Source organism: Ruegeria sp. CG8 (genome assembly GCF_056537165.1).
The window spans coordinates 112,476-225,866 of record NZ_JBQFRA010000001.1; the positions used below are offsets into that span (position 1 = coordinate 112,476).

Annotated in this window: 109 protein-coding genes and 1 riboswitch (2 of these 110 running past the window's edge); of the genes, 61 read left to right on the forward strand and 48 right to left on the reverse strand. The window is 62.3% G+C overall.

The genetic code is table 11. The annotated features are described in order from the left end of the window. The 5 genes from paaA to ACR0EF_RS00540 all read right to left on the reverse strand — a co-directional run. Positions 1-436, reverse strand: the start of a protein-coding gene (gene paaA / locus ACR0EF_RS00520) for a 1,2-phenylacetyl-CoA epoxidase subunit PaaA (protein ID WP_170340298.1). It extends 557 nt beyond the left edge of the window; 436 of the gene's 993 nt are visible here — the first part of the coding sequence; it begins with the start codon at positions 434-436; its stop codon lies off the left edge, out of view. A 15-nt stretch (positions 437-451) separates the two neighbouring features. Beyond that, positions 452-1,654, reverse strand: coding sequence for a 3-oxoadipyl-CoA thiolase (gene pcaF / locus ACR0EF_RS00525; RefSeq protein ID WP_170369837.1), 1,203 nt, complete (start codon positions 1,652-1,654; stop codon positions 452-454). Positions 1,655-1,845: 191 nt separating this feature from the next. Further along, positions 1,846-2,238, reverse strand: a complete 393-nt coding sequence (locus ACR0EF_RS00530; protein ID WP_170369835.1) for a carboxymuconolactone decarboxylase family protein — start codon at positions 2,236-2,238, stop codon at positions 1,846-1,848. After that, on the reverse strand, positions 2,222-3,346 hold the full coding sequence (locus ACR0EF_RS00535) for an aromatic ring-hydroxylating oxygenase subunit alpha (RefSeq protein ID WP_170371822.1): 1,125 nt from the start codon (positions 3,344-3,346) through the stop codon (positions 2,222-2,224). The genes ACR0EF_RS00530 and ACR0EF_RS00535 overlap by 17 nt, the downstream gene beginning before the upstream one ends. Beyond that, the gene (locus ACR0EF_RS00540) at positions 3,343-4,230 is read right to left on the reverse strand and encodes a MurR/RpiR family transcriptional regulator (protein ID WP_170371820.1); all 888 of its coding nucleotides are present in this window, start codon (positions 4,228-4,230) and stop codon (positions 3,343-3,345) included. Before ACR0EF_RS00540 ends, ACR0EF_RS00535 begins: the two co-directional genes overlap by 4 nt. A 68-nt stretch (positions 4,231-4,298) precedes the next feature. Here ACR0EF_RS00540 and ACR0EF_RS00545 point away from each other — a divergent pair, with 68 nt between their 5' ends. From ACR0EF_RS00545 to ACR0EF_RS00570, 6 genes are read left to right on the forward strand one after another with little or no spacing between them, the layout of a single operon-like run. After that, positions 4,299-6,752 (forward strand): FAD-dependent oxidoreductase, encoded by a 2,454-nt coding sequence (locus ACR0EF_RS00545; protein WP_170371818.1) that lies wholly within the window; start codon positions 4,299-4,301, stop codon positions 6,750-6,752. Continuing rightward, the gene (locus ACR0EF_RS00550) at positions 6,749-7,828 is read left to right on the forward strand and encodes an alcohol dehydrogenase family protein (protein ID WP_217354727.1); all 1,080 of its coding nucleotides are present in this window, start codon (positions 6,749-6,751) and stop codon (positions 7,826-7,828) included. Before ACR0EF_RS00545 ends, ACR0EF_RS00550 begins: the two co-directional genes overlap by 4 nt. Then, positions 7,825-8,403: a dimethylsulfonioproprionate lyase family protein gene (locus tag ACR0EF_RS00555; RefSeq protein ID WP_170371817.1), complete on the forward strand. Its 579-nt coding sequence runs from the start codon at positions 7,825-7,827 to the stop codon at positions 8,401-8,403. Before ACR0EF_RS00550 ends, ACR0EF_RS00555 begins: the two co-directional genes overlap by 4 nt. Further along, positions 8,400-9,506 carry a mandelate racemase/muconate lactonizing enzyme family protein gene (locus ACR0EF_RS00560; protein WP_170371815.1) on the forward strand — a complete coding sequence of 369 codons (1,107 nt, stop codon included), beginning with the start codon at positions 8,400-8,402 and terminating at the stop codon, positions 9,504-9,506. The genes ACR0EF_RS00555 and ACR0EF_RS00560 overlap by 4 nt, the downstream gene beginning before the upstream one ends. Continuing rightward, positions 9,503-10,609: a mandelate racemase/muconate lactonizing enzyme family protein gene (locus ACR0EF_RS00565; RefSeq protein ID WP_170371813.1), complete on the forward strand. Its 1,107-nt coding sequence runs from the start codon at positions 9,503-9,505 to the stop codon at positions 10,607-10,609. The genes ACR0EF_RS00560 and ACR0EF_RS00565 overlap by 4 nt, the downstream gene beginning before the upstream one ends. Positions 10,610-10,619: 10 nt before the next feature. Then, positions 10,620-11,918: an aspartate aminotransferase family protein gene (locus ACR0EF_RS00570; RefSeq protein ID WP_170371811.1), complete on the forward strand. Its 1,299-nt coding sequence runs from the start codon at positions 10,620-10,622 to the stop codon at positions 11,916-11,918. Here the strand turns inward: ACR0EF_RS00570 and ACR0EF_RS00575 are convergent. The 3 genes from ACR0EF_RS00575 to ACR0EF_RS00585 all read right to left on the reverse strand — a co-directional run bounded on the left by ACR0EF_RS00575 (position 11,915) and on the right by ACR0EF_RS00585 (position 13,473). Next, positions 11,915-12,133 carry a hypothetical protein gene (locus tag ACR0EF_RS00575; RefSeq protein WP_093964526.1) on the reverse strand — a complete coding sequence of 73 codons (219 nt, stop codon included), beginning with the start codon at positions 12,131-12,133 and terminating at the stop codon, positions 11,915-11,917. The two genes, ACR0EF_RS00570 and ACR0EF_RS00575, sit on opposite strands and share 4 nt — an antisense overlap. A gap of 117 nt (positions 12,134-12,250) precedes the next feature. Beyond that, complete coding sequence (locus ACR0EF_RS00580) at positions 12,251-12,652, reverse strand: carboxymuconolactone decarboxylase family protein (protein WP_170371809.1); 402 nt, start codon at positions 12,650-12,652, stop codon at positions 12,251-12,253. A gap of 2 nt (positions 12,653-12,654) precedes the next feature. Next, on the reverse strand, positions 12,655-13,473 hold the full coding sequence (locus ACR0EF_RS00585) for a cyclase family protein (protein WP_170371807.1): 819 nt from the start codon (positions 13,471-13,473) through the stop codon (positions 12,655-12,657). A gap of 251 nt (positions 13,474-13,724) precedes the next feature. Here ACR0EF_RS00585 and ACR0EF_RS00590 point away from each other — a divergent pair, with 251 nt between their 5' ends. The 6 genes from ACR0EF_RS00590 (at position 13,725) to ACR0EF_RS00615 (ending at position 21,348) form a co-directional block, all read left to right on the forward strand. Further along, on the forward strand, positions 13,725-15,821 hold the full coding sequence (locus tag ACR0EF_RS00590; RefSeq protein ID WP_170371805.1) for a 3-hydroxyacyl-CoA dehydrogenase NAD-binding domain-containing protein: 2,097 nt from the start codon (positions 13,725-13,727) through the stop codon (positions 15,819-15,821). Continuing rightward, positions 15,821-16,996 carry an acetyl-CoA C-acyltransferase gene (locus ACR0EF_RS00595; protein ID WP_170369813.1) on the forward strand — a complete coding sequence of 392 codons (1,176 nt, stop codon included), beginning with the start codon at positions 15,821-15,823 and terminating at the stop codon, positions 16,994-16,996. Before ACR0EF_RS00590 ends, ACR0EF_RS00595 begins: the two co-directional genes overlap by 1 nt. 102 nt (positions 16,997-17,098) lie before the next feature. Continuing rightward, the gene (locus ACR0EF_RS00600) at positions 17,099-18,289 is read left to right on the forward strand and encodes an acyl-CoA dehydrogenase family protein (protein ID WP_170340327.1); all 1,191 of its coding nucleotides are present in this window, start codon (positions 17,099-17,101) and stop codon (positions 18,287-18,289) included. 1 nt (position 18,290) lies between these two features. Continuing rightward, entirely contained in the window at positions 18,291-19,418 is a 1,128-nt protein-coding gene (locus ACR0EF_RS00605) for an acyl-CoA dehydrogenase family protein (RefSeq protein ID WP_170369809.1), read from the forward strand. Beyond that, positions 19,399-19,818 (forward strand): PaaI family thioesterase, encoded by a 420-nt coding sequence (locus tag ACR0EF_RS00610; protein WP_170371803.1) that lies wholly within the window; start codon positions 19,399-19,401, stop codon positions 19,816-19,818. Before ACR0EF_RS00605 ends, ACR0EF_RS00610 begins: the two co-directional genes overlap by 20 nt. A 39-nt stretch (positions 19,819-19,857) precedes the next feature. Beyond that, positions 19,858-21,348, forward strand: a complete 1,491-nt coding sequence (locus ACR0EF_RS00615; RefSeq protein ID WP_170369805.1) for a class I adenylate-forming enzyme family protein — start codon at positions 19,858-19,860, stop codon at positions 21,346-21,348. Between the two features lie 112 nt (positions 21,349-21,460). Here ACR0EF_RS00615 and rpe read toward each other — a convergent pair whose 3' ends face one another. Next, positions 21,461-22,150: a ribulose-phosphate 3-epimerase gene (gene rpe, locus ACR0EF_RS00620; RefSeq protein WP_170369803.1), complete on the reverse strand. Its 690-nt coding sequence runs from the start codon at positions 22,148-22,150 to the stop codon at positions 21,461-21,463. Positions 22,151-22,334: 184 nt separating this feature from the next. On the opposite strand from rpe, the gene phnC reads away from it, so the two are divergent. From phnC to ACR0EF_RS00645, 5 genes are all read left to right on the forward strand, one after another. Continuing rightward, positions 22,335-23,156 carry a phosphonate ABC transporter ATP-binding protein gene (gene phnC / locus ACR0EF_RS00625; RefSeq protein ID WP_170341072.1) on the forward strand — a complete coding sequence of 274 codons (822 nt, stop codon included), beginning with the start codon at positions 22,335-22,337 and terminating at the stop codon, positions 23,154-23,156. Positions 23,157-23,224: 68 nt separating this feature from the next. Continuing rightward, the gene (gene phnD / locus ACR0EF_RS00630) at positions 23,225-24,127 is read left to right on the forward strand and encodes a phosphonate ABC transporter substrate-binding protein (RefSeq protein WP_170339782.1); all 903 of its coding nucleotides are present in this window, start codon (positions 23,225-23,227) and stop codon (positions 24,125-24,127) included. Positions 24,128-24,193: 66 nt separating this feature from the next. Continuing rightward, on the forward strand, positions 24,194-25,075 hold the full coding sequence (gene phnE / locus ACR0EF_RS00635; protein ID WP_170371801.1) for a phosphonate ABC transporter, permease protein PhnE: 882 nt from the start codon (positions 24,194-24,196) through the stop codon (positions 25,073-25,075). Next, entirely contained in the window at positions 25,072-26,439 is a 1,368-nt protein-coding gene (gene phnE, locus ACR0EF_RS00640) for a phosphonate ABC transporter, permease protein PhnE (protein WP_170371799.1), read from the forward strand. Before phnE (ACR0EF_RS00635) ends, phnE (ACR0EF_RS00640) begins: the two co-directional genes overlap by 4 nt. A 24-nt stretch (positions 26,440-26,463) precedes the next feature. Further along, complete coding sequence (locus tag ACR0EF_RS00645) at positions 26,464-27,081, forward strand: LbetaH domain-containing protein (RefSeq protein ID WP_170371798.1); 618 nt, start codon at positions 26,464-26,466, stop codon at positions 27,079-27,081. A gap of 6 nt (positions 27,082-27,087) precedes the next feature. Here ACR0EF_RS00645 and phnF read toward each other — a convergent pair whose 3' ends face one another. Beyond that, positions 27,088-27,804, reverse strand: coding sequence for a phosphonate metabolism transcriptional regulator PhnF (gene phnF, locus ACR0EF_RS00650; protein WP_170371796.1), 717 nt, complete (start codon positions 27,802-27,804; stop codon positions 27,088-27,090). A 102-nt stretch (positions 27,805-27,906) separates the two neighbouring features. Here phnF and phnG point away from each other — a divergent pair, with 102 nt between their 5' ends. The 7 genes from phnG (at position 27,907) to phnN (ending at position 33,157) form a co-directional block, all read left to right on the forward strand. Then, positions 27,907-28,368, forward strand: a complete 462-nt coding sequence (phnG, locus tag ACR0EF_RS00655) for a phosphonate C-P lyase system protein PhnG (protein ID WP_170371794.1) — start codon at positions 27,907-27,909, stop codon at positions 28,366-28,368. After that, the gene (gene phnH, locus ACR0EF_RS00660) at positions 28,365-28,940 is read left to right on the forward strand and encodes a phosphonate C-P lyase system protein PhnH (RefSeq protein WP_170371792.1); all 576 of its coding nucleotides are present in this window, start codon (positions 28,365-28,367) and stop codon (positions 28,938-28,940) included. Before phnG ends, phnH begins: the two co-directional genes overlap by 4 nt. 3 nt (positions 28,941-28,943) lie before the next feature. Further along, entirely contained in the window at positions 28,944-30,035 is a 1,092-nt protein-coding gene (locus tag ACR0EF_RS00665; protein ID WP_170371790.1) for a carbon-phosphorus lyase complex subunit, read from the forward strand. Between the two features lie 235 nt (positions 30,036-30,270). Next, complete coding sequence (locus tag ACR0EF_RS00670; protein ID WP_174820242.1) at positions 30,271-31,131, forward strand: alpha-D-ribose 1-methylphosphonate 5-phosphate C-P-lyase PhnJ; 861 nt, start codon at positions 30,271-30,273, stop codon at positions 31,129-31,131. After that, complete coding sequence (gene phnK / locus ACR0EF_RS00675) at positions 31,128-31,898, forward strand: phosphonate C-P lyase system protein PhnK (protein ID WP_170340355.1); 771 nt, start codon at positions 31,128-31,130, stop codon at positions 31,896-31,898. The genes ACR0EF_RS00670 and phnK overlap by 4 nt, the downstream gene beginning before the upstream one ends. A 24-nt stretch (positions 31,899-31,922) precedes the next feature. Further along, the gene (gene phnL, locus ACR0EF_RS00680; protein ID WP_170340357.1) at positions 31,923-32,606 is read left to right on the forward strand and encodes a phosphonate C-P lyase system protein PhnL; all 684 of its coding nucleotides are present in this window, start codon (positions 31,923-31,925) and stop codon (positions 32,604-32,606) included. Beyond that, positions 32,603-33,157 (forward strand): phosphonate metabolism protein/1,5-bisphosphokinase (PRPP-forming) PhnN, encoded by a 555-nt coding sequence (gene phnN / locus ACR0EF_RS00685; protein ID WP_170340359.1) that lies wholly within the window; start codon positions 32,603-32,605, stop codon positions 33,155-33,157. Before phnL ends, phnN begins: the two co-directional genes overlap by 4 nt. Here the strand turns inward: phnN and ACR0EF_RS00690 are convergent. Further along, positions 33,133-33,816, reverse strand: coding sequence for a DUF1045 domain-containing protein (locus ACR0EF_RS00690; protein ID WP_170340361.1), 684 nt, complete (start codon positions 33,814-33,816; stop codon positions 33,133-33,135). The two genes, phnN and ACR0EF_RS00690, sit on opposite strands and share 25 nt — an antisense overlap. 52 nt (positions 33,817-33,868) lie before the next feature. Between ACR0EF_RS00690 and ACR0EF_RS00695 the strand changes: the two genes are divergently transcribed. Further along, a complete protein-coding gene (locus tag ACR0EF_RS00695) occupies positions 33,869-35,011 on the forward strand; it encodes an alpha-D-ribose 1-methylphosphonate 5-triphosphate diphosphatase (RefSeq protein ID WP_170369786.1) in 1,143 nt (380 codons plus the stop codon). Here ACR0EF_RS00695 and ACR0EF_RS00700 read toward each other — a convergent pair whose 3' ends face one another. Genes ACR0EF_RS00700 through ACR0EF_RS00730 form a run of 7 tightly spaced genes read right to left on the reverse strand, consistent with a single transcriptional unit; the run spans position 35,012 to position 41,510 of the window. After that, positions 35,012-35,488 (reverse strand): class I SAM-dependent methyltransferase, encoded by a 477-nt coding sequence (locus ACR0EF_RS00700; protein WP_170340366.1) that lies wholly within the window; start codon positions 35,486-35,488, stop codon positions 35,012-35,014. An 18-nt stretch (positions 35,489-35,506) separates the two neighbouring features. Then, positions 35,507-36,259 (reverse strand): polysaccharide deacetylase family protein, encoded by a 753-nt coding sequence (locus ACR0EF_RS00705; RefSeq protein WP_170340368.1) that lies wholly within the window; start codon positions 36,257-36,259, stop codon positions 35,507-35,509. Then, positions 36,256-37,398, reverse strand: coding sequence for a glycosyltransferase family protein (locus ACR0EF_RS00710; protein WP_170369784.1), 1,143 nt, complete (start codon positions 37,396-37,398; stop codon positions 36,256-36,258). The genes ACR0EF_RS00705 and ACR0EF_RS00710 overlap by 4 nt, the downstream gene beginning before the upstream one ends. Beyond that, positions 37,395-37,979 carry a histidine phosphatase family protein gene (locus ACR0EF_RS00715; RefSeq protein ID WP_170340373.1) on the reverse strand — a complete coding sequence of 195 codons (585 nt, stop codon included), beginning with the start codon at positions 37,977-37,979 and terminating at the stop codon, positions 37,395-37,397. Before ACR0EF_RS00715 ends, ACR0EF_RS00710 begins: the two co-directional genes overlap by 4 nt. Next, positions 37,976-39,052 carry a glycosyltransferase family 4 protein gene (locus ACR0EF_RS00720; protein ID WP_170369782.1) on the reverse strand — a complete coding sequence of 359 codons (1,077 nt, stop codon included), beginning with the start codon at positions 39,050-39,052 and terminating at the stop codon, positions 37,976-37,978. Before ACR0EF_RS00720 ends, ACR0EF_RS00715 begins: the two co-directional genes overlap by 4 nt. Then, a complete protein-coding gene (locus ACR0EF_RS00725; protein ID WP_170369780.1) occupies positions 39,052-40,299 on the reverse strand; it encodes a glycosyltransferase family 4 protein in 1,248 nt (415 codons plus the stop codon). The genes ACR0EF_RS00720 and ACR0EF_RS00725 overlap by 1 nt, the downstream gene beginning before the upstream one ends. Continuing rightward, positions 40,296-41,510, reverse strand: coding sequence for a glycosyltransferase family protein (locus ACR0EF_RS00730; protein WP_170369778.1), 1,215 nt, complete (start codon positions 41,508-41,510; stop codon positions 40,296-40,298). The genes ACR0EF_RS00725 and ACR0EF_RS00730 overlap by 4 nt, the downstream gene beginning before the upstream one ends. A gap of 373 nt (positions 41,511-41,883) precedes the next feature. Between ACR0EF_RS00730 and ACR0EF_RS00735 the strand changes: the two genes are divergently transcribed. Further along, complete coding sequence (locus ACR0EF_RS00735; RefSeq protein WP_170371967.1) at positions 41,884-44,256, forward strand: mechanosensitive ion channel family protein; 2,373 nt, start codon at positions 41,884-41,886, stop codon at positions 44,254-44,256. 93 nt (positions 44,257-44,349) lie between these two features. Here ACR0EF_RS00735 and ACR0EF_RS00740 read toward each other — a convergent pair whose 3' ends face one another. From ACR0EF_RS00740 to ACR0EF_RS00760, 5 genes are read right to left on the reverse strand one after another with little or no spacing between them, the layout of a single operon-like run. Continuing rightward, positions 44,350-45,699 carry a CoA transferase gene (locus ACR0EF_RS00740; protein WP_170369776.1) on the reverse strand — a complete coding sequence of 450 codons (1,350 nt, stop codon included), beginning with the start codon at positions 45,697-45,699 and terminating at the stop codon, positions 44,350-44,352. Continuing rightward, positions 45,696-46,850, reverse strand: a complete 1,155-nt coding sequence (locus ACR0EF_RS00745; protein WP_170365297.1) for an ABC transporter permease — start codon at positions 46,848-46,850, stop codon at positions 45,696-45,698. The genes ACR0EF_RS00740 and ACR0EF_RS00745 overlap by 4 nt, the downstream gene beginning before the upstream one ends. Then, the gene (locus ACR0EF_RS00750) at positions 46,847-47,875 is read right to left on the reverse strand and encodes an ABC transporter permease (RefSeq protein WP_170371788.1); all 1,029 of its coding nucleotides are present in this window, start codon (positions 47,873-47,875) and stop codon (positions 46,847-46,849) included. Before ACR0EF_RS00750 ends, ACR0EF_RS00745 begins: the two co-directional genes overlap by 4 nt. A gap of 13 nt (positions 47,876-47,888) precedes the next feature. After that, positions 47,889-49,802 (reverse strand): ABC transporter substrate-binding protein, encoded by a 1,914-nt coding sequence (locus ACR0EF_RS00755; RefSeq protein WP_170371786.1) that lies wholly within the window; start codon positions 49,800-49,802, stop codon positions 47,889-47,891. After that, entirely contained in the window at positions 49,795-51,567 is a 1,773-nt protein-coding gene (locus ACR0EF_RS00760; protein WP_170340386.1) for an ABC transporter ATP-binding protein, read from the reverse strand. Before ACR0EF_RS00760 ends, ACR0EF_RS00755 begins: the two co-directional genes overlap by 8 nt. Before the next feature lie 231 nt (positions 51,568-51,798). Between ACR0EF_RS00760 and ACR0EF_RS00765 the strand changes: the two genes are divergently transcribed. From ACR0EF_RS00765 to ACR0EF_RS00795, 7 genes are all read left to right on the forward strand, one after another. After that, complete coding sequence (locus ACR0EF_RS00765; RefSeq protein ID WP_170371784.1) at positions 51,799-52,296, forward strand: class I SAM-dependent methyltransferase; 498 nt, start codon at positions 51,799-51,801, stop codon at positions 52,294-52,296. Positions 52,297-52,388: 92 nt separating this feature from the next. Further along, the gene (locus tag ACR0EF_RS00770; RefSeq protein ID WP_170371782.1) at positions 52,389-53,018 is read left to right on the forward strand and encodes a glutathione S-transferase family protein; all 630 of its coding nucleotides are present in this window, start codon (positions 52,389-52,391) and stop codon (positions 53,016-53,018) included. Positions 53,019-53,096: 78 nt separating this feature from the next. After that, the gene (locus ACR0EF_RS00775; protein WP_170371780.1) at positions 53,097-55,499 is read left to right on the forward strand and encodes a GcvT family protein; all 2,403 of its coding nucleotides are present in this window, start codon (positions 53,097-53,099) and stop codon (positions 55,497-55,499) included. A gap of 2 nt (positions 55,500-55,501) precedes the next feature. Next, entirely contained in the window at positions 55,502-57,046 is a 1,545-nt protein-coding gene (locus tag ACR0EF_RS00780) for a trimethylamine methyltransferase family protein (RefSeq protein ID WP_170371778.1), read from the forward strand. Between the two features lies 1 nt (position 57,047). Next, positions 57,048-57,734: a TetR/AcrR family transcriptional regulator gene (locus ACR0EF_RS00785; protein ID WP_170357062.1), complete on the forward strand. Its 687-nt coding sequence runs from the start codon at positions 57,048-57,050 to the stop codon at positions 57,732-57,734. After that, a complete protein-coding gene (locus ACR0EF_RS00790; protein ID WP_170371776.1) occupies positions 57,721-59,025 on the forward strand; it encodes an NAD(P)/FAD-dependent oxidoreductase in 1,305 nt (434 codons plus the stop codon). The genes ACR0EF_RS00785 and ACR0EF_RS00790 overlap by 14 nt, the downstream gene beginning before the upstream one ends. A 54-nt stretch (positions 59,026-59,079) precedes the next feature. Beyond that, positions 59,080-59,811, forward strand: coding sequence for a hypothetical protein (locus tag ACR0EF_RS00795; protein WP_170364949.1), 732 nt, complete (start codon positions 59,080-59,082; stop codon positions 59,809-59,811). Here the strand turns inward: ACR0EF_RS00795 and ACR0EF_RS00800 are convergent. After that, positions 59,799-63,227 carry an indolepyruvate ferredoxin oxidoreductase family protein gene (locus ACR0EF_RS00800; protein WP_170371774.1) on the reverse strand — a complete coding sequence of 1,143 codons (3,429 nt, stop codon included), beginning with the start codon at positions 63,225-63,227 and terminating at the stop codon, positions 59,799-59,801. The two genes, ACR0EF_RS00795 and ACR0EF_RS00800, sit on opposite strands and share 13 nt — an antisense overlap. Positions 63,228-63,366: 139 nt before the next feature. On the opposite strand from ACR0EF_RS00800, the gene ACR0EF_RS00805 reads away from it, so the two are divergent. Next, the gene (locus tag ACR0EF_RS00805; protein WP_170364945.1) at positions 63,367-63,828 is read left to right on the forward strand and encodes an Lrp/AsnC family transcriptional regulator; all 462 of its coding nucleotides are present in this window, start codon (positions 63,367-63,369) and stop codon (positions 63,826-63,828) included. Here ACR0EF_RS00805 and ACR0EF_RS00810 read toward each other — a convergent pair whose 3' ends face one another. Then, a complete protein-coding gene (locus ACR0EF_RS00810) occupies positions 63,829-64,221 on the reverse strand; it encodes a DUF3307 domain-containing protein (RefSeq protein WP_093964572.1) in 393 nt (130 codons plus the stop codon). It abuts the gene before it with no gap. Between the two features lie 215 nt (positions 64,222-64,436). Between ACR0EF_RS00810 and ACR0EF_RS00815 the strand changes: the two genes are divergently transcribed. After that, positions 64,437-67,433, forward strand: coding sequence for a cyclic nucleotide-binding domain-containing protein (locus ACR0EF_RS00815; RefSeq protein ID WP_170371965.1), 2,997 nt, complete (start codon positions 64,437-64,439; stop codon positions 67,431-67,433). A gap of 5 nt (positions 67,434-67,438) precedes the next feature. On the opposite strand, the gene ACR0EF_RS00820 is transcribed toward ACR0EF_RS00815, so the two are convergent. From ACR0EF_RS00820 to ACR0EF_RS00860, 9 genes are all read right to left on the reverse strand, one after another. Beyond that, on the reverse strand, positions 67,439-67,726 hold the full coding sequence (locus tag ACR0EF_RS00820) for an ArsR/SmtB family transcription factor (RefSeq protein WP_170340532.1): 288 nt from the start codon (positions 67,724-67,726) through the stop codon (positions 67,439-67,441). Positions 67,727-67,841: 115 nt separating this feature from the next. Further along, entirely contained in the window at positions 67,842-69,074 is a 1,233-nt protein-coding gene (locus ACR0EF_RS00825; protein WP_170371773.1) for a mandelate racemase/muconate lactonizing enzyme family protein, read from the reverse strand. 31 nt (positions 69,075-69,105) lie between these two features. Continuing rightward, positions 69,106-70,200 (reverse strand): Zn-dependent alcohol dehydrogenase, encoded by a 1,095-nt coding sequence (locus ACR0EF_RS00830; protein ID WP_170371771.1) that lies wholly within the window; start codon positions 70,198-70,200, stop codon positions 69,106-69,108. An 80-nt stretch (positions 70,201-70,280) separates the two neighbouring features. Next, positions 70,281-71,480, reverse strand: a complete 1,200-nt coding sequence (locus ACR0EF_RS00835; protein WP_170340416.1) for a TCR/Tet family MFS transporter — start codon at positions 71,478-71,480, stop codon at positions 70,281-70,283. Positions 71,481-71,604: 124 nt separating this feature from the next. Beyond that, positions 71,605-72,318, reverse strand: coding sequence for an alpha/beta fold hydrolase (locus tag ACR0EF_RS00840; protein WP_170340418.1), 714 nt, complete (start codon positions 72,316-72,318; stop codon positions 71,605-71,607). 11 nt (positions 72,319-72,329) lie between these two features. Then, a complete protein-coding gene (pcaD, locus tag ACR0EF_RS00845; RefSeq protein WP_170371963.1) occupies positions 72,330-73,118 on the reverse strand; it encodes a 3-oxoadipate enol-lactonase in 789 nt (262 codons plus the stop codon). Between the two features lie 73 nt (positions 73,119-73,191). After that, the gene (locus ACR0EF_RS00850; RefSeq protein WP_170364939.1) at positions 73,192-74,166 is read right to left on the reverse strand and encodes a threonine ammonia-lyase; all 975 of its coding nucleotides are present in this window, start codon (positions 74,164-74,166) and stop codon (positions 73,192-73,194) included. Next, a complete protein-coding gene (locus ACR0EF_RS00855) occupies positions 74,163-74,990 on the reverse strand; it encodes an alpha/beta fold hydrolase (RefSeq protein WP_170371769.1) in 828 nt (275 codons plus the stop codon). The genes ACR0EF_RS00850 and ACR0EF_RS00855 overlap by 4 nt, the downstream gene beginning before the upstream one ends. After that, positions 74,990-75,676: a haloacid dehalogenase type II gene (locus ACR0EF_RS00860; RefSeq protein WP_170339856.1), complete on the reverse strand. Its 687-nt coding sequence runs from the start codon at positions 75,674-75,676 to the stop codon at positions 74,990-74,992. Before ACR0EF_RS00860 ends, ACR0EF_RS00855 begins: the two co-directional genes overlap by 1 nt. Positions 75,677-75,803: 127 nt before the next feature. Between ACR0EF_RS00860 and ACR0EF_RS00865 the strand changes: the two genes are divergently transcribed. Then, entirely contained in the window at positions 75,804-76,232 is a 429-nt protein-coding gene (locus ACR0EF_RS00865) for an FKBP-type peptidyl-prolyl cis-trans isomerase (RefSeq protein WP_170339858.1), read from the forward strand. Between the two features lie 11 nt (positions 76,233-76,243). Here the strand turns inward: ACR0EF_RS00865 and ACR0EF_RS00870 are convergent, their stop codons facing one another. From ACR0EF_RS00870 to fabA, 4 genes are read right to left on the reverse strand one after another with little or no spacing between them, the layout of a single operon-like run. Next, positions 76,244-76,426: a hypothetical protein gene (locus tag ACR0EF_RS00870; RefSeq protein ID WP_170340421.1), complete on the reverse strand. Its 183-nt coding sequence runs from the start codon at positions 76,424-76,426 to the stop codon at positions 76,244-76,246. Between the two features lie 58 nt (positions 76,427-76,484). Further along, positions 76,485-77,276: an enoyl-ACP reductase FabI gene (locus tag ACR0EF_RS00875; RefSeq protein ID WP_170340422.1), complete on the reverse strand. Its 792-nt coding sequence runs from the start codon at positions 77,274-77,276 to the stop codon at positions 76,485-76,487. 5 nt (positions 77,277-77,281) lie between these two features. Beyond that, the gene (gene fabB, locus ACR0EF_RS00880; RefSeq protein WP_170369751.1) at positions 77,282-78,511 is read right to left on the reverse strand and encodes a beta-ketoacyl-ACP synthase I; all 1,230 of its coding nucleotides are present in this window, start codon (positions 78,509-78,511) and stop codon (positions 77,282-77,284) included. Between the two features lie 48 nt (positions 78,512-78,559). Beyond that, positions 78,560-79,069 (reverse strand): bifunctional 3-hydroxydecanoyl-ACP dehydratase/trans-2-decenoyl-ACP isomerase, encoded by a 510-nt coding sequence (fabA, locus tag ACR0EF_RS00885; RefSeq protein WP_093964585.1) that lies wholly within the window; start codon positions 79,067-79,069, stop codon positions 78,560-78,562. 188 nt (positions 79,070-79,257) lie between these two features. Between fabA and irrA the strand changes: the two genes are divergently transcribed. Further along, on the forward strand, positions 79,258-79,677 hold the full coding sequence (gene irrA / locus ACR0EF_RS00890) for an iron response transcriptional regulator IrrA (protein WP_170364932.1): 420 nt from the start codon (positions 79,258-79,260) through the stop codon (positions 79,675-79,677). Here the strand turns inward: irrA and ACR0EF_RS00895 are convergent, their stop codons facing one another. After that, positions 79,678-80,574 (reverse strand): LysR family transcriptional regulator, encoded by an 897-nt coding sequence (locus ACR0EF_RS00895; protein WP_170371767.1) that lies wholly within the window; start codon positions 80,572-80,574, stop codon positions 79,678-79,680. Between the two features lie 86 nt (positions 80,575-80,660). Here ACR0EF_RS00895 and ACR0EF_RS00900 point away from each other — a divergent pair, with 86 nt between their 5' ends. Further along, positions 80,661-81,458 (forward strand): phytanoyl-CoA dioxygenase family protein, encoded by a 798-nt coding sequence (locus tag ACR0EF_RS00900; RefSeq protein WP_170369746.1) that lies wholly within the window; start codon positions 80,661-80,663, stop codon positions 81,456-81,458. A gap of 15 nt (positions 81,459-81,473) precedes the next feature. Here the strand turns inward: ACR0EF_RS00900 and ACR0EF_RS00905 are convergent, their stop codons facing one another. Beyond that, entirely contained in the window at positions 81,474-82,337 is an 864-nt protein-coding gene (locus ACR0EF_RS00905) for a glycosyltransferase family 2 protein (protein ID WP_170369744.1), read from the reverse strand. A 122-nt stretch (positions 82,338-82,459) separates the two neighbouring features. On the opposite strand from ACR0EF_RS00905, the gene miaB reads away from it, so the two are divergent. The 10 genes from miaB to cmk all read left to right on the forward strand — a co-directional run bounded on the left by miaB (position 82,460) and on the right by cmk (position 93,017). Beyond that, positions 82,460-83,779, forward strand: a complete 1,320-nt coding sequence (gene miaB / locus ACR0EF_RS00910) for a tRNA (N6-isopentenyl adenosine(37)-C2)-methylthiotransferase MiaB (protein ID WP_170371765.1) — start codon at positions 82,460-82,462, stop codon at positions 83,777-83,779. Positions 83,780-83,962: 183 nt separating this feature from the next. Continuing rightward, positions 83,963-84,727 (forward strand): outer membrane protein, encoded by a 765-nt coding sequence (locus ACR0EF_RS00915; protein WP_170369740.1) that lies wholly within the window; start codon positions 83,963-83,965, stop codon positions 84,725-84,727. A gap of 164 nt (positions 84,728-84,891) precedes the next feature. Then, positions 84,892-85,914 carry a PhoH family protein gene (locus ACR0EF_RS00920; RefSeq protein ID WP_093964591.1) on the forward strand — a complete coding sequence of 341 codons (1,023 nt, stop codon included), beginning with the start codon at positions 84,892-84,894 and terminating at the stop codon, positions 85,912-85,914. Between the two features lie 40 nt (positions 85,915-85,954). Further along, the gene (gene ybeY, locus ACR0EF_RS00925) at positions 85,955-86,449 is read left to right on the forward strand and encodes an rRNA maturation RNase YbeY (RefSeq protein WP_170371763.1); all 495 of its coding nucleotides are present in this window, start codon (positions 85,955-85,957) and stop codon (positions 86,447-86,449) included. A 36-nt stretch (positions 86,450-86,485) separates the two neighbouring features. Then, on the forward strand, positions 86,486-87,370 hold the full coding sequence (locus tag ACR0EF_RS00930) for a hemolysin family protein (protein ID WP_170357079.1): 885 nt from the start codon (positions 86,486-86,488) through the stop codon (positions 87,368-87,370). Then, positions 87,367-88,872, forward strand: coding sequence for an apolipoprotein N-acyltransferase (gene lnt / locus ACR0EF_RS00935; RefSeq protein ID WP_170371761.1), 1,506 nt, complete (start codon positions 87,367-87,369; stop codon positions 88,870-88,872). The genes ACR0EF_RS00930 and lnt overlap by 4 nt, the downstream gene beginning before the upstream one ends. A 42-nt stretch (positions 88,873-88,914) precedes the next feature. Beyond that, positions 88,915-88,963: riboswitch (SAM-SAH riboswitch) on the forward strand. 5 nt (positions 88,964-88,968) lie between these two features. Continuing rightward, a complete protein-coding gene (gene metK, locus ACR0EF_RS00940; protein WP_170371759.1) occupies positions 88,969-90,150 on the forward strand; it encodes a methionine adenosyltransferase in 1,182 nt (393 codons plus the stop codon). 127 nt (positions 90,151-90,277) lie between these two features. Beyond that, positions 90,278-90,988: a tRNA (guanine(46)-N(7))-methyltransferase TrmB gene (trmB, locus tag ACR0EF_RS00945; RefSeq protein WP_170371757.1), complete on the forward strand. Its 711-nt coding sequence runs from the start codon at positions 90,278-90,280 to the stop codon at positions 90,986-90,988. A 68-nt stretch (positions 90,989-91,056) separates the two neighbouring features. Beyond that, a complete protein-coding gene (gene aroA / locus ACR0EF_RS00950) occupies positions 91,057-92,403 on the forward strand; it encodes a 3-phosphoshikimate 1-carboxyvinyltransferase (RefSeq protein ID WP_170371755.1) in 1,347 nt (448 codons plus the stop codon). After that, positions 92,400-93,017: a (d)CMP kinase gene (gene cmk / locus ACR0EF_RS00955; protein ID WP_170371753.1), complete on the forward strand. Its 618-nt coding sequence runs from the start codon at positions 92,400-92,402 to the stop codon at positions 93,015-93,017. Before aroA ends, cmk begins: the two co-directional genes overlap by 4 nt. 30 nt (positions 93,018-93,047) lie before the next feature. Here cmk and ACR0EF_RS00960 read toward each other — a convergent pair whose 3' ends face one another. Continuing rightward, complete coding sequence (locus ACR0EF_RS00960; RefSeq protein ID WP_170371751.1) at positions 93,048-93,527, reverse strand: YHS domain-containing (seleno)protein; 480 nt, start codon at positions 93,525-93,527, stop codon at positions 93,048-93,050. Positions 93,528-93,743: 216 nt separating this feature from the next. Here ACR0EF_RS00960 and ACR0EF_RS00965 point away from each other — a divergent pair, with 216 nt between their 5' ends. The 9 genes from ACR0EF_RS00965 (at position 93,744) to trpB (ending at position 101,859) form a co-directional block, all read left to right on the forward strand. Further along, the gene (locus ACR0EF_RS00965) at positions 93,744-94,259 is read left to right on the forward strand and encodes a hypothetical protein (RefSeq protein WP_170371749.1); all 516 of its coding nucleotides are present in this window, start codon (positions 93,744-93,746) and stop codon (positions 94,257-94,259) included. A 239-nt stretch (positions 94,260-94,498) separates the two neighbouring features. Next, a complete protein-coding gene (locus tag ACR0EF_RS00970) occupies positions 94,499-96,184 on the forward strand; it encodes a tryptophan halogenase family protein (RefSeq protein WP_170371747.1) in 1,686 nt (561 codons plus the stop codon). Positions 96,185-96,388: 204 nt separating this feature from the next. Then, on the forward strand, positions 96,389-96,646 hold the full coding sequence (locus ACR0EF_RS00975; RefSeq protein ID WP_254429900.1) for a DUF6525 family protein: 258 nt from the start codon (positions 96,389-96,391) through the stop codon (positions 96,644-96,646). Between the two features lie 271 nt (positions 96,647-96,917). Continuing rightward, on the forward strand, positions 96,918-98,594 hold the full coding sequence (gene rpsA / locus ACR0EF_RS00980) for a 30S ribosomal protein S1 (RefSeq protein ID WP_170340458.1): 1,677 nt from the start codon (positions 96,918-96,920) through the stop codon (positions 98,592-98,594). A 272-nt stretch (positions 98,595-98,866) separates the two neighbouring features. Next, positions 98,867-99,151 carry an integration host factor subunit beta gene (gene ihfB / locus ACR0EF_RS00985; protein ID WP_050603110.1) on the forward strand — a complete coding sequence of 95 codons (285 nt, stop codon included), beginning with the start codon at positions 98,867-98,869 and terminating at the stop codon, positions 99,149-99,151. Positions 99,152-99,158: 7 nt separating this feature from the next. Continuing rightward, positions 99,159-99,509: a lipopolysaccharide assembly protein LapA domain-containing protein gene (locus ACR0EF_RS00990; protein ID WP_170340535.1), complete on the forward strand. Its 351-nt coding sequence runs from the start codon at positions 99,159-99,161 to the stop codon at positions 99,507-99,509. Between the two features lie 6 nt (positions 99,510-99,515). Next, entirely contained in the window at positions 99,516-100,160 is a 645-nt protein-coding gene (locus ACR0EF_RS00995) for a phosphoribosylanthranilate isomerase (RefSeq protein ID WP_170371745.1), read from the forward strand. Positions 100,161-100,208: 48 nt separating this feature from the next. After that, the gene (locus ACR0EF_RS01000) at positions 100,209-100,544 is read left to right on the forward strand and encodes a hypothetical protein (RefSeq protein WP_170357088.1); all 336 of its coding nucleotides are present in this window, start codon (positions 100,209-100,211) and stop codon (positions 100,542-100,544) included. 67 nt (positions 100,545-100,611) lie between these two features. Then, positions 100,612-101,859, forward strand: coding sequence for a tryptophan synthase subunit beta (trpB, locus tag ACR0EF_RS01005; protein ID WP_170339902.1), 1,248 nt, complete (start codon positions 100,612-100,614; stop codon positions 101,857-101,859). Between the two features lie 60 nt (positions 101,860-101,919). Here the strand turns inward: trpB and ACR0EF_RS01010 are convergent, their stop codons facing one another. The 7 genes from ACR0EF_RS01010 to ACR0EF_RS01040 all read right to left on the reverse strand — a co-directional run bounded on the left by ACR0EF_RS01010 (position 101,920) and on the right by ACR0EF_RS01040 (position 107,819). Continuing rightward, positions 101,920-102,300 carry a DUF2237 family protein gene (locus tag ACR0EF_RS01010; protein ID WP_170364903.1) on the reverse strand — a complete coding sequence of 127 codons (381 nt, stop codon included), beginning with the start codon at positions 102,298-102,300 and terminating at the stop codon, positions 101,920-101,922. A gap of 9 nt (positions 102,301-102,309) precedes the next feature. After that, positions 102,310-103,473, reverse strand: a complete 1,164-nt coding sequence (locus ACR0EF_RS01015) for a serine hydrolase domain-containing protein (protein WP_170369723.1) — start codon at positions 103,471-103,473, stop codon at positions 102,310-102,312. A gap of 78 nt (positions 103,474-103,551) precedes the next feature. Continuing rightward, positions 103,552-104,238 (reverse strand): aminoacyl-tRNA hydrolase, encoded by a 687-nt coding sequence (gene pth / locus ACR0EF_RS01020; protein ID WP_170369721.1) that lies wholly within the window; start codon positions 104,236-104,238, stop codon positions 103,552-103,554. Between the two features lie 132 nt (positions 104,239-104,370). Then, positions 104,371-105,027: a 50S ribosomal protein L25/general stress protein Ctc gene (locus ACR0EF_RS01025; protein WP_170369719.1), complete on the reverse strand. Its 657-nt coding sequence runs from the start codon at positions 105,025-105,027 to the stop codon at positions 104,371-104,373. 110 nt (positions 105,028-105,137) lie between these two features. Continuing rightward, the gene (locus ACR0EF_RS01030) at positions 105,138-106,304 is read right to left on the reverse strand and encodes an alpha-hydroxy acid oxidase (protein ID WP_170340472.1); all 1,167 of its coding nucleotides are present in this window, start codon (positions 106,302-106,304) and stop codon (positions 105,138-105,140) included. A 159-nt stretch (positions 106,305-106,463) separates the two neighbouring features. After that, positions 106,464-107,255, reverse strand: a complete 792-nt coding sequence (gene trpA, locus ACR0EF_RS01035; RefSeq protein WP_170371743.1) for a tryptophan synthase subunit alpha — start codon at positions 107,253-107,255, stop codon at positions 106,464-106,466. Positions 107,256-107,333: 78 nt separating this feature from the next. After that, positions 107,334-107,819 (reverse strand): acyloxyacyl hydrolase, encoded by a 486-nt coding sequence (locus ACR0EF_RS01040; protein ID WP_170340476.1) that lies wholly within the window; start codon positions 107,817-107,819, stop codon positions 107,334-107,336. A 196-nt stretch (positions 107,820-108,015) separates the two neighbouring features. Between ACR0EF_RS01040 and ychF the strand changes: the two genes are divergently transcribed. The 4 genes from ychF to fdhF form a co-directional block, all read left to right on the forward strand. Next, positions 108,016-109,113, forward strand: coding sequence for a redox-regulated ATPase YchF (gene ychF / locus ACR0EF_RS01045; protein ID WP_170357094.1), 1,098 nt, complete (start codon positions 108,016-108,018; stop codon positions 109,111-109,113). 73 nt (positions 109,114-109,186) lie between these two features. Then, complete coding sequence (locus ACR0EF_RS01050) at positions 109,187-110,068, forward strand: LysR family transcriptional regulator (RefSeq protein ID WP_170371741.1); 882 nt, start codon at positions 109,187-109,189, stop codon at positions 110,066-110,068. Between the two features lie 84 nt (positions 110,069-110,152). After that, positions 110,153-111,856, forward strand: coding sequence for an NAD(P)H-dependent oxidoreductase subunit E (locus ACR0EF_RS01055; protein ID WP_170371739.1), 1,704 nt, complete (start codon positions 110,153-110,155; stop codon positions 111,854-111,856). 11 nt (positions 111,857-111,867) lie between these two features. Continuing rightward, positions 111,868-113,391, forward strand: partial view of a formate dehydrogenase subunit alpha gene (gene fdhF, locus ACR0EF_RS01060; protein ID WP_170371738.1) — the 5' portion only. 1,260 nt of this gene lie beyond the right edge of the window; only the first 1,524 of its 2,784 coding nucleotides appear in the window; its start codon is at positions 111,868-111,870; the stop codon falls past the right edge of the window.

Here is a 113,391-nt window from a genome sequence, read left to right on the forward strand (position 1 = left end):
CGTCGACCAGCCAGCCCACCGCGCCGATATCGGCCCAGTTCAGCGTTGGATAGTTGAAGATCGAGCTGTATTTCATCCGCCCGTCCAGCAGCATCTCGGTCAGTTCGTCGCGGCTGACGCCCAGGGTTTCGGCGGCGCAGTACAGGTACAGGCCGTGCCCGGCCTCGTCTTGTACCTTTGCCAGAAGGATCGCCTTGCGTTCCAGCGTGGGCGCGCGGGTGATCCAGTTGCCTTCGGGCAGCTGTCCGACGATCTCGGAATGGGCGTGCTGCCCGATCTGGCGGATCAGCGTCGCGCGATAGTCGTCGGGCATCCAGTCCTTGGGCTCGATCTTGATGTCGGCGTCGATCTTGTCCTGAAAGGCGCGTTCCTGCTCGGTCATTTCCTCGCGGGATTTGACGCCTGTTCCTGCCGTCTTGATCATCTGAGCGTACATGTCGGGTCTCCTCCCTTACACGCGTTCGAGAATAAGTGCGGCGCCCTGGCCCACGCCCACGCACATGGTGCACAAGGCATAGCGCCCGCCGGTGCGGCGCAGCTGATAGGCCGCCGTCATGACCAGCCGTGCGCCGGACATGCCCAGCGGATGGCCGATGGCGATAGCGCCGCCATTTGGATTCACATGGGGGGCGTCATCGGCCACGCCAAGTTCACGCAGGGTGGCCAGACCCTGGGCGGCGAAGGCCTCGTTCAATTCTATCACATCCATCTGCTCGATGCTCAGCCCCGTGCGGGCCAGCACTTTGCGGGTGGCCGGGACCGGACCGATTCCCATGACCCGAGGCTCGACCCCCGCGACCGCCATGCCCACGACACGGGCCATTGGGGTCAGGCCGTTTTTCTGCGCGGCGGCCTCGTTGGCCAGCAGAATGGCCGCGGCGCCGTCATTGACGCCCGAGGCATTGCCCGCCGTCACCGTCTTGTCCGGCCCGTTGACGCCCTTCAGGCCCGCCAGCTTTTCGGCCGTGGTGCCGGGGCGGGGATGTTCGTCGGTGTCCACCACCAGCGGATCGCCCTTGCGCTGGGGGATGGTCACGGGGGTGATTTCCTCGGCAAAAACGCCGGCCTGATGCGCGGCCGCCCAGCGGGCCTGGCTGCGCGCCGCAAAGGCATCCTGATCTGCGCGGCTGATGTCATAGTCCTCGGCCACGTTGTCGGCGGTCTGCGGCATCGAATCCGTGCCGTACATCTGTTGCATCTTCGGGTTCACGAAACGCCAGCCGATCGTGGTGTCATAGACCGCGTTGGCGCGGGAAAAGGCGCTGGTGGCCTTGGGCATCACGAAGGGCGCGCGCGACATGCTTTCGACGCCACCGGCAATCGCCATGTCATAATCGCCCGCCTTGATGGCCCGCGCGGCCATGCCGACCGCATCCATGCCGCTGGCGCACAGGCGGTTGATCGTGGTGCCGGGCACCTGAACCGGGAAACCGGCCAGCAGGGCGGCCATGCGCGCCACGTTCCGGTTGCTTTCGCCGGCCTGGTTGGCATCGCCCAGGATCACGTCATCCAGGCTGGCCCAGCCCACCTGCGGGTTCCGCTCTTTCAGCGCAGCCAGCGGAATCGCGGCCAGATCGTCTGTGCGAACCTGGGACAGGGCCCCGCCATAGCGTCCGATCGGGGTGCGCTGTGCGTCGCAGATGAAAGCGTCCATGCGTCAGAACCTCGTGTCTTGCGTCCGAGTCAATAAGTGACCGCGTGGTCGGGTAATACGCCCGGAAGTGATTCGCGGCAAGGAAAATGTAACGCAATTTGGCATCAAATCGAATTTCAGTAACGTATTTGTGTCGACAAGAGAAAGCCCGCACGAAGGCGGGCGATCTCGATCTTCGGGGCAGGAACTGGCTAAAGCTGACCGGCCTCGGTCAGAACCTTGCGCGCCACGCGAAAGCATTCCAGCGCCTGCGGGACGCCGCAATAGATACCGACGACATGGATGATCGCCCGAATCTCCTCCTTGCTTACGCCGTTGTTCAGGGCTCCGCGACAATGGATCTCCCACTCGTGCATCTTGCCCAGGGCGCCGATCATCGACAGGTTCATCATCGAGCGGGTCTTGGGGTCGATCACCTCGTCCCCCCAGCCAAAGCCCCAGCACCAGGCTGTCATGGCCTCCTGAAACGGGCGGGTGAAATCATCTGCCGCGGCCAGGTTCTTTTCCACGTATTCGTCGCCCAGCGTCGCCTTCCGCTGCGTCAGCCCCTTCAGGAACAGGTCTTCGTCAAAGATGTCGGCCATCGTCCACTCCGCTTGCATCTGTATCCACCGCCTCGCGCATCCATTGCTGCAAGCGGGCGATCGAATGTTCCGACATTACGCCGCAAGCCGGGTCCAGCACCAGCGGGCCGGGGCGATAGCCGCGCGATTTCAGGCCGCGATGCACGCTTTCAACCAGCCGGATGTCCTCTTCGACCGTGGTTTCCCGGTCCTGCACCGCCAGTTGGCGGATCACCGCGCTTTCGGACCCGCCCTCGGTGTACCATCCGCGCCAGACGGTACAGTGATCGGCATCCTGCGCGCGCCAGTGATAGGTGTTCAGCACATTGCCGGGATAGCACTGGAACGAGAACATCGGCCACAGAAACCACGACTGATAGTCACCCGCATGGGGCACAGACAGGTCGATGGGATAGGTCATCTTGTCGAGGCTCTGACACTCGGTCGTATGGCGCAGGACGTATCCGCCGCCTGCATCGGGTTGAATGTCATAGGTCTCGGGTTTGACCACACCGGTGGCAAAGGTCGGGTGATTGGTCGGGCAGTGATAGCATTCCGAGTAGTTCTCGATACTGACCTTCCAGTTGCAGTTCTCGGGGATCTCGACCCACTCCAGCGGCTCAAGGTCGTCAATCTGCGGGACAAAGGCGCGGATCTCCGCACGCACGCCGGGGTACCAGTCGTCCATCGGGGCGGCGTCATCGTCGAGGTTGACGAAGATGAAGCCGTTGAACAGCTCGGTCCGCACCGGGGTCAGGCAGATAGCGCTGCGGTCGAAGCCCGGAACCGATTTGATGTTCGGCCCGGCGCGCAGTTGCCCGGTCAGCTCATAGGTCCATGCGTGATAGGGGCAGACGACGACGCGGGTGTTGCCGGCCCCGGTCACCATCTCATGCGCGCGGTGCTGGCAGACATTGTAGAAGGTGCGGATTTCGCCATCGCGCCCGCGGATGCAGAACAAGTTCTGACCCGCGATTTCAAAGGCGAAATAGTCGCCCGGCTCGCGCACTTGCGCCACATGTCCGGCAAATTGCCAGGTGCGTGCCAGAAGGCCCTGTTTCTCCTGTTCGAATGTCGCCGGGTCGGTGTAATAGCGGGCCTCCAACGAGCGGGTCAGCGGTGCGGTCATTCAGGCTCCTCCGCATAAAGGCCAAGTTGGTGCCGGCGGCGGTGAAACCGCTCCACGCGCTCGACGATTTCATCGCTGGACAGGGCGACCACGAAGGACAGAAGCGTCTCCAGCAGCGCGATGGTCGAAACCGATGACGGAAAGAACTGGGGCGTGTCGGCGGCGACGACAAATCCGTGTTGCGCGTTCAGGATGACTGGGCTGGCGGGGCTGTCGGAGATGCTGACCACGGTCATGCCCTGTTCGCGGGCCAGCTTTACCGCCTCGATCACTTCGGTCCGGTAGGGGTGGCAGGTCATCGCGATCAGCACGTCCTGTTCATCGGCCCAGGCCAGATCGTCCACCGGGGTCGAACCGGGCCGGGGGATGGCGTGGAACTGCTTCATCCCGGTCGAGGCCAGATAGGTAAAGTTGCGCGCGTTCGCGTTGTTGACGCCGACGCCCAGCGTGAAAACCTGACGTGATGTCCAGATCGCCTCGGCCGCGGCCTGCAACCGGGTGGCGTCGATCCCGGCGAAGGTTTCTTCGATGTTTCGGATCGCTGCCCCAACCATGTCGGCATAGAGGCCGCCCAACTCGCCGGATTTGCCGATTTCCTGCAGCCAGCGGGCGCGGTCGGGGAACGACACGGTGCCCCGACGGATGGCGTCGCGGAACGGCGCGCGGAAATCCTCGTAGCCCTCAAAGCCCACCTGCCGCGCCATGCGGACGAAGGTGTTGGGTTTCACGTTCGCGGCCTCGGCGATCTCGCGCACGGTCGAAACGCCCACGTCCGTTGGGTTCTCCAGCACATAACGGGCAGCCTTCTGCGCTTCGGGCGTCAGGGCATCCCATTCACGGGTCAGCCGGTCAAGAACGGTGGTTGATACATTTGTGTCATTCATGATTGACGATGGTACAAATGTGGCCTTAGCCTGTCGAGTAGAAATGCGACTCGGTGAGAGGAAAAATCATGCCCGGGAATGAACTGCCGTCACAGGCCCGCGTGGTGATCGTGGGCGGAGGTGTCATGGGCGTGGGTCTGTCCTATCACCTGGCGCATGAGGGCTGGACGGATGTCGTTCTGCTGGAAAAGGCCGAGCTGACCAGCGGCAGCACCTGGCACGCGGCCGGGCAGATCACCCATTCGACCAGTTCCTTTGGTCTGGGCAAATGCGTGGACTACAACATCGGGCTCTATTCCGGAGCGCTCGCGGCCGAGACCGGGCAGGCGGTGACATGGCACGGATGCGGCTCGTTCCGGCTGGCCTATACCGAAGACGAGATGGATTGGCTGCGCCACACCCTGTCGGTGGGCCGGTCGCTGGGCTTCAACATTGAGCTGGTCGGCCCCGACCGCGTGGCCGAACTGCACCCGTTCTACAACCTCGACGGGGTTCTGGGTGCGCTGCACACGCCGGATGACGGGCATGTGGATCCGACGAACGTGACCATGGCGATGGCGGCGGGGGCGCGTCAGCTGGGCGCGCGGATCATCCGCCGCTGCCGCGCCACCAACATCACACAGGCGGCCAATGGCGAATGGGTGGTCGAGACCGAACAGGGCACGATCCGCTGCGAACACGTGGTGAATGCGGGCGGCACCTATGCCCGGCAGATGGGTGAATGGTCGGGCTTGCAACTGCCGATGGCATCGATGACCCACCACTATTTCGTGACCGAACCGGTGCCACAGTTCCAGGACCTCGATCACGAGTTGCCTGTGATCCGCGATGACCGCAAGGTCTCGGGCTATATCCGCATGGAGCAGAAGCGCGGGCTGATCGGGATCTACGAAAAGGAGAATTCGAACTCGGTCTGGCATGACCATTGCCCGTGGGATTATGAAAACTGGTTGTTCGACGCCGATTACGACCGGGTCATGCCGTGGCTGGAAGAAAGCCTGAACCGGATGCCGATTTTCGCCGATCTGGGCATCCAGCGCGAGGTTCACGGGGCGATCTCGCACCCGCCCGACGGCAATCCGCTGATCGGCCCGGCGCCGGGGGTGCGAAACTATTGGTGCTGCTGCGGCACTCAGATCGGCATCGGCTGGGGCCCGGGCCTGACGCGCGAACTGGCGCGGTGGATGGTGCATGGGGCGGCCGACATTTCGATGCGCGACTATGATCCGCGCCGGTTCGGGGCCTATGCCACCAAAGACTGGCAGGTCACCAAGGCGCATGAGGATTACAAGCTGCGCCACGAAATTCCGTTTCCGCATTTCAACCGTCTTGCCGGGCGGCCGGTCAAGCCGTCCCCCCTGTATGGCCGGCTGAAAGCAAAGGGGGCCGTGTTCGAAGAGGTTTATGGCCATGAACGCCCCCGCTGGTTCGCAAAGGACGGCGTTGAACAGCGCGACCATTATTCCTTCCGCCGCAATGTGGTGCATGACATGGTGGCCACCGAATGCAGGGCCGTGCGCGAGGCGGTCGGCATCATGGATATCTCGGCCTTCACCAAGGTCGAAATCAGCGGCCCGGATGCCCGGGCCCTGCTGGACCGGCTGGTCGCCAACCGCCTGCCGCAAAAGGTGGGCGGCATCGCGCTGACCCATATGCTCAACCGCCGTGGACGGATCGCGCTGGAGACCACGGTCGTGAAGCTGGCCGAGGACCGGTACTACCTCGTCTGTGCCGCCTTCTTCGAGCAGCGCCTGCTGGACCACCTGACCCAGCATCGCGACGAAGAAAACGTCGATATCATCCTGCGATCCGACGACTGGGCCGCGCTCAGCCTCAATGGCCCCCGGGCGCGCGAGGTTCTGGCCGCCTGCACCGAGGCGGATCTGAGCAATGCCCGTTTCAAATGGCTGACCGCGCAGGAAATCGACGTGGCGGGTCACCGGCTCTGGGCTTTCCGCATGTCCTATGCCGGTGAACTGGGATGGGAACTGCACATGCCGCGTGACAGCGCCTTGGCCGTCTACGATGCGCTCTGGGCCGCGGGCGCGCCGCTGGGCATCGCCGATTACGGGTCGTTCGCGATGAATGCGCTGCGGATGGAGAAGGCCTTCAAGGGCGCGGGCGAGTTGACCAACGAGGTCACCCTGGCCGAAGCCGACGTGCTGCGCTTTGCCCGCACCGACAAGGAATACCTGGGCAAGGACCGGACCCTGAACCCCGATCTGCGCTGGGTCTGCGCCTATCTTGAAATCGAACCGGATGGCCAGAACGATGGGCATGGCGGCGAGGCGGTCCTGCTGGATGGCCAGGTCGTGGGCTCCACCGCTTCGGTGGCCTACGGGCACACGGTCGGCAAGATCCTTGCCTTTGCCTATGTCAAACCGCAGGCCAATGTGCCGGGAACCGAAGTGCAGGTGGTGATTGCGGGCGCGCCGCGTCGCGGGCGGATACTGGGCGCGCCCGCCTATGACCCGCAAAGCCTCCGGCCCCGCACCGATACCGCGATGGAGGCTGCGGAATGATCCCGAAGACGATGAAGGCCATGGTCCTGACCGGGCATGGCGATCTGGACAAATACGAATGGCATGAGGACTGGCCCACCCCCACACCCGGCCCGATGGAGGTGTTGATCAAGGTGGGCGCCTGCGGGCTGAACAACACGGATGTGAACACCCGCACCGGCTGGTATTCCAAGGCGGTGGACGAGGCCACCACCGGCGGCGCCTATTCCGAGTTGGATGACGACGACAGCACCTGGGGCGGCGCGCCCCTGACCTTCCCGCGCATTCAGGGCGCGGACGCGGTCGGAACAGTCGTGGCCGTGGGAGAGGGGGCCGATCCCGCGATCATCGGCCGGCGGGTGATCGTGGCGGGCTGGCTGCGCGACTGGTCCGAGCCGATGAACCGCGACAAGGCGGGATATTTCGGCTCGGAATGTGACGGCGGCTTTGCCGAATACACCAAGGCCGACATCCACGGCGTGGCTGCGATCGACTCCGACCTGAGCGATGCCGAACTGGCGACCTTCAGTTGTTCCTATGTGACGGCCGAGGGCATGTTGGACAGGGCGCAGGTCGGCGAGGGCGACACGGTTCTGATCCCCGGCGCCTCGGGCGGTGTGGGCGGGGCGCTGATCCAGTTGTCCAAGCTGCGCGGCGCCCGTGTGATCGCCATGGCCAGCGCGGCCAAGCACCCCGAGGTCGCCAAACTGGGCCCGGATCGCATTCTGCCGCGCAACCCCAGGAACCTGCGGGCCGAGTTGAAAGGCGAACGGATCACCGTCGTCGCCGACGTCGTGGGCGGAGAGATGTGGCCCAAACTGATCGACATGCTGGAGCGTGGCGGGCGCTATACCTGTTCGGGCGCGATTGCCGGTCCGATCGTGCAATTCGACCTGCGCACCTTCTATCTGCGCGATCTGACCTTCACCGGGTCGACCGTGAACACGCCGCAGAACTTCTTTGATGTCGTGAAATACATAGAAAATGGGCAAATCAAGCCAGCTTTGGCCGCCACTTACCCGTTGACTGAGCTGCGAGAGGCCCAGCAGGCCTTCATCGACAAGCATCATACCGGCAATATCGTGGTGATCCCATGACCCTGGAAAACGTTCTCGAAGCCGCGCGGCACCTGCATCAGAGTATGCCGGCGCTGTCGGAATTCGGCACCTGGCCCACCGACCTGACCGCAACCGGTTTGCAACCGCGGGCGATCCCCGCCACGACACTGGTGCAGGCGCTGGATCAACCCGGATCGCCCCGGACAACGGGGTTGGTTCAGGCGATCCGGTCGGCGGCGCATCTTGCCCACTGGAAACGCACCTATACCGAGGCAGAGGTCGGTGCCGATTTCCGCAATCGGTACGGGTATTTCGAGCTGTTCGGGCCAACCGGTCATTTCCATTCGACCCAGCTGCGGGGCTATGTCGCCTATTGGGGCGCCGGGTTGGACTATGACTGGCACAGCCATCAGGCCGAGGAGCTTTACCTGACGCTGGCGGGTGGCGCGGTCTTCAAGGTTGAAGGAGATCGGGCCTTTGTTGGCGCTGAGGGCACGCGGTTGCACGCCAGTTGGCAAAGCCATGCCATGTCCACGGGGGATCAGCCGATCCTGACATTCGTACTGTGGCGGGGCAAGGGATTGAACGACCTGCCCAGGATGGACGCCGCATGAAGATCACCCGCATCTCGGTCTTTCGCGTCGATCTGCCGCTTGAACACCCCTATTGGCTGTCCGGCGGACGTCTGAAATTCGAGGTGCTGGATGCCACTTTCGTCAAGATCGAAACCGATGCCGGGCTGACCGGCTGGGGCGAGGGCACGCCATGGGGCCACACCTATGTGCCCGCGCACGGGCCGGGCATCCGGGCGGGGATCGAGACCATGGCGCCCTTCGTACTGGGGCTGGACCCGCGCCGGGTTCTGGAGGTCGAGCGGGCGATGGACCACGCGCTGCCCGGGCACCTTTACGCCAAATCGCCGATCGACATGGCCTGCTGGGACATTGCCGGACAGGCGGCGGGGTTGCCGATTGCCGATCTGATGGGCGGCGGGTCGCGCAGCCCCGCGCCGGTCGCCTCCTCGGTCGGGGCCAAGACCGTCGAGGAAACCCGCGCGGTGATGGATCGCTATCGCGGCCGCGGCTATTGGGTGCATTCGGTCAAAGTGGGTGGCGACGTGGATCGCGACATAGAACGCATCCGCGATGTCGAGGCGCACCGCCCGGCGGGTGAGCGCATCCTCTATGACGTCAATCGCGCCTGGACGCGGCAGCAGGCGCTGCGGGTGATGAAGGCCACCGAGGATCTGGGCGTGATGTTCGAACAACCCGGCGAGACGCTGGACGACATTGCCGCCATCCGGGCCTTGCATTCCGCCCCGGTCAGCGTGGATGAAAGCCTGGTCACCCTGCAGGACGCCACACGCATTGCCCGCGACGGGCTGGCCGAGGTCTTTGGGATCAAGCTCAACCGTGTCGGCGGCCTGACCAAGGCTTCGCGGATGCGGGACATCGCGCTGGCGCATGGCATCGACATGTATGTGATGGCCACCGGCGGCTCGGTTCTGGCCGATACCGAGGCGCTGCATCTGGCCGCCACCATCCCCGACCACAACCGCTTGGGCGTCTGGGCCTGTCAGGACATGCTGACGCTGGACCTCGCGGGCGGGCGCGGCCCGCGCAACCGTCAGGGCCATCTTGAACTGCCCCAGGCCCCCGGCCTCGGCGTAGCCCCGGATGAAGATGCACTGGGGGAACCAAAGGCCTTGTACCAATGACCCGCATCACCCGCATTTCGCTCTGGCATGTGCCGCTGACCAGCCATCAGGCCTATTACATGGCTGACGGCAAGGCCTGCGACACGGTTGACACGGTGGTTCTGGCGCTGGACACCGATGACGATCTGACCGGCTGGGGCGAGGTCTGCCCGATTCCGCATTACCTGCCCGCCTATGCGCGCGGTGTGGCCCCGGCGGTGCAGGACATGGCCGCGGTTCTGCTGGGTGCCGACCCGATCGGACCCGAGGCGTTGATGGCGCGGCTGGACCGGCACCTGCCGGGGCATGTCTATGCCAAATCGGCGATCGATTTCGCGCTGTGGGATCTGACGGGGCAGGTGGCAGGGCTGCCCCTGCACGCGCTTCTGGGGGGGCGGCAGGCGCAGACGATGCCGCTCTATCACTCGATCACCTGTATCGCCCCGGCCGAGATGGCCCGCATCGCCCGCGAGGCGCAGGCGCAGGGCATCACCCAGTTCCAGGTCAAGCTGGGCGCGGATGCCGATTGGCAGGCCGATGTCGAACGCCTGCGTCTGGTGCGCGAGGCGGTGGGCGACGGCCCGCTGGTCTATGGCGATTGGAACTGCGGCGCCACGTCTCTGGATGCCAGCAGGGTGGGGCGGGCGGTCGCGGATCTGGATGTGATGCTGGAACAACCCTGTGCCACGATCGAGGATTGCGCCCGCGTGCGCGTCGCCACCGGCCTGCCGATGAAGCTGGACGAATGCGCACACGACACCGCAAGCCTGATGGCTGCGCATGCGTTGGGCTGCATGGATGCGGTCGCGGTGAAGCTTTCGAAATTCGGCGGGCTGTCGGCGGCGCGCCGTGCGCGTGATCTGTGCCTGCATCTGGGGGCGAAGATGTGCGTCGAAGACACCTGGGGGTCTGACATCACCACAGCCGCCCTGCTGCATCTGGGCGCGGCCACCGAACCGGCGCGCCTGATGAACGTGTGCGACCTGTCGGGCTATGTCGCGCCGCGGCTGGCGCCGGATGGCCCAACCCGCAAGGGCGGCCGGATCGCGCCGCCCGACGGGATCGGCCTGGGCGTCGCGCCCGACCGCGAATACCTGGGCGCGCCGGACGTGATACTGGATTAGGGAGGCGACCATGCCGCGACATCTCAGCCAATCCGATTGGTGCCAACGCGCCCGGGCGGTGCTGCCCGGCGGTGGCTTTGGCAATTTCGACCCGTCGGTTTTCATCCGCGAGGGCCGGGGCAGCCGCGTCTGGGGCGAAGACGGCAAAGAATATGTCGACCTGCTGATCGGCTCGGGGCCGATGCTGCTGGGCCACGGCCACCCCGAGGTGTTGGAGGCCGTCGCCGAACAGATGCCCAAGGGCATGACGTTCTTCGCCAACAACGCGCGCGCAGTCGAACTGGCCGAGGCGATCTGCGCCGCCGTGCCCTGCGCCGATCAGATCCGCTATGTCTCGTCCGGCGGCGAGGCTGACATGTACGCGATCCGGCTGGCCCGCGCCTTTACCGGCCGCGACAAGATCGTGAAGTTCGAAGGCGGCTATCACGGCATGAGCGCCGAGGCGCAGATGAGCCTGGCCCCGTCACGGATGGTGAATTTCCCGCAGGCGGTTCCCGACAGCGCGGGCATACCGGCCAGCGTTCAGGCCGAAATGCTGATCGCGCCGTTCAACGACCCGGACTACATCCGCTCGCTGCTGGCCGAGCACGGCAACCAGGTCGCGGGCATCATCGTCGAGCCCTTGCAACGCATCATCCCGCCCGAACCCGGCTTCTTGCAGCTTCTGCGGGACGAGGCCGACAAGTACGGCATCGTGCTGATCTTCGACGAGGTGGTGACCGGGTTTCGTTTCGCCTATGGCGGCGCGCAGGAGCTGTATAGCGTGACCCCCGACATCGCCACGCTGGGCAAGATCATCGGCGGCGGCTTTCCCCTGGCCGCGATCGCCGGGCGGGCCGAGATCATGGCCCATTTCGATAAGTCCGCCGTTGGCCATGAGAAATGGCTGATGCAGTTGGGGACCCTGTCGGGCAATCCGGTGGCCGCGGTGGCCGGGCTCAAGACGATGGAAGTGCTGCGCCGCCCCGGTCAGTACGACCGGCTGCGCTCCAATGGTCAGCGTCTGATGGACATGGCCTCGGCCGCGCTGACCAAGCAGGGGGTCGCCCACCGCGTCATCGGCGATCCGACCCTTTTCGAAATCGTGTTCACGGAAGGAAAGGTGCGCGATTACCGCGATGTGGTCCGCGCGGACACGGCCAAGGCAACCCGGTTCAATGCGGTTCTGATGCAGAACGGGATGTTCAAGTCGCCGGGCAAGACCTATCCGTCCCTGGCGCTGACCGAAGCGGACTTTGACCTGTGCAAAGCCGCTTACGCCAAGGCCGCGCAGGCCGTGGCCGAAATGCAGAGTGCGGGGGTGTCTTAGTAGACGCCCGCCATCACCAGGCGAACGATGTCTTCGCGCTTGAGGCCGCGCGCAGCCAGTTCTTCGTCGGTCAACTCGCTGAGTTGCTTGATTTTGATGACCTTGGCGTTTGCTTCGCCCATGCGGATCAAAGCATCATAGATGCCGCTGAACACATCGGCGACGGCCGAAAACAGGTTCAGGATTGCCGGGCGGTGCGTGCTTGTCTGTGCCATGAGCGGAGCCTCTCTGGTCTGTATGTGACCAAAGAGATTTAGACCTGATGCTGCAGTGCAGCTAGGCACTTGAGGGAATAGCCGCTGTGCATCTGGTGCAAGTCTGGCCCTACAGGCTCAGGCTCGGGCCTTGAACCGGTCGTCCACCGGCACCTGCAGGGCGGTGGCCAGTGCGTTGGTCTGACCGGCCATCGCGATCACCGCCAGCAGTTCGGCCTGCATCTGATCGGTCATGCCCTTGGCGCGGGCCGCGGCCGAATGGGAGTGCACGCAGTATTCGCAATTGTTGGCGACCGAGACCGCCACATAAAGCATCTCTTTCACAAGCGGGTCCAGCGCGCCGGGGGCCATGACGGTCTTGAGCCGCTCCCACGTTGCTTTCAGCAGTGCCGGGTCATGGGCCAGAGCGCGCCAGAAATTGTTGATGTAATCGGTGTTGCGGGTGGCGCGGATGTCATCGAAGACGGCCAGCGCCTCGGCGCTGACCTCTTCGTCCGTCAACAGGCGAACCGTTGCCATGCTCAGACCATCGCAAAGATGCGCGCCGGGCCGCCCGACCCGCCACGATGGGCCGGCGCGCCGACCACCAGCGTCGCTCCGCTGGCGGGCACCTTGTCGAGATTGGCAAGGTTCTCGATGCCGTAGCGGTTGGTGGGCAGCCACGCGTAATGCGTCACGAAATCAGCCGATGGCCCGTGGTCCAGCGACAGCGTGTCGACGGCCAGAGCAACCGCGCCGGTTCCTTCGATCAGCATCTGCGCCGCTTCGACGTGGAAGCCAGGGAAATGCATCTTGCCGTCGCCGTCGGCGTTGCGGAACTCGGGAGTCGCGGTTTTCCCGGCCCATCCCGAATGCATGGCGACACAGGCGCCATCGGGGATGTCGCCATTTGCTGCGATCCACGCCTTCAGATCGTCGGGGGTCACCTGCGCATCCGGGTCCTCGGCCGCGCGGGCGGCAATGTCCACCAAGCACAGAGGGCAAACGAGGTTCGACACCGGGATTTCGTCCACCGACTGCCCATCCGCCGAGAAATGCAGCGGGGCATCGACATGCGTGCCGGTGTGTTCGTTGACGGCCAGGTTGAACAGGTTGAAGCCATGTTCCTTGAAATTGAAGGCCTGTGTCGCCTCGATCCCCGGCTGGCCGAAATAGGTGGGGAAATCGGCATCGTAGACATGGGTCATGTCCAGCACCTCGCCATGGCCGGCCGCAAGCGCTGGTGGGGCAGCCACCGTCCCAAGCGCCGTGCCTGCCGCCATCGCTGCGCCAGCCTTGAAAAAGGATCGACGCGACAGCATCCGGTCTTTCACCGCGTTCATTACGCAAACGTCACACATTTCAAAACTCCCTGTTCTGCAATCTGTTTTCGTTCCGGGCCGAATTCATTGGCCGGGTGGGCAAAGCCTAGCACGGTTTTCCGCGATCCGGTTCACAAGTTGTTTGGGGCCTGCTCGCCGGCAACAAATGCGGCCCGGCGGCGCAGTCGGGTATAAGGGGTTGAACCCGCGCGCGGACGGGTTCAATCTGTTGCGGAATATTGTTCCGCAATGCGGAACAAGCTGGGGTTGGCAAGAGGAGACCAAGTCTGATGTCCGAGGCGGTGGAATACGAACGGATTGGCGATATCGCGGTGCTGGCGGCGAACAACCCGCCGGTCAATGCGCTTGGCGTGGATGTGCGCCGGGGCCTGCTGGCCGGAATCGAACGGGCCGAGGCCGAGGGCGCAAAAGCGGTGCTGATTTACGGCAAGGGCCGGACCTATTTCGCGGGGGCCGACATCCGCGAGTTCGGCAAACCCCCGCAAGAGCCCTGGCTGCCCGGCCTGTGCGACCGGATCGAGGCCTCGCCCCTGCTGGTGGTATCGGCGTTGCATGGCACGGCGCTGGGCGGTGGGCTCGAAGTTGCGCTGTCCAGCCACTACCGCATCGCGGTTCCCTCGGCCAAGGTCGGCCTGCCCGAGGTCAATCTGGGCATCCTGCCGGGTGCCGGGGGCACCCAGCGTCTGCCGCGCGTGGCCGGGGTCGAGGCCGCGCTGGACATGATCACAACCGGTCGCCATGTCCGCGCCGACGAGGCGCTGAAGCTGGGCGTGATCGACAAGGTGCAGGATGGCGACCCGCGCGAGATCGGGCTGGCCTATGCGCAGGAGCTGCTTGACTCGGGTACGCCCCGCCGCGCGGTCGGAGAGATGCCCGCGCCGGACCCCGTCGATTTCGATGCGGTCTACGAGGCCGTTCTGAAGAAGGGCCGCGGCCAACTGTCCCCCGCCGTTGCCGTGCGTGCCGTGCAAGCCGCCTGCGAGGCGCCCAGCTTTGCCGAGGGCATGGCGCGCGAGCGGGAACTGTTCATGCAGTTGATGGAATCGGATCAGCGCAAGGGTCTGATTCACGCCTTCTTCGCCGAACGCGCCGTGGGCAAGCTGCCCGAACTGAAGGGTGTCGAGCCGCGTCCGGTGCATCAGATCGGGGTCATCGGCGGCGGCACGATGGGCGCGGGGATCGCCACCGCCGCCTTGTTGGCCGGTCTGCCCGTGACCTTGCTGGAGATGACGCAGGAGGCAGCCCATGCCGCCAAAGACCGGATCGCCGGAAACCTGGCAGGCGCCCTGAAGCGCGGCAAGATCAGCCAGCAGCAGTACGACTCGATTCTGTCGGACCAATTGCAGCTTGCCACCGGTTATGACGCGCTGAGCGCCGTCGATCTGGTGATCGAGGCCGTGTTCGAGGATATGGAGGTCAAGAAACAGGTCTTTGTCCAGCTGGATGCGGTCTGCAAGCCCGGGGCGGTTCTGGCGACGAACACCTCGTATCTGGACGTCGACGAGATCGCCGCCGCCACCACGCGGCCGCAGGACGTGATCGGGCTGCATTTCTTCTCGCCCGCCCATGTGATGAAGCTGCTCGAGATCGTGGTGGCCGACAAGACCGCGCCCGAGGTGGTCGCCACTGGCTTTGCGCTGGGGCATCGGCTGAAAAAGGTCTCGGTGCGGGCGGGGGTGTGCGACGGGTTCATCGGGAACCGGATCCTCAGCACCTATCGCACCTGCGCCGATCACATGGTCCAGGACGGGGCAAGCCCGTTCCAGATCGACAAGGCGCTGACCGATTTCGGCTTTGCCATGGGGCCGTTCGCGGTGTCCGATCTGGCCGGGCTGGATATCGGCTGGGCGGTGCGCAAACGCAAACGCGCCGAGGGGCTGGACCCGCGCGCCCGCGACAGCAGCTATGCCGATAAACTGTGCGAGGCCGGGCATTTCGGACAGAAGACCGGCCAGGGCTTCTATGTCTATGAAAAGGGCAAGCGCGGTGGCACGCCGAACCCCGAGGTTCTGGACCTGATCGCGGCCGACCGCGCAGCGCAGGGCATCACCCCGCGCACGTTCACGGATGACGAGATCGTGCGGCGATATATGGTCTCGATGGTCAACGAGGCCGCCAAGGTGGTGGGCGAGGGCATCGCCCGCCGTCCCTTGGACGTGGATGTGGTGCTGCTCTATGGCTATGGGTTCCCGCGTTATCGCGGCGGGCCGCTGAAATGGGCCGATCTGCAGGGTCTGCCGGGTATTCTGGATGATATCCGCGCGTGGTCGGCCGAGGATGACTATTACTGGCAGCCCGCGCCGCTGCTGGAAAAACTGGTGGCCGAGGGCCGCAGCTTTGACGATCTGAACAAGGACGCTCAGTGATGAAACAAGCCGTAATCGTATCCGCCGCACGCACCGGGCTGGCCAAGTCGTTCCGGGGCTCGTTCAACATGACCCACGGCGCCACGATGGGCGGCCACGCGGTTCAGGCCGCGGTCGCGCGCTCGGGGCTGGACGGCACCGAGATCGAGGATTGCATCATCGGCTGCGGCTTCCCCGAGGGCGAGACCGGCGGCAACATCGCCCGCCAGATCGCCATCCGGGCCGGGCTGCCGGTCAGCGTTTCGGGGATGACCGTGAACCGGTTCTGCTCGTCGGGGCTGCAGACCGTGGCGCTGGCGGCGCAGGCCGTCACCGAGGGCAGCGCGGGCCCCATCGTGGCCGGCGGGGTCGAGAGCATCTCGCTGGTTCAGCCGAAGACCCGCCCCGTGCCCGAGGCGTGGATTCAGGAGCACAAGCCGGCGATCTACATGACAATGATCGAGACCGCCGACATCGTGGCCGAGCGCTATGGCATAAGCCGCGAAGAACAGGACGCCTACGGCCTGCGGTCGCAGCAGCGCATCGCGGCGGCGCAGGCGGCGGGCAAGTTCGACGACGAGATCGTGCCGATGCAGACCACCATGGCGGTCAAGGACAAAGAGACGGGCGAGGTCTCGCACCGGCAGGTCACCGTGGACCGGGATGAATGCAACCGACCGAACACGACCCTGGAAGGGCTGGCCACACTCGAGCCGGTGCGCGGCCCCGGAAACTACATCACTGCCGGCAATGCCAGCCAGCTGTCGGACGGCGCAGCCGCGGTGATCGTAATGGACAGCGCCGAGGCCGAGCGTCGGGGTCTGGAGCCCATGGGCGCGTTCAAGGGGTTCTGCGTGGCGGGGTGCGAGCCCGACGAGATGGGCATCGGCCCGGTCTTTGCGGTGCCGCGCCTGCTGGAACGGCATGGTCTGAGCGTCGAGGACATCGACCTGTGGGAGCTGAACGAAGCCTTTGCCTCGCAAGCGCTGTACTGCCGCAACCGTCTGGGAATCGATGACGAGAAATGCAACGTGAACGGCGGCTCGATCGCCATCGGGCATCCGTTCGGCATGACCGGCGCGCGGATGGTCGGCCATCTGCTGCGCGAAGGGCGGCGGCGCGGGGCAAAGCTGGGTATCGTGACCATGTGCATCGGTGGCGGCATGGGCGCGGCCGGTCTGTTCGAAATCTATTGAAGAATGGGGCACCGGGCTAGCCCATCGAGGGCCGGCCCGGCGCAGCCCGGCCCGCGGGGCCGAGCAGGCAAGGTTCCGATCGCGTCGAGGAGGAGGGCGGCTGTGGACTTGAGTTATACGGACGAGGAGAAGGCCTTTCGCGACGAGGTTCGCGGTTTTCTGGCCGAGAAACTGCCCAAGGAGATCTCGGACAAGATCCGGGCTGGCCGGAATATCGGCAAGGAAGGGTATGAGTGGTGGCATGCCACGCTGAACGAGCGCGGCTGGTTGAATTTCAACTGGCCGAAGGAGTTTGGCGGCGCCGAGTGGAACGCGGTTCAGCGCCATATCTTCGAGGAGGAATGCGCCGCCGCCTATGCGCCGCGCATCGTGCCGTTTGGCCTGTCGATGCTGGGTCCGGTGCTGCAGAAATTCGGCTCGAAGGAACAGCAGGATTATTTCCTGCCGCGCATCCTCAATGGTGAACATTGGTGGTGCCAGGGCTATTCCGAGCCGGGTGCCGGGTCGGACCTGGCCTCTCTGAAGACACGCGCGGTGCGGGACGGCGACCAGTATGTCGTGAACGGCCAGAAGACCTGGACCACGCTGGCGCAATACGCCAACTGGATCTTCTGCCTGGTGCGCACCGATCCCGAGGCCAAGGCGCAGGAGGGGATCTCGTTCCTGCTGATCGATATGAACACGCCGGGGATCGAGGTGCGCCCCATCGTCCTGCTGGACGGAACGCCCGAGGTTAACGAGGTGTTCTTTGACGATGTGCGCGTCCCGGTCGAAAACCTGGTGGGCGAGGAGAACAAGGGCTGGACCTATGCCAAGTATCTGCTGACGCATGAACGCACCAACATCGCCGGTGTCGGCTTCAGCCAGGCGGGGCTGGACATGGTCAAACGGATTGCCCGGATCGAAACCGCGAATGGCCGCCCCCTGATCGAGAACCCGCATTTCGCCGCTCGGCTGGCACGGGTCGAGATCGACCTGATGGCCATGGCCACCACCAACATGCGCATCATCAGCAAGGCTGCGGCCGGACAGGCACCGGGGGTCGAAAGCTCGATGCTGAAGGTCAAGGGTACGATCATCCGGCAGGAGATCAACGACCTGGCCCGCCGCGCGGTGGGGCCTTATGCGATGCCTTTCGCCTCCGAGGCGGTGGCGGGCGACAACGACCCGATCGGGCCGGACTATGCCGCGCCGGTCGCCGCCCAGTACTTCAACAACCGGAAACTGTCGATCTTCGGCGGGTCGAACGAGATCCAGCGCGGGATCATCGCCAAGGTCAAGATGGGGGGCTGAGATGGATTTCAACCTGACCGAAGAACGGCAGATGCTGCAGGACACGCTGCGGCGCTATCTGGCCGACAGATATACGACTCTGGTGCGCAACGACATTCTGGACAGCGCGGCGGGGTTCAGCGCCGACATCTGGCGCGAACTGGCCGATCTGGGCGTTCTGGGCGCGCTGTTCGACGAAGCGGACGGCGGGTTCGGCGGGGCGGGTTTTGACATCGCCACTGTGTTCGAGGAACTGGGCCGGGCCGGGGTGGTCGAGCCGGTTCTGGACAGCTGCATTCTGGGCGGTCGGCTGATCGCGCAGGTGGGCGGCCCCGATCAACGGACCCTGCTGGATCAGGTGATCTCGGGCAAGCTGCATCTGGCGCTGGCGCATGGGGAGCCTGCCAGCCGGTATGACCTGAGCCGGGTCGAGACCACCGTGCGGACCGACGGCACGGGCTTGATCCTGAACGGGCGAAAGGCCGTGGTCGTGAATGCCGAGGCCGCCGGGCAGCTGATCGTATCCGCGCGCGAAACAGGCGGGCCGTTCGATCTGGACGGCATTTCGCTGTATCTGGTGCCTGCTGGCACACCGGGTCTGGGCTTGCGCGGGTATCCGATGCTGGCCGGGGGCCGCGCGGCCGAGGTCACTCTGGACGATGTGCGCCTGCCGGAAACCGCGCGTCTGGGCGCCGCGGGGCAGGGGTTCGAACCGCTGATGGACGTTGCGGCCGCAGCCAATGTCGCGCTGGTGGCCGAGGTTCTGGGTGCGATGGAAAGCGCGGTGGAACTGACGCGGCAATACCTGATGACGCGCAAGCAGTTCGGCCGCCCGATCGGGACCTTTCAGGCCCTGCAACACCGGTTCGCGGATATGCTGATCGAGCTGGAGCAGGCGCGCTCGGCGGTGATCAACGCGGCCGGTCACCTTGCAGCACCCGATCGCGACCGGCAGATCGCCGCGGCCCGCAACCTGGTGTCGCGGGTGGGCCGGTTGGTGGCCGAGGAAACGATCCAGATGCATGGCGGCTTCGCCATGACGCAGGAATATGAGCTGGCGCATATTGCCAAGCGGATCGTCATGTCGGATCACAGGTTCGGCGACGCGGATTATCATTTGGAGCGGTTCATTGCACTCGGCGCGGCCTGAAGAAGACCCAAGGGTCCGGCGGTCGGGCTGTCAGAACGCGATCGGGTTCGAGGTGGATCTGTCCGACCCCGACGGCCGGGCCCGGTGCCATCTGACCATCCGGGCGGATCACCTGAACAGCCAGGGCATCCTGCATGGCGGCATCATCGCCATGCTGCTGGACGTGGCTTGCGGCAACACCGCCTCGGCCTGGTTCGACCGGGACGACCATCCGCTGGTTCTGACCCTGTCGCTGAACACAAGCTATGTGGCGGCGGTGCGTCAGGGGCGCGTGACGGCCACGGGGCGCGCAATGGGTGGCGGGCGCACGCTGGCCTATGTGACCGGAGAGTTGCACAGCGACGACGGAACCCTGATCGCAACAGCGGCGGGGGTGTTCAAGCGCACCACGAAATGCTGAGCGCAAAACCGGTTCCGGCGCAGGGGAGGGCGAAGGGACATGAACAAATGGCACGACTATCCGGATGCCCAGATCCGGACCCGTCCGCGGGCCCGCGCCTTTGCAGACGGGTTCGGCGCCGATTGGAGCTTTGCTGACCTCGACCGCGCGATTTCCGAGCTGTCAGAAATCCTGCTGGCCTCGGGGGTGCGCCCGTGCGATCGGGTCATGCTGGTGCTCGAGAATTGCTGTGCGGCAGTGGCCGCGCTGTTTGCCTGTTCCCGGATCGGGGCCTGCGTGGTGCCGGTGAACGCCCGCCAGACCGAGGCTGAATTGGCCCGCATCGTGGATCACGTGACCCCGGCAGTGATCCTGTTCACATCGGCCGCGTCGCCGGAGGCGCGCGACCATGCGCAAACTGCCGGGGCCCGGCCCGTTTCCGGGGCCTTCGGGCAGATGCACCTGGCCGCGCCGTACCCGAGCGCGCCCGACCCCGATCTGGCGGATGTCGCGGCGATGCTGTTCACCACCGGCACGACTGGAACGCCCAAGGGCGTGATGCTGTCTCACGAAAACCTGCGGTTCGGCGGGCTGACCTCGGCGAATTTCCGCGGGTTGACGCAGGATGACATGGTCTATGGGGTGCTGCCGATTTCGCACATCTTCGGACTGGCCTCGATCGTCACCGGGTCGGCGCTGGCCGGGGCCTTCGTCCAACTGGATGCCCGGTTCGCGGCGGACCGCGCCTTTGCCGCGTTGAACGCGGGCGTCACGGTGTTTTCGGGTGTGCCGCAGATGCATGCGCTGTTGATGCAATATGCCAAGGAGCAGGGGTTGGAGCGGTTGCCCTCGGGTGCCCTGCGCTACACTTCGTCCGGGGCTGCCCCGCTGGATCCGGCGTGGAAACGCAAGGCCGAGGCGTTCTATGGCGTTGCGCTGCAGAACGGCTATGGCATGACCGAAAGCACGGCGGGGATCTGCGCCTCGCACAACCGGATCGGGGATCCGGATATCTCGGTCGGCCCGCCCTTGCCGGGGGTCGAACTGCGCATTGACGAAACCATACCCGGCGGCGGAGATGGCGTGGGCGAGATCCTGACGCGCGGCCCGCATGTGATGAAAGGATACTATCGCAACGCCGAGGAAACGGGCCGGGTTCTGGCCCAGGGATGGTTGCGCACGGGCGACCTCGGCCGTCTCGACGCGCACGGTAATCTGCACGTCGTCGGCCGCGCCAAGGAACTGATCATTCACGGCGGCTTCAACGTCTATCCGCCCGAGGTCGAGGCCGCGCTGAACGACCACCCGCAGGTGATCCAATCTGCGGTGATCGGGCATCGGGTGGGCGGCGACGAACAGGTGCTGGCCTTTGTTCAGGTGCCTGAAATCGGCGCTGCGTCCGAGGCAGAGTTGGCGGAGTTCGTGGCCGCACGTCTTGCGGGCTACAAACGGCCGGGCCGGATCGTACTGGCCACGTCACTGCCAGCCGCGCCCACGGGCAAGATTCTAAAACACAAGCTGCTAACGCATTTCGCGGATCAACTGGCCTAGGGGCAGGGCCGGCAAAACGCTCCCGCGCCCGCGCGACATCGGCTGCGCCGATGCCGGGCCAAACAGGAGGAGGCGTTTTGCCAAAAACGTCGACGAAGGGCGGGAGCCGCCGTCAGGCCGCGTGGCCTTCGGCTGCGGCGCGAATGGCGCGGATGTTCTGGCCATAGACGTCCGGGTTCGCAACCGACCCGCCCTTGAAGACAGCGGAACCGGCAACAAGAACGTCCGCGCCGGCCGCTGCGACCAGCGGGGCGGTTGTGGTGTCGACGCCACCGTCGATTTCGATATGCACCGGACGGTCTCCGATCATCTCGCGCAGGCGGCTCACCTTTGCGGTCATGTCGATGAATTTCTGCCCGCCAAAGCCGGGGTTCACCGTCATCACGCAGACCAGATCGGCCAGATCCAGCAGGTGCTCGACCGCTTCGGCCGGGGTGCCGGGGTTCAGCGCCACGCCTGCCTTCATGCCCGCCGCACGGATGGCCTGCAACGTGCGGTGCGTGTGGGGGCCGGCCTCGATATGGGCCGTCAGATAGTCCGCGCCGGCATCGGCATAGGCCTGGATGTAGGGGTCGACCGGCGTGATCATCAGGTGCACATCCATCACCGTCTTGACATGCGGGCGGAACGCTTTGACCGCCGGTGGGCCGAAGGTAAGGTTCGGCACGAAATGCCCGTCCATCACGTCAACATGGACCCAGTCGGCGCCCTGGGCCTCGATGGCTTGGATCTCCTGTCCGAAATTGGCGAAATCGGCGGACAGGATCGACGGTGCGATCTTGATCTTGCGGTCAAAGCTCATGGCGGCCTCATGTGACAGATCTGACGGTTCAGGTGTTGAGCCCGCGTATAGACGGGACGAGCGGCATTGCCCAGCCCTTGCATAGGCCATCCGCTTTCAGCCCGTTACAAAAGCTTCACCGGATCGACACATCACCGTTGAGCACCAGCTGTAGACGACCTCCATCATGAACTGGGGGTGGCACGTGCTGCGCATCGAAAAACTGACCAAGCGCTTCGGCGACAATACTGCAGTCGACACCGCAACGCTGGACGTCGACAAGCCATGCATGATCGGGATCATCGGGCGGTCGGGCGCGGGCAAGTCCACCCTGCTGCGTATGGTCAACCGCCTGACTGATGCCAGCGCCGGGCAGATCCTGTTTCACGGGCGCGACGTGACCACGCTGAAAGGCCGCCAAAAACGTGCGTGGCAGGCCGATTGCGCGATGATCTTCCAGCAATTCAACCTTGTGCCCCGCATGGACGTGGTCTCGAATGTGCTGCATGGAACGCTGAACCGGAACTCGACCCTGGCCACCCTGTTCAACCTGTTCCCGACCGCGGACATCCACCGCGCCATCGACATTCTCGACCGTCTTGGCATCGCCGAACATGCCCCCAAACGGGCCGAGGCGCTGTCGGGCGGGCAGCAGCAGCGCGTCGCCATCGCGCGGGCACTGATGCAGGACCCCAAGATCATCCTGGCCGATGAACCCATCGCCTCGCTGGACCCGATGAATGCGCAAGTCGTGATGCAGGCCCTGCGCCGCATCCACGAAGAGGACGGCCGCACCGTGATCGCCAACCTGCACACGTTGGACACCGCGCGCCGCTATTGCGACCGCGTAGTCGGCATGCGCGATGGACGCATCGTGTTCGACGGCCTGCCCGAACAGTTGACCACCGGCGTCGCCCGCGAGATCTACGGTGCTGATGCCAGCTTCTCCGAGGCCGCGACCTCGACCGAGATCGAAACACTGGATGCCACCCGGAAGGCTCTGATGGAAGCCGAGGCCACGATCTGAGCCCCAACCACCTCTTTTTTCGCCCGGCCCGATGAATGGGGTGGGCCAATCAACCTGGAGAGAGACAGATGAAGAAACTCGTTGCCGCCCTGGTCGCGACCACTGCCCTGAGCGCACCTGCCATGGCTGAGGAGATCAGCGAATTCCGTATCGGCATCCTGGGCGGAGAAAACGCGCAGGACCGGCTGAACAACAACGAATGTCTGCGTGAATACACCGAGGACGCGCTGGGTGTCGAAACCAAGCTGTTCGCCCCGGCGGACTACAACGGCGTGATCCAGGGCCTGCTGGGCGGCACGATCGACATGGCTTGGCTGGGCGCCTCCGCCTATGCCAAGACCTATCTCAGCGATCCCGAGGCGGTCGAACCGGTTCTGGTCAAGGTGAACGTGGATGGTGGGTATGGCTACTACTCGGTCGGGTTCGCCCGCAAGGACAGCGGCATCACCTCGCTTGATGACATGAAAGGCAAGGTGTTTGGCTTTGGTGATCCGAACTCGACCTCGGGCTATTTGATCCCCTCGATCGAAATCCCTCAGGCAACGGGTGCGACGATGGAGTCGGGCGACTATTTCGGTGAAGTAAAGTTCACCGGTGGTCACGAGCAGACAATCGTCGCCGTGAACAACGGTGACGTTGATGGTGGCGTGACCTGGGCCGATGGTCTGGGCAACTGGGAAGACGGCTACAATTCGGGTGCGCTGCGCCGCGCCGTGGATGCCGGACTGGTCGACATGAACGACATGGTCGAAATCTGGAAATCGAAGCCGATCCCCGAGGGTCCAGTGGTTCTGCGCAAGGCATTGCCGGCGGATGTCAAAGAGAAGATGACGGCCCTGATGGCCGGGCTGGCCGACAAAGACCGTGAGTGCTTCTATGGCGTGGCCGCCGGTGAGGCCAAAGCGTTCGAGCCGATCACCCACGAGGCCTACGAAATCATCATTGAAGCCCGCAAGCTGAAGTCGAACTAAGCCTGCGCAACTTCTGTTCGGGGTCCGGCCGCAAACCGGACCCCATTATCCCCATCGGAGCCTTTCATGACCGACCTGACCGCGGGATCCGTCGGCCTCGACCGGATCCGGGAGGATTACACCAGCATGACCCGTCGCAAACGGGTTTACGGTGGGATACTTCTGATCCTGTTCGTGGCACTTATGGCGGCCGGATTCCGGACCGCCGACATGCGAAACGCCGGTAGTTTTGCCGATGGGTGGAACCGCATTTTCGATTACCCTGCCGAGGTTCTGACTGAGGCCTGGGAGAAGATCGGGGAATTGCCCGCAAATTTGGTCGAGTTCTTCCCCGCGCTGATCGAAACACTGAATATCGCCGCCGCGGCCACGCTGGTGGGCACTCTGGGCGGCACCTTTCTGGCGCTGATGTCTACCCGCGGCATGGCGCTGTGGCCGTCGTTGATCCCCGTTTTTCGGCGTATATCTGATATTTGCCGGGCCGTTCCGGAAATTGTCATCGCTCTGGTTCTGATCTTTGTTCTTGGCGGCGGGCCAGTGCCTGCAATGATTGCCATCGCCATTCACACTGCCGGTGCCCTGGGCAAATTGTTTTCCGAAGTGAATGAAAACGCCTCTCTGAAACCGGTCGAGGGGCTGCAGTCGGTTGGCGCCAACTGGTCGCAGCGGATGTATTTGGGCGTGATCCCGCAGGTCGGGCCAAACTATGTCAGCTACGCTCTTCTGCGGTTCGAGATCAACATCCGCGCCTCGGCCATTCTTGGTTTCGTGGGGGCAGGCGGCTTGGGGTACGAGTTGCGCAACGCCATGTCCTGGGGGCAGGGGCGTTACGACGAGGCGGCGGCCATCTTTCTGCTTCTGTTCGTCACCATCGTGGCCGTGGATCAGCTGTCCGGCGTTTTGCGTGACCGTCTGACACACGGTTCCGCCAAAGGAGCCGCAGCATGAGCACCTTTGCCACTGATCTGCCTATCAACGACTTGAAAGCCAGAACCGACCACATCTTTCGGCGCAAACGGGCGCTGAGTTTCGGGTTGCCGGGGCTGGTCACTCTATACCTGATCTATGTTTTCTTTGCCTTTGACGTGCCCGGCTTGGCCGAGCGGGCCAACTGGGAAAACGGCAAGACGCTTGTATCCGACAGCTACAGCTACAAGACTCACGTGACCCGGGACAATCGAAACGGACAGGTGTCCGTTGCGATCGAAGGAGAGCGCAAGGGCGCTTACCCGGATGGCACTGCGCCGGAATGGGTCGCTTTGGGCGAAACCACCGTGATTGACCTGGAAGATGGCCATATCGTTCGTTTTGGACCTGAAACCGTGGAATATGACATCCCCGGTTACGGAACAGTGCGCGCAACGCCCAGCCGGTCGGCCGGAGTGCAGGCGGAACTGCCGACTGCCGAGGTGCCGGACTGGATCAACATGTCAAAGAACCGCTTGGCGATCACCACGCCGGCGGGACGGCTGACCGTGACACGCAACCGGGCCGAGGTGTTCCGGTATTTCAACGGTTGGGAACTGTTCTGGTTCACTTTGGACAGCCCCTATCACGGTCAGTCTTTCAGCCAGTTGATGGGGCGTGCCGCTTCGGGCGAGGCCGCAGAAATCTTTGACGATTTCTGGACCAACAAGATGTGGCGCCATCAGGATGTTGCGTGGGCGATCTTTGAAACGCTTCTGATGGCTTTTCTGGGCACATTGGGGGCAGGGATGATCGCTTTGCCCCTCGCATTTCTGGCGACACGAAATTTCAATCCGTTTAGAACGGTCCGATTTTCCACTCGTCGTATCTTTGACTTCGTGCGCGGTGTTGATGCGTTGATCTGGACGGTGGTTCTGGCACGCGCCTTCGGGCCAGGGCCGCTAACAGGGGCGCTGGCCATCCTGGTCACCGATACCGGCACCTTCGGCAAGATCTTCTCCGAGGCGCTGGAAAATGTTGATCAGAAGCAGATCGAGGGCGTGCAGTCTACCGGGGCCAATGCGCTGCAGAAATATCGTTTCGGTGTGATCCCGCAGATCACGCCGGTTCTGCTCAGTCAGCTCCTGTACTTCCTGGAATCCAACACCCGCAGCGCAACCGTGATCGGGGCGATAACCGGGGGCGGGATCGGTCTGTTGCTGACACAGGCGATTATCACCCAGAAAGACTGGGAGGAAGTCGCCTATTACATCGTGCTGATCATCCTGATGGTCATGCTGATGGACTGGTTTTCGGGCTGGCTGCGCAGGCGGCTGATCCAGGGCGGGCCGCCCAAGTCGCGCAAACAGCGCGACCCGCAGGCCAAGCCCCTGATGTTGCCTTGAACCGTATACGAGGACTTGCAGACCATGGAGCGCTTGCGACCGGACCAGCCTTTCATTCACCCGGATTGCCAGATAACCGGCAGCAGCTTTGGCGCCTTTGTCGAAATCGGTGCCGGAACGCGGGTGACGAATTCGGTGTTTGGGGACTATACCTATTGCGACCGCACCTGCGACATCGCCAATGCACGGATCGGGAAATTCGCCAATATCGCCAGTTTCACCCGGATCGGTGCCACCGACCATCCGATCGAGAAAGCGTCGCTGCATCACTTCCACTACCGCTCGGCCGACTATTGGGACGATGCCGAGGACGACGCGGACTGGTTCACCCGGCGCGCCGGGCGGTTGGCGCATATCGGGCACGACACCTGGATCGGCCACGCGGCCATCATCAAGCCCGAGGTGACGATCGGGCACGGGGCAATCGTAGCCTCCGGGGCGATCGTGACCAAGGACGTGCCACCTTATACCATCGTCGGCGGCGTCACTGCCCACCCCATCCGACGCCGGTTCCCCGAACACGTGGCCGAGCGTATGATGGCTCTGGCCTGGTGGGACTGGGACAATGCCCGACTGCGCGCGGCGCTGCCGGATTTCCGCGCGTTGCCCGCCGAGGCGTTTTTGGAGAAATACGAGGATTGACCGGCATCACCCGTGATCGTCATCCAGCGTCAGAGTGACCCGCTCGCCCGCAAAGACGGTCTTGCCGTATTCAACCGGATGCCCCTGCGGATCGGCATTGATGCCGACCGAATGCAGAACCGGCGCGCCCTCGATCAGGTGCAGGTGCCGGGCCTGAATCGCATCAGCCGCGCGGGCGGTCAGGCGCGTCGAGATGCGGGTATAATCCGCCACGCCGCAGTGCCGCAGCGCCCGCGTGACCGAGCCGTTCTGGGCCAGCGCTTCGGGCAGGTCGGGCAGGCGCGCGGCGGGAAAGACGCTTTGGAACACCGCGATCGGTTGGCCATCGGCCAGCGACAACCCGTCATAGACATGCACCGGGTCGCCGGGGGCCAGGGCCAGCGCCTCGGCCTCGGTCTTGTCGGCGGCGCGGGTGATCAGCGACAGCACTCGCTTGCCCGGGATCTTGCCGCTGGCCGAGATGTTCCGGTGGTACCGGACCCGTTTGCCGATCGGGTAGTCGGTCGCTGCTGCCGAAACGAACACGCCGGCCCCGCGGCGCGGATGCACCAGCCCCTGCCGGGCCAGTTCGGCTAGGGCCCTGCGCACCGTGTGGCGGTTCACGCCGTGGGTCGCGGCCAGCTGCGCCTCGGTCGGCAGGCGGTCGCCGGTGGCAAAGCGCCCCTCGGCAATGTCGGCGGTCAGCGCCAGCGCGATGGTCTTCCAGATCGGTGTTTGGCTCATGTCATCAAAACTTCACAGCATATTCGTTGCGAGTCACCGGCTGCCCAGATATGATTTGTCTAGTTGTATAGTAGTTGTAGACAACTTGGCCAAGAGGCTTTGATGGCGGAACAGACAAAAATCGCGACACGTGATCGACGGGCCTGGCTGGGCCTTCTGGCACGTGCGCCGGCCGAGGCGCTGGCGGCCTTGTGGGCCGACTATGGCGCACGTCCCGAATTCCAGTGGTTGCGTGCGCCCGAGATCGGCGGCGTCATGGTGCGGGGGCGGGCAGGCGGAACGGGCGCGCCCTTCAACCTAGGTGAGATGACGGTCACGCGCTGCGCTCTGGTGTTGGCCGACGGGACCGAGGGGCATGGATATGTGCAGGGGCGCGACAAGACCCATGCCGAAACCGCCGCTCTGATCGACGCGCTGATGCAGACCGGGCACGCCGACGCGGTGCGGGCGAAAATCCTCGAGCCGCTGACCCGCCAAGTGCAGGCGGCCAGAACGGCCCGGGCCGCCAAGGCCGCGGCCACCAAGGTCGAGTTCTTCACGATGGTTCGGGGAGAGGATCAATGACCCCACAGACCCGTTTTTCAGGCGGTTTCACCGACGCACCGGTTCAGGCGGCCCACGCCTTTCGTGCGGCCATGACCGTGATGGCGCGTCCGGGCGAGATTCGGCAGCTGGTCGGCGCGACCCCGCCCGATGGCCTGTCGGTCGCTGCGGGAACGCTGCTGCTGACGCTGTGCGACCCGGATACGGGCGTTTATCTGGCGGGCGCGGCCGACAACCCGGCCATTCGCCAATGGCTGACTTTCCACACCGGAGCGCCCCTCGTGCCCGCCGCGCAGGCGGATTTTGCCGTCGGTTTCTGGCAGGATCTGGTGCCGCTGGACCAGTACCGGATCGGCACGCCGGAATATCCCGATCGATCCGCCACCCTGATCGTGGAGTGCGACGTATTGCACCAATCCGGCGCCACCCTGCGAGGGCCCGGCATCCGCGACACTGCACGCCTATCCATGCCCGATGTCGCGGCGCTGCAGGCCAATTCGGACCTGTACCCCTTGGGGTGCGATTTCTTCTTCACCTGCGGGGATATGGTTGCGGCCCTGCCGCGCAGCACCCGCATCCAGCCCGAGGGTTAGGCCATGTACGTAGCCGTCAAAGGGGGCGAAAAGGCGATTGAAAACGCCCATGCCTGGCTGGCAGAGGAACGCCGGGGCGATCCCGGCGTGGCCGAATTGTCCTTGGCCCAGATCCGTGAACAGCTCAGCCTTGCGGTGAACCGCGTGATGGCCGAGGGCTCTCTGTACGATCCCGATCTGGCCGCGCTGGCGATCAAACAGGCGCGGGGTGATCTGATCGAGGGGATCTTTCTGATCCGCGCCTACCGCACCACCCTGCCGCGGTTTGGTTATTCGACCCCGGTCGATACCGGCGGCATGGCCTGCGACCGCCGGATCTCGGCCACGTTCAAGGATGCGCCGGGTGGGCAGGTTCTGGGCCCGACCTTCGACTACACGCACCGCCTGCTGGATTTCAAACTGGCCGCCGACGGCGCGGTGCCTGAGGCCCCCACCGCCGCGCCGCGCCATGAACCGACCCCGCACATCACCGAATTCCTCAAGGACGAAGGCCTGATCCAGGACGAACCCACCAGCGATAAACCGCCCGGCGACCTAACGCGCGAACCGATGGAGTTCCCGGCGGACCGCCCCCTGCGCCTGCAAGCACTGACGCGCGGGGACGAGGGGTTCGTGCTGGGCATGGCCTATTCGACCCAGCGCGGCTATGCCCGCAACCACGCTTTCGTGGGTGAGCTGCGCATCGGCACCGTCGCGGTCGAGATGGATATCCCCGAACTGGGCTTCGCGATCGAGATCGGAGAGATCGCCCTGACCGAATGCGAAACGGTGAACCAGTTCAAGGGATCAAAGACCGAGCCGCCGCAATTTACGCGCGGCTATGGGCTGGTCTTCGGCCAGTCCGAGCGCAAAGCCATTGCCATGGCGCTGGTGGACCGCGCCTTGCGCTGGGAGGAATTGGGCGAAGACGATCTGGGCGCCCCGGCGCAGGATCAGGAATTCGTCCTCAGCCATGCTGACAACATTCAGGCGACCGGCTTTTTGGAGCATATCAAACTGCCGCATTACGTCGATTTCCAGTCCGAATTGGAACTGGTACGCAAATTGCGCCGCGAAGCCGAAGAACGCCTGGAACCGCACGAGGCCGCCGAATGACTTCAGTGCCCTTCCTGCATCCTGTCCGCCGGCCGAGATGCCCTGCCAGCCGCAGCCCGGCGTGGCGCGTCCGCGCTGATCGCAGACCATTCGCCTCGCGCGTCCCGCCGCATGGCCCGGCGCCGTCGCTGGGAATGTATCCTGCGCCAGAGAAAGTAGAGCATGACGACCGCGAAGGCCGAGGTAACCAGAAAACCGTCCACAACAACACCAAAAAACGAAAGTGATACATCAAATGAATGAGTATAACTTCGCATATTTGGACGAACAAACCAAGCGGATGATCCGCCGGGCCATTCTCAAGGGCTTGGCCGTTCCGGGTTATCAGGTGCCGTTTGCCAGCCGTGAGATGCCCATGCCTTATGGTTGGGGCACGGGAGGGGTTCAGGTCTCGGCCGCGACGCTGACACCGGACGATGTGTTCAAGGTGATCGATCAGGGAGCAGATGACACGACCAATGCTGTGTCGATCCGCAAGTTCTTTGAGAAGACGGCGGGCGTGGCCACGACCGAAGAGACCGGGAAGGCGACCATCATCCAAACCCGCCACCGTATCCCCGAGGCCAGGCTGCGCGACGATCAGATCCTGGTCTATCAGGTCCCGATCCCCGAACCGCTGCGGTTTCTGGAACCGCGCGAGACGGAGACGCGCAAGATGCACAGCCTGCAGGAATACGGGTTGATGCATGTGAAGCTCTACGAAGACATCAGCCAGCACGGCGCGATTTCCACGGCCTATGCCTATCCGGTCCGGGTGGCCGAACGCTATGTGATGGACCCGTCTCCGATCCCGAAATTCGACAATCCGAAACTGGAGATGGACGCGATCCAGCTGTTCGGGGCCGGGCGCGAGCAGCGGATCTATGCGGTGCCGCCGCATACGCGGGTGGTCAGCCTCGATTTCGAGGACTACCCGTTCGATGCCAGCAAGGCCGATCATGCCTGCGATCTGTGCGGGGCCGAAGACAGTTACCTGGACGAGGTGATCACGGACGATGCCGGCAACCGGATGTTCGTGTGTTCGGACACCGATTACTGTCGGTCCCGCCGCGAGGCCGGACACCAAGGCAGTTTGGCGCAGGAGGATGCGGCATGACCCCGCTCTTGCAGGTCAAAGGCATCGAGAAGCGCTATGGCGCGCGGATCGGCTGCCGGGATGTCAGTTTCGACCTCTACCCCGGCGAGGTGATGGGGATCGTCGGCGAAAGCGGGTCGGGCAAGTCGACCCTGCTGAACTGTCTGGCTGGGCATCTTAAGCCGGATGCCGGGCAGGTGATCTTTGATACCCGCGCCGACGGGCCGGTGGACACGGTCACGATGTCGGAACCTGCCCGCCGGATGCTGGGGCGCACCGACTGGGCCTTTGTGCATCAGCATGCCCGCGACGGGCTGCGCATGTCGGTCAGCGCCGGCGGCAATATAGGCGAGCGGCTGATGGCCGTGGGGAGCCGGCACTATGGTCAGATCCGCGGGCAGGCTCTGGATTGGCTGGGCCGGGTCGAGATTGCAGAAAGCCGCGTGGACGACCGACCCAGCGCGTTTTCGGGCGGCATGCAGCAACGGTTGCAGATCGCGCGCAACCTGGTGACCGGTCCGCGGTTGGTTTTCATGGATGAACCGACCGGCGGGCTGGACGTCTCGGTACAGGCCCGACTGCTGGACCTGCTGCGCGGCCTCGTGCGCGAGATGGGGCTGAGCGCCATCATCGTCACCCATGATCTGGCCGTGGTGCGGCTGCTGGCGGACCGGTTGATGGTGATGAAGGATGGTGAGGTGGTCGAAGCGGGGCTGACCGATCAGGTGCTGGACGATCCGCAGCATGCCTATACGCAACTGCTTGTGTCCAGCGTCCTGCAGGTTTGAATGCTACAGAAAAGATGAAATCCGATGATTGAACTGATCGACGTGAGCAAGAGCTTTACCCTGCACAATCAGGGCGGCGCCGTGATCCCGGTGATGGCGGGCGCGTCGCTGCAGGTCGGGGCCGGAGAATGCGTGGCCCTGACCGGGGCCAGCGGGGCTGGGAAGTCCACACTGATGCGGGTGATCTACGGCAACTACCTGGCGGCCTCGGGGCAGGTGCGGGTGGGTGGCCTGGACGTCGCCCGGGCCCAACCGCGCGAGATCCTGCAGCTGCGCCGGGAGACCCTGGGCTATGTCAGCCAGTTTCTGCGTGTCGTGCCGCGGGTGCCGACGCTGGAGGTCGTGGCCGAACCGCTTCTGGTTAAGGGGTGCGAGCAGCAGACCGCACTGGACAAGGCAGCGGGCCTCCTTCAGCGCCTGAATATTCCGGAACCGCTTTGGCGCCTCAGCCCCACGACATTTTCGGGCGGGGAACAGCAACGGGTGAATATCGCGCGTGGATTTGCGCATGACTATCCGGCTCTGTTGCTGGATGAACCCACGGCCAGCCTTGACGCACGAAACCGCGAAACCGTGCTGTCCCTGATCCAAGAGGCAAAGGCCCGCGGCGCGGCGATCATCGGGATATTCCACGACCAAGAGGCCCGTGACCGGGTCTGCAACCGCGTGGTTGACGTCACGCAGTTTGCGCAGGGGGCGGCGGCATGAAGATGGCCCCGGTCATTGCAGTTGTCGGGCCTTCGGGTGTTGGAAAAGACAGCGTGATCCAAGCACTGTTGGCGCGCGCGCCGAACTTCGAAAGGGTGCGTAGAGTCATCACCCGTCCCCATGGCGAAGGCGGTGAGGATTTTGACCGCGTGTCCGACCGGACGTTTCAAACAATGGTCCAAGAGGGCGGCTTTGTTCTGCACTGGGCTGCGCACGGGCTGCACTACGGCATTCCCGTTGCGATCACGGAACAACGCCGAAGGGCCGACGCCGTTCTGGTCAACCTCTCAAGGGCTGTGTTGCCCGAGGCACAAAAGGAATTTCGAGAGCTGATCGTGATATCCCTGACGGCCGACCCAAAGGTTCTGGCGCAACGTCTGGCAGTGCGCGGCCGGGAAAGCGCGGCCGATCAAGCCCGGCGTTTGGGGCGCGCCAAGGCAGCCCTGCCCGAAGGCCTGAACCACGTGATCGAGGTCGACAATTCCGGGTCACTGGATGCGACCGTTGAAACCATCTTGTCCGGCCTTCAACCTGAAAGGGCGTACCGTTGAAGCATATGGAACCGCCCGTCTTCAGCCTCGCCCACAAGGGCCAGGTCCCCAATGTCAAAAGGGGCTGGCAGCAATGGGACAAGCCGTTGGTTCAACACGGTTTGCACGTTTGCCAGCATCGGCTTGCTCAGGCGACCGGACAGGGTGATGTGAAAGCGGAAAGCCTCCAGAACGTATGGGTAGCCCCAGTTCGTCAGATTGGCGTCTTGCTCCATGGTCAGCCCGGCCGCTCGGCGCCGGTTCATCTCGGTTTCCGAGGCCGGGGCACGAAAAGGGTCCAGGTCGCGGACGCAAGCCGCCGCAAGCGCGTTCAGGTCTCGTGTGTCGCCCACGGGCCGCAAAGCAAGAAACCGACCAAGGCGTGCAACTTCGAGCCCGTCCAGCGAAACGGGGGCGAATTTACCGGCCAGACGGGCGCAGGTATCCTGCAAAGCGGACAGCGACTGATCTTCACGCAAGCGAAACGGCGGCTTCATCGTGGCATGAAGCCCGTATTTGCGCGGCACTTGTGTTACCGAGGCGACGTCCAACCCGTCGATGGCCGGATGGTCGACGGTCCGTCCCGCATCGATGTCCCACCCCAGCCACCCGGTTGCAAACCTGCTCCATTCGGATTGGGCGGGGGGAACGAAATAGATCGCGTATCGCGCAAAATTCACAATGGCCTCCTGTTGCGTGGCCTCTCCTTACCTCAAACCACGTGAAAATCCGATGACAGATGACCTGACCCTTGCCAATGCGTTGCTTGTTCTGCCGGATGAGACTGTCCGGGGGTGTGTCCGTATCGTTGGCCAGACGATCGCTGACATAGACACCGGCGCGGCTGTTCCGAAAGGCGCGATTGACTGTAACGGGGACTATGTGTCGCCCGGCCTGGTCGAGTTGCACACCGACAACCTGGAACGCCACATCCAGCCGCGGCCCAGGGTGGACTGGCCCCATGCCGCAGCCATTCTTGCGCATGACGCGGAACTGGCTAGCACCGGGATCACGACCGTCTTTGACGCTATGCGCGTGGGGTCGATCCCGTCCGGTGCTGGACGGTATCTGAAATACGCGCGCGGACTGTCCCACGAGCTGTGGGAGTTGCGAGAGCAGGACGCACTCAAGATCAGCCACTTTCTGCATCTGCGCGCCGAAGTCTGTTCTGAGACGCTGGTCGAGGAACTGCAGGAATTCGGTCCAGAAGACCGGGTGGGCATCGTTTCGTTGATGGATCACACGCCCGGCCAGCGCCAGTTTCGGGACCTGTCCAAGTTCGAAGCCTATCTAAAAGGCAAGTACGCTATGGATGACGACATGTTCGCACGGCACGTCGACCAGTTGCGGGGGCTGAGGGACCGCAATGGAGACCGCCACGAGCAGGAGGCCGTGGACGCCGCGCGCCGCTTCGGAGCGGTTCTGGCCAGCCACGACGACACGACCGAGACGCAAGTGGCGATATCCGCCCGCCATGGCATTCGGCTGGCCGAATTCCCAACGACGGTCGAGGCCGCACGGGCCTGTCACGCTCATGACATTCAGGTCATGATGGGCGCGCCAAACCTGATCCGGGGCGGGTCACATTCTGGGAATGTGGCAGCACGGGAACTGGCCGACTTGGGGTGTTTGGACATTCTGTCGTCGGACTATGTGCCGTCAGCCTTGCTGTTGTCCGCCGTTACCCTTGGGCGCATCTGGGATGACATGGCGCGTGGCATCGCCACTGTCACACGGGCTCCGGCGCGGGCGGCGGGCCTAGCGGATCGCGGCGCTCTGAAACCGGGGCTGCGGGCAGACCTGATCCGTTTTCGAATGCGGGGCAACGTCCCGGCCCTTACTGCCGTCTGGTCGCGCGGGCAGCGCGTGGCCTGATCAGGCGAGGTAGAACAGATAGCGGTCAGGCGCGATGGAGTCCGGGCCGTTGATCTGTTCGAACCCTTCCAGCGGTTGGCCGGAAATCAGCAACCCGCCTGGGACCATGACCGAGCCAATCAGCTTGCTGAGCCTCGCCGCTTCGACCACGTCTTCATGTTTGATCCCGCGACCGAAATCATAATGCGCCAATGCGATCCGCGGGCCGTCTTCGGCCAGCTTCTTCAGCATCGGTTCGGCCTCGCCCTGCAGAAAATCTTCGGCCGGCGGGGTGCTGTCCGGGTGACACTGCAGAACCCGGTCCATGACCCAGATGCGCCGGTCGGGCAGGATCTCGCGCAGGTGGTCATAGGTGCGGCCGTTGCCCAATCCCATGTCCAGCACATCGCCTTTCAGCCCTTTGATCCGCGCCGCAGCCCAGTTCAGCCCGTCGCGCTGGGCGGTCAGGCGTCGCAGCATGGAATCCAGTCGGCTCATCAAGGTCTCCTCGGGTAATCAGTGTGGTCCTGCGGACCAGACGCGTGTGGGGCCAGCCATGAGACAATCCAGAAGCGCCTCGGTAAAGTCCCAGATCTGTTGATCATGGACAAGATGATGGGTCAACACGCCAAAAGGTTCGGTTGGGTCGGCACGTCCCTCTCGGCGATCCTGCAGCATCGAGACGGTTTTGGCGATCAACGCATTCGGATCGGCCAACCCTCGCTTACCACGCCAGTCGATCGGATCCAGATGGGTATTGACCTGAGTCAGGCCCGGCGCTGCTTCTACGTGCGTTCTGGGCGTGGCCGTGGACAGGAACTGATAGCCGATCTCCGCAAGCTCTGCCGTCACTTCGGGCGCGATGCGGTTCCAAGGGGGGACGAACATCGGGCACAGACGATCACCGAAGGACTCCTGCAGACGCAGGAAGCCATTGCGTGCATCAGACACAATCGAGGCGGGCGGACGATGCAGGCGGAACTCGGACTTCTTTTCGCCCTTTGGTGCGTGGTTCTCGTGCGCCCAGCCGTGAACCACCGGAACCAAGCTGGTTTGGTTGGCAACCTGGTCGACCAGATCCTGACTGGCATCGCGTGGAATGATGGCCAGATGAACCGGCAGCCCGGTTCGGGATGACAGGCCCACCAAACGGTCCAATTGCCGGCTGGGCGCGATCGCGTCATCGTCCCGCCACCACAGTGGAAGCGTAAGCCCAGCCTCTCGCCACACCTGCAATTCGGATCGCAGCGGTGTCCAATCGGTTGTCATTGCCGAGCCTCCCAGAGTGAGGTGGCAATCTCTACCGACTTGCGGGCTCCGTCAAACCCGCCATCCAACGGTTTGCGCGGGCCTTGATGCAGAACGCGGTCGACTGCTTGGGCCAATGCCTCTCCGGTCAGCTTCGCGCTGGGCAGCACGTCGACGGCTGGCAGGCGCGCGAGGCTCTTTGCCCTCAGGGTCTGCTCCACTTCCTTACCATCGTCGAATGGGATCAGAACGGCCGGGGTCGCGCATTGCAGCAAGTCCATGGCGGTGTTGTACCCGCACATGCTGACCGAGGCTGCGGCCAGCGGTAGCATTTGTCTGAAATCCGGACGTACGGGCTCCAGAATGACATTTTCGCCATTTGTCATGTGCCTCAGTTCGGCAATCCGGTCTTCGGCATCCTGACCGCCGACCAGCAGGCGCCAGCGCCAGTTGGGCATCTTTTGGGCGGCCTCGATGGCCGCGCGAAAGATCGGTTGCCCGACCGATCCGCCGCCAGCGCTGACCAGGATTTCATTCGCTCCTTCCCCCTGTTCATGAGGACCCGGCGCAGGCGGGGCAACAAAGCCCGTATAGAACAGGCGTCCGGCCAAGTTGCCTGTAACCGGCCAGCTGGCATCCAGCGGCGTGATTTCGGGGTCGGAATGAACCAGTACGCCGTCATAGAAACGCACAATGATTTCTTCGGTCCGTACAGCTTTGGCGGGTTTCGACGGTGGCGCGAGGATGTCCCGGACCGAACTCAGAACAACCGGACAGGACGGCAGTGACCGCGCAGTGGACAGCAGGGCCAGAAATTCGTCGGCCAAGCTTCGGCGCCCGAAGGGATAGAGTTCCGTTATCAGGACATCGGGGTTTACCCGTCGAACAGCCTCGGTCAGGGCAATAGCGCGGGAGTTCAGATAGGTCGCGTCTGCAATATCTCCGTCGGCCGTCAGCAACCGCGTGAAATCGGTACCATCCGAACGCAGGGGTGGCAGTGCCAGCAGGGAAACTCCATCCGCATTCAGTTGTGGTGCAGGCATCCCACCGGATGCGACGGTCACGTCGTGTCCGGCATCCGCAAAAGCCCGACCCAAGGTCAAGGCTCGGCTGAGATGTCCGGTCCCCAGCAGATGGGTGACGACGATCATGGTCCTCATGACCCGGCCTCGCGCGGGATAAGCCGGACGGGCTCAGCCTCCGGTCGCATTTGCTCCAAATCGACCACGTAGAGACGATTGCGTTTGATGCGGAACGGCGCGGGGCCTGTGAACTCCCACCCCCAGGCAAGCGCCAGGATGACCCGCATGATTCCGATATGGCAGACAGCTACGTTGTCACCGGTCAGGCTGGACAGCCATGGCACAAGGCGGCGGCGAATGTCGGCCGGGCTTTCGCCGTTGGGGGGACGAAATTCCCAGCTCCAATCCTCGATATGCCGGTAACCAGTGTTGGCATCTGCAATCAGGTCTTCCCCGCGTTGGCCTTCCCAGTCGCCCCAATTCATCTCGACCAGGGCGGCCGAGGTTGCGGGTTCGCGTCCGGCGACCAGCCGCGCAGTTTCGCTGGCGCGGGTCAGGGGGCTGGACCATAGTTCGGCCCGGTCCCAAGGAGTTGGCAAGCGATATCGGGCCAGTTCGGCCTTTGCCTGATCATCGAGGCTGATGTCGCTGCGCCCCTGAATGCGCCCTGCGCGGTTCCAGGCGGTATGACCGTGGCGCAGAAGGGCCAGACGTGTCATGACATCTCCTCTACCAGCGAAGAAACTCCCGACCAGAACGTCCGCGTTGCGGTTGGCATCAAATGACGGCCGGCCACGTAGTCGCGCGCTTTTTGACCTTCGCTCCGACGCAGTTCGGGATCGGACAGCAGCCGGTCAATTCGCTCGGCCAGCGCGGCGGCGCCGTAATCAGGGGCAGGATGATTGGCAGGCGCCAGTACGTCGCGCACTCCCGGGCGATCCTGGGCGACAACGGGGACGCCCGCGGACTGCGCCTCGAGATAGGTCATCCCGTAGGCTTCGTTGACGCCCGGCCAGACCAACAGAGCAGCATCGGAGTAAATCGTTTCCAGGTCATCGCGGCTCAGCAGGCCCAAAAAACGGACACGTGTGCCGAAGGGGGCCATCAAAGCCTCGACATCCGGGCGGGCTGGCCCGTCGCCGGCGATGTTCAGCGTCCAATCCTCATTCAAAAATGCCAGCGTATCGGCCAGAATGCGGAAGGACTCCAACTTGTCCCCGTATCGCATCATTCCCACCGTCAGCATCGGCCCCGCGCATCGAGAGGGCCGAGGCAGGTCCGATCGGGGCAGGAAGGGTGGGAGTTCAATCAATGACTGATCACCGAACCGCTCGCGTTCCAGTGTGATCAAGTCATTTGCTGTGTGATAGAAGATCACCTGCGCGGCGTCGCAGGCATCGTGCGCAGCTTGGGCAAAGCCGGCCCAGGGCCCGGAAAGGCGCGACATGGCGCGGGTGCTCTCAAGCTGAACATAGGGTATCCCGCGCGCCCTGCAGACCGCCGGCCCCAAAAGGTCCGGAGCTTTGTAGTAGTTGTGATAGGTCACCCAGAGGCCTGTATCTGCAGGCAGTTCTGTGCTCAGTCGGGTGACCTCGGCCGCGGCTTCGCGGTCGAGACGGTTCTGAAGGTCCGGGTCTCCGGTTTTGTCATAGATGCGCAGCCGCGAGACCAGATCAACGCGATGCCCTTCGGCCCCGATTGCAGCCATCAGGTTGCGAGCCATTTCGCGGTCGCCGGACGGAACCGGGCTGTCTGGGGCTTTCATCGGCGCATAGAAGGCGACCCGAACCATCAAGTACCCTCCGCGCACAAGGCTTTCAGGCGGCGGGACAGACGCGCAATGCCGGGGTCCATGCGAAAATTGGCAAGCAAGCGGTCATAAGCCGCATCGGCCATGATTGCCGCTTTCTGCGGGTCGGCGGCCAGGGTGGAAATGGCGTCTGCCAGCGCCTTGGGTTCGTCATCGGACAAGATGCCGTGCACGTTGTTGCGGATGAATTCAGGAATGGCCGAGACCGGAGTGGACAGGATCGGCAGTTTTTGCGACGCGGCTTCCATCAGGACATTGGGCAGGCCGTCCCGGTCGCCGTCCGCGGCGATGCGGCTGGGCAGCACGAACAGATCCGCATCGCGCATGGCCGCAATGACTTCGGGTTGATCGCAGGCGCCTTTCCAAGTGATGCGATCCTGCAGGCGCAGATTTTCCGCCAGGCTGCGCAGGTTGTCCGACAAGGTGCCGCCGCCAATGTGGGTCCAGTGCCAGTCGATCTCTGGGGGGAGTATGGCCAAGGCGTGGATCAAGCGATCAAAGCCTTTCTTTTCTACCAGTCGTCCGACGGACACCATATGGAACCGTTCATCGACGGATCGCAGTTTTCGTACGGGCGGCTCAGGAAATCGCGTCAGGTCCAGCCCGTGATAGATCAGATCGACACGGGCGGGGTCATCGGCCAGATCGCGCAAGTGCCGCGCGCCGATCTCGGTGCAGGTTGCGCCGAACGCCGCTCCGAAGGTGTCAGCGTGAAGTTTTTCACGCTTTTCCCACTCGGGCGACGTCCAGATATCCTTGGCGTGAGCCGAAAAGCTCCACGGCAGGCCGCGCATGATTGCAGCATAGCGGGCAACCGAGGACGGGGTATGCAGGAAGTGGGCATACAGCGCGCGCGTGTCGCCGGGCAATTCCGCGGCCAGAACGCAAGCCTGTCCAAAGCGGCGGATCCGGTTGTGCGTGGGATCGCGACGCAGATCCTGTCGCCACACCCGGTAGGCCTGTGCGTAACCCGGAAGCGCCTGTGCGGTTCGTCTCGCCGCCCATACGCGTTGGGGTTCCTGGTACAGGTATTCGGGAAGATAGTGCACCCGCCCCTGAAATCGGTCGTGCAGGGGGTGGCGTTTGGTGTCGGTTGGGTGGCGCAATGACCAGATGTCGAAGGCGTGGCCGGCATCCTGCAAAGCAACCAGTTCCTGAGCGATGAACGTCTCGGACAGGCGCGGCCAACCTTTGACCAACACCGCCAGTCTCGGCTCTGCGTCGGTCATCCGGTCGCTCGTTCCTGTTCCACGCTCAGCAGGGCCTCGACCCGATCAGAGACATAGTCCAAGCCATCCAGCAAACCGGCCCGGATCGCCTGCGAGGGAAGGGGCTGCTGCGGCAGGTTGCGAATGGCCGTGATCATCGCATCGGCCGTCAACCCATCACGGGTCTCGTCCAGCATCCGCACAAGACCCAGTTCCTCGGCGCGCGAGGCGCGGATCCACTGTTCCAGCCGCGGGGTGGTTCGCGGGACGATCACCGCGCGTTTGTCAAAGGAGAGCACCTCGCAGAACGTGTTGTATCCGCCCATGCAGACCACACCCGCCGCGCCGGCGAACAGGGTTTCGATCTGGGATTCGAACCCGACCGCCGTTACACGACCGTTCAGGGCCGCCACGCGGGCCTCGAATTCTTCGCGCAACTCACCGGACAGGAAAGGGCCATAGACGAGCAGGGCTCGGGGGGACAGATCAGGGTCTTTTTCATATGCGGACAGGACAAGGTTGACCATTGCCTTCCCGTCGCCACCGCCTCCGGGCGTGATAAGGATATAGGGCTGCTCGGGAGGTTCGCCGACAGGGCCGAGATCGCGGCGCAGATAGCCGGTCCAGTGAATCCGCGCCTGCGCCGACGGGCTGAGCGGCAATCCTTCTGTCGGGTCATAAACCGACCGCAGGCCGTAGACCCAGATTTCGTGATAGTACTTCTCGGTCGCGGCGACGGCATCCTTTCGGGCCCATTCCGCCGCCAGAACCTCGGGTTCGTCCAGAACGTCGCGAAGACCCAGCACCAGTTTGGCGCGCCCGGATTGATGCAGCTGTTCCAGGGTGGGCAGCAGTTCGCCTCGGAATCCGGTCGGCTCCTTGTCGACGACGACGACGTCCGGGTCGAATTGGCGCATGGTGGTCTGAATCAGTCCCGAGCGCAGCTCGGTGACCTCGTCAATCCCCATTCCGATCGTGCGCGCGGCATACGAACCATCGGCCCGCTTGGTCACGCCCGGCAGGCGCACATGGTCCACGCGCCGCGGAAAAGTGAAGCGCCCGGCAACGGGCGAGCCAGTCAGGATCAGGGCCGAGGCCCGCGGGTTCGCCCGCGTCATTGCCGCAGCCAACGCTCGGGAGCGTCTGAGATGACCCAGTCCGAACGTATCGTGACTGTAGAACATTATGCGCGGAGCGCGACCGGTCTGTTTGTCGTCGATGCCTAGGCTCATGCCCTCGCTCGTATCTTTGTTACGGTGCAGTTTCCGCGCGTTTCGCACCAGTTATCTTATATTTTTTGACGCCGCCTGCCAAAGGGTCTGTGTCAAAGCCGCAAATGCGTCAATCATTGCGATTTGGCAACAGCCATTGCGCAAGTCACCAATAACGCGAAGCCTGCAACATTCCCCGAAGTTGGCAAAGCCCGGATTTGCCGGATGCTGCCTGCTCTTATCGGAATTCCAGAGGGTTGGAAACATCCTGCCTTTGGGCTTGCGCCAAAAACACGGTCCTACACGATGTCGGGAAGCAGCGAGTGGATCGTTTGATCAAGGCCGGTGCGTTCTATAGGCTGCCGTGCAGCAAGAGATCAGGATGCAAGACCTTATGAAACCGAACTTTCTTGTCCGTGTACTGTTCCTGACGTGGACAATCGCTCTGGTATGCGCGACCGGTGCGGCGGCGCAGACCTCGCTGATCCCGGGGTATCCCGGGGCGTCCGGTGAAACAGAGGCCCCGCAGGACAACGATGTTGCAGCCGCGATCCGCGCCGCGACCGAGGCGGGCGCCAGCGTGATCGTCATCGACAGCGCCGGGCAGGTCGTATCCTCGGTTGGGCAGGCTGGTGACCAGCCCGAGGACGTCGCTCATGATCCAATGGCGGAAAGTTCGCAGTTGATGAAGGCGCAGGAGCGCTTTGCCAAGTTCAGCGAAGCCGTGCGATCCCGCCTTGAGGCGTTGCCCTATTCGATCTTCGAGGTACGCTACATCCTCGAGCAAACCAGTCCTGATGGCCGGATTTTCACCTATGTCGAGGTGCTGGGATGGAACATCCTGTTCCTGATGGTTGGCCGATGGCTGTCGATCGAGCTGTACGGCAAGCGCTTTGCCCGACGGTGGGTCGTCGCCCGGATCAAGGAAAACCCGCAGGGGTATCGGGAAAAGATGCCGTTCCTTGTGTTCCGGTTCCTGATGGGTATCGGGGCCACGGTGTTTGCAATGCTGATGGCTCTGATCGTCGGGTATCTGTTCTTCGGCGAGGCCGAAGATATTTCGATCCAGTTCACCGTCACGGCGATTTTCACGGCGTTTTTCCTGTCACGTACGGTTTCCGACCTGTGGCGGATGGTGCTGTCGCCGTATCTCAGCCAGTACAGGCTGCCGCCATTCTCGGACCGTGACGCCAAGCGGCTGTACATCTGGGCATCGGCGCTGGCGACCTATGACATTACCGCTGTTCTGTTTTCCACCTGGGTGGCGGATTTCGGGCTGAACTACAACGTCTACGCGATGGTTTATGGCGGGCTGACCCTGATCGGGATGGTCGGAAACATCCTAATGATCCTGTTCAATGCCCGGGCCATTTCGAACGCCATCCGAGGCGGCCGCCAGCCAGACCAGGTGTCTTGGTTGCTGCGGTTCGTATCATTTGGCTGGGCCCCGGCCCTGATCGTCTATCTTGTCTTCAGCTGGTTCAAGCTGGCGGTGGATCTGGTGCTCGAGACCGAGGACTCGCTGCCGATCGTCGCAAGCAGTTACATGATCTTCATGTCGGTCGTCATCGCCTATGGCGCCATGAACTATCTGCTCGAGCGGTACTTCGATCGCAACCGGCAGATCGAGGCTCTGAATGCCGAGCTCGATACCGATGAAGATACCATGCGGACCTCGGAGACGCCCGAGGCGGAGAAGCGCAAGCACACATTGGTGACCTACGAAGATCTTGCGCGGCGTGTCGCGGGCATTCTGGCCTTTGTCGTCGGCATCTACGCACTGGTCGTCATCTGGAATCCCGAAGCCAGCTGGAGCGAGGATTTGCCCATTGGCAGGGCGCTGGATGTGATGGTGATCCTATTCATCGGCTACATCCTGTTCCACTTCTTCCGGATCTGGATCGACACCAAGATCGCCGAAGAAACCGATGATGGAGCCGCCGAAGCCGAGTTGGGTGACGAGGGCGGAGAGGGCGGTCAAAGCCGCCTTGCCACGCTGCTGCCTTTGTTCAGGGGCGCCATACTGGCCGTGGTGGTCGTGACCATCGTGCTGATCGTCCTGATGGAACTGGGCATAAATGTCAGCCCGCTGTTTGCAGGCGCCGGCGTTGTCGGTCTGGCCGTGGGCTTTGGCTCGCAAACCCTGGTGCGGGACATTTTCTCGGGCGCGTTCTTCCTGCTGGATGACGCGTTCCGCAAGGGAGAATACATCGACATCGGAGATGTCAAAGGTACGGTCGAAAAAATCTCGGTCCGGTCTTTCCAGCTGCGCCACCATCTGGGGGCCCTGAACACGATCCCGTTTGGTGAAATCAAGGTTCTGACCAACTACTCGCGCGACTGGGTGATCATGAAACTGCCTCTGCGCGTGACCTATGACACGGACGTCGAGAAGGTCCGTAAACTGATCAAGAAGCTGGGGCAGGAGTTGCTGGAGGATCCGGTGATCGGGGACAACTTCATCCAGCCGCTCAAGTCACAGGGCGTCATCGAGATGCAGGATTCCGCGATGATCATCCGGGTGAAGTTCATGACCAAGCCGGGCGACCAGTGGCTGGTACGCAAGAAGGTGTACCAAGAAATCCGCGAGTTGTTCGCGCGCGAAGGCATCAAGTTTGCCCACCGCGAAGTCACGGTTCGACTGGCCGATGGCAAGGATCCCGAAGACCTGTCTCCGAAACAACGCGAGGCGGTCACCGGCGCGGTGCAAGCCGCGATTGACGAGGAGTATCTGGACGATATCGGCCCCGGTGGCGACGACCGCTAGGGCGCTCCCGCCACTTTGACCTGCGGCGCCGCTGCGCCACCGTTCCAAGCGTTGGGCAGGGCCGCGCGTTCCGCGCGGCGGTCGGGCCTTTGTTCAGGTGGTTCGCCACGTGGGATCAGACGTGCCGAGCCGGGATGCCGGGATCGGCCAGTGCATCCGCGCCTCACCGACGCTCAGCGCGGGGTTCAGCCGTTTGCCGGGGCCCCAGCCGGACTCTTCTGATCTGGATGCGTAGTCCCCGGGTTTGGCAGCGGTGAACGGGTCGCCCGTCTCGGATTTCGCGAGGCTGGCCAGCAATTCGGCGATACGGGCAAGCGACAAGCGCCCATCCATGATCGAATGCCCCGAAGCCGCTTCTTTCAGAGCCGAGAGGACAGCGGCGGCCATCAAATAGCCGGTGGCATGGTCAAGTGCCTGAACGGGCAGCGGGGTGGGTTTGTCGGCTCCGGCCCAAACGCGGCCGGCGTCAGCGACTCCCGAGCTCATCTGGACGAGGCTGTCAAATCCGCGACGGGTGGCCCAGGGCCCCTGCCAACCGTAGGCGTCCAGCGTAACTTCGACCCGGTTTGGAGCGATCGTATCGCGCACCTCTTTTGTCAGCCCCAGAGCATCCAGCGCACCGGGGCGGTAGCCATGGACAAAGACATCCGCTTGCGCGAGCAGCTCTTGCAGCTTTTCCAGGCCAGCGGGTGACTTGAGGTCCAGGTATGCGCAGCGCTTGCCGAGCGAGATATCGGGGATCACGCCCGGCTCATCCCAACCCGGTGGGTCGATGCGCAGCACTTCGGCTCCGAACCCGGCCAGCGTGCGGGTGGAAACCGGGCCTGCCAGCACGCGCGTCATGTCGAGAACCCGAAGCCCGGCCAAAGGCCGATCCGCGCGCGCCTGAGGCCTGTCGCGCAGGGTGATCCGGCGTGGGCCGTGCCAGCCGATCAACGGATCCCGCGTCACGGCGCGGCCTTGCGGGTGGTCAAGCCACTCGGCCCGGCTGCGCATGGCGGCGGCAACACCACCCTGCGCCACGATATCCGTTTCAAGGTTCGAGACCGACCAGCTCTTGATGGCCTGCGTCACCGCGGCACGATCCCCCTCGGTCGCCAAAACCCTGAGGGCCGCTTCCCTATGGTGGGGGAGGTTGGTGTGCAACCTGATCCAGCCATCGGCCCCCCGATAGTCGCCCGCGATTGGATCCCAGAGACTTGGCATATCCCAGCCTTCGGGCTTGAACGAGTATCCGAACCACAGCGACGCGAGGCGGTGATCGACCATTGCCTTGGGTGGGAGCGAGACAAGATTGGTGGCCTGCATGAACCGTCCAAGCTCGCGGCCCACGGCTGCAAAGCTGGCAGTTGCCAGCTCGGATACGGCAAATGCGCTGGGAAGCGCACCGGAGCCGGCGACCTGATAGGCCTCGGACGGTGGAAGCGAAGCCAGCAGGCTCATTGCTGATAAGGGTCCAGACTGTCGCGCAGCCCGTCACCCAGGAAATTGAAGGCCAGCACCACCACGATGATCGGCAGCATCGGGATGGCCGTCCACGGATAGATCTCGATCGAGGCGAGGTTCTGCGCGTCGTTCAGCATCACGCCCCAACTGACCGCCGGTGCCCGCAGGCCGAGACCCAGAAAGCTGAGCGCGGTTTCCCCCAGGATCATGGCCGGGATCGACAGCGTGGCCGAGGCAATCAGGTGAGACATGAAGTTCGGCAGCAGGTGCTTGCGGATTACCCGGCCGGAACTGGCACCCATCATCTCGGCGGCGCGCACATATTCTTCTTCGCGCAGCGACAGGAATTTGGCGCGCACGGATCGGGCCAGCCCGGGCCAGTCGAGGATGCCGAGGATGATCGAGATGATGAAGAACACCGCAACCGGCGACCAGTTCGACGGCACCGCCGCCGATAGTGCCAGCCACAGGGGGAGTTCGGGCAAAGACCGCAGGATTTCGATCACGCGGTTGATGACCCAGTCGATCCGTCCACCGAAGTAGCCGGCCATAGACCCGAACAGGATGCCAAGGAAGAATGAGACCGAAATGCCGATCAGGCCCACGGTCAGCGAAAGCTGTGCGCCGTATAGGATGCGGCTGAAGATATCGCGGCCCAGCCGGTCCGAGCCCCAGAGGAACAGTGTCGTGCCTTCTGGTGCGCAGAACAGATGCGTGTTTGACCGGATGAGCCCGGCCAGCTTGTACTCGGATGCCTCGCAAAAGAACCGCACGGGTCGCGGATCCTCGGTGTCAGGGACGAATTTCCATTGGAACGTCTCGAGGTCGGCCTCGGCCACGATCGGGTAAACGAACGGCCCGATGAACTCGCCCTGGTGGAACCAGTTCACCGATTGGGGCGGTGCGTAGAGATGTTCGCCATTTCGTTCGTTCGGGCCATAAGGCGCGATGAACCCTGCAAACGGGAGCATCAGGTAGCAAAGCAGCAGGAAAATGCCCGATATCAGACCCAGCCGGTGTGTCTTGAATTTGCGCCAGACCAGAACCCAATTCGGGGCGTCCAGATCCCTGCGCTCCAATTGCTGCAAAGATGCTTCGGGATCGAACGGGGCGTCGTCGACAAAGCGACCGTCGGGCAGTTTGCTCATGCTTCGCGCCCCTCGTACCGAATACGCGGGTCAAGCATGACCAGCAGAATGTCGGAGATCATGGTGCCGATCAGCGTCAGCAGCGCCACGAACATGAGGATGAAGGCCGACAGGAACTGGTCCTGTGTCTTCAGCGCCGTCAGCAGCGTGGGGCCGATGGTCTGCAAACCCAGCACCACCGAAACCAGAACCGATCCCGACACCATCGAGGGCAGCAGGTTGCCGATGTCAGCCACGAAGGGGTTGAAGGCGACGCGCAGCGGGTATTTGGTCAGCATCCGCGACGGCGACATGCCCTTGGCTATAGCGGTTTCAACATATGGCTTGCCCAATTCGTCCAGCATGTTGGCGCGCAGGCGCTGCATCATGGCCGAGGCGCCCGAGGTGCCAATCACGAATGTGGGCACGATCAGATGAACCAGGATGGATTTCATTTTATCCCAGCTCATGGGTTGCCCCTCAAACACCGGGTCCATCAATCCGCCGATGGGCAAATTGAGGTAACGGTGCCCGTAGTAGAACAGGATGAGCGCCAGCAGAAAGTTGGGCGTCGCCAATCCCAGATAGCCCACGAAGGCGGTCGTATAGTCGACCCAGGTCCGCGACTTGGCCGCCGCCATAACACCCAGAGGCAAGGCCACGGCATAGACGAACAGGATCGCGGCAAGGTTCACGACCACGGTCAGCCACAGCGTGTCTCCGACGATGTCGGCAACCGGACGATCGAATTCGAAGGACCAGCCGTAGTTGCCCTGCAGCAACCCCTCAAACCCATGAGGGCCGGGAAAGAAGCCGACCCAGATCAGGTATTGTTCCCACATCGGGCGGTCCAGAGCGTATTCCTTTCGCAGGAATTCCGCCTTGGCCACACCGGCCGACTGCCCCGAAGCCTGCAGCTCGGCAATCTGGTTGCTGAGATAATCTCCCGGCGGCAGGTTGATGATCACGAAGATCAGCATCGATACCACCAACAGGGTCAGCAGCATCGTGAAAAAGCGATACACCGCGTAGCGGAGCATGATCATCTATCCGCTCCTGTCAGTCGGCGAAGAAGAATTCGTCTGGGCGGTGCACTCCGAAATGCGCGCCGGGTTCCCACGCCCACATGGCCTGTTCGGGAACATTGCGCAGACGGTTTGAAACCACGATCGGCTGGGGCGCGCCGTTCAGAATTCCGATGCCATAGATCTGGTCGGCGTGTATCTTCAACATCTCCTCCCAGACCGCCCGGCGTTCATCCTCGGTTTTTGCAAGTTCCCAGATGTGGTTCAACTCCAGCAAGCGCTGGGCTTCGGGCAGATCGGGCGGCTCGCCAGCTTCGCCGCCGGTTTGATAGTGTTGCCCCCATTTTGGCCAGGCCAGAAACACCTGGTCGGTCGGGGCCAGATAAACCGGTGACGTATGCAGCTGCGGGATGCCATCATCCCAGCCATACCAGACCGAAGCCATCGTATTGCCGGCAAAAACACGGTTGCGCAGGATGTCGCGGTCAAGCGGACGCATGACCAGTTTCACCCCGATTTCCCGCCACGTATCAGTCACAATCTGCAGCGCGTTCTCGACCTCTTGGCGTTCTCCGGCTGTTTCGATCACCAGCTCCATGGGGCGGCCGTCCGGCAACAGGCGTATGCCGTTCTTGTCGCGCTGCGTCAGCCCGACCTCGTCCAGCAGGGCGTTGGCCTGTGCGACGTCGTATTGCGCCCACGCCTGCGCATTCTCTTCACGGTAGAAGGGCGAGGCAGGCAAAACGGACATGGCGGCCGGATGCGCCAGTTTGAAGTACAGCGCCTGGTTGATGGTCTGCCGGTCGATGGCCAGCGAAAGAGCGCGTCGGACACGGACATCGCGCAGCACATTGCGCCAAACCTCGTCTTCGAAATTCAGGTTGGGGTAGATTGCGATCTGTGACGCAACACCAGTTTTCCAGAGTAGCGTCTTGTAATTTCCGTTGGCTTCGCCCTTTTTCAGGATCGAGGCATCCCGAAAATCAAGCCCACGACCCTGCAGGTCGGTCTCACCGGCATTGGCCTTGGCCGCCACCAGGCCGGGAGCAACGATCTCCATCTCGACCACGTCGATGTATGGCAGTTGCAAACCCTTCGAGTCGATGCGGTGGTAATAGGGGTTGCGGACGAAATTGTGCCGGATCTTCTTGCCCGAGCTCGCGTTCAGCCAAGGCTGCAGAGTGGGCAGTTCGTGATTGTCGTACTTGTAGAGGTTGTCCAGCTTGTTGTGCAGGGCGGCCCAGCTTTTGACACGTGCGTCACTGACCTCGAAGTCCAGCTTTTCCTTGTCGGCATATTTCTCATGATAACGCTTCAGGAACGCAGCAGGGCGGTAGATGAATGGTGGTCGCGCCTGCGCCAGTGAGGCCAGAAAGTTCGGGTTCGGGTCGTCCCATTCGTAGATCACCGTCGTTTCGTCCGGGAACGTGACAGTGGGGAGTTTGCCCTCAACCCGCAGGAAATCTGGGGGGCCGGACGGGCTGAGGAGCTCGTTGTTGGCCACGTCTTCCCACCAGTATCGGAAGTCTTCCGAGGTGAAAGGTGTGCCGTCCGACCATTTGTGCCCCTTGCGCAGGTGCAGAGTGTACTTGCGGTTTTCTTCGTTGTCGTAAGACGCCAGCAGATCGGGGACCAGATTGTACTGGGCATCGAAGCCCACCAGTCGGGCGTAGCCATAGACCACCATCTGCCGGATATCCTTGGACCGGGTGACCATCGTGCGCAGGGTTCCGCCCTGTTTGCCGAATTCGCGCCCTTTCGAAGACAGGTCGACGATCAGCGGTTCCTGCGGGATGCGATCTTGCACCGGGGGCAGGTTTCCGATGTCCACCTCGGCTTTCCAGAACGTGCTTTCCTGCAGGTCGGGAAGGGTGTCGGCCCAGGCGGACAGCGCCGCGCCCAGCGTCAGCGCGGCGGCCAGAAACTTGAATCGAGTGGTCTTAAACATGGCAACGTACCTTATGGCCGGGCTCCATTTCCACGAGTGAAGGTATCATGGTGTCAGAAAATCTAAAGGCGTCATCCCAACTGTCCGGAGACCCGGCGCCAAGGGCGACCAGCTTCAGATCGATGGGACGATTGATATCGGGTTCGGGTTGTGCGGCAATCAGAGCCTTGGTGTAGGGGTGGCGCGGGTTGTAGAACAACGTCTCGGGTGGAGCCTGTTCGACGACCAGCCCCTGGCGCATGACCGCGACCTCGTCCGCGATACGGGCGACCACGGCCAGATCGTGAGAAATGAAAAGATAGGACAGGTTCAGACTGTCCTGCAGTCTTTCCAGAAGGGTCAGGATTTGCTCTTGGACCGAAACGTCCAAAGCCGATGTCGGCTCGTCGCAGACGATCAGGGACGGATCCAGCATCATCGCACGGGCGATTGACAGGCGTTGGCGTTGACCGCCGGAGAAAGCGTGGGGGTAGCGCTTGAGCATCCCGGCGTTCAATCCCACGCGTTCGAGCATCTCAGCGGCCTTGTCGCGGCGCTCGGCCGTCGTACCGATATTGTGGATCTCCAGCGGTTCGGTCATCGCATCCTGAATGCGCATGCGCGGGCTCAGAGAACTGTAGGGATCCTGAAACACCATCTGAGCCTTGCGCTGAAACGCCGTGCGCTCCTCGCGGGTCATCTGGTGGACGCGTATCGGGTCCTCGCCCGGCGCGGCGCGAAAAAGCACTTCGCCGCCCGGGTCTGGCAACTCGGCCCCCAGCGCGATCCGGGCCGCGGTGGTCTTGCCCGATCCGCTTTCGCCGACTACGGCCAACGTCTTGCCGCGGGCCAGTTTCAGGTCGACGCCCCGGCAGGCATAAATCAGCTTGCCCGCTTTCCAACCGCGCGACGACCGCATCGTGTAGGTCTTGCACACATCCTTCATATCGAGGATCAGATCCTCGTCCGGCATCGGAATTCCCACGGCTTCCTTGTCCGGGATCTCGGGGGCCGCATCAAACAGTTGGCGGGTATAGGGATGGGCCGGAGCATTCAGGATCAGCTCGGCTGAACCCGCTTCCATCACCCGGCCTTTGTGCATGACGACGACCTGTTCGGCCATATTGGCGACCACGCCCAGGTCATGCGTCACCAAAACCAGCGCCATACCAGTTTCTTTCTGCAGATCCTTGATCAGGCCCAGCACCTGAGCCTGGGTCGTCACATCCAGCGCAGTTGTCGGTTCGTCGGCAATCAGCAATTCCGGTTTGGACACCATCGCCATCGCAATCATCGCGCGTTGACGCATGCCGCCCGAAAGTTCGAACGGATACGAGTCATAGGCGCGCGCCGGATCGGGAAAGCCCACGCGTTCGAACTGCGACAGCACTTCCTTGCGGGCCTCAGACTCGGAGGCGCCCCGATGCAGCCACAGAACTTCGCTGACCTGGTTGCCGATCTTGTGCAACGGAGACAGCGACCGCATAGGTTCTTGGAAGATCATCGAAATTCGATTGCCGCGGATGCCACGCATCTCACGTTCGGAAATTTCGGACAGCGCGACGCTGCCCTTGGAGGTGTTCAGCTGCATTACGCCACTGCGGATCTGGGCCGTTCTGGGCAGAATGCGCAGCACCGCCCGGCAAGAGATCGTCTTGCCCGACCCGGATTCCCCGACCAATGCCAGCGTTTGCCCGGCCTCGACATCGAAATTCACATCTCTGACGACGGGCTCCCCGGCGCCGAAACCGATGCTCAGGTCTCGGACAGACAACAAGGCCGTCATGCGGGCATTCCACCCGTGTGGCCACCACGTGACATTGGTTTTGAACTCCCTGGTTTTTTTGACGCAGTTTCGCGCGCTTGGGGGCGACTAGTCAAATACCTTCTTGGGCTGAAATGTCGCGGAAACGTGACGAACAGTGCATTGTGCCTACACAAAGTCTTGAGTTTTTGTCATCAAAGCCGCGATTGGCCGCGATCGGTGGTCTTTAAAGTATCAGGGAGATATTTCGCAATGTCCGACGCGCAAAGCCGACTGGATCTGTTCATTGATCGCATGGTCTCGCAGCGGGCATGTCTGGATTTCGCGATTGCCGACACGGCCGAATTGGCCGGTCCGGTGTTCGAACTGGGTCTGGGAAACGGGCGCACCTATCATCACATGATGAACCGGATCCGCAACCGACCCGTCTATGTGTTCGAACGCGCGGTGGCCTCGCACCCCGATTCCACCCCGCCCGAAGATCGTCTGATCCTGGGCGACGTGCGCGAGACTCTGCCCGCCGCGCTGGATCGGTTCGGCGCGACCGCCAGCCTGATCCATGCCGATCTGGGCGGCCACAACCGCGAAAAGAACGATGCCTTCGCCCGCTTCGTTTCACCCCTGATCGAACCGCTGCTGGCCGAGGGCGGGCTGATGGTCTCGAGCGACCGGATGTATTTCGAAACGCTGACGGAACAGCCCCTTCCCGCAGATGCGGTTCCGGGTCGCTGCTTCATCTACCGGCGCTAGGCGGCGTTCCGCAGGGTCACTTTGTGTGGGGACTCGATCCCGGCACGGCGGGCGGTCTAACCTTCGCGTGACGTTCACGCAAAGGACCGCCCATGCTGTTTTACGATTGCTCGACCGCCCCGAACCCGCGCCGTGCCCGGATGTTCATCGCCGAAAAAGGGCTGCAGATCGAAACCCGCGACATCTCGATCGCCAAGGGCGAGCAAATGAGCGAGGCGTTTCGCCAGGTAAATCCCCGCACCACCATCCCGGTTCTGGTCACCGACGAGGGGACCGTTCTGACCGAGAACCTCGGCATCGCTGCCTATCTCGAGGCGCGCTTCCCCGAGCCTCCGTTGATGGGGCGGACGCCGGACGAGAAAGGGCTGGTGCTGATGTGGAACGCGATCGTCGAACAGCAGGGCGGGGCGCCCATCGCAGACGCGCTGCGCAACACGCATCCGGCCTTCAAGGACCGCGCCATCCCCGGACCGCAGAACCACGCGCAGATCCCGGAACTGGCCGAACGCGGCCTCGCGCGCGTCGGAGCGTTCTTCGACCTGCTCGAAGAACGTCTGCAAGACAGCGCCTTCATCGCGGGCGAGGCGTTCTCGCTGGCCGATATCTCGACCTTCGTGTTCGTGGATTTCGCCCGTGTCATCAAGATGCGCATCCCCGAGGGCAACACGGCAACCCGGGCCTGGTTCGACAGCGTGCAGGCGCGACCCAGCGCCAGCGCCTGACAGCACTGTACAGAAATGTCTAGACAGAAGTGAACAGTACCCCTAGCGTCCTTTGGGAATCGTCCAGGGGAGGTCGGGATGAAATCGCAGTATCGCGTTGTAGTCATCGGGGGTGGCGTCGTCGGCGCCTCGGTTCTGTATCATCTGGCCAAGTTCGGCTGGCCGGATGTGGTTATGCTGGAACGCCGGCGGCTGGCTTCGGGGTCGTCATGGCACGCGGCGGGGGGCATCCACGCGCTGAACGCCGATCCGAACATGGCGGCGCTGCAGGCCTACACGATCGACTTGCTGAGCGAGATCGAGAAGGAATCGGGCCAGAATATCGGCCTGCACATGACCGGCGGCCTGACGCTGGCCGGAACCCCCGAACGGTGGGAGTGGTTGCAGGCGAACTACCGCATCTTTCAGTCCATTGGCATCGACGACTGCGAATTGCTGAGCCCGGAAGAGGCGCAGAAACGCTGCCCGATCATGTCCACCGACGGCATTCTGGGCGCGATGTGGGCCGACCGGGAGGGCTACATCGACACCACCGGCACCGTGCAGGCCTATGCCACCGCAGCCAAAAAACGCGGGGCGGAATACTACGAGGAAACCAAGGTTGAGGAACTGATCCAGACCGCCGATGGCTGGCAGGTGGTGACCGACAGGGGAACGATCACCTGCGAGCATGTGGTCAACGCCGCCGGCCTGTGGGCCAAGCAGGTGGGGCGCATGGCAGGGGTCGAACTGCCGGTGTCGCCACTGAAGCACCATTACCTGATCACCGACACGGTGCCCGAGGTCGCAGCGGCCGATTTCGAGATGCCGATGACCGTGGATCTCGAGGGCTTCACCTACATGCGGCAGGACCAGAAGGGTGTTCTGGTCGGCATCTACGAGGTCGATCACGAACACTGGGCTATGGACGGCGCGCCGTGGAATTATGGCGAGGAGCTGTTTCAGGAGCAGCTGGACCGCATCGAGAACGAACTGACGCTGGGCTTCGAACGCTATCCGGCGATCCAGAACGTGGGCATCAAGACATGGGTGAACGGTGCCTTCACCTTCTCGCCGGACGGCAACCCTCTGGTCGGTCCGGTGCCGGGCAAGCGGGGCTATTGGACCGCTTGCGCGGTGATGGCCGGATTCCTGCAGGGCGGCGGCGTCGGCAAGACGCTGGCCGAATGGATGATCCATGGCGAGCCCGAGGCCGACGCCTGGCCGATGGACGTGGCGCGCTATGGCGACTTTGCCCAGAACAAGCGCTATATCCGCGAGACGACGGGCCAGTTCTATTCCCGCCGTTTCGTGATGACCTATCCGAACGAGCAACTGCCCGCCGGACGCCCTCTGAAGATGTCGCCGGCCCATGACGCGATGACCGAGGCAGGCTGCAAATGGGGCGTCAGCTGGGATCTCGAGGTGCCACTCTATTTCGCGCCCAAAGGGTTCGAGGAAACGCCGACCCTGAAACGCTCGAACGCCTTCGACATCGTGGCCGAGGAATGCCGCACCATCCGCGAAGGCGTGGGCCTGATGGACATCACCGGGTTTTCACGGTTCGAGGTTTCGGGGCCGAATGCGGAAATCTGGCTTAACAAGGTGATGGCCTCGAAACTGCCGGGACTGGGCCGCGCGAAACTGGCACCGATGCTGGGCGAGAACGGGCGGCTGAAGGGCGACCTGACGGTTCTGAACTGGGGCGACGGCACCTGGTGGATCATGGGCAGCTATTACCTGCGGGCCTGGCACATGCGCTGGTTCGACGATCACATGATCGACGGAGTCACCGTTCGCGACCTGGGCGAGGAGGTCTGCGGCTTTGCCTTGGTTGGCCCGAAATCACAGGCGGTGGTCGAGAAACTGGCCGAGCAGGATATCTCAGCCCTGAAATTCATGGGCTGCGGTGCCTATGACATCGGCCTCGTGCGCGCCCGCGTGGCCCGCATGTCGGTGACTGGCGAAAAGGGCTATGAGATCAACTGCCGCTGTGGCGACCACATCGCCCTGCGTCGCGCGCTTCTCGAGGCCGGAGCCAGCGAAGGCATCCGCGAATGCGGGTTCAACGCGATGCTGTCCACGCGGCTTGAGAAAAGCTTTGGCATCTGGTCGGCCGAGTTCACCCAGGCCTACACCCCCGGCATGACCGGCATGGACCGCTGGATCGATTGGGACAAGGACTTCGTGGGCAAGGACGCGGCACTGGCCGAGCGTGAGGGCAACGGCCCGGCGCAGGTTCAGGTGACGCTCGAGGTCGACGCGCTGGATGCGGATGCCAGCGGGTATGAACCCGTCTGGGCCGGCGACCAGCGCGTGGGCTTCGTGACCTCCGGCGGGTATGGCCACTATATCGGCAAGTCGCTGGCCATGGCGCTGGTGGACCGCGACAAAGCGCAGCCGGGCACCGAACTGTCGGTGCATGTGGTCGGGGTCGAGCGGCCCGCGCGGGTGATCGCGCCGTCGCCCTATGACCCTGAGGGCAAAGCGATGCGGGGCTGATCGTGGCGGCGCGGGGCAGAGAAGGCCGGCGGCGGGGGCGGGGGGCGGAGGCCGCTCCCGCCACCCGTCGGGACGTGAATTACCGCCAATTGCGCAACCCGTTTCCGGTGATGGAGGTCTTTCCCGCCGACCAGATCGCCGACATGCACGAAACCGCTCTGCGCACGCTTGAGGAACTGGGCGTCAAGGTCCTGCTGCCCGAGGTGCGGCGTCTCTTTGCCGCTGCAGGCGCGCGGGTGGATGAAGACAGCGAAATGGTGTTCATCGGCCGCGATCTGGTCGAGGCCGCGGTGGCCTCGGCCCCGAAGTCCATCGCCTGCCGGGCCGGGGCGCGGCATCGCGACTTTACGCTGGAACTGGGCAGCCTTGTCTTCCAGCCCGGCGCAGGGGCGCCCAATGCCACCGATCTGGAACGCGGCCGCCGCCCGGCCAGCGGGCAGGATTACCTCGAGTTCCTGAAACTCACTCATCATTTTGACGTGTTCCAGATGATCTCGCCGCAGGTCGAGCCGCAGGACGTGCCGACCCACCTGCGCCACTATTTCACCACGCAGGCGCAGATGGAGCTGACCGACAAGTTCCCGTTCTTCTTCTCGCGCGGCACGCCGCAAGTGATGGACTGTTTCCAGATGCTGGCCGTCGCGCGGGGCCTGTCCGACAACGAGTTCCGCGCCCGGCCGCATTGCTACACGATCATCAACACCAACAGCCCGCGCACGCTGGACATTCCGATGGCGCAGGGGCTGATCGACTTTGCCCGTCACGGGCAGATGTCGATCATCACGCCGTTCACGCTGATGGGGGCGATGGCGCCGATCACGGTCGCGGGCGCGATCACCCTGTCTCATGCCGAGGCGCTGGCGGCCCTGACGCTGACCCAACTGGCAAAACCCGGCGCGCCGGTCTGCTATGGCACCTTCACCAGCAACGTGGACATGAAATCCGGCGCCCCGGCTTTTGGCACGCCCTCGCATTTCCAGGCCTCGCTGGCGGCGGGGCAACTGGCGCGCCATCTGGGCCTGCCGTGGCGGTCGGCGGCCGGGTCGGCCTCGAACGCCAATGACGTGCAGGCCGCCAATGAAAATCAGTTCGGGCTGTGGGGTTGCCTGATGGCGGGGGCCACGGTGATCATCCATTCGGCCGGGTGGCTGGAAGGGGGGCTGACCGTGTCCTTCGAAAAGCTGGTCTGCGATGCCGAGGTGCTGAACATGGTGGCCGAGCTGTGCGCCGGGGCTCAGGCGGGTTCGGCCGAGATCGGGTTTGACACTGCCTTGCGCGAGGTCGAGCCCGGCAGCCATTTCTTTGCCGCCAGCCAGACGATGGAGCGCTACACCACCGAATTCTACGAACCGCACCTGCATGACTATGCCAATTTCGGCACCTGGACCGAACGCGGATCGGTCGATGCGAACCACCGGGCAACTGCGGTTTGGCGTGACATCCTGAACAATTTCGAACCACCCGCGCAGGACCAGCCGGGGCTGGACGCAATGCGTGATTTCATTGCCCGCCGAACCGCCGAGGGCGGCGCGCCGCCGGAGAGTTGATATGAACAGCAAACCGATCCTGCACCGTGACGACCCCAAGGCCGAGCCTCTGGTCGGCAACGTCAAGGTCACGCGCGACGACTGGTTGAACGTGGCGATGGACGTGCTGATCTCGGATGGGGTCGAGCAGGTCAAGGTGCTGAACCTGGCCGAGCGCATGGCGGTGTCGCGGTCGTCCTTCTACTGGTACTTCAAATCCCGGCAGCACCTGCTGGACGCGCTGCTGGATCGCTGGCAGGCCACCAACACCGCCGCCCTGATCGCGCAGGCCGAAGCGCCGGCCGAGACCATCACCGCTGCCGTCTGCAACGTGCATCGCTGCGTGGTCAACACCGCCCTGTTCGACACGGCGCTGGATTTTGCCGTGCGCGACTGGGCGCGGCGGTCGGGCAAGGTGCGGCGGATGCTGGACCAGTCCGATGCCCGCCGCCTGGCCGCGCTGCGGGCCATGTTCGCCCGACATGGCTATGAGGCGGTCGAGGCCGAAACCCGTGCGCGCGTGCTGTACTACATGCAGATCGGCTATGATCTGGCGCAGTTGAACGAGCCGTTGGCCATGCGCCTGTCTCTGGTGCCGCACTACCTGTACGTCTTTACCGGGGTCGAACCGCGGCCCGAGGAAATCGAGGAATTCAGCGCCTATGCCAAGCGCTGTTGGGAGGGAGGATCAAGCCATGAGCCAGCCTGACGCAATCATCATCGGAACCGGCGTGATCGGCGCGGCCATCGCGTTCGAGATGGCCAAGGGCGGCTGGAAGACCCTGTCGCTGGACCGCAACGCGCAGGTGGGGCACGGCTCGACCGCCGGGTCCTGCGCGATCATCCGGATGCATTACTCCACCTTCGACGGCACAGCCTTTGCGTGGGAGGGCTACCATTACTGGCGCGACTGGGCCGACTATCTTGGCCTGCCCGATGGGGCCGATCTGGCGCAGTTCCGCGAGACGGGCTGCCTTGTCATGAAAACCGAGGCCAACGGCCACCTGTCAAGGCACATGAAATACAGTGCCGAGTTGGATTGCCCGTTTGAGGAATGGTCGGCCGAACAGATACTCGACCGCCTGCCGATCTATTCTCTGGACAGTTTTGCCCCGGCCAAACGGATGGACGATTCAGCCTTTGGTCAGCCCAATGGCAGCAGGATGCAGGGGGCGGTGTTCTGGCCCAAGGCCGGTTATGTCACAGACCCGGCCCTGTCCGCGCAGAACCTGATGCAAGCGGCCACGCAGCGCGGCGCGCAGGTGCGGACCGGGGCCGAGGTCGTCGAAATTCTGCAGGAAGGTGGCAGAGTCAAAGGCGTCAGGCTGGCCTCGGGCGAAGAGATTTACGCGCCGGTGGTGATCAACGTGGCCGGGCCGGGATCGTCGATCATCAACCGCATGGCGGGTGTGCTGGACGACATGACCATCGAAACCCGCCCGCTGCGGCAGGAGGTGGTCCACGTTCCCGCGCCGGAAGGGTTCGATTTCGAGCGTCAGGGAACCATCGTATCGGACGGCGATATCGCCTGCTACTGCCGGCCGGAACATGGCAACCATATCCTGATCGGCTCGGAAGACCCGGACTGCGACCCGCATCAGTGGTGCGAGGACGATGTGCACTACAACCACGACTTCACCGACCAGTGGACGACGCAGGCTATGCGATACGCGCAGCGCGTTCCCAGCCTGGGCATTCCGTCCAGAACGCGTGGTGTGGTCGATCTGTACGACGCCTCGACCGACTGGATCCCGATCTATGACAAGTCCAGCCTGCCAGGGTTTTACATGGCCTGCGGCACCAGCGGGAACCAGTACAAGAACGCGCCGATCGCGGGCAAGATGATGGCCGCGTTGGTCGAGTATTGCGAGGGCGGGGCGGATCACGACGCCCAGCCCCTGCAATTCGAGCTGCCCCATATCAAACGCACCATCGACGCGGGCTTTTACTCCCGCAAGCGACCCATCAACGAGGCAAGCAGTTTTTCCGTCCTTGGCTAGCCATGCCGGACAAATGCGCTAGCTCTCCGGAAACACTGAGAAAGGGCGTGTGGGATGGCGGAGAATGACACCAAAGTTCTGATCTTGGGAAGTGCGCCCGCAGCGCTGGCGGCACGGGAATGGGCGCGTGGGCCGTTCACTCACATCGTGGTCATCAACAACGCCTGGCGCATCCGCGAAGATTGGGATTTCCTGATCCATCCCGAGGATTTTCCGGCCGAGAACCGTCCCGACTGTCTGACAGCGACACAGCGTATCGTGACGGCGCAGGATTATGTCCCGATCCAGAACGCGTATGGCGGTTTCGTCTATGCCGGAGGCACCATGGCCTTTACCGCCGGGTACTGGGCGCTGGGCGCTCTCAAACCATCGGTGATTGCCTTCTTTGGCTGCGACATGGTCTATCCGCGCTCGGGCAATACCCATTTCTACGGCCAGGGAACGGCCGATCCCTTGCGTGCTGACGTCACCCTGCGTTCGCTCGAGGCGAAATCGGCACGGCTGGCGCTGCTGGCGGCGCGTCAGGATTGCAACGTGGTGCGGTTGTCCGTTGGACCCAGCCGGTTGGTCTATCCGTCCGTCTCTCATACCGAAAAGATCCCCGAGGCCCGGCCGCGCCCTGAACACGTCGATGCTCTGCTGCAGGCCGAGTACGAGGCGGGCTACATGGTGCCATCCGGCCGGTATTGGGAGGTCGAAGACCGGTTCAATCCAGCCGTTGTCGACCGGCTGGATGCGGCTTGGCTTGCGGCCTACAAAGCCTCGGCGCTGGATCAGGCGGCCTGAGCGCGCGGCGCGCGCAACAAGTCTTCGACCTTTCGTCTGGCGGTCTCGGCCGCTTGTATCCGAACCGGGCCGTAACCGCGGATCTCGTCAGCGCAGGACAGGATGCTTTGCCACGTTTCGGTATCCCGATCCCCGTACTCTGCCACAAGGCGGTCCAACAGCCCCTGGTACCAATTCAGCAGATCGCGGTGCAGGCGCGCTTCGGCATGATAGCCAAACGGATTGAGAGCTGTTCCGCGCAGTGCCCGCATCTTTGACAGGCCCCGCAGAACCGGCTGCATCCAAGGTCCGAACGCCTTTTTCAGCGGTCGGCCCCGGGCATCCGTTTTGCGGCTCAGCAGGGGCGGAGCCATGTGGAAACGGACCGCAAAATCGCCCTCGAACTGGTTGGCCAGTTCCTTTGCGAAATGGTACGAAGTCATCAGCCGCGCGACTTCGAACTCATCTTTGTAGGACATCAAGCGGAACAGGTTGCGAGCGACGCTGCGCAGCAGGGTCTCGTCAGCCTGCGGCAGCGCCGAGCGGAGGGTGGCGATACGATCGGCGTAGGCCTGCGCGTATTTCGCGTTTTGATACTCGGTCAGGTAGGCGGTGCGGCCCGCAATCATCTGATCCAGAGTTTCTGCTGAACCAACGTCGTCGGAAGGCAGCGCCAGAACGTCCGGACGAACCGCCATGTTGCGCCCGATTGCAAAAGCCAGACGGTTCTTCTCGACAGCGACGCCGTTCAGCAGAATCGCCTGACCCAGCGCGACTTGCGATACCGGCACAAGACCGTGCTGCCACGCAAAACCCAGCATGATCACATTGGCAAACACGGCATCACCCAGCAGGGTTTCCGCCACCGCGTTGGCGTCGAAACCGAACAGGTTTTCCGCCCCGACCACGTTCTGAATGGCCTGTTCACGGGCTTTTACCTGCAACTGAGCGTCGCGGCGCAGAACGATATCGCCGGTCGGCATTTCCGCCCGGTTCAGGACCACGCGCGTACCCTTGCGGTAATGCGCCGAGGCTTTGGGGGCTGAACTGACGACGACGTCGCAACCAATCACCGCATCGGCCGCGCCCTGATCAATGCGGACCTGGTTCAATGCGTTTGGAGTGTCGCCCAAACGGATATAGCTGAGAACGGTTCCGAATTTCTGTGCAAAGCCTGTGAAATCCAGGACCGAGGCGCCTTTCCCCTCGAGATGGGCCGCCATCGTGATTAGCGCCCCCACCGTTACCACACCCGTGCCGCCGACGCCGGTGACCAGCAGCTCGAACGGCTTGTCCAGGCGGGGCAGGGCAGGGTCGGGGAGCCCGTCCTCGAGTTTTGCCAGATCCAGCTTTGCCATGCGTTTGCGGCGTTCGCCGCCTTCGATGGTCACGAAGCTGGGGCAGAATCCGTTGAGGCACGAGAAATCCTTGTTGCACGAGCTCAAATTGATCTTGCGCTTGCGGCCCAGCGGGGTTTCGCGCGGCTCGACGCTCAGGCAGTTCGACTCGACCGAGCAGTCGCCACAGCCCTCGCAGACCAGATCGTTGATCCAGACGAACCGCTTGGGGTCCTCCATCGTGCCGCGCTTGCGGCGGCGGCGCTTTTCGGTGGCGCAGGTCTGTTCATAGATCAGAACGGTCACGCCCGGGATCTCGCGCAACTCGCGTTGCAAGGTGTCCAGTTCGGCGCGGTCGTGGAACGTGGTTTCCGACGGGAAATCCGCGTGGTGGAATTTCGAGATGTCGTCCGAGACGACGGCGATCCGTTCCACGCCCTCGGCGCGGCAGGCCTGGGCGATGCCGGCCACGCTGACCGGGCCGTCCACCGGCTGGCCGCCGGTCATGGCCACGGCGTCGTTGTAGAGGATCTTGTAGGTGATGTTGGTCCCGGCCGCGACCGCCTGCCGGATCGCCAGCGAGCCCGAGTGATACCAGGTACCCTCGCCGAGGTTCTGGAAGATATGCTTGCCTCCGTTGAACTTGGACGCCACCACATGCGGCACGCCTTCGCCGCCCATCTGGGCATAGCCGACGGTGTGGCGGTCCATCCACGAGGCCATGACGTGGCAGCCGATGCCACTGGCCGCGATCGAGCCGTCAGGCACTTTGGTCGAGGTGTTGTGCGGACAGCCCGAGCAGAAATAGGGCGTGCGGGTCGCGCCGGGCACGTTGATCAGTTGCGGCGGCTGGTCCGTCAGCGCCTTGGCTTTGGCGGGCAGGTCCTCTTCGGGGAAGAACCGGTGCAGGCGGTCGGCCACGATCGGCACCAGCATCAGCGGGCTGAGTTCACCCGTCCAGGGGATCAGCGGCTCGCCGTGGCTGTCATATTTGCCCACCATCTTGTGCGGCTTGTCGCCGGGCCAGTCATAGAAATACTCCTTGAACTGGCTTTCGATGATGCCGCGCTTTTCTTCGACGACCAGCACCTCGGCCTTGCCCTTCACAAAGCGCAGCGCGTTGCGGCGCGCCAGCGGCCAGACCATGCCGACCTTGTAGATGTCGATGCCCAGACGGCGGCAGGCGGCCTCGTCCAGTCCCAGAAGGCGCAACGCCTCCATCAGGTCAAGATGCGCCTTGCCGGTGGTGACGAAGCCGAACTTGGCGTGGTCGAGGTCATAGATGCGCCGGTCGATCGGGTTGGCCTCGGCGAAGGCGCGCACGGCGCGCAGCTTGTGTTGGATGCGGGTCTCGATCTCGGGCGAGGGCAGGTCGGCGGCGCGCACATGCAACCCGCCGGGGGGCAGGTCGATCTCGGGCAGGATGAACTGCCGGTCGGGGCGCAGCTCGACCGAGCGGGCGCTTTCGACGGTTTCCGAGATCGCCTTGAACCCGACCCAGGTGCCGGAGAACCGCGACAGCGCAAAGCCGTATTCGCCGAATTCCAGATACTCCTCGACCGAGGCGGGGTTCAGCGTGGGCATGAACCATGCCATGAAGGCGACGTCGGACTGGTGCGGCATCGAGGAGCTGACGCAGCCATGGTCGTCGCCGGCCACGACCAGCACGCCGCCCTTGGGCGCCGAGCCATAGGCATTGCCGTGTTTCAATGCGTCGCCTGAGCGGTCGACACCCGGCCCCTTGCCGTACCACATCGAAAAGATGCCTTCGAATTCGCACTGCGGGTCCAGCGTCGCCTGCTGTGCGCCCAGAACGGCGGTTGCGCCCAGATCTTCGTTCACGGCGGGCATGAACGTGATGCGGTCGGATTTCAACCGTTCGCGCGCGCGCCACAGCTCCAGGTCCAGCCCGCCCAAGGGCGAGCCGCGATAGCCCGAGACGAACCCGCCCGTGTTCAGCCCGGCATCGCGGTCGCGCCGCGCCTGATCCATCAGGATGCGCGCCAGCGCCTGCGTGCCGGTCAGGAATACGCGACGCTCGGTCTGTTCGTACCGGTCTGTGAGTTGATAAGTGCGAAGAGTGCTGTCGTGGCGGCTCATGGCTTGGACCTAAATTGGCTTTGAGATTGAACAACTGTAGTTCGGTATTTGCGAAATGTTGTGCCAATGGGTCCGCAAGCTTGATAAGGTTTCGAAAAAAATTGCCGAAAAACCCTAAGAAGACGAAAAGGCCTACCAAATGATACAGCTTGACGACAGAGATCGCCGGATTCTGACCCTGCTACAAAGGGACAGCCGTGTGTCGAATGCCGACCTTGCCGATGCGGTCGGGATGTCGACCTCGGCCCTTTGGAGACGGGTGCGCGCATTGGAAGAGGCCGGGATCATTGAACGCTACGGCGCAGTTGTGAACCCAGTCGCGCTGGGGTTGGGGTTTGAGGCGATCGTACATGTGCATCTGACGCGGCATGATCCCGACAAGATCGTGGAGTTCATCCGGGCAATCGAAACCTGCAAGGAAGTTCAGGAATGTTTCGCAACGACCGGTCAGGCAGACTATCACCTGCGAGTGCAGTGTCCCGATCTTGCCGCCTACAACGTCTTTTTGGAGAGGTTTCTGTTTCGTTTGCCTGCCGTCGCAAGTGCACAGACGAATGTGGTTCTGCGCGCGGTCAAACGCAATCGTTCGGTCGAGTTCTGATTACCGCGCGACGAATTCAACCCAGGCCCAGGCCATCGCGATGTAAGTGAGGTTGTGCAGGCATTGATCCAGACCGGCGGCCCGCCAAAAGGCGGCCTGATCAGGTTGCAATTGTTTCTTGTCGGAATAGCTGGCTTTGGCGAAATCGATATTGAAATGCACGATCCACTCAAGCGCACCGATGATCAGAATGAACGAAAGTGGCGCGCCGAATATCAGGAAAACCACGACTGAACCCACAACATGCACCGCGGCATGCTGTGCGCGCCCGACATGCAGGTACTCCCCCCGCCCAGACAGCATCTTGGGCGTTTGAAGGTAGAAATCGGCAAACATGTGTTTGATCTGCAGTGCACACAGCAGAAGCAACACAGTGCCAAGTGTAGCAGGCAAAAACTACCCTCCCGATATCGTCCTGACCTTCAGACTAAGGGCTATGAGACAGGATCGCAAATGAACTAGTTCACACAAGTCGAAATAGTTTTCGCCTTGGAAACCATTTGCCTATCCAAGCGCGATTGCAGTACCGTCGTGCTGCTTTGACCGCGGCAGGATCGCTGCAAAACAGTTTCGGGTCACCAGTAGGGGCAGGGGCCATAGAACGTTCAATTTTTGGATTTATTTGGAAGTATTCCAAGCGTGATCAGCTTGTTCTGCTGGCCGTGACGGCAACTTTGTTCCCGCTGCTGTACCTGACGCTTGAATTGCCCAAACGCATCATCAACGACGCAATCGGCGCCTCCAGCGAGATCGTGGATGTCTGGGGATACAGTCTGTCGCAGACGAAGTTTCTGGTAATTTTGTGCTTCGCCTTTTTGGCGGCGGTGTTGGCGCATGGTTTGATGAAGATGCGCATCAACACGATGAAAGGCGTTCTCAGCGAACGAATGTTGCGCCGGTTCCGATACCAGTTGATCAACCGCGCACTTTTGTTTCCTCAACCCTATTTCGAGCGCGTCAGTCAGGGCGAACTGGTCTCGATGATCACCGCCGAAAGCGAGCCGATGGGCGGGCTGATGGGCGATGCGATCAGCCAGCCTGTCCTTCAGGCGGGGCAGATGCTGACAATCCTGTCCTTTCTATTCCTGCAAAGCGTCTGGTTCGGATTGGCTGCTGTCGCTCTGATCCCATTGCAGGCCTGGCTGATCCCGCGATTGCAGCGCCAGATCAACCTGTTGAACAAGCGCCGGATCCAAGAGGTGCGCGTACTGGCCGCTCAGATCGGCGAGAATGCAGCAGGCGCGGCAACCCTGCGGCAGAACGGCGGCTGGCGCCATCGCCGAGCGTTGATTTCAGATCAACTGTCCCGGCTGTTCAGCATCCGGTTCGAGATCTACCAGAAAAAATTCTTCATGAAGTTCATCAACAACTTCATCTCTCAATTGACTCCGTTCCTATTCTACCTGGTCGGTGGTTTGCTGGTTTTGCAGGGGTCAGTTTCACTCGGTGCTCTCGTGGCCGCGCTCGCTGCCTACAAGGACCTCAGCTCGCCCTGGAAGGAGCTGCTGACTTATTACAACCAGACACAGGACATGTCTCTGCGCTGGGAGGTGGTCATCGAACGGTTCGCCCCAAGCGGCATGCTGGATGAAAGCCTGTTCGAAGGCGAGCCCGACAGCCGACCGCACCTGAATGGCCCGATCGAGTTGGAGCAGGTCTCGGTGCGTGATCTGGATGGCAATCAGGTTCTGGATGATCTGAACCTGACCTTCCCCGCCGGTAAGACCATAGGGATCGCCGCCCCCAGCGAAGAGGACCGCCGGGCCCTGGCGGATCTATTGACCCGGGAGATCCTGCCAAGTTCGGGCCGGGTCGAAATCGGGGGTGTTAACCTGTCCTCGCTGCACCAGGCCGTCGTGGCGGCCCGGATCGGTCATGCCACATCGCGACCGGTAATGTTCCAGGGAACCGTTGGCGGCAACGTGATGATGCCGATGCAGCTCAGGCCTCTGACCGCTCCACCGGAGGACGCGGACCACCTTGAAACGCTGCGTGCGGGAAACAGCCCCGATCCCTTCCGGGCCACTTGGCTGGACCCTTCACTGGCCGGGTTCGAAACGGCTGAGCAGCTGCGCGATTGGTGGTTGAAGCTGATCGACGGACTGGGCTCCGGGCCCATCTTGTTCCAACGCGGGGCCGAGTTGGGTTTCGATCCTGAAAAGCACCCCGACCTTGCTGCCAAGCTGATCGAGCTGCGGCCCTTGGTGCAGGACGCCGTCAAAAAGGCCGGTCTGGAGTCGCAAGCCCTGATTTTCGACCGCATGACGTACAACGCTGCACTGCCCGTTGCCGAAAACCTGCTGTTTGCTGTGCCACGCGTGCAGGTGACGCAAGAGTTGCTGGCCCGGCAGACCGTTTTCCTCGGGCAGTTGCGCGAGTTGGGTCTGGATGAAACACTGGTCGGCCTGACTCGTGACGTGATCGAAATGCTGCGTCAGATCTTTGGTCTGGACGGGACGGATCACCCGTTGTTCCGCAAGCTGGGACTCGAGGCCGCCACCTACGAAGCTGCTGTCGACCTCGTGGAAAAGACCCGGGAAACCGGCGCGTCAGGGTTGGACGATGACCAGTTGGCCAGCCTGCTGGCCGTGCCTTTCGTGATCTCGGCTGAACAGATTGGGCCGGCCTTTTCCGAAGAGCTCAAGAACCGCATCCTCGAACTGCGGCACAGCCATTCCGACAAGTTGATGGAGCGCCTGAACGACGTGTTCGAGCCGCTGGACCCGGCCACCTTTGCGCCGGGATTGACGGTTATGGAGAATGCGCTTTTTGGCAAGGTCAGCCAGATCGGGGGCGCGCGGTCGGACGAGGTACGGAAAGTGATCGCAGACGTACTGACCGAAAACGGAGCACGTCCGCTGGTGGTTGAACTGATCTACGATGTACCGGTCGCGCTGGGCGGGCAGAACCTGCCGGCCGCGCTGGCCGAGCCTTTGGCCTTTACCCGCGCGACGATCAAGAAGCCGGATATCCTGATACTGGAAAACGCACTGGCGAGTTATGGCATGGACACGCAGGTGGCTGTGTTCAGGAACCTGCGAGAGCTGCTTCCGGACGCCACGATCATCTACCTGAACGAACAGTTCAAGAACCCCGGCGCTTTCGACATGTTTGTCGAAATCCGACAGGGGCGCGTAGTGTCCGATCAGGTTCCGTCGGATGTTGAAGGTGACAGTGCAGCCTCGGCGGACCTCACGCGAAAGCTGCGTGCTTTGGAACAGACACCGCTGTTTTCGGGGCTGGATCGTCGCCAGCTTCGACTGCTGGCTTTTGGTGCGCGCTGGTACGAGGCAAAGGCCGGCGAAGTCGTGTTCCTCAAGGATGACCAGCCAACTGATGGTGCCTACATGATCATCGACGGCGAAGCTGGTCTGTACCTGCCGCAACCGCCCGAGGAGGATCGGCTGGTGACCCGTGTCGGCAGCGGTACCTTGGTGGGCGAACTGGGCCTGATCCGCAAAGAGCCCCGTGCACTCAGCATGGTGGCCGAAACCGATCTGACCTGCCTGCGTATCGGCGAGGAAGAGTTCCTGGCCGTGGTGGAAAACGATGCTGCGACCGCGTTCAAGCTGTTGCAGGTGATCGCAGGCTATGTATCACGCTGACAGGTTCAGGCCTGCGGGCTACAGAACAGGGAATGCATCAACTCGATCACCTGCTTGGCTTTGCCGTCGCGCAGCGAATAGTAGATCGTCTTGCCCTCTCGGCGGGTTGAAACCAGGCCTTCGGTTCGCAGACGCGCCAGCATCTGGCTGACCGCGGCCTGGCGCAACTTGAGCAAGGCTTCAAGCTCGCCCACCGAGCGTTCTCCGGCCGCGAGATGGCACAGGATCATCAAGCGGCCCTGATGCGCCAGCGTCTTGAGGAAAGCCGCTGCTTGCGCGGCGCTTTCCTCCATTTCCGAGGGCAATTCGGATTGTGGGGTCGTCAATTCGGCGTCAGTGAAAGTCACGTGGTACCTTGGGGATGGAAATAAGGGGTAGACGCAGTATGCACCAACTTGTCTGAAATTGTCATCCCTCGGTTGCCGGGGCCCCGCCCTGAAACGCATTGCCGTTGACATAGTCGCAGGGGTCTTCCTGCATCTGCAGGTGCAGACCGTCGCCGGAATAGGGGTGGGCACGGGCCAGTTCCTCGTCGACCTCGATGCCCAGTCCGGGGGCCGAAGGCGGCTCGACAAAGCCGTTATCGACCCGGATCGAGCCCTTGATCAGCTGGTCATGAAACGGCGTTTCGATGGTCTCGAGCAGCAGCAGGTTCGGGATCGAGGCCGCGAGATGGACGTTGGCGGCCCATTCCACCGGCCCGGCATAGAGATGCGGCGCCATCTGCGCGTTGAAGACCTCGGCCATGGCGGCGACCTTCTTCATCTCCCAGATCCCACCGGCCCGGCCCAGGGCGGGCTGCAGGATCTCGGCCGCGCCGGCGCGCAAAACCGCGCCGAACTCGGCCTTGGTCGTCATCCGCTCGCCCGTGGCCACGGGGATGCGGACACTGCGGGCGACGCGGGCCATGTCCTCGATCATGTCCGGGGGGGTGGGTTCTTCGAACCACAGCGGCGAGTAGGGCTCGATTGCCTGCCCAAGACGGATGGCGCCTGCAGTGTTGAACTGGCCATGGGTGCCGAACAGCAGGTCGGCCTTGTCGCCCACGGCCTGGCGGATCGCCTTGCAGAAGGCCACCGACATTGAGATGTCGGACATGGCCGGCATATGCCCTCCACGCATCGTGTAGGGGCCGGCGGGGTCGAACTTGACCGCGGTGAAGCCGCGCCGGACCATTTCGGCGGCGCTTTCCCCGGCCTGTTCGGGCGAGGTCCAGAAATCGGTCAAGTTGTGTTGGGGCAGCGGGTAGAGATAGGTGTAGGCGCGGATGCGGTCGTTCATCCGGCCGCCGATCAGAGCGTATACCGGGCGGTCCCGGTCCTTGCCCAGAATGTCCCAACACGCGATTTCCAGCCCCGAAAATGCGCCCATCACCGTCAGGTCGGGGCGCTGGGTGAAGCCGCTGGAATAGGCGCGGCGGAACATCAGCTCGATATTCTCGGGGTTTTCGCCGGCCATGTGGCGGTCGAAGACGTCACGGATGACGTGTTTCATTGCCTCGGGACCGACCGAGGAGGCATAACACTCGCCCCAGCCGGTGATGCCGGTATCGGTGGTGACCTTCACCAGAATCCAATAGCGCCCGCCCCAGCCCGGCGCGGGCGGAGCGGTCACGATGATGTCGAGATCCTGCAGTTTCATCCGGTCTCCTCCCGCCGGTGGTCCGGGGCCGTCAGCCCCGGTCGAATACGATCACGTTGCGCTTGGCCGAACCGGTCTTGGTGTCCTCGATGGCCTCGTTGATCTGTTCCAGCGTCCAGCGACCCGAGATCAGCTCGTCCAGCTTCAGACGTCCCTGTTCATACAGATCGATCATCCACGGAATGTCGCGCTGGATCACCACGTCGCCCATCTTCGACCCGACCATGCCCTGACCCAGAGCCGCCAGAATGACCGGCTCATAGCTGGATTGCGCGCCGGAATGCGGCATGCCGATCATCACCGCCTTGCCACCGCGACCCAGATAGCGCGGGGCCTGATCATAGGCGGGGATCGCACCGACGGTGATCAGAACCGCATCGGCCCCGCGACCGCCAAGGGCCTTGTAGGCTGCTTTCCACGGTTCTTTCAGCGTGGCCAGAACCCCATGCGTGGCTCCGAATTCCTTGGCAATTTCCAGCTTTTCCTCAGTCATGTCGACGGCCACGATCCTCCGGGCCCCTGCCAGCCGCGCGCCCTGGATGGCGTTCAGACCCACCCCGCCAGCGCCGATGACCACGACATCCTGACCCGGGCGCAACTGCGCGGCGTTGACCGCCGCCCCCACACCGGTGATCACCCCGCAGGACAGCAGGCTGGCCACGTCCTTGGGCATCGCGTCGGGTATCCTGACGATCTGGCGGTGGCTGACCACGACCTTTTCGGCAAAGGCGCCACAGGCCATCGCCTGTTCCAGCGGCCCACCGTCCGCCGTGCGCAGCGGACCCTTGACGGTGTCATAGGGCGTTTCGCAGATCACCGGCTTGCCGCTGGCGCAGGACGGGCAGGATCCGCAGGCGCGGATCAGGGTCACCACGACCGCATCGCCAACCTTGAACCCTCCGCTGGCTTCTCCGACGGCCGAGACCACACCGGCGGCCTCGTGCCCGTAGACGGCGGGCAGAAACCCGCCCCAAGCGCCGCTGGCATAGGTGATGTCGGAGTGGCAGATCGCCACTGCATCCAGCGTGACCTCGACCTCGCCCATGCCGGGCGGCGCGATCTGGATGCCTTCGATGACAAGCGGTTCGTTGAAGGCGCGGCATACGGCGGCTTTGATGGTCTGCATGGATCCCTCGTTTGGTTTGGGCCACGGTGACGCGGGAACCTGCGGTCCGCAAGGCTGAAACCGTCATTCCCGTGTCGTTGTTACGTTTCGCTGGGATGTGCGCGCAGAAACAGGACGAATCCGGCCAGCATCAGCAGCAATGCCAACAGGAACGGGGCCCCTGGAAGGTAGAATGCTGCATCAACGCGCGCGAATTGGGCGAAAACGGTGGTCATCACCAACGGGGAGATCACCATCGACAGCGCGTGGAGCGCGGCCAGAACCCCCTGAAGCTCTCCCTGCTGCGAATCCGGCGTTGCGCGTGACATCTGTGCCTGAAGGGCCGGCGTCACGACGGCGCCCAGTGCGGTGATCGGAATCAGCATCAACGCAATTGTGCCGTTTGTGAGAAAACCCAGGGCCAGAAAGCTGACGATCTCGAAGATCATGCCCCAAACAATCGTGGTCCGCTCTCCCAAGTGGCGGGTGGCGGGGCGGATCAACCCGCCCTGAACCGCCGCCATGCCCAATCCGTAGACCGCGAGTGACAACCCGATCATCTGCGGTGACCAACCGAAACGCTCGGTCGTGAAGTATGACCAGATGGCGGGATAGACGTAGATCGACACCGAGTACAAAAAGTATACCCACAGCAACGGTCGGATGCCGGGCAGGGCGGCGATGGCACGCAATGCGCTATCAGGACGCGCGCGGTGCCAGCGGAATCCGCGGCGGTTTTTGTCCGTTACCGTCTCAGGCATGACCGCGAGGCCCAGCAGGAAGTTCGCAAATGACAATCCGGCAGCCGCCCAGAATGGGGCGCGGGTTCCGTATTCGCTCAGCAATCCTCCCATCAAAGGGCCGAGGACAAAACCTACACCAAAAGCCGCTCCGATGAGACCGAAATTGGCGGCCTTTTCATGAGGTTTCGAAACGTCCGCCATGAAGGCCGCTGCGGTAGAGTGGGTGGCCGCGGTGATGCCACCCACGATGCGGCCGATCAGCAGCAGCCAGATGCTGCCGGCCAAGGCCATGACCACGTAGTCCAAGCTCATGACAAACAGGGAAACCAGCAGGACCGCGCGGCGTCCGTAAGCATCCGACAGGTTGCCCAGCACCGGACCGAACAGGAATTGCATCGCAGCAAAGGCAGTGCTGAGGATCCCACCCCAGATGGCTGCCGATGCCAGAGAGCCGCCCTGAACCTCGACGATCAGCTGAGGCATGATCGGCATGACCAGTCCGATGCCCATGGCATCGATCATGACAGTGCCGAGAACGAACAGAAAAGGAAGACGCATGAAACCGCACGAATGACTTATTTTGCAGGACCTTAGTCGCCCGCCTGTCGTGTTGTAACCCGGTCTTTTGTGATCGAGGCGAAATTCTCGACTGACGGCACGTCAGCCTTGGCCGGGCCGGATCTCAGACGCGGGTGGCGATTTCGTTCAGGTGTCGAGCCAGATCCGCGGGATGCGAGAAGAATGGAGAATGGGAACTGTCGATCGTCAGGCGCAATTCGGGCGGCGCGCAATGGCTCATCTCTTCCTGGTACTCAGTTGGAATCGTCCGGTCATCCATGGTGCGGACATAGGCCTTGGGAATTCCGTCAAAACGCTCGCTCAGGTCCAACGGCGTGTCCTGCGGGCGGATGGCCTGCGGGCACAGGCGGGCCAGGGCATAGGTGACAACGTCGGCCGGACAGTCGTGATAGAAGAGAGATTGCACCCGATCCGGCAACACGCTGTAGGACAGTCCGTCTGCCGATTTCTCGACCGCATCGCCAATCAGCTGTCTTGGTGCACGCCGGCGCATTTCTATCATCGACAGCCCGGAGACCGGCACGTAGGCGCAGACATAGATCAGGGCTCGCATCCGATCTGAGGCGAATTCGGCGGCCGCACTGATCGGGTAGCCGCCCCAGGAATGGCCGACAAGAATCGTTTGCGGGGTCGTGGCATTCAACACCGCATCTCGACACGTCTCGAGCGTGACCTCGGATACTGGGGTCGGGTCCGATCCATGACTGGGCAGGTCGATCGCCCGGACCGAATGCCCCAGATTCTCAAGTTCCGGTATCAGATCGCGCCAGCACCATGCGCCGTGGCAAGACCCGTGAACAAGAAGAAATTCCGCCACCGTGACCTCCTTCAGATATGTCCGGTTTCTCGCAGAAAAGCGTTCAGCAGCTCGGCGTAGACCTCGGGCCGCTCGACGCAGGGCAGGTGCCCGGCCTTGCGGATCAGCTCGAACCGGGAGCCGGGGATCAGGTCGACGGTTTCGCGCACCAGATCGGGAGGGGTCGAGCCATCTTCCGAGCCCGCAATTCCCAGCGTCGGCAGTCTGAGCCCGCTGGTTGGCGTATAGAAATCCGTGCCCGAGATGGCGGAGCAGCAGCCCAGATACCCCTGCACCGGTTGGCGTACCATCATATTGCGCCATAGCTCGACATCGGGGGTTTCCCGAAATGTTTTCGAAAACCAGCGCTCCATGGTTGCGTCGGCCAGCGCCTCGATCCCACCTGCACGAACGGCGGCCATCCGATCGGCCCACATGGCGGGCGTCCCGATTTTGGCGGCCGTGTTGGACAGGACCATCGCCCGGATCTGATCCATCCGCTTGACGGCCAGCCCCTGCGCGATCATTCCGCCGATCGACAGGCCGACGAAGACGCAATCCCGCACCTCGAGAAAGTCCAGGAGCCGCTCGGCATCGCGCACCAGACTTCCCATCGAATAGGGACCATCCGGTTGCGAGGACAGGCCGTGCCCCCGCTTGTCATAGCGGATGATGCGCAGACCTTTGGGGAGCAGAGGCAGCACGGGGTCCCACAAGCGCATGTCGGTGCCCAACGAATTGGCAAAGACCAGAGGTGGACCATCCGGGTCACCGTCCAAGCGATAGTGAATCTGAACATCTCCGAAATCAGCGATGTGCATCTGGTCAGCCTTTTTTGCTGCGATCATTCCGACAGTTTACGCCGCGATTTATTGCATCTGTCCTAACCCGTTGTCAGGTAAGGAATTCCAACGCGCGGGCAAAGACCTGCGGATCGACATTCCCGCCCGATGCCACGACGATAACGGCGTCGCCCTGGATCTCGTCCTTGCGGAACAACGCCGACGCCAACGAGACTGCCCCACCCGGTTCCAGAACGACCTTGAGGCGCAGGAACGCCAAGGCCATGGCGCGGAGAGCCTCGTCTTCGGATACCGCCAATCCCGGTCCGCAGAGGCGACGGAGGATCGGGAAGGTGATATCACCGGGCCGCGGTGTCAGGATCGCGTCGCAGATATTGCCTGCGGCTGCGTTGTTGGTCTGAACGGACCCCGAGGCCAGGGATCTTTTGACATCGTCGAATCCTTCGGGCTCGCAGGGGCGTGCCCTGAGACCCGGCGCATGTTTTCCCAAGGCAAGTGCCACGCCTGAGGTCAGTCCACCGCCACCACAGCATACCAGAACATCGGCGTCGGTCACGCCGAGATCGCGCGCCTGCCGCGCCACCTCGAGGCCGACGGTACCCTGACCGGCGATCACCTGCGGTTCGTCATACGGGCGGATCAACGTAAGACCGCGCTCCCGGGACAACGCCTCGCCGATCTCTTCGCGGCTTTCATTGGAGCGATCATAAAGGATGACCTCGGCGCCCAAAGCTCGGGTGTTTTTGATTTTCAGAGCCGGCGCGTCGGACGGCATGATAATGACGGACTGAACACCATGAAGTGTAGCCGCATGCGCCACGCCCTGCGCGTGGTTGCCTGATGAATACGCGATGACCCCGCGTTTGCGAGCCTCGGCATCCAGGGCGGAAATCGCAGACCACGCGCCGCGAAACTTGAAGCTTCCAGTGTGTTGAAGACACTCGGGCTTGACCAGAACGCGCCGCCCGGCAAGTTCGTCCAGAAACGGCGATGTGAGGATCGGGGTTTCGCGCGCGTGCCCTTGCAGGCGCACGGCAGCGGCTTCGATCAGGTCAATTGTGCTCATATCAAATCCAGTACCTTGCGAATGACGGTTATGGACTGCGGTTCGTCCAGAAAAGGAACATGGCCCCGGTCGGGCACTTCGGCCGAAATCAACCCCGCATGACGCCGGTGCATCTCTGCAAGTGTCTGGGCGCTAAGCAAGTCCGAGTTCGCCCCACGGATCACTCCGGTGGGAAGCGGGTTCAGGGCTTCGAACAATGGCCACAAATCAGCGGGCGGGCCCGCTGCAATCTGTTCTTGCAACGCGGTTCTCAATGCGGGGTCATAGCGCAACCGCAGGCCGGTGCCGGTTTCTTCGTACTGGAATGCGGCCTGCTTTCTCCAGGTTTCAATCGATACGCCCGGAAACTGCGGGTCCATTGCCTGTTTCAGCGCAAAAGCGGCCTGTTCCAGCGTTGTTGCGGCAGGAGCCTTGCCGACATAATCCATGATGCGCCCGATGGCCGACGGTTCGATTACGGGGCCCACATCATTCAAAATGACGGCACTCAGACGTTCGGGGCAAATTGCGGCGAGGGTCATGGCAATCAACCCGCCACGCGAGGTGCCAAGGATGCTGGCCCGATGGAGCTTCAGATGATCCAACAACTCGATCACGTCCTGTGCCTCGCGCGGAACGGTATAGTTGCGATAATCCGGATCAAAATCCGAGTCTCCGCGCCCCCGATAGTCCATCGTAATGACACGCAGTCCGTTGGCGTACGGCGTGAAGAAGGAAAAATCCCGGCTGTTTCTGGTCAGGCCGGCAAGGCACAGCAGCGGCTTGCCGCTGCCTGTATCTTCGTAGGTCAGGCGCAGACCGTCAGACGTCGTGAATTGTGGCATCAAACGCCTGCCAGTTCCGGAATCGAGGTCAGGTCGGACAGGACATGCGCCGGGGTCCACGGCAAGCGGTCCATCGGCTCGCCGGCGCGGTTGACCCAGGCCGTAACGAACCCGTACCCGCTGGCTCCGGCGGCGTCCCAACCATTCGAGCTGACGAACAGAACGTTCGATCGTTCGCACCCGAAACGGTCGCACACAAGATCATAGACCCGGGCATGCGGTTTGAAGACGCCGACGCTTTCGACTGACAGTATGTCGTCCAATACGCCGCCGATACCCGCAGATCTGACCGCGCCTTCCAGCATGGGCGGCGATCCGTTTGACAGGATTGCGGTCTGCATCCCGCCATCCTTGAGCGCCTTCAGCATGGCCGGAACCTCGGGATAGGCCTGCAGTTCCCAATACAGGTCCAGCAGTCTCTGCCGCAGCGCTGGGTCCCCCTGCAGGCCTGTCGCCTCGAGCGCCCAGTCCAGGCCATCCTGCGTTACGTCCCAGAAATCGGCATGTGCGTCCGCCACAGCACGCAGCCACGTGTATTGCAGCTGTTTCAACCGCCAGTGGTTGGCCAGTTCAGGCCACTTGTCACGCAGCGCATCCTGGCCCGGTTCGGCGGCCGCCTGACGCGCGGCTGCGGCCACGTCGAAAAGGGTTCCGTACGCATCGAAAACGCAGGTTGTGATCGCCATCTGCCTCTCCCCATCTTCCGGGGCAGGTTGGCACAGGCCATGCGCGGGTTAAAGCGTAAAAGGGTTTACATTGCCGGGTCAGTCTCTAGGTTGGACCGCTCATTCCAAACTCAGGTCGGAGACAGTCATGACCGCGATCAAACAAGGCGACACGGTTCGCATTCACTACACTGGAACTTTGCGGGACGGCAACGTTTTTGACAGCTCGGAAGGACGCGATCCGCTTGAGTTCGCCGTGGGGTCCGGCCAGATCATTCCCGGTCTGGACGCCGCACTGCCGGGCATGGAAATTGGCGAGAAAAAACGTGTCGAAGTGGATTGCCAGGACGCTTATGGGCCGATCAATCCCGCGATGCGCCAGGACGTCCCGCGCGAAGGCATCCCGGACGACATCCCGCTGGACCCCGGCACCCAGCTGCAGATGCAAACCCCCGATGGTCAGGCGCTGCCTGTGACCGTGGTGGACGCCAACGAAGAAACCGTGACCCTGGACGCAAACCACCCGCTGGCGGGCCAGGATCTGATCTTCGACATCGAGGTCGTTTCGATCAACTGATCAGCGCGCGTTCAGCCGCCCAACAATGACCCAACCGCCTCGCGAAGCTGCGGTTGGGTATAGAAGATCCACAATACCAACAATGTCGTCAGGGTCAGCAGCAGCGTTCGCGCGCGGCTGCTGAGCACTCCGGTCTTGCGACGAGAGTGAGATGCACGCGTATTGGTCGCGATTATCCGGTCTAGTTTGCTCATGTGATATCCCTGCCGCTGAAGTTTGGTAAAATCTTGGCAACGACAGGGAAAGATCGCGTCACATGAAGTCGGGCTGAGGCATTCCCAAGATGTGGAAACCGCCGTCTACGCGAATGATTTCACCGGTGGTGCAGGCCCCTGCGTCCGACGCAAGGTAAACGGCCGTGCCGCCAACCGCTTCGAGCGTGGCGTTCGATCGCAGCGGGGCGTTCTGGTCGCAGAACTTGTAGGTCTTGCGAGCCCCCCCGATGGCCGCGCCGGCCAGGGTTTTCATAGGTCCGGGCGAGATGGCGTTGACCCGGATCCCGTCGGGGCCCAGATCATTCGCAAGATAGCGAGTCGCCGATTCCAGTGCAGCCTTTGCAACACCCATGACATTGTAGTTCGGCACGACCTTGTTCGAACCCTGATAGGTCAGGGTGAGCAGCGTCCCGCCGTTTTCCTTCATCATTGGATAGGCGCGACGGGCCACTTCGATGAATGAATAGGCCGAGACATCCAGCGAGTGCTTGAAATTCGCCCGCGTGGTGTTCAGGAACCGCCCGGTCAGTTCGGTCTTGTCCGAGTAGGCGATGGCGTGGACAAGGAAATCAATCGTTGGCCAACGGGAGGCCAGTTCGTCGAAGGCCCGGTCCAGCGATGCGTCATCGGTCACGTCCGCATCGACCATGAAGTCGCTGCCCAAGCTCTGTGCAAGCGGTTCCAGCCGTTTTCCGAAGGCCTCGCCCTGGTAGGTGAATGCCAGTTCAGCGCCTGCCTCGTGCATGGCCTTGGCAATGCCCCAGGCGATCGACCGATCATTGGCGACGCCCATGATCAGACCGCGCTTACCTTTCATAGAATCCGACATCATAATCACCCGTTATACTTGGACAGAATCATGGAACCGTTGGTGCCACCAAAGCCGAAGCTGTTGGTCATGACACTGTCCAAACCTGCGTTTTCAACAACCTCAGTTGCAATTTCGCCGGGCTGGATGCCTTCGGCCAGCGTGTCGATATTGATCGACGGCGCAATGAAATCATGCTGCAGCATCAAGAGGCAGAAAATCGCCTCGAGCGCGCCGGCAGCACCCTGAGCGTGGCCGGTCATCGACTTGGTCGAGGAGATCGGCGGCACATTGCCCTCGCCGAAAATCCGGCGGACGGCTTCGACTTCGCCCACATCTCCGACCGGTGTCGAGGTCCCGTGGGCGTTGATGTAGCCGACCTTGCGGCCTTCGGGCAGGGTGGACAAGGCCAGGCGCATCGCGCGCTCTCCACCTTCTCCCGAGGGCGCGACCATGTCGTGCCCGTCCGAGGTTGCGGCATAGCCCGTCACCTCGGCATAGATCTTCGCGCCCCGGGCCAGAGCATGTTCCAGCTCTTCCAGAACGACGATGCCGCCGCCGCCCGAGATCACGAATCCGTCGCGGTTCTGATCGAACGCGCGCGAGGCTTTTTCGGGGGTGTCGTTGTATTTCGAGGACATCGCGCCCATCGCATCGAACAGGCAGGACAGGGTCCAATCCAGTTCTTCGCCGCCACCGGCGAACATCACGTCCTGTTTGCCCAGCATGATCTGCTCGGCCGCGTTTCCGATGCAATGCAGCGACGTGGAACAGGCCGAGGTGATCGAGTAGTTGATGCCCTTGATCTTGAACGCGGTCGCCAGGTTGGCCGAGATCGTCGAGCACATGCATTTCGGAACGGCAAACGGTCCGATGCGCTTGGTTGCGCCGGTTTTCAGAACGGTCTGGTGTGCGGTTAGCATTGCGCTGGTGGACGGTCCACCGGACCCGGCAACAAGACCGGTACGCGGGTTGACGACCTGATCTTCGCTCAGACCCGCGTCAGCGATTGCCTGGCTCATCGCGATATGGGCATACGCGGCGCCTGGCCCCATGAACCGCAAAGTGCGCTTGTCGACCTGTTCCGACACATCTATCTTGAGCGTCCCTGCAACCTGGCTGCGGAAGCCGTGCTCGACCATCTGCTCGCTGGCCTCGATGCCGGACTTACCCGCCTTGAGCGAGGCCAGAACCTCTTCGGCATTGTTCCCGATGGAAGAGACAACCCCCAAACCGGTGACGACGACGCGACGCATTTGCGTTCTCCTGTGTTCCGTTCCCTGTTGACTGTCAGTCAGCTGGGGTCAGCTTTCCGACAATGCAACCTTCATGTCCTTGACCTGATAGATGACTTCGCCATCCGCTTCGACCCGGCCATCCGCCACACCCATGGTCAGGCGGCGGGTCTGGACTGCCTTGGTGAAGTCCACGTAATAGGTCAGCATCTTGCGGTCGGGGCGCACCATGCCTGTCAGTTTCACTTCGCCCACACCCAGCGCATAGCCGCGGCCCTGCCAGCCACGCCAGCCAAGGTTGAAACCGGTCAGCTGCCACAATCCGTCAAGACCCAGACAACCCGGCATGATCGGGTTTCCGGGAAAGTGGCAATCGAAGAACCAAAGGTCCGGTGTGATGTCGAATTCGGCCACGACATGCCCCTTGCCGTGCGCGCCGCCGTCGCCTGAAATGTCGGTGATGCGGTCCATCATCAGCATCGGGGGAGCCGGAAGCTGAGCATTTCCGGGGCCGAAGAGTTCGCCGCGGGCGCATTTCAGCAGGTCGTCCTTGTCAAAGCTGCTTGGGAATTGGGCCATTCTGCCGCGTCTCCTGCCAGGGGTCTGTTTATTCAATCTGGCCTCGTCTATCACCCGTTTGCAAGGTCCTGCAAGACCACCCGAACACATCCGGCCCGCCGGAGCCGCTGGTTGCGAATGAATTTCATTTGAAATTGGTGGTGGTCGGCACTTATATATTGGGGCAGGGGAAATTGGGTAATGGTTTCATGACAGCTCAAAGCCGGGACATCGCTACGAACTGGTTGGTTGACGCCGGGCTGCGCCCGACGCGCCAGCGTGTTGCCTTGGCCGAATTGCTGGTGGGCGATGGCCGCCACCGACATGTCACCGCCGAAAGCCTGTTCGAGTCGGCCAAGAACAAGGGCGACGCGGTTTCCCTTGCAACGGTCTACAATACCCTGCGTGCCTTCTGCGATGCCGGCGTTTTGCAGGAAATCACCGTGGACGGCTCAAAAAGCTATTTCGACACCAACACCCATGACCACCCGCATTTCTTCTGGGAGGACGAGGGTCGCCTGAGCGATGCGCCGTCCGACCAACTGGTTATCCAGCGTCTGCCCGAAGCACCGGCCGGGGTCGAGATCGCGTCGGTGGACGTTGTCATCCGGCTGCGCAAAAAGCGCTGATCACAGTTTCCCAAGCGACCTAACCAGAGCCTGTTCAGCAGCGGCGACTGTCGTGTCCGCAGGGCCGGTGCCGTGACGAGCCAGAATCACGGCCTCGGTGGCATCGGGGTCGGTGATCGGCAGGCTCAGCAGCGGCATCCGGTCATAGCTGAGGTCGTTTTGCGGGCTGGCATAGCTGATGCCCACCCCTTCACCATGGGCCGCAAGACTGCGTTGGATCTCGAGCGATTCCGCGCGGTAGGACACGCTGGGGTGCAGCCCATGACGCCGGAACAAGCCCAGGACATGCTGCGCTGACAGACCTTCTTTGGACAGGATGAGCGGGTATTGCTCAAGCTCGGCAAGTGAAACGCTGCCTTGCCCGGCCAAAGGGTGCGCAGGATTGACCAGCGCGTTTGGCGTACTGTCCAGCAGCTTGTGGCGTGAGAAACCGGCATCGAGGCCCAGATCATAGGTGAGCGCCAGATCGAAACGGCCGTCGGTCAATCCGCTGATCAAGCCTTCGAAAGTGTCAACACCGTGGGTCAGAACGATATCGGGAAGGGTGTCCCTGACCGTCTGCATTGCCCGCGCCAGCAGGAACGGTGCAAGATCCACAAAACAACCCAACTTCAAACGGCTTGTTCCGGCAACCGGGGCTTCGGCCTCTTCGATCCGGGCAGCGCTCGTTAGCAAGGCTTCGGCCTTGTCGATGAACTTGCGCCCCTGAGGTGTCAGCGACATTGCCGCGCCGCGTCGGCGCGAGAACAGTGGGTGGCCCAGGTGTTCTTCGACCCGGGTCAGCGCGTTTGAAAGCGCAGGTTGCGAAACGTTCAGGTGCTGTGCCGCGGCGGACAGGCTTCCGTGTAGCCCAATGGCGCAAACATATTCGTACTGGCGCAAGGTGATATATAACATGGAGTTAATGCTTATTTTGAAAGATATGATTTGAACAGGGGTGCCGGACATGTGCAAATCGGCCTCAGCAAATGACGGAGACCGACATGCCACACCCTCTTGTTTCCCCGGAGATGATCGAAACCTATCGCAATGACGGGGTTGTTCTGGTCAAGGGCTTGTTCGCCGATCACGTCGATGCCTTGCGGGAAGGGGTGGCACGCAACATGGCTGATCCCGGGCCATATGCGTCGGAAAATAAGAAAGAAGGCGAAACCGGCCGTTTCTTTGACGACTACTGCAACTGGTCGCGCATCCCCGAGTTTCGACAGGTCATTCAAGCCTCTCCGGTTGCCGAGGTCGCTGCCGACCTGATGGAGTCTCGTTCGGTCCAGTTGTTCCACGACCACGTTCTGGTCAAGGAGCCCGGCACCTCGATGGCCACGCCCTGGCATCAGGATGGGCCCTATTACTTTGTGGAAGGGCGTCAGACGATAAGCTTCTGGTCGCCGCTCGACCCGGTGACGCAGGCGACTCTGCGGTGCGTGGCGGGGTCTCACCTGTGGGAAAAGGAAGTGTTGCCGACGCGCTGGGTGTCGGAGGAGGGTTTCTTTCCTGACGAGGGCCAGTACATCGCGGTACCAGACCCCGAGGCCGAAGGGATGCGGATCATTGAGTTCGACATGGAACCCGGCGATGCGGTCGCCTTCAACTTTCGAACCCTGCACGGTGCCCGAGGAAACCAGTCGAACAGCCGGCGCCGCGCCTTCTCGCTGCGGCTGGTCGGGGATGACGCCCGGTATGTCGAGCGTCCGGGCCGGACGTCGCCGCCGTTTCCGGGGCATGACATGCGGGCTGGACAACGATTGCGCGAGGACTGGTTCCCGGTTCTGCTCAATCGCTGAGCCGTTCCGGCCCGCTCAGAACCACTGGCCGGGCTCCATCAGGCCAAGGTCCAGCAACTGGTGCGAGTTCCATTGGAAAGGAACCGAGGAGGGGCAGCGGAAACTGGGAATATCAAAGGTCGATCCCGCGTTGCTTTTCAGTGCTTTGGCGGCGCGGAAGGAACAGATGGCGGCCGTCAGGTTGTGATGCCAGGGACAGGCATAGGTGTTGTACTCGGGTTCGTTAAAGGTGTGATCGGGTTGGAGGGTCAGACCCTTGCAGCTTTTGAACAGCGCGATCCGGTCGATCCGGCGCCGTTCATACGGGATGTGATCCTCGAACCGCCAACGCAGGCCACCCGACATATCCAATTGACGCTCCAGCGGTTGTCCCGATCGGTCGTGCCGGGAATGAGCATAATATCCAGTGCTGTCCAGCATCGCATGATCCGGGGCCACACCGTTGGGATAGGCGGACAGGTCGTCGGCGTAGATGTCGATCACGTGGCAGAGCATCGCGTCGCGCCGCTCCTCGGCGTGAAAGGCCAGCATCTCGCCGACCGTGCGCGTTTCGCAGAACGGAAAGAACAGGTATTCCGAGTTGTAGCAGTAGTACAGCCAGATGTTTGGCGCCGCCTGAATGACGCGATTTATGGTGTCGAACACCACGTTTCTGGGCGAGCAGCGCATCGTGACCCGGTGCACCCGGTCCAAGATTTCAGGCAGGATCGAAAACTGAGCCGGTGCAAATACGATCACCGATTTGAACCCCAAGTCCAAGTGATGGCGCAATGTCCCATCAAGCTCGACATCGTCTTCGGCAAAAACCAATGCGACCGGCCCCTTGGTCAACGCTGCCCGGCCCGATTTCAGAAAGTGGTCGAGGGATTCGTATTTCATTGCCCGCGTGTAGCCTGCCTTGCTGGAAATATCCGTCAAATTCGGGTAATTGCGCCAGCATTGCAAGCGGCGTTCGATGGGTATAGACGACGCCGGTCCAGCGAACGCAAAAGGCCCAGCCCATGTCCGAACCGAAAAAGCTGTATATCAAGACCTATGGCTGTCAGATGAACGTCTATGACAGCGAACGCATGTCCGAGGCGTTGGGCGGGCAGGGCTATGTGGAAACGCAGTCGCCCGAAGATGCGGACATGATCCTGCTGAACACCTGCCACATCCGCGAAAAGGCGGCCGAGAAGGTGTATTCCGAACTGGGCCGGTTCAAGGGGTTGAAGGCCGAAAAACCCGATCTGAAGATCGGCGTGGCCGGTTGTGTGGCGCAGGCCGAGGGCGAAGAGATCATGCGCCGGCAGCCGCTGGTCGATCTGGTCGTCGGCCCGCAGAGCTATCACCGCCTGCCCGAACTGGAAGCCAAAGCGCGTGCGGGCGAAAAGGCGCTGGATACCGATTTCCCCGAAGAGGACAAGTTTGAGAAGCTCAAGAACCGTCCCAAGGCCAAACGCGGCCCGACGGCGTTTCTGACCGTGCAGGAAGGTTGTGACAAGTTCTGCGCCTTCTGCGTCGTGCCCTATACCCGCGGGGCCGAGGTCAGCCGCCCCGCCGATCGTATCCTGCGCGAGGCGCAGGACCTGGTCGAGCGCGGCGTGCGCGAGATCACGCTGCTGGGCCAGAACGTCAACGCCTATCACGGGGCAGGTCCGAACGGTGACATGACCCTTGCCGGGCTGATCTGGGAGTTGAACAAGATCGACGGGCTGGAGCGCATCCGGTTCACCACCTCGCATCCCAACGACATGACCGACGACCTGATCGAGGCACACGGCACTTGCGAAAAACTGATGCCCTATCTGCACCTGCCGGTGCAGTCGGGGTCGGACAAGATCCTCAAGCGGATGAACCGCAGCCACACCGCCGACAGCTATCTGTGTCTGATCGAGCGGATCCGCGAGGCGCGCCCCGATATCCTGATGTCGGGCGATTTCATCGTGGGCTTCCCCGAAGAAACCGAAGAGGATTTCCAGGCCACGTTGGATCTGGTCGAGCAGGTCCGCTATGGCTATGCGTATTCCTTCAAGTATTCGACACGGCCGGGCACGCCCGCGGCCGAGCGTCCGCAGGTCGATCCGCAGGAAGCTGACGACCGTCTGCAACGCTTGCAGGCTCTGATCACCCGGCACCAGCGCGAGATCCAGGATGCGATGGTTGGTCGGACAGTCCGGGTTCTGTTTGAGAAACCCGGGCGTCTGGCCGGACAGATGGTTGGCAAGTCCGAGTATCTGCATGCCGTCCACGTTTCCGGAGCCGATCTTTCGGCGGGAGATCTTCGCAACGTCCGGATTACGGCTTCGGGCGCCAATTCACTGGCCGGCGAGGTGCTGTGACAGGGCCGCGGTTCACCGCTCACGCAACACTCGTGGCGTTTGTTTCCAAAATTTACCCTTGATTTATCGCTTGGAACTATGGTCGGAGAATAGCCAGAATTCTCGGGGCCGTGTTTCAGGTGGCCTTCGGGCTTTACATCGGCGGGGCTTCCGGTCGCCCGGGCACCGCAATGGAGGGTACGAGTGACACGTCAGGCAGGTATTCGACAAACAGGGGCGGGCCGTGTTCTGGCCGGCCTATTGCTGGCCGCCAGCGCAGGTATTCCCACTCATGCGGGGGATTTGGACGGCGCCGTTTCCGATCCGGTCGTGTTGGGGCCGGAGCGTTATTCCAAAGACGTCAGCGCCTTCTATCTGGGGTTCAGCGCCGGGTATGGATCGGGTGGAACAGACCAGTTCGGGCTGGCCACCAATGCGGGCACCTTTCCCATCGGCAAACTTGACCTGAGCGGTGCCTACGGCGGGATACGGGGCGGTTGGCGCGGTGTTCTGCCTGCCCGTGGCGGGCGCGATTACGTCTACGGTTTCGAGATCGGGTACGATTTCGCTTCGCTGGATGACAGTGTCACCACGCAGATAGGCACCACGACCGTTCAGGGAGGTTCCGAGATATCGGATGTGCTGTCGCTGCGGTTCAAGAACGGGCTGACCAACCCCAGCGGTTCGGTTCTGTATTTCGTTACCGTCGGGTTCGTTCAGGGTGAAATCGAAACGACCAACAGCCTGTCCAGCGGCGGCACCACTCAGTCTTTCGCAAGCGATGACCGACGCAACGGATTCGTTGCCAGCATCGGGGCCGAGCATCAGTTGAACGACAATTGGTCCGTCACCGGCGAATTCGAATATGTGCAGTTCCAGTCGAAGGTCGTCGATTTTGGCTCGGGGTTCTCGACCAAATCCACGCCCAGCTACCAGGGGATTCGCGTCGGGTTGAACTACAAGTTCTGATCCCAAGGGCGGATTCCGGCCTGAGATTTCATTGCGCCGGGCCGTGAATTCCTTTCCGCCTGACCGATTTGCGATCAGTTGCTCAGATTTTTGAATCTGTGGCTTGCGCCGACCGACTCTTGTTGTCTACGCTTGGGGTGACAACGCCAAGACAGGAGAACGGATTGGCCATCGGTGCCCTTACCCCACCGCAAGATGAAATGCCCGCGAACGAGGCGTTTGTTGAATTCCCTGACAACCGATTGTTGATTGATCTTTGCGGCGAATACGACCGCAACCTGGCCGAGATCGAGCGGAAACTGTCCGTTCAGATCGTGCGCCGCGGCAACCAACTGGTCGTCATGGGCGAAGACGAGCTTCAGAAGCAGGCGATCGAGGTTTTGCAGGCTCTCTACACCCGGCTGGAAGGCGGGCGCGACGTCGAAGCTGCCGACGTTGATCGCGAATTGCGGATGGGCAATTCCGAAGCCGGAACCGGCTCGCGTGATGGCGACCAGCTTGAAATGTTCAAGGGTGGAACTGTCGAAATCAAGACCCGCAAAAAGCTGGTCGAACCCCGGACTGACGCGCAAAAGGCTTATGTGCAGTCGCTGTTCAACAACGAACTCGCCTTTGGCATCGGCCCGGCGGGAACGGGCAAGACCTACCTTGCCGTGGCTGTGGGTGTGTCGATGTTCATCGGCGGACATGTGGATCGAATCATCCTCAGCCGCCCAGCCGTCGAAGCTGGCGAAAAGCTGGGTTATCTGCCTGGCGACATGAAGGACAAGGTCGATCCGTATATGCAGCCGCTATACGACGCGTTGAATGACTTTCTGCCAGGCAAGCAACTGGCCAAGTTGATCGAGGAAAAGCGGATCGAAATTGCCCCGCTGGCGTTCATGCGCGGGCGGACACTGGCCAATGCCTTCGTTGTATTGGACGAGGCCCAGAACGCCACGACGATGCAGATGAAGATGTTCCTGACGCGCTTGGGCGAGGGTAGTCGGATGGTGATCACCGGCGACCGGTCGCAGGTGGATCTGCCGCGCGGCGTGGCTTCGGGGCTTGCGGATGCCGAGCGACTGCTGAAGACGATCCCTAATATCAGCTTCAACTACTTCACATCCAAGGACGTGGTGCGCCATCCGCTTGTCGCGGCAATCATCGAGGCGTATGAGGCCGACTCGGGCCGGGAAACGGGTTGAACCGTCGGGCCCGGGCAAATCGGCCTCGGAGCGTCACGAGATGAACTTGGAAATCACGATCGAAGACCCGCGCTGGCAGGGTCTTGAGCCGTTGGCGCGCAGGGCCGTGGCCGCGACGCTGGCGCATTGCGGTGTGGATGCCGATTTGTGCGAAGTCAGCGTTCTGGGCTGCGACGACGCCCGGATTGCCGAGTTGAACGCTGAATTTCGTGAAAAACCTGCGCCGACGAATGTGCTGAGCTGGCCCGCTGAGGACCTTGCTGCGGATCAGCCCGGTGGCACACCGCTGGTGCCCCAGCCGGATTTCACGGGTGACATCGCGCTTGGTGACATCGCGATCTCGTATGACACTTGCTGGCGCGAGGCTCAGGAAGCCGGGAAATCCATGGATGACCACGTGACCCATTTGCTGGTTCACGGAGTGTTGCATTTGCTGGGTTATGATCACATTCGTGACCTTGACGCCACTTTGATGGAACGTGCCGAGGTCGAGATACTTGGCAAAATGGGTATTGATGACCCATATAATGAGTAATGTGGGCCTTGGTGCCCGATCTATTGGAATAGGAAAATGGGCGATATTGACGGCAGTTCTGGAGCGGCGCAGAGCGCGCACTCGCAGAGCAGCGATGAAACCAAAGAAAAAAGCGGGCTTTTCTCTCGTATTCTTGATGCTTTTTCTTCCGCCGAGGATGACGCCGAAGTCGTCGTGAACGGGAATGAGGCCGTGACCCCTCAGCCACGCGGCATGATCAATCTGCGGCGCATGCGGGTCGAGGATGTGGCAATTCCTTCCGCCGACATCGTGTCAGTGCCTTCGACCATCACCAAGGAGGAACTGGCCCAGGTCTTCCGGGATAGCGGTCTGTCGCGAATACCGGTCTACGAGGGGACGCTGGACACGCCGCTGGGCTTTGTTCACCTCAAGGATTTTGCGTTGACGCATGGGTTCAACGGTGGGTCGGCGGAATTCGATCTGATCTCGATGCTCCGTCCGCTGCTGTTCGTTCCACCTTCGATGCCGATCGGTGTTTTGCTGACCAAGATGCAGACCGAGCGTCGCCACATGGCCTTGGTGATCGATGAATATGGTGGCGTCGACGGGCTTGTCACGATCGAAGATCTGATCGAACAGGTCGTCGGAGAAATCGCCGATGAGCATGACGCCGACGAAAATCAGCTGTGGGTGCAAGAAAAGCCAGGGTGCTATATCGTTCAGGCCAAGGCACCGCTCGAGGACTTCGAGGCCGAAATCGGCCGGTCGCTGACCAGCCACGAGGATGTGGACGAGGAAGAGATCGAGACCCTGGGCGGGCTGGTCTTCATGCTGTCGGGGCGGGTTCCAGCCCGCGGTGAGGTGGTTTTGCATCCCGAAGGCCCCGAGTTCGAGGTTATCGACGCGGATCCGCGGCGCATCAAGCGCCTGCGGGTGATGCTGCCGGATATGGCTGCATGAATCCTGCCTTACGGTGGCCGCATTGGCTGCGCGTGGTACTGGCCGCGATACTCGGCGCGTTGGCGGCCTTTGGCTTGGCGCCGTATGGCTATTGGATAATCACCTGCATTGCGCTTGCATCCGTCGCGCCGTTGTTTCTGGCCAGTGCCACGCGCGCTCGCGCGGCATGGGTGGGCTGGGCTTTCGCAACCGGTTACTTCGCCAATGCCCTGAGCTGGATCATCGAGCCCTTTCAGATCGACGCTGAGCGTTATGCCTGGATGGCCCCTTTTGCGCTTGTGTTCATGGCTGCTGGCTTGGCCTTGTTCTGGGCGTTTGCTTTTTGGCTCGCGCGCGGAACCCGAGAGGTGGGGCCGCGGAAGGTCATCGTTCTGGCCCTGACCCTGTCGCTGGTTGAAATGGCGCGCGGCTACGTTCTGACCGGGTTTCCTTGGGCGGGAATGGCACAGATTTGGGTGGATGCCCCGGCCGGGCAACTCTTGGCATGGGTTGGTCCATATGGCCTTGGGGCCGCGACCTTTTTGCTTGCCCTGCCGTTGGGCGCTGCCGTCGCCGGTCCTCGCAACGGCAAGGCGTTTCTTTGGCCCGTCGTGGCAGTTGGCATCTTTGCCGGTTTGGCGCTGGTTCAAGCCAGCAACCGCCCGAGGGTTGCAGAGACCGGTCATATTGTTCGTCTGGTCCAGCCCAACGCGCCGCAAGAGCAGAAATGGGACCCTTCTTTTGCCCCGCTGTTTTTTGCTCGACAGATTGAATTCACTGCCGCCGATCCGCGCCCCGACCTGATCGTATGGCCAGAGACATCGGTTCCGGCGTGGCTGGGCAGTGCGGGTCCCTATCTGGAAGCGATTGCCGAGGCCGCTCAGGGAACGCCCGTCATCCTCGGTATCCAACGCGGAGACGGGCCGCGCATCTACAACTCGATGATCTACCTCGACGAGCAGGGGCGTCAGACCGGCCTGTACGACAAGCATCATCTGGTGCCCTTCGGCGAGTATGTTCCCCTTGGCGATCTGATGGACAGGTTAGGAATCCACGGTATGGCCGCGACCACCGGAAGCGGGTTCAGTGCCGGGCCCGGAGCGGCGATGCTGAACGCCGGCAAGCTGGGTCTGGCGCTGCCGCTGATCTGCTACGAGGCGATCTTTCCGCAGGATGTTTCGGCGGCGCCGCAGCGTCCGGATTTCCTTCTGCAGATAACCAATGATGCCTGGTTCGGAACCCGTACAGGACCATTCCAGCATCTGGCGCAGGCAAGGATGCGGGCCATCGAACAGGGTCTGCCGCTGGCGCGGTCGGCAAATACCGGTGTTTCGGCGATGGTCGATCCCTATGGCAACGTAATCGCCTCCCTGCCTTTGGGACAGGCGGGTTTCGTGGATGCTCATCTTCCGGCGCCATTGCCTCCGACACTGTATGCGCGAACCGGCGACGGGCCGACGCTTGGGCTATTGTTGGTGCTTCTGCTGCTGTTTGGGCGCAACGTTCGGTTTGGCAGGGCATAATTACCGATTGACCCCCTGTTTCTTCGGGCGTATCCCGTCGAATGCCTGTCACAACGGCTTCCTGGCGTGACGGGGAAATCTTAATGGAGCGCTTTCATGTCCCGACAGAACTACATTTTCACTTCGGAATCCGTTTCCGAAGGGCATCCCGACAAGGTGTGCGACCGAATTTCAGATGCGGTCCTGGATGCCTTTCTGAACGAAGAGCCCGAAGCGCGCGTTGCGTGCGAAACCTTTGCCACCACCGATCGGGTGGTCATCGGCGGCGAGGTCGGTCTGTCGGATCAGGAAAAATTGCACGACTACATGGGCAAGATCGAAGAGATTGCCCGCGCTTGCATCAAGGACATCGGTTACGAGCAGGACAAGTTTCACCACGAAACGGTCGAGGTGACGAACCTGCTGCACGAGCAGTCCGCACACATCGCCCAAGGGGTCGATGCGTCCGCTGACAAGGATGAAGGCGCCGGTGACCAAGGCATCATGTTTGGATATGCCACCAGCGAAACCCCAGCCCTGATGCCGGCTCCGATCCAATATGCACACGCCATCCTGCGCCGTCTGGCGGAAGTGCGCAAGAACGGGTCTGAGCCCGCTCTGGGTCCCGATGCCAAATCGCAGCTGTCGGTGATCTACCGTGACGGGCGGCCAGTCGGTGTCAGTTCGGTCGTGCTGTCCACCCAGCATCTGGATGAGGCGCTGACCTCGGACGATATTCGCCAGATCGTCGAGCCCTACATCCGCGAATCTCTGCCCGATGGCTGGCTGAGCGACCAGACGGAATGGCATGTGAACCCTACCGGCAAGTTCGTCATCGGCGGCCCGGACGGGGATGCTGGTCTGACCGGGCGCAAGATCATCGTCGACACATATGGCGGTGCGGCCCCGCACGGCGGCGGGGCGTTCTCGGGCAAGGACCCGACCAAGGTCGACCGGTCGGCGGCCTATGCCGCGCGGTATCTGGCGAAGAACGTCGTGGCCGCCGGCATGGCCGAGCGTTGCACGATCCAGCTGAGCTATGCGATCGGCGTTTCCAAGCCGCTTTCGATCTACGCTGACACCCACGGCACCGGACAGGTTGCCGACGCCGAGATCGAGAAGGCGGTCGGACAGGTGATGGACCTGACCCCGCGCGGCATCCGCGAACACCTGCAGCTGAACAAGCCGATCTACCAGCGCACGGCGGCCTATGGGCACTTCGGGCGCGAGCCGGATGCGGACGGCGGCTTCAGCTGGGAGCGGACCGATCTGGTTGAGGCCTTGAAAAAGGCTGTCTGAGCCAGCACCGGGAAATCAAACACGGCAAGGCGCGTCCGATGTGGCGCGCATTTTTCGTTTCGAAGGTCGCCCCTCCGGCACGGCCCTCCCCTTGCAACGCAAACCCCACCGCAGTAAGGGCACCGGCATGAGCACCCAGTCACCCGAACGCCCCCGCAGAAACTTCTATGGCCGCTTCAAGGGCAAGACCCTGAAGCCCAGCCAAAAGACCTATCTGTCCGAGGACCTGGCCGCCCTGTCGCCGGGCGCGGTGGATTGGGACAGCAACCCCGACCGCACCCTGATCGACCTGGACCCGCTGTTCGGCGGCAAGCCGGTATGGCTTGAGGTCGGGTTCGGCGGTGGTGAGCATCTGGTGCATCAGGCGCAGCAGAACTCCGATATCGGCATCATAGGGGCCGAGCCGTTCATCAACGGCGTGGCCATGCTATTGGGCAAGATCCGCCGGGCCGAAGTGACCAACCTGGCGGTACATCCCGGCGATGTGCGCGACCTGTTCGACGTGCTGCCCGATGCCAGTATCTCGCGCGCGTTTCTGCTCTATCCCGATCCGTGGCCCAAAAAGCGGCACCACCGCCGCCGCTTCGTGACGCCCGAGCATCTGGACCCGCTGGCGCGTGTGCTGAAACCCGGCGCGATTTTCCGCGTGGCGACCGACATCCCGGACTATGTCCGCCAGACGCTCGAGGAGGTGCCCCGCGCCGGTTTCGAATGGCTGGCCGAGGGCCCCGAGGATTGGCGCAAGCCGTGGGACGACTGGATTTCTACCCGCTACGAGCAGAAGGCCCTGCGTGAAGGCCGCACGCCGCACTACCTGACCTTCCGCCGCAACGGGTGATTGCGGCTGGACGCTGCGGCGCCAATTCGCTAATCGGCAGGGGCACTGATAGCGCAAAAGGAGCCCTCATGTCCGGACACGGCACGCCCATCCCGATGACCTCGCATCCCTGCGGCCCGCTGACCGGCACAGCCGAAGTGCCGGGCGACAAGTCGATTTCGCACCGCTCTCTGATCCTTGGGGCGATGGCCGTGGGCGAGACCCGGATCTCGGGCCTGCTGGAAGGCGAAGACGTTCTGGACACCGCCAAGGCGATGCGCGCCTTCGGGGCCGAGGTGATCTCGCACGGGAATGGCGAATGGACGGTGCATGGCGTCGGCGTGGGCGGCTTTGCCGAGCCGGATCAGGTGATCGACTGCGGCAACTCGGGCACGGGCGTGCGACTGATCATGGGCGCGATGGCCACCAGCCCGATCAGCGCGACCTTCACCGGCGATGCCAGCCTGAACAAACGTCCGATGGCCCGAGTGACTGATCCGCTGGCCCTGTTCGGGGCACAGGCCGTGGGCCGTTCGGGCGGGCGTCTGCCCATGACCATCGTCGGCGCGGCCGATCCGGTGCCGGTCTGGTACGAAGTGCCTGTGCCTTCGGCCCAGGTGAAATCTGCCGTTCTGCTGGCTGGCCTGAACGCGCCCGGCAAGACCGTGGTGATCGAGAAGGAAGCCACCCGTGACCATTCCGAACGAATGCTGGCCGGGTTCGGCGCCGAAATCACCGTCGAGGACACCGACGAAGGCCGAGTCATCACATTGACCGGCCGGCCTGAGTTGAAACCGCAGGTGATCGCCGTGCCGCGAGATCCCTCCAGCGCGGCCTTCCCGGTCTGCGCGGCGCTGATCACGCCGGGATCGGACGTTCTGGTGCCGGGCATCGGCCTGAACCCAACGCGCGCCGGCCTGTTCACGACGCTGCGCGAGATGGGCGCCGATCTGACCTATGAGAATATGCGCGAGGAAGGCGGCGAGCCGGTCGCCGACCTGCGCGCGCGTTACTCGCCCGACATGAAGGGCATCGACGTCCCGCCCGAACGCGCGGCTTCGATGATCGACGAATATCCGGTGCTGTCGGTGGTTGCGGCCAACGCCACCGGTAAGACGATGATGGGCGGCGTCAAGGAACTGCGCGTCAAGGAAAGCGACCGCATCGACGCCATGGCGCGTGGCTTGCGGGCCAACGGCGTCACGGTTGACGAGGGCGATGACTGGTGGTCGGTCGACGGGCTGAGCATCGGCGGCGTGCCCGGCGGCGGCATCTGCGAAAGCTTTCTGGACCATCGCATCGCCATGTCGTTCATGGTGATGGGCATGGGCGCGCAAGAGGCCGTCTCGGTCGATGACGGCAGCCCCATCGCGACCTCGTTCCCGATCTTCGAGCCGCTGATGAAGGGCCTGGGCGCCAAGGTCGAGCGCACATGAGCTTTACCGTCGCCATCGACGGCCCGGCCGCTGCGGGCAAGGGCACGATCTCCAGGGCCGTGGCTGCGCATTTCGGGCTGGCGCATCTGGATACAGGGCTGCTGTACCGCGCGGTCGGCCGACGCACGTTGAACGGCACCGACGCGGTCGAGGCGGCGCGGTCCCTCACGGCCGAGGAGTTGGATCAGGGCGACCTGCGGACAGCCGAGATCGCGCAGGCGGCGTCGAAAGTGGCCGTGATCCCCGAGGTGCGCGCAGCTCTGGTCGATTTCCAGCGCAGCTTTGCCCGGCGGGCCGGCGGCGCGGTGCTGGACGGGCGCGATATCGGCACGGTGATCTGCCCCGAGGCCGAGGTGAAGCTATTCGTCACCGCCAGCCCCGAAGTGCGCGCCGAGCGACGCTATCTGGAACTGGCTGACAAAGGCGCGGAAATAACGCGCGCGCAGGTTCTGGCCGATGTCCGCGAGCGCGACGCGCGAGACGCCGAACGCAGCACGGCCCCGATGAAACCGGCCGACGATGCCGTAATTCTGGACACTTCGGACCTGAGCATCGAGGCCGCGCTGGAAAAGGCGGTCGCGGTTATTCAAGGAAAGCTGCCCGCGGCAAGGTGAGACCGCGGACAGCGCTTGGCGACAGTCCGATTACAGTTCGCCGACCGCAATCGACTTGATATTCGCCCACTGGTCATCCGCGGTCTTGGCGGTGCCGGACACGTCTTCGAGGAACTTAGCGCGGGTTGCCGCGTTCAGAAACAGATACAGCTTGCCATCGGCCAGCAGGTACTGATCCGGATCGCCATCGAACTTCTTGCCCACGGAAACACCATACGAGCAGAAGCCGCCGTGCTGCGGCAGGTATGCCTCGGGGTTGGCCTCGAAAGCTTCGCGGTTCTCGGCCGAGGTGAAGTAGTAGGACGCGCCACTATAGGTGGCCGAATGCGTGGCGAACCCTTCCACCGGGTTGCCTTCAGTGACCAGCGCCACCAGATCGACCCCGTGAGCAGCCAGCGGCGCACCGCCGGCCGAGATCCCGTTCGAGACATTGATCTCATCCGCCGCAAAAGCCGGTGCGGCGATCATCGGCAGGACGGCGACAAGGGCGCTGAGTACAACAGATTTCATTGTGTGTTCCTTTCGTGTTCAGTTGTGGCCGGCACGCGCGCCGACCCGTGCTGAACAGATAAATGCGGGCGTGCGGACGCGTAATCGCAGCGCGAACGGAAAACCTTGCAGATCGTTCGCACTTGCCGAGAGCCAGCCAAACCGGCTCACCAAGCTGTGTTTGGCCAGTTGATCAGTCCCCGCTTAGGCTGAACGCGTCTATGGTGGAGAGAGCGGATGATCCGATTTGCCTTGATCTGGGTTTTGTTGGCCGGCCATGCGTTGGCACAGGAAGCCGAGGCACCAATGACCTACGAGAGACTGGGCAAGATCATCTTTGCCCTCGACCCCGATGCCGAGCCGCAGGGTCCGGGCTTTACCATGACGATTTCGGATGTTCCGGTACTGGTTGTTACTGATGTGCATGCAGACCGGATGCGGGCAATGGTGGCGATCAGCGGAACCTCAGAGCTTTCGGCCGAAGACTTGCAGCGCATGATGCAGGCCAATTTCGACAGCACGCTGGACGCGCGCTATGCGATCGCCAACGGTACCTTGTGGGCCGTGTTCATCCACCCGCTGTCACGGCTGAACAAGGATCAACTGATCTCGGGCCTGGCGCAGACCGTCAATATCGCCCTGACCTATGGCACTCTCTATTCCGGAGGTGCGGCGGAGTTCGGCGGTGGGGACAGCCATGATCTGCAACGCGAACTGATCGACGATCTTCTGAAGAAAGGCGAGGACATCTGAGGCTGCCTTGGAAGGTTCATCCGTCATTGCTTGCCGTTAGGTGCCGGGGAAACAGGCCGTGACCATGCGTTGCTTTGGCAGAGGCGCCCGTTTGGGCCCACTTGATGCCGCCATTGGCCCTAGCTGGATGCCGGAAAGCTGCTATAGTTTCCCTCAGCGATAAGGGGAGGTCGCCACCGAGGCCCGGCAAAACGGGCAGGCGGCCGCATAATCCTCACAGCCAACAGGGACATAACAATATGAATAATCGTTTGCAAAAAATCACCATCGTGGGTGGCGGTACGGCCGGCTGGATGACGGCGCTGCTTCTCGAGATGGTGTTTTCGCGCACGTCAGCACCAAAGGATCGTCCGCGCATCTGCCTGATCGAAAGCCCGAATATCGCCACGGTCGGCGTTGGTGAAGCGACCGTACCGCGTATGCCGGTCACGCTCCGGCAGGCCGGAATTTCCGAGCGAGACTTTTTCCGCGAAACCAATGCGTCGTTCAAGTTGGGCGTCAAATTCTGCAACTGGAACAAGGACGCAAAGGGAAAACGCATCGACTATGTGAACCCATTTGCCCATGGCCAGATGCTGGAGGGCCTCGAGGCCGCCGAATACTTCCTTCGGTTTGGCAACGGGGACCGGGATTTCACTCAGTCCATCTCGCCGCATGATGACCTGGCTCGGCTGTGCAAGGGCGCGCGGCTTCTGGGGCAACCCGAATTCGAGCAGCGGTTTGGCTATGCCTATCACCTGGACGCCGTAAAATTCGCTGGCATGCTGACCAGGGTCTGTACGCAACGTGGCGTCGAACATATCCGCGACGAGGTGCAGTCGGTCGAGTTGAATGAACAGGGCAATGTCAGCCATCTGATGCTTGAGCGTGCAGGCCGCCACGATATCGAAATGGTCGTGGACTGCACCGGTTTCCGCGGCCTGATCATCAATCAGGCACTGGGCGAGCCGTTCATGGATTATTCGGACTATCTGCCGAACGACCGTGCCATGGCGTTGCAGATCGAGCACCCCAATCCGCGGAAGATCGAAAGCGTCACGCGATCGACTGCACTTGGCGCTGGTTGGACATGGCGCGTGCCTCTCTACAACCGTGTGGGTACGGGATACGTGTATTCATCCGCGCACCGGACGGATGATCAAGCGGCGGACGAATATCTGGAGTGGCTGGGTGACAGCGGCAAAGGCGCGACGCCGCGGGTGATCCCCATGCGGATCGGGCGCGTTCGCAATGCGTGGGTGAAGAACTGCGTTGCAATCGGGCTGGCCGGTGGGTTCATCGAGCCGCTTGAAAGCACTGCGATCCATATGGTCGACCATGCTGTGCGCTGGTTCGCCGAGCATTTGCCGACCCGCGATATCGAACCCTCATTGAGGGACAGGTACAATCGTCAGATGAACAAGCTCTATGACGAAGTGCTGGATTTCATTTGCCTGCATTACAAGCTGAACAATCGCACCGATGATCAATACTGGATCGACGCGCGGACCGAGATGAAGGTGCCGGACAGGCTTGCTGAAAACCTCGAGCTTTGGAAGAACCGCCTTCCGATGCAGCACGATGTCGAGTTTGCAACGCTGTTTGACCATCGCGTCTATCAGACGGTTCTGCTGGGCAAGCAGGTCTATGATACGGGGTATGGCACTGGAATTCGTGATCGCATTCGACCATTGCGGAAGGACATCTGGTTCCAATGGTGGAAGGGCGCGAAAGTGGACCTTGCGCAGATCCTGAAAGCGATGCCGGATCACAAAACCCTTCTGCGCGACATTCGCGGAGAGCTCAAGCAACCCACCTTTGCGATGGCCAAGGCGGCACAGCCGACCGTTCCGATGCCGGGTGCGGCACCCGAACCGGTGATCATCCAGAACATGCCGAACTTGGCCGAGATTCAAAGCGGCAAGAAAGACCTGCAACTGTTCTAGGTCTCCCGGATTCGGCTAATATTGAGAGCTTCGAAATGGTTGAGGGCAGGGTTGCAGAACCCTGCCTTTTTTGACCTCAATCCGGGGTTGCGCAACAAAAATATGTTACGTAATAACATAACATATCAGTTGGGACGTTTCCCCAACCCATTCCGTCCGGTCCAGTTCCCGCTCTGGAAATTCGCATTGGTACAGTCGATGCCCATGACCAATCAAAGACGCAATCTGCGCAGCCGCCTGAACCGCCGGAGACGGCAACGTCCCGCGATGCAGGCCTATGACACCCTTCCGCCTCAGTTGCGTCAGTGGCTTGCGAATGCCTGCTTGCCTTGGAGTCCGAACTCGGCCCTCAAGATTTGGAAGGCAGCCGGTGGGGCAAAGGCCCCGGCCGACGCACTGGCGCGTTTGAATGCGATCGAGCAGGCCATGCTGCTGAGGGATGCCCAGATTTGGGAGGAGTAGCTGGCCCGGAAAACGCAAGCGGAATTCTGCGTCGGCTTGCAATATGGGCCTTTCTGCTTGCGCTGCGCCTAGAATCCGCCTATACGCGCGCTGTCTGAACAAGGGCGGTCAACGCCTGGGCGACGTATCTGAGCAGGGCCGGGTTTCCTCGGCCCTTTGTGTTTGTTTAGCCAGATGCGCACCGGGTCACGCCAGAGGACATCATGAAACAAGACCGGCGGAGACAACCGCTCGGCCAGCAAAAACGTTATGTAAAGGAAAACAACGCCACATGGCTAACGCATCCATGGAGGAATTCGAAGCCCTCCTGAACGAAAGCTTCGAAATGGACACCCCCGAAGAGGGTTCGGTTGTCAAAGGCAAGGTCATCGCGATCGAAGCGGGCCAGGCCATCATCGACGTAGGCTACAAGATGGAAGGCCGTGTCGATCTGAAAGAATTCGCAAATCCCGGCGAAGCTCCTGAAATCGCTGTTGGCGACGAGGTCGAAGTCTACCTGCGCGCCGCAGAAAACGCCCGTGGCGAAGCGGTCATCTCGCGCGAGATGGCCCGCCGTGAAGAGGCATGGGACCGTCTGGAAAAAGCATATGCCGACGACCAGCGCGTCGAAGGTGCTATCTTTGGTCGCGTCAAAGGTGGCTTCACCGTGGATCTGGGTGGCGCAGTTGCGTTCCTGCCCGGCAGCCAGGTTGACGTTCGCCCCGTGCGCGACGCTGGCCCGCTGATGGGTCTGAAGCAGCCGTTCCAGATCCTGAAAATGGACCGCCGCCGTGGCAACATCGTTGTCTCGCGTCGTGCAATCCTTGAAGAATCGCGTGCCGAACAGCGTGCCGAAGTCATCGGCAACCTGTCCGAAGGTCAGACCGTCGAGGGTGTCGTCAAGAACATCACCGAATACGGTGCATTCGTTGATCTGGGCGGCGTTGACGGCCTGCTGCACGTCACCGACATGGCATGGCGCCGCGTGAACCACCCGTCCGAGATCCTGACGATCGGCGAGACCATCAAGGTTCAGGTCATCAAGATCAACAAGGAAACCCACCGCATCAGCCTGGGCATGAAGCAGCTGCAGGAAGATCCGTGGGATCTGGTTGGCGCCAAGTACCCGCTGGGTTCGGTGCACAAGGGTCGCGTCACCAACATCACCGACTACGGCGCGTTCGTCGAGCTGGAGCCCGGTGTCGAAGGTCTGGTGCACGTGTCCGAGATGTCCTGGACCAAGAAAAACGTCCACCCCGGCAAGATCGTTTCGACCAGCCAGGAAGTCGACGTCATGGTTCTGGAAATCGACGGCGCCAAGCGTCGCGTGTCTCTGGGCCTCAAGCAGACCCAGCGCAACCCGTGGGAAGTGTTTGCAGAAACGCACCCCGAGGGCACGCAGGTCGAAGGCGAAGTCAAGAACATCACCGAATTCGGTCTGTTCATCGGCCTGGAAGGCGACATCGACGGCATGGTTCACCTGTCCGACCTGTCGTGGGACGAGCGTGGCGAAGATGCCATCCAGAACTACCGCAAGGGCGACGTCGTTCAGGCGGTTGTCTCGGAAGTTGACGTCGAAAAAGAGCGGATCTCGCTGTCGATCAAAGCCCTGGGCGGTGACAAGTTCGCCGAAGCCGTGGGCGGCGTGAAGCGTGGCTCGGTCATCACCGTCGAAGTGACCGCGATCGAAGATGGCGGTATCGAGGTGGAGTACGAAGGCATGAAGTCCTTCATCCGCCGTTCGGACCTGAGCCGAGACCGTGCCGAACAGCGCCCCGAGCGTTTCTCGGTCGGTGACAAGGTCGACGTCCGCGTCACCAACGTGGACAGCAAGACCCGCCGTCTGGGCCTGTCGATCAAGGCGCGCGAAATCGCCGAAGAGAAAGAGGCCGTGGAACAGTACGGTTCCTCCGACTCGGGTGCATCGCTGGGCGATATCCTTGGCGCAGCGCTGAAGTCCGGCGACTAAGCCAGACTTGCAGTTTTGAACACTCAGACGGCCCCGCTCATCCCGAGCGGGGCCGTTTCTTTTGCGAATCAATGTGTTCCGGTTTTGCGAGTTATTCGGTGATAGGTGCAGGCATGAACCGCCGGATTCGCGTCTCTACAGGCGATTTTCCGGTGCTTTCTTGGAAAATGCACCCCGGACACACAGAGTTTACATTCCACCCGGCACCGTTTTTTCCTATACTGACCAAACCAGTAGACGAGATGACACGGTGACCTGGGAGGGTAGCACGCATGATCCGTTCAGAACTGATTCAGAAAATCGCCGACGAAAATCCACATCTGTACCAACGTGATGTCGAGCGGATCGTGAATACCGTATTCGAGGAAGTCACAGACGCGATGGCGCGCGGTGACCGTGTCGAACTGCGGGGCTTCGGAGCTTTTTCGGTCAAGAAACGGGATGCGCGGGTCGGCCGGAACCCACGCACTGGCGAGACGGTTCAAGTCGAGGAAAAGTGCGTGCCGTTTTTCAAGACCGGCAAGTTGCTAAGGGATCGTTTGAACGGTAAAGCGTGATCTCATGATGCGCTACATTCGATACGGTTTTCTTGCGGTCCTGGGGATCGTCCTTGTCTCGGTCTCGCTGGCCAATCGCCAGATGGTTCAGTTGCAGTTGATGCCGGACGCTTTGTCTGACTTGCTTGGCTTCAATCTGGCTACTTCTCTGCCGTTGTTTCTTGTGGTTCTTGGCGGGATCGTGGCCGGCCTTGTCATCGGTTTTCTGTGGGAATGGCTGCGTGAGCACAAGCACCGCAAGGACGCCACCGTCAAAAAGACCGAGGTCAAGAAGCTCGAGCGCGAGGTCAAGAAGCTCAAGAAGAAGCAGAACGAAGGTCAGGACGATGTGCTTGCCCTTCTGGACGAGGCCAGCTGAGAGCCGATGTCTTCCGAGATCAGCGTAAAAATATGCGGCTTGACCGCACCCGAGCATGTGCGTGCCGCCGTTGAAGCAGGTGCGCGTTACATTGGGTTCAATTTCTTTCCCAAGTCTCCACGCTATGCACCGATTGCCCAGGCAGCGGCGCTGGCCAGTGACGTGCCGGTCGGCGTAGCCAAGGTGGCCTTGGTGGTGAACTTCAGCGACGCGCAGTTGGATGAAATCGTCGCGGGGGTTCCACTGGACATGCTGCAGCTGCATGGCGCCGAAAGCCCCGAGCGCGTGGCCGAGGTCAAATCACGCTACGGCTTGCCGGTGATCAAGGCGATTGGAGTGGCGGAAGCCGAGGATTTGGCCGCAATAGACCTGTATTCGGACGTGGCCGATCAGTTGTTGGTTGACGCCAAACCGCCGAAGAACTCTGAGCTACCCGGCGGCAACGGTTTGCCTTTTGACTGGCGTCTGCTCGCCGGTCGCAAATACTGGCGGACGCCGTGGATGCTGTCGGGGGGGCTCAACCCGGACAACGTAGCCGAGGCGATCCGTATGACCGGTGCAAAGCAGGTGGACGTGGCATCGGGCGTGGAAAGCGCCCCGGGCGTCAAGGATCCGGGCCTGATCCGCTCATTTATTGAGGCGGCACGGTGATCTGACCAGAACGCGCTTGCGTATCCTTCTCAAAGGGGAGAATACGGGATGCTGGCTGCAATTGGCGCGGTTTCACTGAAGCGATGGTACCATGGGCCCGAGTTTTTCTGGCGTGCGGGCAAGGCCTTGCGCCAGGCCAAGGGCGATCCCTTGTGCCTCCATGCCGAAGTGTTTTCGCATGAGGGCGCGTATTTCTCGCTCAGCGTTTGGCATGACGTCGAAGCCATGCTGACCTTTGCCCAGTCGAACCCGCACCGAGGGGTGATGCAAGCTGCCCCACGTTTGACCAATACCTACCACTTCCGTCACTTTGCCTGCATCGCCATTCCGACCCGGGAACAGGCGCTGACTATCTGGATGAACGGCAGTACCGCGGCGGAATAGTGCGATTTGCGATGGCAAATCCCGCCGGCACCTCCTAATAACAACAGGCACGACGATGGAGACCACCATGGCCAATGATCTGTTCAATTCCTTCATGTCCGGCCCGGATGAAAACGGCCGCTTCGGCATTTTCGGCGGACGCTTCGTCAGCGAGACTCTGATGCCGTTGATCCTGTCGCTGGAGGAGGAATACGAGAAGGCCAAGACCGACCCGAGTTTCTGGGCCGAGATGGACGATCTGTGGGCCAACTACGTGGGCCGTCCGTCGCCCCTGTATCACGCCGAGCGCCTGACCGAACATCTGGGTGGCGCCAAGATCTATATGAAGCGCGACGAGTTGAACCACACCGGCGCGCACAAGATCAACAACGTGCTGGGCCAGATCATCTTGGCGCGCCGCATGGGAAAGACCCGGATCATCGCCGAGACCGGGGCAGGGCAGCACGGTGTCGCCACCGCGACGGTCTGCGCCAAGTTCGGTCTGAAATGCGTGGTCTACATGGGCGCACATGATGTCCAGCGGCAGGCGCCCAACGTGTTCCGCATGCGCTTGCTGGGGGCAGAGGTGATTCCGGTGACCTCGGGCCGCGGCACCCTGAAGGACGCGATGAACGACGCGCTGCGCGACTGGGTAACAAATGTGCGCGACACGTTCTATTGCATCGGTACGGTGGCCGGCCCGCATCCGTACCCGGCGATGGTGCGCGACTTCCAGTCGATCATCGGCAAGGAAGCCAAGGAACAGATGATGAAGGCCGAGGGTCGCTTGCCGGACACGATCATCGCGGCAATCGGTGGCGGCTCGAACGCCATGGGGCTGTTCTATCCCTTCCTCGACGACAAATCGGTCAACATCATCGGCGTCGAAGCGGGCGGCAAGGGCGTCAACGAAAAGATGGAGCATTGCGCCTCTCTCACCGGCGGTCGGCCGGGTGTTCTGCACGGCAACCGTACCTATCTGCTGCAGGACGACGACGGCCAGATCCTCGAGGGGTACTCGATTTCGGCCGGGCTCGACTATCCGGGCATTGGCCCCGAACACTCCTGGCTGCACGATATCGGGCGCGCGCAGTATGTCTCGGTCACCGACAAAGAGGCGCTTGAGGCGTTCCAGCTGTGCTGCGCGACCGAGGGGATCATCCCTGCGCTCGAACCCAGCCACGCGCTGGCGCATGTCATGAAGATCGCGCCGGAGCTGCCAAAGGATCACATCATCTGCATGAACATGTGCGGACGTGGCGACAAGGATGTGCAAACAGTCGCCAAGTATCTGAACTTCGACATGTCTGATACCGAGGGTCGCGACGCAACCTGAGGGCTGCCCAAAGAACAAGACCCGGCACGCTTCAACCGTGCCGGGTTTTTCATTCCCGGTTCACTGTTCGGAGTTTGCGCGGTGGCTGGTCAGAACGTGCAGCGGCACGATTTCCAATGCGCGCTGGTGAGTCGCCTCAAGATGGACCTTTGGCGCACAGCCTTCGTCATGGGCCTGCATGAACCGCGCGGCACACAGGCACCAGCTGTCGCCAGGCTTCAGGCCCGGGAAATCGAATTCGGGCCGTGGCGTGCTCAGGTCGTTGCCGACATATTTTGAATAGGCCAGAAACTCGGCCGTCATCACAGCGCAGACCGTGTGGCTGCCGCGATCCTCAGGGCAGGTGTTGCAGGCCCCGTCGCGGAAAAAACCGGTCAGGGGCTTTCGTGAACACGGAGCCAGCACGCCGCCCAGAACATTTATGCTGTCCTGCTTTTGCATGCAGCCACCTTACAGGCTTTGCGCGATCTTGCGGAACATTTCGATGTTCTGCTCATTAACACCGGGCTCGCGGAACTTCCGATCAGCGCCCGTGGCTACGATCAGCACGCCGCGCGACTGGTCGAAATACATGTACTGGCCATAAACACCGCGTGCCAGAAACTCACCGTCATGGGCGCCAACGGGGATCCACCACTGATATCCGTAGCCGATCTTTCCGGGTTCGGTCGGCGCGCTTGGCAAGGTGGATTCCTTAATCCAGTCGGCCGGAACGATCTGGCGCCCATCGCGCACGCCGTTCTGCAGGATCATTTGGCCAAAGCGGGCGTAATCCCGCGTCGTGAAATTCAAGCCACCCAGAACAAAGGCGACGCCTGCGCCGTCGGTGATATAGTATCCGTCCCGCTCAAGACCGAGGTGCTGCAGGATCTTTTCGTCCAGCAATGCGGCGACGCTTTGACCCGTCGCCCCTCGGATCACCATTCCAATGACATGGGTATCGATGGAAACATACTGCCAGGTCTCGCCAGGTGCCGCGAAACTGTCCTTCAACGAGGCCGCAAAGTCATCCAACTCGCCCCCCAGGGCGACGACCCGACCCATACGGTTGATGTCGGATTTCGGGTCCAGATAGTCTTCGTCAAAGGTCACACCGCTGGCCATGTTCAGCACGTTGCGGATCGTAGCTGTTTCATAGGCGCTGCCCTGCAGCTTGGGGGCATATTTGATGACCGGATCATCCAGCGAGGCTATGGCGCCCTCCTCAAGAAGGATGCCGAACAGAGCGGACAAATAGCTTTTGGCCATCGACCACGAGATCCGGCGGTCCTCTGGCGATGTGCCCAGGAAATACTCCTCGAACCGGATCTGCCCATCCTGCATCACCAGCAGCGATGTGACGGCGCGCTCTTCGATCCAGTCCTGCGTCTCGGCGGGCAGGTCGAATTCAGCTCCATAGGGCAGGTCCCAAGTGGGACCATTCCCGCGAGGGAGGTCGACAGTCAGAAACGCCGCGTCCATGTGAGAGAAATTCTGAACGATCTTTTCTTCGGAAAACAGAGAGTTCACCGCCAGAAGGCGCTGGATTTCCTCGCGCTTCCAGAAACCGACAACTGCAGCGGCCAAGACCAGCGTCAGGACGATTCGCAGCAGCCACTTCAGACCTGTTTTCATGATTTTCCTCCCGTTTGGCGGCATTGGATCGTGATGACGGAAATTCTGCAATTGCTACGTTGCGGAAGGTCTTTGCCGCTATCGGAACTTGTCCAACAGCTTCTGCATCGCCGTGCGGTCATCGGGCGTTGGCGTCTCGGCTTGCGGGGCAGGAGAGGTCTTGGTTTCGGATTTGGGCGTCGTGGTGGAACTGCGCGGTGGCGCTGTTCGCAGCGCCACGGCGTTCATGAACTTGGCCGCATCGCCCGCAGCCAGATGGACCGCCCCGTCTGCAACACCTTGCAGAACATCGTCCAGCCAGTCGGCGTCGGCCTTGGCGAAATCGCCCAGAACATAGGGCGAAACCAGCTCTTTGCGTCCGGGATGGCCGATCCCCAGCCGGACACGGTCATACGCGGCACCGATATGGTCGTGGATCGACCGCAGGCCGTTATGCCCGGCATGGCCGCCACCGGCCTTGGCGCGAACCTTCCCGGGTGCAAGGTCCAGTTCGTCATGGAAAACGGTCACATCGGTTGAGTCGAGCTTGAAGAACCGCATGGCCTCGCCGACCGATTGGCCCGAGCGGTTCATGAAGGTCATGGGTTTCAGCAGCAGGACCTTCTCTCGGCCCAGCATTCCTTCGGATATTTCACCCTGAAATTTCGAACGCCATGGCCCAAAGCCATGATCCCTGGCGATGGCATCCACCGCCATGAAACCGATATTGTGCCGGTTGCGGGCATACTTTGCGCCCGGATTGCCCAATCCGACAAACAGCTTCATCGCGAATTCCTTGTGCGTTTCGGTCCGGCGCAGAATTGCACGAGATGCCTTTCCAGTGCCAGCCGGTCGTTCAAAGAAAAACGGGGCCCTGGACGAGGCCCCGCTTCAAATTCCAATCCGAAGGATCCGGATTTATTCTTCGTCTTTGCCTACGACTTCAACTTCGTCGGCTGCGACTTCCTCTGCACCTTCGCCTTCTTCATCGTCGCTGGACGCCAGGCCGGTCGGTGCCGAGATGTTCGCAATCACGAAATCACGGTCGATGGTCGGTTTGGTGCCGTTGGGCAAGTCAACCGACGAGATGGTGACAACGTCGTTGATTTCCAGACCGGTCAGATCGACGGTGATCTTTTCGGGGATGTCGCCGGCGGTGCAGACCAGCTCGACCTCGGGACGGACAACGGTCAGAACGCCGCCCTTCTTGATGCCGGGGGCCTCTTCCTCGTTGATGAATTCGACGGGGATGTACAGGGCGATCTTGGTGGTGCGACGCAGACGCATCAGGTCCAGGTGGGTCGGCAGGTCCTTGACGACATCACGCTGAACGTCGCGGCAGATGACGCGGACGTCTTCGTGGCCTTCGACCTTCAGGTTCCACAGCGTCGACTTGAAGCGGCCTGCCTTCAGGCGCTTGAACAGTTCGTTGAACGGAATCTGGATCGGCAGCGGGTCTTTCTCGCCACCAAATACGATGCCCGGAACCATGCCGTCGCGGCGTGCCTGACGAGCGGCGCCCTTGCCCGTCCCCGTCCGTTCCAGAGCTACGAGATCAGGAATCTCACCAGCCATGATAAATCTCCAATGTTAGGGCAGGGTGCCTCCAAGGCTGTCACCCCGCGTGAAGCGGCGTCCTTAGACCGAATCCGGCCGTTTGGAAAGGGGTAAAAACGATTTCCGCGTCATTCCTGCCAGCGGCCGCAGAAGTCCTGCGGGACAAGCAGGTTGTGCGGCCCCAGATCGGCCACGTTGCGTTCGCCGCACAGGGCCATGGTGGTGTCCAGTTCCTTCTGGATCACCTCCAGCGCGGTGGTCACGCCCTTTTGGCCCATCGCGCCCAGCCCGTAGACGAATGCGCGCCCGATATAGGTGCCCTTGGCCCCCAGCGCCAGCGCCTTGAGCACGTCCTGCCCCGAGCGGATGCCGCTGTCGAGATGCACTTCGACGTCGCCGCCCACCGCATCCATGATCCGTGGCAGCATCCGGATCGAGCTGAGCGCGCCATCCAACTGCCGCCCGCCGTGGTTCGACACCACGATGGCGTCGGCGCCCAACTTGGCCGCCATCTTGGCGTCTTCGGGGTCCAGGATGCCCTTCAGGATCACCTTGCCGCCCCATTGCTCCATCAGTTTCTCGATCTTCTTCCAGTCGAGGCTGGGATCGAACTGCTCGGCGGTCCACGCGCCCAGCGATGAGGCGTCCGAGATGCCCTCGACATGGCCCACGATATTGCCGAACTCGCGCCGTTTCGCGCCCAGCATCTCGATGCCCCAGGCCCATTTCGTCATCAGGTTGGCGATGGTTTTGGCCGTCAGTTTCGGCGGGGCCGACAGGCCGTTCTTCAGGTCCTTGTGCCGTTGGCCGAGGATCTGCAGATCCAGGGTGATGACCAGGGCCGAGCATTTGGCATCCTTGGCGCGCTGGATCAGGCGGCGGACGTAATCTTCGTCCTTCATGGTGTACAGCTGGAACCAGAACGGCGCGCCGGTATGCTCGGCCACATCCTCGATCGAGTTGATCGACATGGTCGACAACGTGAAGGGCACGCCGAAATCCAGCGCGGCCTTGGCGGCCTTCATTTCACCATCCGCATGCTGCATCCCGGTCAGGCCCACGGGCGCCAGGGCCACCGGCATGGCCACATCCTGTCCGATCATCTGCGACGCGGTCGAGCGGCCGGACATGTCCACCGCAACCTTCTGGCGCAGGCGGATGTCGTGGAAGTCCGAGCTGTTGTCGCGGAAGGTCTGCTCGGTCCAGCTGCCGCTTTCGGCATAGTCATAGAACATCCGGGGCACCCGGCGTTCATAGATGCGTTTGAGGTCGTCGATATTGGTAATGACAGGCATGGCCGCGCCCTTCTGCAGATTGGTTAGGTTTCTTTACCAATTCTTCCGCCGCGGCGCAACGGCCAGTTGTGCATGTGGTCATATGGGTCATGGGCGCAAAGAAAAACCGCCGCAGGCGTGCGGCCTGCAGCGGTTGCAATCCGTTTGGGATTTTTGGCCTCAGGCGCTGTGGGCGCCGTCTGCCAGCGATTTCACGAAGTCCAGAACCTCGGCCACGGGTTTGCCGGCGGCGATCTGACTGACAATGGCCGAGCCGACGACCGCCCCGTCAGCAACGCTGGCGATGGCACGTGATTTCTCGGGCGTGTTGATGCCGAACCCCACTATCACCGGAAGATCAGTCGCCGCCTTGATGCGCGCGACCTCGGGGCCGACATCGGTTGCCTCGGCTTCGGCCGCGCCGGTGATGCCGGTGATCGAGACGTAATAGACAAAGCCCGATGTGTTCTGCAGCACTCGCGGCAGCCGCTTGTCATCCGTGGTGGGCGTCGCCAGCCGGATGAAGTTCAGACCGGCCGCCTGCGCGGGCAGGCACAGCTCGTCATCTTCCTCGGGCGGCAGGTCGACGACGATCAGGCCGTCGATGCCGGCCTCTTTGGCGTCGGCCAGGAACTTGTCCACGCCGCGGCTGTAGATCGGGTTGTAATAGCCCATCAGTACGATCGGGGTGGTGTCATCGGTTTCCCGGAACGCCTTGGCCAGATCCAGCGTGCGTTGCAGCGTCATGCCGCCGTCCAGCGCCCGTTGACCCGCCGCCTGAATGGTGGGGCCGTCCGCCATCGGATCGGTGAAGGGCAGGCCCAGTTCGATCACGTCCACGCCGGCCGCCGGCAGGCCCCGAAAAATCTCAAGCGAGGTGTCATAGTCGGGATCCCCGGCCATGATATAGGCGACAAAGGCCTTCTTCCCCTCGGCTTTAAGGGCGGCGAACTTGGCGTCGATACGGGTCATGGACGATCCTTGCATACAGGTTTGGACCTGATGTGCAGAAACTTTGGCCGAAAATCAATCCCGTCCTGAGCGGTGGGATCAGAAGTTCAGGTGATACCGCAGCAAGAGCGCGTTCACGCCGGGGTTTTCCTCTTGCGTGCTGGCATTCGATTTGTGGGTCACGGCCAACGATATGTCATTGCCGTTGTTCAACGTGTAGCCCAGCCCAAAAAGGCTTCGGATTTCGAAGCTCCCGCCCAGATCGTTCAATTCGTTGGCTTCGCTGTAGAAACCCGGCATCACGCTGCCTTCCACGAACCATCTGTCGGCAAAGGAATAGACCCCGATCACCCCGGCGCCGATATGTGTGTTTCCATCCTCGTCCACCGACAGCGCGGCCCCCAGCGCAGCGCTGAAGCGGGTGGCCTCGTGAAATGGCCGGTGCTGGTATTCGAGGGAAAAGATCGCCTGGTCAATCGAGCTGCTGTCGGAATAGTCGGCGTAGCCGGCGCCGAAAATCACCGACTGCGCCTGCGCGGCTGTTGAAAAAGCCAGAAAAGCGGCGCTTGAAAGGAGGTTTTTCATGGGGATGTTCGCTGTTGATATTCGTTACAAAGTTAAAGTTTGACACTATTCTCTCGTGTTCAATGTCAACAAGCACACGTTTTCCCTACATTTTCGTGATGTTGCAGTTTGGACTCAGGGCCAGCAGCCGCAGGTGCCTTGCGCATTGCACCGGACCCGCATAGAAGCAGCCCGCGAATGGCATCAGGAGGCCGTCATGGGCTTTAAAATGGGTATCGTGGGTCTGCCGAATGTCGGCAAGTCGACCCTGTTCAACGCGCTGACCAAGACCGCGGCCGCGCAGGCGGCGAATTTCCCGTTCTGCACAATCGAACCCAATGTGGGTGACGTGGCCGTTCCCGATGCGCGTCTGGACAAGTTAGCTGCGATCGCCAAGTCGAAGCAGATCATCCCGACCCGGATGACCTTCGTAGATATTGCAGGCCTGGTCAAAGGCGCTTCAAAAGGTGAGGGGCTGGGGAACCAGTTTCTGGCCAACATTCGCGAAACCGATGCCATCGCTCATGTGTTGCGCTGTTTCGAAGATGGCGACGTGACCCATGTCGAAGGCAAGGTCGATCCGGTGGCCGATGCCGAGACCATCGAGACCGAACTGATGCTGGCCGATCTGGAAAGCATCGAAAAGCGTCGCGCCAACCTCGTGCGCAAGCTCAAGGGCAACGACAAGGAGGCGCAGCAGCAGGATCGGTTGCTGGCCACCGCGCAAGAGATGCTGGAAAGCGGCAAACCCGCCCGTTTGGTCGAGGTGTCTGACGAGGATGCAAAAGCCTGGAAGATGCTGCAGTTGCTGACCACCAAGCCGGTCCTGTATGTCTGCAATGTCTCGGAAGAAGACGCTGCCGAAGGCAATGAATATTCCGCGCGTGTGGCCGAGATGGCCGCGGCGCAGGGCAATGCCCATGTCATCATCAGCGCCAAGATCGAAGAAGAGATCAGTCTGCTGGAGCCTGAAGAGGCGCAGATGTTCCTCGAAGAGATGGGGCTCGAAGAACCGGGCCTCGATCGGCTGATCCGTGCGGGGTACGACCTGCTCAAACTGGAAACCTATTTCACGGTCGGCCCGAAAGAGGCCCGCGCCTGGACCATTCGCAGGGGCACTGCAGCGCCTCAGGCGGCCGGTGTTATCCACGGCGACTTTGAAAAGGGTTTCATCCGCGCCGAGACCATTGCCTATGATGATTTCGTGGCGTGCAATGGCGAACAGGGTGCCAAAGAGGCCGGCAAGATGCGTGCAGAAGGCAAAAGTTATGTCGTCAAGGACGGCGACGTGATGCACTTCCTGTTCAACACCTGATCACGAAACAGCTTTTCTGGGCGGGCATTGGCGGTATCTTACGGTATCGCTCCAATCCGCCCGAGGCCCGCACGTGTTCGAAATCCGCGATCTGCAACTTCTCAGCGCCTTGGCGCGCCATCGCCATTTTGCCAAGGCGGCCGAGGAGTGCGGTATTTCGCAGCCCGCGTTCTCGATGCGCATCCGCAACCTCGAAGACCGGCTGGGCGTGTCGATCGTACGCCGGGCCAACCGGTTTCAGGGCCTGACCGAAGAGGGCGAGATGATCGTCCGCCGCGCCCGCCGCATTCTGGATGACGCCAAGGCGCTGGAGCAGGAGGTGCAGGCGATAAAGGGCGAGATCACCGGCACCCTGATCCTTGGCGTGATTCCGACCGCCATCGCCTTTACCGGACGCCTGATCAAACATCTGCAGGCAGCCCATCCCCGCATCCTGTCGCGGATCGAAACCATGTCGGCCACCGCGATCCAGTACCGGCTGGACGAAGGCAGCATCGATGCCGGGATCACCTATGGCGACAGCATCGGCACCGATCTGCGCCATGTTCACCCGCTGTATGAAGAAACCTATGTGCTGCTTGTCCCTCAGCACATGACGCAGGAAACTGGCCCGATCCCTTGGGCACGCGTGGCCGAGTTTCCGCTCAGCTTGTTGGAGCCCCAGATGCAGAACCGGCGCATTCTCGACAGGATATTTGCCGAACAGGGGTTGCATCCGCGTGTAGTGGCCGAAACCAGCGGGTTTACTGCCTCGATGGTCATGGCGCACGAAGGGCTGGCGGCGACGGTCGTGCCACGGGTTCTGGTGCGGGCGCTCGGCGATTTGAAAGGCACGCGTGTCCTGCCTCTGGTCGACCCGGTGGTCAGCAAGCCGATCTGTCTGGCGACCTTGGCGCGTGATCCGGAATTGCCCACCGTTGGCGCATTGCGGCAGGTCGTGACGTCTTTGCGGTGATAAACTGTCGTTATCGTGCCATTGGTTTTTGCGATTTGACGATATGCTACTCTGATGAGAGACGAGGCTCGATCGGAGGGCATCATGGCACCATTGGATACCAAGCCGTCAGGCGCGCCAAAGGGCGTCTGGAAGTCAGGTAAAGGCAAGGGGCGGCACACGCCCAAAGGCCGTCAATTCACGGACGAGGCGCAGGCCGAGATTCAGCGCCTGCTGGGCGACCGCCCGCGCCGCCGCGATCTGCTGATCGAGTTTCTGCACCTGATCCAGGATGCGCACGGCCATATCAGTTCCGACCACATCGCCGCGTTGGCCGTCGAGATGCGGATCGGTCAGGCCGAGATCTACGAGACCGCGACCTTCTATGCCCACTTCGACGTGGTGAAAGAAGGTGAAACTCCTCCGCCGGCCCTGACGATCCGCGTCTGCGACTCACTGTCCTGCGAAATGGCAGGCGCGCAGCAGTTGAAAAAGGCGCTGGAGGACGGGCTGGACCCGTCCGAGGTGCGCGTTCTGCGTGCGCCCTGCATGGGGCGCTGCGACACCGCGCCGGTGCTGGAACTCGGTCACAACCACATCGACCACGCGACCCCCGAAAAGGTACAGGCCGCCATCGCGGCGGGCGACACCCACGCCCATCTGCCCGAGTATGAGACCTTCGCGACCTATGTCGAAAACGGCGGGTATGCCAAACTGAAAGAGCTGCGCGAAGGCGGCGACTGGGAAGAGGTTCAGGAACAGGTTCTGGCCTCGGGGCTGCGCGGTTTGGGCGGCGCCGGCTTCCCGTCGGGCAAGAAATGGGGCTTTGTCCGCATGAATGACGGCCCGCGTTACCTGGCCGTGAACGGCGACGAGGGCGAACCGGGCACCTTCAAGGACCGCTACTATCTGGAGCGCACGCCACATGTTTTCCTCGAAGGTATGCTGATCGCCGCGTGGGCAGTCGAGGCACAGACCTGCTTCATCTACATGCGTGACGAATATCCAGCCGTTCTGGAAATTCTTCGGCGCGAGATTGTTGCGCTGGAACAGGCCGGGATCGTCGAGAAAGGCTATATCGACCTGCGGCGCGGCGCGGGCGCTTACATCTGCGGCGAAGAATCCGCGATGATCGAATCGATCGAGGGCAAGAAGGGCCTGCCGCGTCACCGCCCGCCTTTCGTGGCGCAGGTCGGCGTATTCGGCCGCCCGACGCTGGTGCACAATGTCGAGACGCTCTACTGGGTGTCCAAGATCTGCCGGGAAGGCCCGGAAATCCTAGATTCGGTTGAAAAGAACGGCCGCAAAGGCCTGCGAAGCTATTCGGTCTCGGGCCGGGTGGCGAAACCCGGCGTCTACCTGCTGCCGGCAGGGTCCACCATTCTGGACGTGATTGATGCCGCCGGGGGCATGGCCGAGGGCGACGCCTTCAAGGCGTATCAACCGGGCGGGCCGTCTTCGGGCCTGCTGCCCGCGTCGATGGACGACATCCCGTTGGACTTCGACACTCTGCAACCGCACGGCACCTTCATCGGGTCCGCCGCAGTGGTGGTCCTGTCCGATCAGGACACCGCGCGGGATGCTGCGCTGAACATGCTGCGATTCTTCGAGGACGAAAGCTGTGGCCAGTGCACGCCCTGCCGGGCGGGCTGCGAAAAGGCGGTCAAGCTGATGCAAGCCGACAAGTGGGACACCGACCTGCTGGAAGATCTGTGCCAGGTGATGGGCGATGCCTCGATCTGCGGTCTGGGGCAGGCGGCCCCGAACCCGATCCGCCTAGTCATGAAACATTTCGCCAATGAGATCTGAGGGAGACAGCCATGCTTGACGCAAGCGAAACCAAGACCGTCACCTTCAACCTGAACGGCGAAGACGTGACCGTGCCCGAGGGCACCACGATCTGGGAAGCGGCCAACGGCAAGGGTCTGGTCATCCCGCACCTGTGCCACAAACCCGCGCCGGGCTATCGCCCTGACGGCAACTGCCGCGCCTGTATGGTCGAGGTCGAGGGCGAGCGCACGCTGGTCGCCTCGTGCATCCGTCCGGCGGCCGAGGGGATGGTGGTGAAAACCGACACCGACCGCGCCGAGAAATCCCGCGCGTTGGTGATGGAACTGCTGGTGGCCGACCAGCCGGAACAGCCGCACGATGTATCCAGCCATTTCTGGGACATGGCCAAGCTGAACGATGTCAGCGACAGCCGCTTTCCGGCGAAGGAGCCCGAGAAGATCCCGCTGCTGGATGACAGCCATGTGGCGATGCGGGTCAATCTGGATGCCTGCATCAACTGCAACCTCTGCGTCCGTGCCTGCCGCGACGTGCAGGTGAATGACGTGATCGGCATGGCCGGTCGCGGGCATACCGCGCAGGTGGTGTTCGACCAGAACGACCAGATGGGCGAGTCGACCTGCGTCGCCTGCGGCGAATGCGTTCAGGCCTGCCCCACCGGCGCGCTGATGCCGGCCACCGTGCTGGACGATCAGCAGCGCGGCGACAGCAAGGATTACGACAGCGAGACCGAAAGCGTCTGCCCGTTCTGCGGGGTGGGCTGCAAGGTCAGCCTCAAGGTCAAGGACGGCAAGGTCAAATATGTCGAGGGCATCAACGGCCCCGCCAACGAAGGCCGCCTGTGCGTCAAGGGTCGGTTCGGGTTCGACTATATCCACCACCCGCACCGCCTGACCAAGCCGCTGATCCGGCGTGAGGATGCGCCGCCGAAGGGCCTGAACGTCGATCCCGCCGATTGGAGCACCCATTTCCGCGAGGCAACCTGGGACGAGGCGCTGGATCTGGCCGCCAAGGGCCTGATGAAACTGCGGGATGAGGACCCGCGCAGCGTGGCGGGCTTTGGCTCGGCCAAATGCACCAACGAAGAGGCCTATCTGTTCCAGAAGTTCATCCGCCAGGGCTTTGGCCACAACAACGTGGACCACTGCACGCGGCTGTGCCATGCTTCGTCGGTGGCGGCGCTGATCGAGAACGTGGGCTCGGGCGCGGTGACCGCGACATTCAACGAGATCGAGAACGCCGATGTGGCGATCATCATCGGCGCCAACCCGATCGAGAACCACCCCGTCGCGGCGACCTATTTCAAGCAGTTCGCCAAACGCGGCGGCAAGCTGATCGTGATGGACCCGCGCGGCGTGGGCATGCGCAAATTCGCGACCGAGATGCTGCAGTTCCGGCCCGGCGCCGATGTCTCGATGCTGAGCGCGATCATGAACGTGATCGTCGAGGAAGAGCTGTATGACAGCCAGTACATCCACCGCTGGACCGAGAACTGGGAGGCCGAGAAGGAGCACCTGCGCCAGTTCACCCCCGAGAAGATGGCGCCGATCTGCGGT

Bases quoted from the DNA above. Each gene is read 5' to 3' on its own strand.
- ACR0EF_RS00830 (WP_170371771.1), bottom strand. From the start codon at position 70,200: ATGCAGACCATCAAAGCCGCCGTATGCCGCGCCTTCAACGAACCGCTT.
- fabB (WP_170369751.1), bottom strand. From the start codon at position 78,511: ATGCGTCGCGTCGTCGTCACCGGTTTGGGGGTTGTCTCTTCCATCGGG.
- rpe (WP_170369803.1), bottom strand. From the start codon at position 22,150: ATGAGCTTTGACCGCAAGATCAAGATCGCACCGTCGATCCTGTCCGCC.
- miaB (WP_170371765.1), top strand. From the start codon at position 82,460: ATGTCCGAACCGAAAAAGCTGTATATCAAGACCTATGGCTGTCAGATG.
- ACR0EF_RS00535 (WP_170371822.1), bottom strand. From the start codon at position 3,346: ATGACCGCACCGCTGACCCGCTCGTTGGAGGCCCGCTATTACACCGAC.
- ACR0EF_RS00565 (WP_170371813.1), top strand. From the start codon at position 9,503: ATGACCCGCATCACCCGCATTTCGCTCTGGCATGTGCCGCTGACCAGC.
- ACR0EF_RS00960 (WP_170371751.1), bottom strand. From the start codon at position 93,527: ATGAAATCTGTTGTACTCAGCGCCCTTGTCGCCGTCCTGCCGATGATC.
- ACR0EF_RS00665 (WP_170371790.1), top strand. From the start codon at position 28,944: ATGTACGTAGCCGTCAAAGGGGGCGAAAAGGCGATTGAAAACGCCCAT.
- fabA (WP_093964585.1), bottom strand. From the start codon at position 79,069: ATGGCCCAATTCCCAAGCAGCTTTGACAAGGACGACCTGCTGAAATGC.
- ACR0EF_RS01055 (WP_170371739.1), top strand. From the start codon at position 110,153: ATGGCACCATTGGATACCAAGCCGTCAGGCGCGCCAAAGGGCGTCTGG.
- ACR0EF_RS00870 (WP_170340421.1), bottom strand. From the start codon at position 76,426: ATGAGCAAACTAGACCGGATAATCGCGACCAATACGCGTGCATCTCAC.
- ACR0EF_RS00570 (WP_170371811.1), top strand. From the start codon at position 10,620: ATGCCGCGACATCTCAGCCAATCCGATTGGTGCCAACGCGCCCGGGCG.
- ACR0EF_RS00735 (WP_170371967.1), top strand. From the start codon at position 41,884: ATGAAACCGAACTTTCTTGTCCGTGTACTGTTCCTGACGTGGACAATC.
- ACR0EF_RS00740 (WP_170369776.1), bottom strand. From the start codon at position 45,699: ATGAGCCTGCTGGCTTCGCTTCCACCGTCCGAGGCCTATCAGGTCGCC.
- aroA (WP_170371755.1), top strand. From the start codon at position 91,057: ATGTCCGGACACGGCACGCCCATCCCGATGACCTCGCATCCCTGCGGC.
- phnF (WP_170371796.1), bottom strand. From the start codon at position 27,804: ATGAGCCAAACACCGATCTGGAAGACCATCGCGCTGGCGCTGACCGCC.
- pth (WP_170369721.1), bottom strand. From the start codon at position 104,238: ATGAAGCTGTTTGTCGGATTGGGCAATCCGGGCGCAAAGTATGCCCGC.
- phnL (WP_170340357.1), top strand. From the start codon at position 31,923: ATGATTGAACTGATCGACGTGAGCAAGAGCTTTACCCTGCACAATCAG.
- cmk (WP_170371753.1), top strand. From the start codon at position 92,400: ATGAGCTTTACCGTCGCCATCGACGGCCCGGCCGCTGCGGGCAAGGGC.
- rpsA (WP_170340458.1), top strand. From the start codon at position 96,918: ATGGCTAACGCATCCATGGAGGAATTCGAAGCCCTCCTGAACGAAAGC.
- trpB (WP_170339902.1), top strand. From the start codon at position 100,612: ATGGCCAATGATCTGTTCAATTCCTTCATGTCCGGCCCGGATGAAAAC.
- ACR0EF_RS00605 (WP_170369809.1), top strand. From the start codon at position 18,291: ATGGATTTCAACCTGACCGAAGAACGGCAGATGCTGCAGGACACGCTG.
- ACR0EF_RS00835 (WP_170340416.1), bottom strand. From the start codon at position 71,480: ATGCGTCTTCCTTTTCTGTTCGTTCTCGGCACTGTCATGATCGATGCC.
- ACR0EF_RS01000 (WP_170357088.1), top strand. From the start codon at position 100,209: ATGCTGGCTGCAATTGGCGCGGTTTCACTGAAGCGATGGTACCATGGG.
- phnN (WP_170340359.1), top strand. From the start codon at position 32,603: ATGAAGATGGCCCCGGTCATTGCAGTTGTCGGGCCTTCGGGTGTTGGA.
- ACR0EF_RS01025 (WP_170369719.1), bottom strand. From the start codon at position 105,027: ATGGCTGGTGAGATTCCTGATCTCGTAGCTCTGGAACGGACGGGGACG.
- ACR0EF_RS01015 (WP_170369723.1), bottom strand. From the start codon at position 103,473: ATGAAAACAGGTCTGAAGTGGCTGCTGCGAATCGTCCTGACGCTGGTC.
- ACR0EF_RS00700 (WP_170340366.1), bottom strand. From the start codon at position 35,488: ATGAGCCGACTGGATTCCATGCTGCGACGCCTGACCGCCCAGCGCGAC.
- ACR0EF_RS00975 (WP_254429900.1), top strand. From the start codon at position 96,389: ATGACCAATCAAAGACGCAATCTGCGCAGCCGCCTGAACCGCCGGAGA.
- trpA (WP_170371743.1), bottom strand. From the start codon at position 107,255: ATGACCCGTATCGACGCCAAGTTCGCCGCCCTTAAAGCCGAGGGGAAG.
- phnH (WP_170371792.1), top strand. From the start codon at position 28,365: ATGACCCCACAGACCCGTTTTTCAGGCGGTTTCACCGACGCACCGGTT.
- ACR0EF_RS00590 (WP_170371805.1), top strand. From the start codon at position 13,725: ATGTCCGAGGCGGTGGAATACGAACGGATTGGCGATATCGCGGTGCTG.
- ACR0EF_RS00695 (WP_170369786.1), top strand. From the start codon at position 33,869: ATGACAGATGACCTGACCCTTGCCAATGCGTTGCTTGTTCTGCCGGAT.
- ACR0EF_RS00820 (WP_170340532.1), bottom strand. From the start codon at position 67,726: ATGGAGGAAAGCGCCGCGCAAGCAGCGGCTTTCCTCAAGACGCTGGCG.
- irrA (WP_170364932.1), top strand. From the start codon at position 79,258: ATGACAGCTCAAAGCCGGGACATCGCTACGAACTGGTTGGTTGACGCC.
- ACR0EF_RS00800 (WP_170371774.1), bottom strand. From the start codon at position 63,227: ATGAGCCGCCACGACAGCACTCTTCGCACTTATCAACTCACAGACCGG.
- ACR0EF_RS00755 (WP_170371786.1), bottom strand. From the start codon at position 49,802: ATGTTTAAGACCACTCGATTCAAGTTTCTGGCCGCCGCGCTGACGCTG.
- ACR0EF_RS00900 (WP_170369746.1), top strand. From the start codon at position 80,661: ATGCCACACCCTCTTGTTTCCCCGGAGATGATCGAAACCTATCGCAAT.
- ACR0EF_RS00825 (WP_170371773.1), bottom strand. From the start codon at position 69,074: ATGAAACTGCAGGATCTCGACATCATCGTGACCGCTCCGCCCGCGCCG.
- pcaF (WP_170369837.1), bottom strand. From the start codon at position 1,654: ATGGACGCTTTCATCTGCGACGCACAGCGCACCCCGATCGGACGCTAT.
- ACR0EF_RS00615 (WP_170369805.1), top strand. From the start codon at position 19,858: ATGAACAAATGGCACGACTATCCGGATGCCCAGATCCGGACCCGTCCG.
- ACR0EF_RS00855 (WP_170371769.1), bottom strand. From the start codon at position 74,990: ATGCCACAATTCACGACGTCTGACGGTCTGCGCCTGACCTACGAAGAT.
- ACR0EF_RS00725 (WP_170369780.1), bottom strand. From the start codon at position 40,299: ATGACCGACGCAGAGCCGAGACTGGCGGTGTTGGTCAAAGGTTGGCCG.
- ACR0EF_RS00895 (WP_170371767.1), bottom strand. From the start codon at position 80,574: ATGTTATATATCACCTTGCGCCAGTACGAATATGTTTGCGCCATTGGG.
- ACR0EF_RS00795 (WP_170364949.1), top strand. From the start codon at position 59,080: ATGGCGGAGAATGACACCAAAGTTCTGATCTTGGGAAGTGCGCCCGCA.
- ACR0EF_RS00560 (WP_170371815.1), top strand. From the start codon at position 8,400: ATGAAGATCACCCGCATCTCGGTCTTTCGCGTCGATCTGCCGCTTGAA.
- ihfB (WP_050603110.1), top strand. From the start codon at position 98,867: ATGATCCGTTCAGAACTGATTCAGAAAATCGCCGACGAAAATCCACAT.
- ACR0EF_RS00580 (WP_170371809.1), bottom strand. From the start codon at position 12,652: ATGGCAACGGTTCGCCTGTTGACGGACGAAGAGGTCAGCGCCGAGGCG.
- ACR0EF_RS01010 (WP_170364903.1), bottom strand. From the start codon at position 102,300: ATGCAAAAGCAGGACAGCATAAATGTTCTGGGCGGCGTGCTGGCTCCG.
- ybeY (WP_170371763.1), top strand. From the start codon at position 85,955: ATGAACTTGGAAATCACGATCGAAGACCCGCGCTGGCAGGGTCTTGAG.
- ACR0EF_RS00865 (WP_170339858.1), top strand. From the start codon at position 75,804: ATGACCGCGATCAAACAAGGCGACACGGTTCGCATTCACTACACTGGA.
- ACR0EF_RS00995 (WP_170371745.1), top strand. From the start codon at position 99,516: ATGTCTTCCGAGATCAGCGTAAAAATATGCGGCTTGACCGCACCCGAG.
- phnE (WP_170371801.1), top strand. From the start codon at position 24,194: ATGACCGACCTGACCGCGGGATCCGTCGGCCTCGACCGGATCCGGGAG.
- ACR0EF_RS00785 (WP_170357062.1), top strand. From the start codon at position 57,048: ATGAACAGCAAACCGATCCTGCACCGTGACGACCCCAAGGCCGAGCCT.
- ACR0EF_RS00545 (WP_170371818.1), top strand. From the start codon at position 4,299: ATGCCCGGGAATGAACTGCCGTCACAGGCCCGCGTGGTGATCGTGGGC.
- ACR0EF_RS00585 (WP_170371807.1), bottom strand. From the start codon at position 13,473: ATGTGTGACGTTTGCGTAATGAACGCGGTGAAAGACCGGATGCTGTCG.
- ACR0EF_RS00875 (WP_170340422.1), bottom strand. From the start codon at position 77,276: ATGTCGGATTCTATGAAAGGTAAGCGCGGTCTGATCATGGGCGTCGCC.
- trmB (WP_170371757.1), top strand. From the start codon at position 90,278: ATGAGCACCCAGTCACCCGAACGCCCCCGCAGAAACTTCTATGGCCGC.
- ACR0EF_RS00745 (WP_170365297.1), bottom strand. From the start codon at position 46,850: ATGAGCAAACTGCCCGACGGTCGCTTTGTCGACGACGCCCCGTTCGAT.
- ACR0EF_RS00530 (WP_170369835.1), bottom strand. From the start codon at position 2,238: ATGGCCGACATCTTTGACGAAGACCTGTTCCTGAAGGGGCTGACGCAG.
- ychF (WP_170357094.1), top strand. From the start codon at position 108,016: ATGGGCTTTAAAATGGGTATCGTGGGTCTGCCGAATGTCGGCAAGTCG.
- ACR0EF_RS00575 (WP_093964526.1), bottom strand. From the start codon at position 12,133: ATGGCACAGACAAGCACGCACCGCCCGGCAATCCTGAACCTGTTTTCG.
- ACR0EF_RS00720 (WP_170369782.1), bottom strand. From the start codon at position 39,052: ATGGTTCGGGTCGCCTTCTATGCGCCGATGAAAGCCCCAGACAGCCCG.
- ACR0EF_RS01040 (WP_170340476.1), bottom strand. From the start codon at position 107,819: ATGAAAAACCTCCTTTCAAGCGCCGCTTTTCTGGCTTTTTCAACAGCC.
- ACR0EF_RS00770 (WP_170371782.1), top strand. From the start codon at position 52,389: ATGCTGTTTTACGATTGCTCGACCGCCCCGAACCCGCGCCGTGCCCGG.
- ACR0EF_RS00715 (WP_170340373.1), bottom strand. From the start codon at position 37,979: ATGACACGTCTGGCCCTTCTGCGCCACGGTCATACCGCCTGGAACCGC.
- phnG (WP_170371794.1), top strand. From the start codon at position 27,907: ATGGCGGAACAGACAAAAATCGCGACACGTGATCGACGGGCCTGGCTG.
- ACR0EF_RS00555 (WP_170371817.1), top strand. From the start codon at position 7,825: ATGACCCTGGAAAACGTTCTCGAAGCCGCGCGGCACCTGCATCAGAGT.
- pcaD (WP_170371963.1), bottom strand. From the start codon at position 73,118: ATGCACATCGCTGATTTCGGAGATGTTCAGATTCACTATCGCTTGGAC.
- ACR0EF_RS00710 (WP_170369784.1), bottom strand. From the start codon at position 37,398: ATGAGGACCATGATCGTCGTCACCCATCTGCTGGGGACCGGACATCTC.
- ACR0EF_RS01030 (WP_170340472.1), bottom strand. From the start codon at position 106,304: ATGCCTGTCATTACCAATATCGACGACCTCAAACGCATCTATGAACGC.
- phnK (WP_170340355.1), top strand. From the start codon at position 31,128: ATGACCCCGCTCTTGCAGGTCAAAGGCATCGAGAAGCGCTATGGCGCG.
- ACR0EF_RS00550 (WP_217354727.1), top strand. From the start codon at position 6,749: ATGATCCCGAAGACGATGAAGGCCATGGTCCTGACCGGGCATGGCGAT.
- ACR0EF_RS00790 (WP_170371776.1), top strand. From the start codon at position 57,721: ATGAGCCAGCCTGACGCAATCATCATCGGAACCGGCGTGATCGGCGCG.
- ACR0EF_RS00805 (WP_170364945.1), top strand. From the start codon at position 63,367: ATGATACAGCTTGACGACAGAGATCGCCGGATTCTGACCCTGCTACAA.
- lnt (WP_170371761.1), top strand. From the start codon at position 87,367: ATGAATCCTGCCTTACGGTGGCCGCATTGGCTGCGCGTGGTACTGGCC.
- metK (WP_170371759.1), top strand. From the start codon at position 88,969: ATGTCCCGACAGAACTACATTTTCACTTCGGAATCCGTTTCCGAAGGG.
- ACR0EF_RS00540 (WP_170371820.1), bottom strand. From the start codon at position 4,230: ATGAATGACACAAATGTATCAACCACCGTTCTTGACCGGCTGACCCGT.
- ACR0EF_RS00705 (WP_170340368.1), bottom strand. From the start codon at position 36,259: ATGACAACCGATTGGACACCGCTGCGATCCGAATTGCAGGTGTGGCGA.
- ACR0EF_RS00760 (WP_170340386.1), bottom strand. From the start codon at position 51,567: ATGACGGCCTTGTTGTCTGTCCGAGACCTGAGCATCGGTTTCGGCGCC.
- ACR0EF_RS00595 (WP_170369813.1), top strand. From the start codon at position 15,821: ATGAAACAAGCCGTAATCGTATCCGCCGCACGCACCGGGCTGGCCAAG.
- ACR0EF_RS00905 (WP_170369744.1), bottom strand. From the start codon at position 82,337: ATGAAATACGAATCCCTCGACCACTTTCTGAAATCGGGCCGGGCAGCG.
- ACR0EF_RS00965 (WP_170371749.1), top strand. From the start codon at position 93,744: ATGATCCGATTTGCCTTGATCTGGGTTTTGTTGGCCGGCCATGCGTTG.
- ACR0EF_RS00850 (WP_170364939.1), bottom strand. From the start codon at position 74,166: ATGAGCACAATTGACCTGATCGAAGCCGCTGCCGTGCGCCTGCAAGGG.
- ACR0EF_RS00730 (WP_170369778.1), bottom strand. From the start codon at position 41,510: ATGAGCCTAGGCATCGACGACAAACAGACCGGTCGCGCTCCGCGCATA.
- ACR0EF_RS00765 (WP_170371784.1), top strand. From the start codon at position 51,799: ATGTCCGACGCGCAAAGCCGACTGGATCTGTTCATTGATCGCATGGTC.
- phnE (WP_170371799.1), top strand. From the start codon at position 25,072: ATGAGCACCTTTGCCACTGATCTGCCTATCAACGACTTGAAAGCCAGA.
- ACR0EF_RS00750 (WP_170371788.1), bottom strand. From the start codon at position 47,875: ATGATCATGCTCCGCTACGCGGTGTATCGCTTTTTCACGATGCTGCTG.
- ACR0EF_RS00930 (WP_170357079.1), top strand. From the start codon at position 86,486: ATGGGCGATATTGACGGCAGTTCTGGAGCGGCGCAGAGCGCGCACTCG.
- ACR0EF_RS00970 (WP_170371747.1), top strand. From the start codon at position 94,499: ATGAATAATCGTTTGCAAAAAATCACCATCGTGGGTGGCGGTACGGCC.
- ACR0EF_RS00645 (WP_170371798.1), top strand. From the start codon at position 26,464: ATGGAGCGCTTGCGACCGGACCAGCCTTTCATTCACCCGGATTGCCAG.
- ACR0EF_RS00670 (WP_174820242.1), top strand. From the start codon at position 30,271: ATGAATGAGTATAACTTCGCATATTTGGACGAACAAACCAAGCGGATG.
- ACR0EF_RS00990 (WP_170340535.1), top strand. From the start codon at position 99,159: ATGCGCTACATTCGATACGGTTTTCTTGCGGTCCTGGGGATCGTCCTT.
- phnD (WP_170339782.1), top strand. From the start codon at position 23,225: ATGAAGAAACTCGTTGCCGCCCTGGTCGCGACCACTGCCCTGAGCGCA.
- ACR0EF_RS00860 (WP_170339856.1), bottom strand. From the start codon at position 75,676: ATGGCGATCACAACCTGCGTTTTCGATGCGTACGGAACCCTTTTCGAC.
- ACR0EF_RS00775 (WP_170371780.1), top strand. From the start codon at position 53,097: ATGAAATCGCAGTATCGCGTTGTAGTCATCGGGGGTGGCGTCGTCGGC.